The following is an 85,067-nucleotide window of genomic DNA, read 5'->3' on the forward strand; positions in this document are numbered from 1 at the left end:
CGGCAATGGCGGTGCCGGTGGCGCTGGTGGCACGGCGACGGCCACGGGGCCGCGCAATACCGCAACGGGCGGAACTGGCGGAACCGGCGGCGATTCGGCCACGGGTGCTGGCGGTGACGGTGGCGATGGCGGCAATGCGCTCGTCAACGGCACGTCGGCGCAAGCGGTCGGCGGTGATGGTGGCGATGGCGGCGATGGCGCTACGGGCGGTGCTGGCGGCACTGCTGGCGCGGCGGTTGCGATAGGTGCCGGTTCCACGGCCACCGATGGCACGAACGGCACCTCGTCTTTCGCCGGGATCGGGCCCGCCCCGGCTCCCGCCCCGGCTCCCGCCCCGGCGCCGGTACCGGCATCAGCGGGCGACGGTGGCGCAGGCGGTGATGGCGGTCTGGCTGGCGCTGCGGGCGCTGGCGGCGTCGGAGGCCTCGGCGGTAGTGGCGGCGCGGGAGGCTTTGGCGGCGCAGGAGGCGATGCTGGCGATGGCGGTGCGGGCGTGCAGCTTGCCGGCGCAGGCAATGCCATTTTCAACGATGGCGCGATCATCGGCGGCGACGCCGGGGGTGACGGCAGGCGCGCCGGTGCCGGCATTTTCGTGATGGCCGATGCAAGCGTCAGCCAGATCGTCAATCTCGGCACCATCAAGGGCGGGGTTGGCCTGGAAAGCTATGGCATCCGCAACCAGGGCACGATCGCCCAGCTCGTCAATGCGCAGGGTGGTGCGGCCAGCAACGCCGGGCCGTTGACGTACTACGGTACGCTGCCGCAGCGCTACACGGTGGTGATCAACAGTGCGACCTCGTACGGCCAGCTGGCCGTGCAGGGGGGCAACGGCGATGAAGCGATGACCGTCGATTTGGCGTTCAACGGCAGCATCGGCTACGCTACGCAGCATTACGCCGACATCATCACCGGCCTGGCGGCGAGCAGCATTGCCAACAGCAAGGTGGTCTTTGCACCGATCAGCGGCATGGTTGCAGCGCTAGATACCAATGGCGCCCAGCCTTCGAACTGGGATCTGCGCGTCTTGAACTATGGCCTGGATCTCGCCGAGCCACAGCACCTCGCCATCGATTTCAACGCGTTCCTGGTCAGCGCCGCTGTGCGCAGTGCCGATTGCGACACGTTCGAAACAGGCAACCTCTGCCTTGGCGCCAGTGTCCGCTGGGGCAACCATGCGCGTGGTTCCGGCGTAACCGGCGGCCGTAGCGACGCGACCGTTTCGCTGGTGGCGGCCAAGCGCATGAACAAGCAGGTGCGGCTTGGTGCTTTCGTCGAACTCGGCAGCGCAGTGGACTTTGCGGGAATTGATACCACAGGCGCGCATCCGCTGTTCGGCGTCTTCGCCGGATATGCCGGGCGCGAAGACGGAACGGGGCTCAACGCCAGGTTGGCCGTCGGCTACAAGCACGATTCGGCACGCTTTGTCCGGGCCAACCTCGTAGGGTCGGCAACGGAAGTCGCCACGCGCGGCGCGTTCAACACGTGGAGTGTCGAGGGCACTGCGGGCTGGACGCTGGGAGCTGCCGGAAAGACGCAGGTCACGCCCTACATCGGCTTCAGCTATACCGATGCGAGCCGCGCCAGCTATGAAGAGACGGCTGCCGCCGGGGTTGTCGATGCAGCCTTCCGCTATGGCAAACTCTCGGCAAGGCGGTTCAGCGGTGTTGCCGGGTTGCGGCTGCGCGGCGCTCTCGGACTGCAGGCGTTCTATCGCCTCGGCGCCGAAATCGAACAGCGCCTGTCCTACACCACCGATGCGTTCACGCTTGAAGGGACCTTCGGCAAGACCAGCTACCAGACCGTGCTCAAGCCGCGCCGCACCCGTGTCAACGGCTCGGCCGGGGTAGGCTATGGTCTCGGCCACGGCACGATCATGACGCTGGACGGCGTTGCCCGCCAGACCGACTATGGCAGCGGCGCCGACTATTCGGTCATGGTCGGCTTCCGCAAGGCGATGTAATCGTACGATCCCGGCTAGCATCTGCGGATGCAGCCGGGCGCGAACTGAATTGGAAGGGGCCGCCGATTGACATGATCGGCGGCCCCTTTCGTGTCAGCGGTTGAAGCATCGGCTACGGCCCGGCCACGGCGCGGCTGGGCGTTGGCGCTTTACGCCCCCGCAGGCGGGAATTTGTGCGTATAGACTTCGTTGAACACGATCAGGCCGTCCTTCAGCTTGCAGTGGTCGAAGCCGCGCATCTTGATCGCTTCGGGGCCGGTGCCAAAGTCCATGTACCAGCGGCCGATGAAGCCGCCGTCGATCGTCTGGAGCCATTCGGGAGCATAATCCCATTCAGGCACGGCGGCGAACATGCCCGTCAGGTAGGCGCGCAAGGGCTCCTTGCCCTTGAGGCCTGCGGGCACGCCTTCATCGTAGTATTCGATATCGTCGTGGTAGAACGACAGCACGCCCTCCACCGACTTGGCGGTCCACTGTTCCAGCCAGCGGCGGTTGAAGTCCTCAATATCCATTGCTTGCTTCCCTTGTTTCCCTCTCGCGCTCAGCCGCGCTGGATGCCTTCGACGATGTGGCCTTCCGGATCGGCGAACATGGCGAAGCTGATGCCCAGTTGGTCGAGCCGGGTGATCGGCGTGGTGGTCTTGCCGCCATTGGCCTCGATCCGCGCGGCCATGCCCGCCAGATCCTCGGTATCGAACACAAGGATGCATTCGCCGGTGCCGGGCGAGGTGTCGTCGGTGAGAATCACCAGCCCCGCGCCTTTGCCGTCGGCCGAGGCCATGATCACCTCGGTCATCGGGCCCGCCGAGAATCGCCCGGTCTCCTTGAAGCCGCAGACGGCGGCGTAGAACGCCACCGAGGCCTCCAGATCGGCCACCACCAGCTTGGTCATCGACAATCTTGTCACGCATCTCTCCCTGAATTGGTCTGTTCTGACCATATTTTTATGGTGCGGGGCATTATCCGCGTTGACAAGCAGTTTTGCCGGGCAGACGTTTCAGGCGTGAGGCAGGCTCGCAAGAGGCCGCCCGAATGGAGTGGACCTGACCATGGCGACCCTTGCCGGGGCGGATGTGCGAACGCGCGATCTTTCCGCAGAAAAACAGCAACTTGCCGATCAAGGCTTCTGCGTCGTGCCAGGCGTTCTGCCGCTGGACGAGGTGGCCGAGGTGGTGCGTCGCCTGCATCGCGCGGCCGAGGCGAGCGAGCGGCAGGGGGTGGCGACCTACATGCCGATCCTCGATCCCAATGCGGCCAATATCCGCGTATTCTACCTGCTGGAACACGACGCGGTGTTTCGCGAGCTGATCCAGCACCCGCTGGCGGTCGAACTGGTGCAGGCGCTGCTGGGCGAGGAGTTCGTGATCTCGAACTTCACCGCCAACATCGCGCGACCGGGATCGGGTTCGATGTTCCTGCATTCCGATCAGTCGCTGGTGGTGCCGGAACCCTGGCTGGAGCCGTGGGCGATCAACATCATCTGGTGCCTGTCGGATGTGCGCTTCGAAAACGGCGGCACGCTGCACATCAAGGGCAGCCACAAGTGGCAGACGCGCGCTGACGTGCCGGAGAATGCCAGGGACATGCTCGAATCCTTCGTGGCACCCGCAGGGGCGATCGTCGCGATGGACGGGCGCATGTGGCACACCTCGGGCGCGAACATCACCAAGGACGAGGAGCGCCCGCTGCTGTTCGGCTACTACACCAAGCCGTTCCTGCGGCCGCAGGTGAACTGGAACGCGGCATTGAGCCCGGACACGCAAGCCTCGCTCAGCGAACAGATGCAGATCTGGCTGGGGTTGGGCGTGACCGCCAACACCGGCATCGTCGATGGACACGTCAACCGCCAGGAAGGCGTCAGGGGGAAGCTATGACCACGACCACCACGGAACGCCCTGTCGTACTGCCCGAGCCGACGCGCGATCTGGCGCAAGGCTTGCGCAATATCGCGGACTATGGCCTGACCATCGTGCCCGACGTCCTGACCGGCGATGTGCTGAAGGCCAGCCGGGACGTGCTCTATCGTGCCGCTGCCTCCGACCGGGCGCGTGGGCGCGAGCAGAAATTCTCGCTCGATTACGGGCACGACGACAGCAACCAGCGCGTGTGGAACGTGCTGAGCCGCGATCCGCTGTTCGAGGACATGGCCTTTCACCCCATCGCTATCGAGTACGTGCGGGCGGTGCTGGGCTGGCCCGCGCTGCTGGGCAACCTGTCGGCCAATGTCACCGGGCCGGGTGGGGGCGAGATGATCCTCCACGCCGACCAGATCTTCGTGCCCGAACCGTGGTCGACGGAGCCGCAGGGCATCAACGTGGCGTGGTGCCTCGATGAATTCACCGAGGCCAACGGCGGCACGCGCTTCGTGCCCGGCAGCCACAAGCTTAACCGCGCGCCGCTGCCCGAAGAGGCCGAGGTGGAGACCGCGGCGATCGTTGCGCCCGCAGGGTCCATCGCGATCTTCGAAAGCCGGGTGTGGCACAAGACCGGGCATAACCGCACGCCCGATCAGACCCGCGCGGGGGTGTTCGCGTGGTACACCAAGCCGATCTATCGCCAGCAGGAAAACTGGGCGCTGTCGCTGCGCCCGGAGATGCGCCAGTTCGCCAGCGACGAGGCGCTGACCCTGCTGGGTTTCAAGACCGAGGGGCTGGGGCTGGTCAACGGCAAGTCGCCGGCGTGAGCGTTTGATCGTGCCCACCCCCGACCCCTCCCGCTTGCGGGAGGGGAGAAGGATGCGCTGATGTCCCCTCCCGCAGGCGGGAGGGGCAGCGAGACTTGGTTCGCCGTAAGGCGAGCCTAGTCGCAGCGGGGTGGGCGAGAAGCGGCGCTCCGCTTCAAACCAGCCCGCGCCGGGCGGCTTCGATCGCGGCCTCTGCCCGGCTGGCGATGTTGAGCTTGCGGTAGATGTTCTTGACGTGGGTGCCCACCGTATGCGCGCCGATGCCGAGCGCATGCGCGGCTTCGGCAATGGTCAGCCCGCGCCCGATCGCGCGCAGCACGTCGGTTTCGCGCTGGGTGAGGGCGACGTCGAATTCGGTCGGCTGGATCGAAGCGATGGGGTGGCGAAAGCGTTCGAGCAGCTTGCGCGCGATCTGGGGCGAGACGGGCACTTCGCCGCGCTCGAGCCCGCGCAGGCGTTCCTCGATCGCGGAGATGTCGTCGCCTTTGAGCAGATAGCCCTGCGCGCCCGCGCCCAGCGCGCGCATCACGTTGGCGTCGTCCTCGAAAATGGTGGTGACGATGCAGGTGGCGTTCGAATCGCCAGCAAGTTCCGCGATGATGGCCGCGCCCGAACCATCGGGCAGGCCAAGGTCGACCAACGCAACCAGCGGCAGGTCGACCTGGCGATGATCGCGCAGCCATGCCCGCGCTTCGGCGAGCGTGCCCGCTTCGTGCGCGTGGGTCACGCCAAAGACGTCGGCGGCGCGCTCGGCCAGCGCCTCGCGCAGCGGCGCGATGTCCTCGATCACCAGAACTTGCCGGGCCGCGTCCATGATTCCTCCCCGATCCTGACAGCGGTGTACCTGCGCCAGCGCATGCGGACCATCCCCGGTTCGCGGTACGTGCTCGGCTGGGGCAGGCGTTTACCAAGATCTCCCGCGAACGCGGGATGGGGTGGCCGCGATGCGCGGGTTAGGGAGGCGTGTGCCCTCCGGCTTCGCAACAGCGACCCGCGAAGACGGATATCTGGCCCGGTGCCGCCCTAGTGGCGCCGGGCCTCTTTTTTCAGTTCACCTGCCGGGCCATTCCTTGCCAGTAGGGTTCGCGCAGCGCCCGGCGCAGGATCTTGCCCGACGCGTTGCGGGGCAGGGCGTCGATCACGTCGACCGACTTGGGCACCTTGAACCCGGCCAGCCGTTCGCGTGTCCACGCGATGACGCTGGCGGGATCGACGCTGTGGCCGGGACGCGGCACGCAGACGGCCTTGACAGCTTCCCCCCACTTTTCGTCGGGAACGCCGATCACGGCCACTTCGGCGATATCGGGGTGGCCATAGATCGCGCTTTCGACTTGCGCCGGATAGACGTTCTCGCCGCCGGAAATGATCATGTCCTTGATCCGGTCCTGGATGTGGACATAGCCGTCCGCGTCCATCGATCCGGCATCGCCGGTGGCCAGCCAGCCATCGTCGGTCAGCGTGGCGCGGGTCGCTTCGGGCAGCTTCCAGTAGCAGATCATGTTGTTGGTGGAGCGGGTCTGGATCTCGCCGACCTCGCCCGGGGGCAGGACGCGACCATCCTCGCCGACGATGCGCACCTCGACGCCCGGCAGCGGACGTCCGGCAGAGCGCATCCGGGCGTTGCCCTCGGGCGTGTGGTCCTCGGGCGGCAGGGTGCAGAACGTGCCCGCCGTCTCGGTCATGCCATAGGCCTGCACGAAGCCTGCATCGAACATGGCGATGCATTCGCGCAGCAGTTCGAGCGGGATCGGGCTTGCGCCATAGACGATATAGCGGATGCGGCTGAAATCGACCTTGCCGCAATCGGGGTGTCGCAGCAGCATCTGCAAGGCGGCGGGCACGATGAAGAAGCGGGTCACGCCCTTCTGCTCCACCGCATCGAACACCGCGCGCGGGTCGAATTCGGGCAGGATCACGGCGGGAAGCCCAGCCGCCATCGCGTTGACGCCAAGCCCGGTGCCGCCGATGTGCGCGCAGGGCATGGTGACAAGGATCGCCTCGTCGTCGTCAAGCACCTGGTGCGGTTCCTGGCCTGCGTGTTGCTTGCGCAGGCCAAACAGGTTCATGTTCGACAGCACAGCGCCTTTCGGATTGCCGGTTGTCCCTGATGTGTAGAGCTGCAGCACTGGATCGTTTCCGCCCGCGGGCGGAAACACCGCCGGGCGCGCCGCGTCGATCCAGCCCCGCGCTTCCCCGGCGGTAAAGCAGCGCTGCACGCGCGGCAGGGCGGCGAAGCCATCCTGCATCGCTTCGAACCCGTCGCCCAGAAACACCGCGCGCGCTTCGGCATTGTCGGCAATCCATGTCGCTTCGGCGGCGGCGAGGCGCCAGCCGATCGGCACCATCACGATCCCGGCGCGCGCGGCGGCGAAGAACAGCGTGAAGTAGAGCACGCTGTTCCTGCCGAACCACGCGATGCGGTCGCCCCTCGTGACGCCGATGTCGGCCAGGGCGCCGACGATGCGCGCGGTGGTGTCCTCCAATGTCGCGAAGTCGAGCACCCCGTCCGCGCCATCGAGCGCGATGCGCTTCGGTCGATCCGCCGCCCAGAAGCGGATGAATCCGTCGAATGTGAACAGGTGCGCCGTACGCACGGCAGTCTGCGTCGCCGATAGGGCGAACGTCGCTTCCTTCATCCCAGTCCCCTGCGGCCGGTTCTTGTGTCTTGCCGCTTATCGCCGGGCGAGAATGCGTTGCTGGCGATCATATGGCAACCACGCAAAATTGCCGGGCAGGCCCAGCCGTTCGGCAGCCAGCCAGGCCGGCGACCTGGTATCGCGCCAGGCATCGGCCATGCGGCCTGCCGTCTTGAGTGCGGCGCGGTCGAAGGCGGTGAGGTCCCAATCGGGCCCCAGTTCCAGCCGTTCGCGCACCACCGGCGGCAGGATCGACACCGCGCCCCGCGCCAGCGCGCGATGCAGGAACTTCGGTGTTCCCGGCGCCGCCTTGCCGGATGCGATGATGTTCAGGAACTCGGTGTTGATCGGGTGCGGCTCGAAGTCGGGCAGCAACGCTTCCATCATGTCCATGAAGTCGGCTTCGGACGATGCCGAATGCGTCACGCCGTAGAGCGCGCCGACCGCTTCGCCTTCCTCGAAGAAGCGCGTCTGATCCTGCACCGACAGCGGGCGGACGAAATTATGGTAGGCCTTCATGAAGCCATAAGCGGCGGTTGCATGGACCCAGTTGAGCAGTTCGGGCTCCAGCGCCTTGTACGCGCGGCCCGAAGGAGTCGTTCCGCCCACTTTGGCGTGCATCCGCGTGACGCCCGCGATCACCTTGCGCGCCATCGAGGCGGGGCCATAGACGCCGACCATCGCGGCAAGCCCGGTGCGGCGCGAACGCCCGATGGGATCGACCGGATAGACCGAATGGTCCCACACGCCGCTGCGGATGCGCGCGTCGGCGAATTCCAGCAGCACCGCCGCCACGCCGCCCACGCCCATGGCGATCATGTTGCGGAACACCTTCCACTGCACCGAATCCGGCGGCACCAGCGAAGGTTCGCCAACCGGGGCGCGGTAGTCGATCGTCCATTCGCGCTTGGCTGCCGCTTTCGCGCGCTCCGACATTTCCGGATCGAGCGGCTTTTCATCAGGATCGTGCAATGCCATCGGGCGACCTCGTTGAACTTATCAGATGATATAGGGGTATCAGCTGATAGGTTCCCCTGCAAGCGCTTCGGGTCTATGGGGCGGTAATGATCGACCGCCTGCTATCCGTACCGACCGCTTCTCTGGACGGACCGACTTCTCCCGAAACCACGCGCGAGCGGATCCTGCGGGTGGGCATGGCCTGCTTCGCGCAGGAGGGCTTTGCCGGGGCGACGACGCGAATGATCGCCAGCGCCGCCGGTGTGACGCTTCCGGTCATTGCCTATCACTTCGGCAACAAGGACGGGCTGCATCTCGCATGCGCGGAGGAGATCGTGGAGCAGCACCGTCGGCGGTTGCTCCCCGTCGCGGCTGCTGCCCGTTGCGCTGCCGACGACGGCAGCCTCACCGCAGCGCAGGCGCGCGTCTGGCTGGAGAAGATCCTGGCGGCATTGGTCGCCGCGATCACCGCCGACGACGATCAGCGCCTGGCGACGGACTTCGTGCTGCGCGAATTGAGCGAGCAGGGGCCGGGCTATCACCTCCTTTACGAGGAACTGTGGAAGCCCGGCATGGAACTGGTTGCCGAACTGATCGCCGTCGCGCGGGAGCGCCCCGCCAAGGAAGAGGCCGACCGCGTCGGTGCGATGATGTTGCTGGCCTCGCTGTCCTCTTTGACGCGCGACGAGCCGGTGGCCAGCGCATTCCTGGGGGGCAGCGCCTCTGAAGAGCCACATCGCACGCTGATCGGGCAGACGGCGCTGCGCCTGCTCTCGGGGTTGCTGCTGGCCTGACACGCCTTGCACGCTCTCCACATGCTTGTTATCACGCCTGATAAACAAGTGTGTGGGGAATGACGATGGACCTGGACTGGACGGCCGAAGACCTTGCCTTCGCGGCCGAAGCGCGCGCCTTTTTCGAAAAGGAGCTGACGCCTGAACTGCGCGATGCGGGTCGCCTGATGACCAGCGTCTATGGCGATCACGAGCTGGGCATGGAATGGCAGGCCAAGCTCCATGCCAAGGGCTGGGCCGCGCCGCACTGGCAGGTCGAACACGGCGGGCAGGACTGGACCGATGCCCAGCACTACCTGTTCGAACGCGAACGCATCCTCGCCGGTGCGCCGCCGGTTTCGCCGATGGGCATCCACATGGTCGCTTATGTGATCCAGGCATTCGGCACCGACGAACAGAAGGCCTACTTCCTGCCGCGCATCCTCTCGGGCGAAGTGTTCTTCTGCCAGGGCTACAGCGAACCGCAGTCGGGTTCCGACCTTGCCTCGCTGCAGATGCGTGCCGATTCGGACGGGGACGACTTCATCCTCAACGGTTCGAAGATCTGGACCACCCACGCGCAGCAGGCGAACTGGATGTTCTGCCTCGTGCGTTCCACGCGTGGCCTGCGCCCGCAGCAGGGCATCACCTTCCTGCTCGTCGACATGACCTCGCCGGGCGTGGTCGTTCGCCCGCTGGTGATGACCTCGGGCGAGACGGTGCAGAACCAGATCTTCTTCACCGACGTCCGCGTGCCCAAGGCCAACGCGATCGGCGCGATCGACGATGGCTGGACGGTCGCCAAGTACCTGCTCGAATTCGAACGCGGCGCGCGCGGCTATTCCGCCGGGCTCAAGGTCCGCGCCGAGGCGCTGCGCGAGAATGCGCGCACCACGCCCACGCCCGACGGCATGCTGATCGACGACGAGGTCTTCGCCTCGCGTCTGGCCCGCCTGATGATGAAGCTCGACGTGCTCGAAGTGCTGGAGTTCAAGCTGTTGGCAGGCGCGCGCGACGATGGATCGGTGGGTGCGCTGTCGTCGATGATGAAGGTACTGGGCACCGAACTCGCCACCGAAATGACCGAGCTGACTTTCCGCGCGGCGGGCACCACGGGAACGGTCTATCAGCCGCACGTCACGCGGCCGGGCGGTCCCGTGCCGAACTACACCCCGCCAGCCGATGGCGGCAGCATCGGCGAAGTCTGGCAGGCGCTGGCGCCCTTGCGCTACTTCAACGAACGCGCCGGGCCGATCTATGCCGGTTCGAACGAGATCCAGCGCAACATCCTTGCCAAGCGCGTCCTCGGTCTCTGAGGCACGCAGACGGAAAAAAGGCCCCGGAACCGCGCTGGTTCCGGGGCCTTTTTTCGTGTCCCCTTCCACTGGCGGATGGGGAAGGGCTGCTCTTACGCCACCTTCAGCTTGCGATAGCGCCTGGTGTGCGCGTCGGCATCGCCGAACTGGTTTTCGATCGCGGTGGTGCGGCGGAAATAGTGACCGATGCGCAGTTCCTCGGTCAGGCCCATGCCGCCGTGCAGCTGAACCGCCTGCTGGCCGATGTAGCGCGCCGCATCGCCCACTTGCGCCTTGGCTGCCGAAACCGCCGCCGGATCGTCACCGCGCAGCGCCGCCAGGATCGCCGCCGCGGCGCTCTGTTCAAGCTGGATGCGCATGTCGACCATGCGGTGCTGCAGCACCTGGAACGAGGCGAGCGCCTGTCCGAACTGCTTGCGCTGCTTGGTGTAGTCGATCGTGTCGTCGAGCATCGTGCGCATCAGGCCGACGCCTTCCGAACAGACCGCCGCCGTGCCGGCATCGACCGCCGCCGCGATGGCCGCTGCCGCCGCATCGCCCACCGCCAGCAGCGTCGCGGGCGTGGCGTCGAGCAGCAGGTCGGCCGCCGGATGATCGTCGATCAGGCGGTAGTCGCGCATCGGCGCCGGACCTTCGAGGCGGAACACGCCGACGCCGTCGGGACTGGTTGCCGTCACCAGCACGCCATCGGCCTCTGCGGCCCAGCGCACCGCGCGCTTGGTGCCGGTCAGGCGCCATTCGGTGCCGTGCTGCACCGCCGTGGTGCGGATCGACAGCGCATCGCCGCGGCTCTGTTCCTCTTCCCAGGCCAGCACGATGACCTTGCCGTTTGCCAGGTCCGCGCCCAGTGCATCCTGGCCGCCCAGCTTTGCGAGCAGCGTGCCGACCGTCACCGGTGCCTCGACATACGGGGTGGGGGCAAGCGCCGCGCCGAGTGCTTCGGCCACCACCATGTGCGCCTGCGGGCCATGGCCGAAGCCGCCCCAGGCTTCGGGCAAGCCGGCGCCGGCAAGGCCCAGCGCGCCCTGCATCTCGTCCCAGAACGCCCGCTGTGCCGCGCCGCCGCGCATCTCGCGGCGACGGTCGAAGGGCAGGTATTGCTTCAGCCAGCCCGACACGCTGTCGGCCAGCATGCGCAGGTCGTCGTCGAGTTCGAGATTCACCGGCACTCTCCCAAGGTTCGTTTATCAGTCCTGATAACAAGCCTTTTCAGAGAAGCAAGCCACGCATCAAGGTTTCGACCGTCTGCTCGCGATAGCGCTCGTGCAGGTCGCGGTCGGCAAAGGGAATGCCGCCGAACACGGCGGACAGCGTGAAGCGGTTGGCATAGAGACCGTCCGCAGAGCCGATGGTGTTGAAATAGAACAGCTTGGGGTCGATCGGCCGGAATTCCCCCGCCTCCACGCCTTCGGCGATGATGCGCGCCTGCGCGTTGGCGATAGGCATCAGCAGTTCCTCGGCGATGTGCTTCACCCGCTGCGGATCGGCCTCGCGCACCATCACCTGGATCAGCCGGTTGAGGTAGGGGATCTGGTAATAGGTATCGACGATGCCGCGCAGGTGGATTCGCATCCGCTCGGTGGGCGTCACGTCCATGCGGAACAGCCGGTCGAGCTGGCGGATGCGGCGATAGACGTCCCGATCGAGCAGCGCGAGCATCAGCCCTTCCTTGCTGCCGAAGAAATAGCGGATCATCGCGTGGTTCACGCCCGCGCGCTGCGCGATGTCGACGATGCCGATTTCCACCGTGTCCAACTCGCGCATCAGCGCGCTGGTAGCGTCGAGCAGCGCCTCGCGGCTGTTTTCGCGCCCGGCGCGGGGAGGGGGCGGGACGGCGGCATCGCTGCGGCGGCTGTTGTTCATCGCACCGTTTGATCCCGCAAGCCCCACGTTGGCAAGCCCCAACCTGCCAAACCTTTGCCCGTGCCGGTTGGCAAAAATGCCACACTCCTGAAAATGTTCGTTATCATGATTGATAACTGCTTATCGCCTGATAAAAGGCGGCGCAAGAAGGGTTCAAGGGAGAGAGAAAATGTCCTTCACCAAGACGTACATGCTGGGCGTTCTGTTCGCAGGATCTGCGCTGACGAGTCCCGCCCTTGCGCAAGTGGCGGCTCAGGCCGATCAGGCTGGCGCAGGTTCGGCGCAGGAAATCATCGTCACCGCGCAGCGCCGCGAACAGTCGCTGAGCGAAGTTCCGGTTTCCATTCAGGCCTTTGGCAGTGAAGCGCTGAAGAACCTGCGCGTCACCTCGACCGAGGATCTGCCTTCGGTCGCGCCGTCGCTGAACATCTCGCGCGGGTATCAGGGCGTGCCGATCTACACGCTGCGCGGCGTGGGCTTCAACACGATCAACCTGTCGGCCACCTCCACCGTCGGCACATATCTGGACGAAGTGGCGCTGGCCTACCCGTTCATGAACTCGGGGCCTGTCTACGACCTCGAACGCGTCGAAGTGCTCAAGGGGCCGCAGGGCACGCTCTATGGCCGCAACACCACGGCGGGCCTCGTCAACTTCATCAGCGCCAAGCCCAAGGACACCGTTTCGGCCGGCCTGACCGTCGAAGGCGGCAACTTCAAGACCTTCAATTCCGAAGGCTTCGTCAACCTGCCGCTCGGCGAAACCACCGCGATCCGCGCCGCGTTCCGCACCGAAGACAGCTGGGATGGCTGGCAGAAGAGCGCGAGCCGCGACGAAACGCTGGGCGAAAACCACCGCTACGGCGGTCGCCTGACGCTGACCTCGCGCCCTGTCGATGGCCTCAAGGTCGAACTGGCAGCCAATGGCTGGATCAACAAGTCGGATTCGCTGGCCGGGCAGGCCGTGGGCTTCACTCCCAACACCGATCCCGCCAACGGCACGCTGTTCAGCGCCTTCAACGCCGCCGGCGTTCCCGAATTCATCGCAGCTAACAAGCACATGTGGGACCAGGACCATGCCGACTGGGCACCGCTGTCGCAGCGTGGCCCCGATATCGGTCGTGGCGCGGGCATTTCCGATCCGCTCAAGGAAAACGACTGGTTCGTGGGCCTGCGCGGCCTGATCGAATACGAAATCAACCCGAACATCAGCGTCATCTCGCTGACCGGCTTCAACAATGTCAAGCGTCGCGCGGCGTTCGACTGGTCGGGCGCACCCTATGAAATCCTGATCCAGAAAGCCGATGGGCAGGCCAAGTCGTTCAGCCAGGAACTGCGCCTGCAGGGCAAGACCGGCCCCGCCAACTGGACCGTGGGCGGCTACTACTCGCACGACAAGGTGATCGACACCAATCGCACCATGCTGGGGCAGAACGCGAACGTCGGCGCGGTGCGCGGGCTGATCTTCGGGCTTGATCTGCTGAACTCGCCGTTCAACTCGGACGGCTACACCGCCGCCGACGTAGCGACCGCGTTCCGCACCTATCGCGATACCGCCAACTTCGATGTCGAGACCAAGAGCCTGTTCGCCAGCGCCGACTGGCAGCTCGATCGCAGCCTGACGCTGACCACGGGCATCCGCTACACCCGCGATACGCAGGATTACGTGGGTTGCTCGCGCGACTTCAACGGCTCGATGCTGCCCAACGTCAACCTGTTCAACCGCGCGTTCTTCTATCAGGCGTACGGTGCGTTCACGACGCCGATCAAGGCGAACGAATGCAACACCTTCGATCCGGTCACGAAGACCTTCGGTGCGGTAAAGTCGAAGCTGGACGAGGACAACGTGGCATGGCGCGTCGCGCTGGGCTGGGAAGTGACGCCCGACGCGCACCTGTTCGCCTCGGTCACGCGCGGCTACAAGTCGGGCTCGACCCCGGTGAACGCGGCCAACATCTCGACCCAGAACGCCCCGGCGCGTCAGGAAAAGCTCACCTCGTATGAACTCGGCGCCAAGCTGGCGCTGGCCAACCGCGCGGTGAACCTGAACCTGACCGGGTTCTACTACGATTACGGCAACAAGCAGCTGGCCGTCTATTTCGCCGATCCGATCTACACCACGCTGCTGCGGCTGGACAACATTCCCAAGTCGCGGGCCTATGGCATCGATGGCGATGTCAGCGTGAATGTCGGCCAGCATCTGAATGTCATGCTGGCTGGCACCCTGCTCAAGACCGAAGTGCAGGGCTATGTTGGCATCGACGCGGGCGCCAACACCTTCAACTACGATGGTGCGGCCTTCCCGCTCAGCCCCAAGTTCTCGGGCGCGGCGACGGTAACGTGGGATTCGCCGATCACCGACAAGCTGGGCCTGCGGGCGATCGTCAATGGGCGCTACCAGTCCTCGGCCAAGAACACGCTCGAGGATGATCCGCAGCTCAACCTCAAGCCCTATGGCACGATCAACGCCAGCATCGGCATCCACGATGCCGACAACAAGTGGGAAGCCACGCTGTGGGCGCGCAACCTGACCAACCAATACTACTGGGTCTCGGCGGCCACGAACGCGAACCTCGCGGTCCGCTTCCCCGGTCACAGCCGCACCTGGGGCGTCACGCTGCGGACCTTGTTCAAGTAAGCTTCGCTTGTTCGATTGACTGACTGAAAAACGATATGGGAGACTTGGGAATGCAGCGCCGCGAGGTCGACGCCGTTGTTGTCGGAGCCGGTTTTGCCGGCATGTACATGAGCCATCTGCTGCGGCTGGAGGGCTACGATGTGCAGGGCATCGAGGCGGCGGCCGACGTCGGGGGGACGTGGTTCTGGAACCGCTACCCCGGCGCGCGCTGCGACATTCCCAGTCTCCTCTATCAATACAGCTGGAGCGAGGAGATCCGCACCTCGTGGAAGTGGAGCGAGAAATACGCCACCCAGCCCGAAATCTTGGCCTATGCCAACCACTGCGCGGACCTGCTGGACATCCGCCCGCTCTATCGCTTTGAAACGCGCGTCACCGCCGCGCATTGGGACGAGGCCGCCGACCGCTGGCTGGTCGATACCGACAAGGGCGAGGGCCTGTCCGCCCGTTTCCTGATCATGGCCACCGGCGCGCTGTCGGTGCCCAAGGAGCCCGATTTCCCCGGCCTCGACCGCTTCAAGGGGCCGCAACTCGTGACGGGGCGCTGGCCGCACGATCCGGTCGATTTCAAGGGCAAGCGCGTCGCCGTGGTCGGCACCGGCAGTTCCGCGATCCAGTCGCTGCCGCACATCGCGGCGGAGGCGTTGCAGGTCCATGTCTTCCAGCGCACGCCCAACTTCAGCCTGCCGGCGCTCAACGCGCCGATTTCGGATGAGGAACGCGCGGCGTTCGAAGCTGCGTGGCCGTTCTACAAGCAGGCGATCGACACTGGCGAGCCGGGCGTCGAACTGCTGCCCGAGGACTGGGATCCGAGCGACGAGGAACTGGCCGAACACGTCAAGATCCTGTGGAACGGCGGCGGTCTCGTCTCCACCGTGCAGATCCCGCGTCTGACCAAGGACGAGCGCATCAATGACGCCGCGTGCGATTTCGTGCGCTCGCAGATCCGCGAACTGGTCAACGATCCGGTGCTGGCCGAGAAGCTTTGCCCCACCAGCTTCCCGATCTCGACCAAGCGCGCCTGCGTCGATACCGATTACTACGTTACCTACAACCGCGATAACGTTACGCTGGTCGACCTCAACGAAGGGGCGATCGAGGAGGTGACGGCGCGCGGAATTCGCACCGCCGATGCGGAATACGACGTCGACATCATTGTGTGGGCGCTGGGCTTCGATGCGATGACCGGCGCGCTGACCCGCGTCGACATCCGGGGCGAGGGCGGCACCCCGCTCAGGCAAGCATGGTATGCCGGCCCGGCGATGTGGATGGGCATGATGGTGGCCGGGTTCCCCAACCTGTTCACGATCACCGGCCCCGGCAGTCCCTCGGTGCTGATGAACGTCATCCTGGCAGGCGAACACAATGTCGAATTTGCCAATGCCGTCATCGAAAGAATGCGCGCGCGCGGCGAAACCCGCGTCGCGGTCGATGCGGCAGCGCAGGAGGCGTGGGTCGATCACGTCCGTCGCGAGGCCGAGGGTACTCTCTTCCCGCGCGCCAATTCGTGGTACATGGGGGCCAACATCCCCGGCAAGCCGAGAGTCATGCTTCCCTACGTGGGCATGGACTACAAGCTCCGCTTGAACGCCGCCGTGGCGGCCGATTTCCCGGACTTGCGCTTCGAAGGCTGAACGTCAGGCGGGACGCATGACGCGCGATGGGCGAATCTGCCAGCGCTCATGCGTCCTGTTGGTCGGGCCGAACGGCGTCTGAATGCCCGAAAGCCGGAAAACACGGCATTTCGGACCAAATTTGGTTATGAAAATCTTGTGGCCGCGCAACCCTTTGGCAAGGTCGCTTCGAAGTGGAGGCGAATAGGCTTTCGCTTCCTGCACGATCGTTCAATCCTTGTCGCCGATCCCGGCTTGAAGCCTGTCCTGCTGGATCCGGCGCAGGCCTTGCGGGGATCGCAAGCTGCGGGCGCCCGGCCCGCAGCACGGAGCAAGCGCGACATGATGTTCAAGATCCGCACGCCCGATGGTCGCCTCATGCTCGGCACCCGCTTCCGGCGCGCCGCCCGGCGACCGGCCCTTCGCCACCCGGCCAACGACGCCGCGCTGGAGGAAGCGGCGGCGCTGCTGCGTCAGGCCCTTTCGCAACTGGATTCATCGGGCAGCTTCATCGCCGCCGCCTATGTCGATCAGGCGCTGTCGCTGTTGCGCCTGGACCGGCTTGTCGGAGAAGGCGGCTGACCGGGCGTCAGCCTGCCCGCAGCGTCACGCTCACCCGCCCGGCAAGGTTGACGGTGAACGCGCCCGCACCGGTGGCATCGGCCACGATCTCGGCCTCCTCTGCCCCGTCCAGCACATAGCGCCGTCCCGGTTCGAGCTGCGACACCGCGATCCGCCGCAGCCCGGCGCGCTCACCCTGCACGAACGTCGCTTCCAGATTCGTCCCGTCGCTCCAGGCCCGTGCCACCAGCACCGCCGGATATTCCAGCGTCTCGATCATCGGCCCGGCCAGCGCCGCCTTTGACGGACCTTCGGTGAAAGTACGGCGGAAGTCGCCGGTCTGCATCAGCAGGCCCATGATCGCGGTGGCGTTTGAGATGTTCGACCCCTTGGTGAAGCGCAGCCCCCCGCCCGAGCGATCGACGCCGCCATCGCGGAACAGTCCGGCCTTCGCCGCCGCCGCCAGCCGCGTATCGCCGAACTCGCGCGCAGAGACGAGGTAGGTGCCATAGGCGCCGACGTGGCCGGTGCCATACTTGCCCGCGTCGATCCCTTCGCCCGGCATCACCATGCGCGGTCCGCCGTCCTCCTCGACCACGATCGGCGCGATTTCCTCGCGCGCGATGGCCCATTGCTGGCGCGCCCGCACCGGCAGGAAGGCGTTCTCGAAAAAGGCATAGCCCGCCTCGCCCACGGGGAACGGCACTGGCATTCCCGTCCACTGCGAGCGCAGACCGACGATCGAACCCGAACTGTCGGTGAACTCGTCGTCGATTGCGCGCAGCCAGTCCTTCATGTGCCGGTCGACCAGCTTCGATCCGGTCAGCGCGTCGTGGGTGACAAGGCTGAGCATCCCGTAGTGGTTGCAGATCGGATAGAGCCAATTCGGCTCGCAGGCGAAGATCCCGAACTTCGATATCGCGTAGTTGTGATCGACCGAGGCGTTGAGGCTGCCGAAATCATGCTTCCACGCCGTGCGCCCGTTCAGGCGGAAGGTCAGGCTGCCCGGCTCCATGTAGCGGCGGTCGCCGGTCGCGAGCATGTAGCCGCCCACGTGCGCGCCGAACCAGCCGGTCAGCATGATGTTGTCCTTGCCCGCCGGGTCCCAGTCGGTGAAGTTGAAATGGCCCCAGCAGCTTTCCAGAACCCAGTAGTCCCAGACCTTCTTTTCCAGGTACTTTTCGATCAGGTTGCGCTGGGCAAGGCCCATGTAGCCCCGGAAATTGGGCAGGTAAGCGGTCTGCGCGATGGCCAGCGCAAAGCCCATGTGGTTGATCTGGTAACGCAGCGCAGCAGGTTGGAACTGATCGATCACGGTGAAGCCATCGAAGCTGCCGACCGGCTGCAAGGACCGGTCGAGCAGATAGCGCAGGCCCGCCAGTTGCTCGTCGTCCATCTCGCGAGCCGCAGGATCGGGCTCTGGCGCCGATTGCTGCGTCACTTCGGAAATGGCGCGGGGCAGGAAGCTTTCGCGCACTTTTGCCTTGTCCAGCCCCGCCGCATGCGCCTTGCGGTTGTTGCGCGCGAAGGCGAGGATGACGAGGCCTGCCGCGACCGGCGCGGCAATGGGCGCGCCCGCCCACGTCGTCTCGCCCGTCATGCTGCCGGCCAGCAAGGCGCTGCCCAGCCACACGATCGCAGGCGCGATCACCGCGCCCGCCCAGAACCACGCCACCAGCGAAGCGACGAACACCACCATTGTCAGCGCAAACAGCAGCATCGACCAGCCGCCCACGGCAAGGAACCCGCCGCCGGGCACGATCAGGCCAAGACCCGCCGCGCGCAGCGCCGGGCTTGATCCCATCAGCGTGGGCAGCAGGCCAAGCGCCACCATCGCCGCATAGATCGCCCACGTGCGCCGCTGGCGCGAAGCGGTGACGGGGCCGCGGATGCCGCGATGCGGCGAAAGGCCGGGTACGTCACTGGTAAGCGGGATCGTGGCCATCAGTTCCTCCAGCCGAGCGGCTTGCAGATGTTCTTGTGGATCAGGGCCACGATCAAGGGATCGGGGCCGGAAAGGTGCGGGGACGTGTCGGACGAGGCCACCGCCGGTCCCGCCAGCAGCGCCAGCAGCGCCGCTTCTGCCGCCAGCAGACGGCGCCAGATCGGTCGGTTGGCGGGGATCGGCATCGCGGGCGCCAGCTGGCCGGGGCGCCAGGTGACCGCCGCGTCCATGCGCATCGCGCCGCCAAGGCCCAGCCGCCGTGCCGCCGCACGGAACGGCGCGAGCAGGCGCATCAGCAGAAACACGGCGAAGGCGCAGCAGGCCATCGTTCTCTCCCGTTATTTCTGGTCAAGCTATCCTAGAAAAATGATCCTGTCCAGCAGGCTTGGAGGGGCGATGCTGCAGCCTGCGCCTGCAGCATTTTCCCATAGGCTTCATGGTCATGCGCCAATTCGGTTCGTCGCGCCGTCGGCCCGGTTCGCGGCGAACCGGCGCTCGCCCCGGATATGACCGCTCCTTGCGACGTAGCGCAGGCACCGGGTCGGTTGGACCGGTTGCAGCAGCCCGGCAGGGCGCTGCGGCAGGCGGCAGCATCCTCCGACCCATTGGACCGGGTGCCGTCCTTCCGTGACGGGTCGCAAAAGAGGAAGCCAACCAAATGGATACCATTACCAGGTTCGCCGTCGCCGCCGATGGTGAAGTGACGATGTACGTCAACCACGATGGGGCCTACGAACAGGACACCCTCGCGCTCAACCAGACGCTGTCGTTCGACGCCTCGACCAATACGGTGACGCTGACGACCACGAACGACACCTACATCGACATTCAGGCGTTCCAGCCGACCGCGGACGCCACCGACAACGCGCTGAACTACACGCTGACCGGTCACACCTACACCGATCTTGAAGGGCACCTGATCGACCAGCCCGTGCAAGGCGACCTGCCCGATGACGGCGTGGCCGAGGACCAGGACCACGATGGTTCGTGGGACGACGTGCTGATCGGCACGGCCGGGGATGACCGCATCAGCGCGGGCGGCGGCAACGACCACGTCTATGGCGGCCTTGGCGACGATCGCCTTCAGGGCAACGAAGGACACGACCACCTCGCTGGCGGTGCAGGCAATGACTGGCTCTACGGCGACGCGGGGAGCGATGTGCTTGATGGCGGCATCGGCGACGATCATCTCTACGGCGGCGCCGGCGACGATCTGCTGATCGGCGGCGCGGGCAACGATGCGCTGGCGGGCAACGGCGGCCATGACGTGCTGCTGGGCGGGGAAGGCAACGACCGCCTGTCGGGCAACGATGGCGATGACACGTTGGACGGTGGCCTGGGCAACGACAACCTGATCGGCGGCGATGGCGCCGATACGCTGTTCGGCCGCGATGGCAACGACCAGCTCAATGGCGGCCTGGGCAACGACACGATCTGGGGCGGCGCGGGCGCGGATACCGTTACCGCCGGTGCTGGTGACGATTCGGTCGATGGCGGCCTGGGCGACGACCGGATCAATGGCGGCGACGGCAACGATAACCTGAGCGGCGATGCGGGCAACGACACCATCTATGGCGATGCCGGCAACGACCACATCTGGGGTGGCCTCGGCAACGACCGCATCGTTGGCGGGGACGGCAACGACAGCGTGTCGGGTGGCCTTGGGGATGATCGCATTCTCGGCAACGATGGCAACGACAACCTGAGCGGTGACGAAGGCAACGACCAGATCTTCGGCGGGGCCGGCAACGACACCATCGCTGGCGGTCTTGGCAACGACACGATCAATGGCGGGCCGGGTCAGGACACGCTGACCGGGGGCCTTGGCGCGGACACCTTCGTATTCCACGTCAACGGCGACACGACCGCCACGGTCGATCTTTCCACTGCCACCACGATTGCCGATTTCAGCGTGCTGGAAGGCGACCGCATCCAGCTCTCCGACATGGACGCCAACGTCAACGTCGATGGAAACCAGGCCTTCAGCTTCATCGGCGACGGCGGCTTCAGCCACACCGCCGGGGAACTGCGCGCCGACGTGACCGACGGCAACACCTACCTCTATGGCGACCAGAACGGCGACGGCTCGGCCGATTTCGTGATCCGTCTGGATGGCGTGGTCGCGCTGCACACGGCTGACTTCGTCCTCTAATCGGCAGGACCGTGGCAGGAAGGGGCGCCGTCAGCAGCGGCGCCCCTTTTCGCACGTGCCGGTTTCGAAATGGGGAATGTCGGGGGGCTTCTGGTCCTCCCCGTTTTTGCGAAGCACAAATGGGGAGGGGGACCGCGCGCGAAGTGCGTGGTGGAGGGGAGTTACCCCTCCGTCACCTCATCACGCAGCCGCCGCGCCTGCGTCGCCCGTCTCCGTGATCACCCGCTCGTGCGCGGCGCGTACGTCGCCTGCGGCGATCTGGACTTCCAGACGCTCGTTGTCGCGCTTGCGGTAGAAGGCCTCGGCCTTGTTGATCGCTTCCTGGCTCAGGCCAAAGTTGTCGAGCGCGGCGCGGGCCATGACCACGGCGGATTCCAGCACCTCGCGCACCACCAGTGTCGTTGGCGCATCGCGCAGTCGCACCATGGCGCGGCGGTCGAAGGCGCGGACATAGATCGCCGCGTTGGGAAACGCTTCGTGCGCGGCTTCGATCAGGTCGGCGGAAAGCTGGTCGCCATCCAGGCAGAACAGGATCATTTCCGCTTCCGCCGCGCCCGCCTGCCGCAGCATGTCGATGCGCGTGCCATCGCCGAAATAGACCTTCGCGCCGAATTTCCCGGCCACGTCGATCATTTCCACGTCGGTGTCGATCAGCGTCACGTCGATGCCGCTGGCCAGCATCATCTGCCCCACCGTCTGTCCGAACCGGCCATAGCCGACGATCAGCGCGCCCACGCGCTCGCCGCCGGGGCCTTCGCGTTCCTCGTCCGCATCGGCAGGCGCCTCGCGGAAGCGGCGCGTGGCCATCATCAGGAACGGCGTGGTCGCCATCGACAGCGTGACGACCGCGCCGAACACGCTCGCCGCCTCGGGCGCGATCAGCAGCGCATGCTGCGCCTGTGCGAACAGCACGAAGCCGAATTCGCCGCCCTGGCTCAGCAACAGGCCGAGCGCGAGGGCAGGGCGCCAGCCCATGCCGAACAGGCGGGCAAGGCCGAACATGACGGCGGCCTTCACCGCGATCAGCGCCGCCGCCATCGACAGCACGAACACCGGATTGCGCGCGATCGCGCCCAGATCGAGCATCATGCCAACGGCGAGGAAGAACAGTCCCAGCAGGATCGAACGGAACGGCTCGACATCGGCTTCCAATTCGTGGCGATAGGGGCTGTCGGCCAGCATCACGCCCGCGATGAACGCGCCCAACGCGGTGGACAGGCCCAGCAACTCCATCACCGCCGCGCTCGCCATCACCGTGAACAGCGCGGCGACCACGAACATCTCGCGCTCGCCCAGGTTGCCGATCAGGCGGAACAGCGGGCGGATCAGGAAGCGCCCGGCCAGCACCAGTCCCACGATCGCGGCCAGCGTCTCCAGCCCCAGCAGCCAGCCCGGAGGACCGCCGGCGTCCGCCGGATTGCGGCTGAGCGCGGTGATGATGGTGATGAGCGGGATGATCGACAGGTCCTGAAACAGCAGGATCGAAAACGCCCGCTCGCCAAAGCGCGTGCGCAAGCGACCCGACGATTGCAGCATGGGCAGCACCTGCGCGGTCGAGGACAGCGCCAGCGGCAGGCCCAGCGCCAGCGCGGCGGCGGCGGAAAAATCGGTGAAGGCGAAGATCACGCCCGCCACGGCGAGGCCGCACAGCGTCACCTGCAACAGCCCGAGGCCGAGGATGTCCTTCTTCATCCGCCACAGCCGCGCCGGGTCCAGTTCCAGCCCGACGAGGAACAGCAGCAGCGTGATGCCAAGCTCGGCAAAGCCCAGCTTCTGTTCGGCCTGCCCGACCAGCCCCAGCGCTTGCGGGCCGACCACCGCGCCTGCCAGCAGGTAGCCCAGCGTGGCGCCCAGTCCCAGCCTGCGGAACAGCAGCACGAACGCCAGTGCAAAGCCCAACAGCAGGAAGCCGTCGTGAAGGATGGAGCCTGCTTCGTTCAAACTGTATCGCCTTTCTCGTGGACGCGCGACGATATGCCCGCAGGCCCTCCCGTCAAGGCTGCGTCCAAATCATGTCAAGCGATAGGAATATGTTGACACGGGTGTCGGCCATGGCAGTCTCGCAGCATCAACCAGGAGGATGCCCATGTCGATTTCCGGCACTTACGAATGCGTGACCAAGAGCCCGATGGGCGAGCAGAAGTCGAACCTCACCATCGTGGCTGATGGCGACAGCTTCACCGGCACCAACGCGGGTCCGATGGGTTCGGTCGATATCGCCGATGGCAAGATCGACGGCAATACGCTCACCTGGTCGATGAAGCTGACTTCGCCGATGCCGATGACGCTGGAAGGCAAGGCCACGGTCGATGGCGACAGCTTCGCCGGCGAAGTGAAGGCGGGGCCCTTCGGCACGTTCCCGATGACCGGCAAGAAGGTCGGCTAAACGGCTTTGGAGGCGCTCCACGCCACGTGGAGCGCCTTTTTTCAGTGCGAGACGAACTTCGTCTTCACCCGCTTGATCGTGCCCGAGAACGACAGCACGTTCACGCCATCGCTGGTGATCATCCCGCGCACGAAGATCAGGCCGCCACCCTTGCGCACGATCTCGCCCCGCGCCAGCAGCGGGGTTCCGGCAGGCGCGCCGCTGACGAATTCGGAATTGAGCGTCACCGTCACGCCATGGACCACGTCGCCGTCCTCGGCCGCGATCATGAACAGCGCGAAGTCCGCGAAGGTCATCAGGCAGCCGCCGTGGACCATGCCATGGCCGTTGAGGTGCTTGGGCCCGGGCAGAAAGCCGCCCTCGATCCGTCCGGCCTCGTCGCGGCGCACGTGGAACGGACCGGCCAGCGCCTCGAACGGGTCTTCCGGATACCACATCCACCACCCCGCGAAGGGGCCTTCTGCAGCCTGGCGGAGATAGCCGCCATTGAACGGCGGGATCGGGTCTTGCGTGCTCATGGCGCCATCGGTTGCGCGCGGGGCGCCCTTGCGTCAATCGCAAAAAAGTCCCCCCGGCAGCACGCAGATGCCGGGGGGACAGTCGCGTCAAGCTTGTCGTAGCGTCAGGCCGAAATCGCTCAGAAGGCGGCGGTCAGCGAAAAGATCACCGCGGCGCCCGCGATCGTGCCCACCCCGTCCTGCCCGCGCGAAAAGCTGGGCTGGAGATAGGCGGCCTTCTTGGCGGTGATGTCGGTATCGACATAGGCGACGCCCGCCGTCAGCGGCGTGCCGGGGATCGCGTAGTCCGCCCCGACCAGCCAGTCCCAGTATTCGCCGGTCGGCGCCACCGAGGTCGCGAACGGGCCCAGGCCCTTGTTGCCCTTGGAATAACCGATGTGCCCCTTCAGCGTGAGGCCGGTGTTCGGCACGCCGACCGCGGCATCGCCCCACAGGTAGAGGTTGTCGTTCTTGTCGCCCTCGTCGGTGTAGACGCCGGCCGCCGCATCGGCGCCCGTGGCATACCACGCGCCGAGCGCTTCCTGCTGCGGCGCATAGGCGACGCCCGCCGTCAGCGCGACCGGCCCGGCCGTGCCCGACAGCTTGACATAGGGTTCGACAAAGTCGGTGTTGTCGAAACCACCGGGATACATGTACCAGGTCGCGCCGAAGTCGATCGTCGCGTTCCCGACCGTGGTCTTGTAGCCCGCGATCAGGTCCAGCTCCATGTTCGAGCCGCCGAACGTGCCCCAACCGGCCAGGTTCGATCCCCATGTGCCGACATAGACGCCGCTCTCGTGCGCCACGGTGATCCCGCCCTGTACGGCAAGGTTGCGGTCGGACTGCGAGATGCCGCGAAAGCGGTATTCGGACACCAGGCCGACGCTGCCCGAAACGGTGACCGGCTTGGTTTCTTCCTCGGCCATGGCGGGCGCGGCAAAGCTCGCGGCGAACAGTGCGGCGGCAGCTGCGGAAGCGGTGCGGAATTTCATTGTGGAACGTCCTCCCTGACGTGGGTTCACGTTCCGCCTGCGGCCTTCTCGCGCTCTCTCTGACCGGATCGCGTCGCAGAAGACGCCTGATGATTACGCCGCGACCTTTGCGCAGCCTTTGCCCCGGCGTGACGAAATATTGCCACCTTCGCAATTGCAAAAAAATGGCCGGACAGCGCGACGAGGGGGTCGCCGCGTGTCCGGCCAGCAAGGGATTGCCGGAGAGGGGGCCTTCGCCTCCGGCAGTCTTCAGGCCGCTATTGCGTCAGCGGCCTGAGGATCGGTTCGGGGCCGGTGACATGCACCGCCGTGCCGCGCTGGCGACGGCGCGAAAGCCATTCGCCCAGCGTTTCGGCGGTGGTGTGGTCCATCACCCTGACCCCACCAAGGTCGAGGTGCACGCCCTTGTCGGCGGGCACGCTTTCCAGCACGGCGTTGATCCGGGTCAGACCCAGGAACGTCGCCGCGCCTTCCAGTTCGACCTTGTGGGTATCCATCATCGGTCGTTCAGCGACCTTGAGCCTGAGGTTGCGCGCGTGCGGCAGCAGCTCCAGCAGCGACAGCGCAAGTCCGACCAGCACGCCGGTCAGCAGGTCGGTCGCCACCACCAGCACGAACGTCGCCGCCCAGATCACGGTCGGGATCGCGCCATGCGTCTTCAGCAGGTGGCGCGGATGCTTGAGGCTGACGAGCTTCCAGCCCGTGACCACCAGCACGCCGCCCAGCGCCGCCATCGGCACCTCGCGGAGCAGCCAGGGCAGCAGCGCGACAAAGCCGAGGATCCACGCGCCGTGAAGCACCGTCGAAAGGCGCGTCCGCGCGCCCGCCTGCACATTGGCCGAAGACCGCACGATCACGCCCGTCATCGGCAGCGCGCCGAACACGCCGCACAGGAAGTTGCCCAGCCCTTGCGCGCGCAATTCCTTGTTGTAGTCGGTGCGCGGGCCGTCGTGCATCCGGTCCACCGCCGCTGCCGACAGCAGGGTTTCGGCGCTGGCGATGAAGGCGATCGCGATGGCCGAGGCGATCAGCGAGGGGCTGGCGAGCAGGCCCAGCACGCCGCTGTCGGGCAGGGCGAAGGCCGCCGCGATCGAATCCGGCACCGCGATGCGCGCCACACCCAGCGATCCGGCCCAGGCCACGATCGTCGCGGCCATCACGCCCAGCAGCGCGCCGGGCACCAGCGCCAGCTTTGCGGGCTTCAACTTGTCCCACGCCAGCATCACCGCGATGGTCAGCAGGCCCAGCATCAGCGCCAGTTCGGTCGCCCGGATGTCGCTAGACAGGCCCAGCACGCGCCCCGGCATGGCGGCCAGGTTGGCGATCCCGCTGGACAGCGGCTTGGCATCGAACAGGATGTGGAACTGGCCGACCACGATCAGCGCGCCGATGCCCGCCAGCATCCCGTGGACGACAGCGGGGGAAATCGCGCGGAACATGCCGCCCAGCTTGGCCACGCCCGCCACGAACTGGATCGCGCCAGCGATCAGCAGCACCGGGCCGAGCGCCGAAAGGCCGTTGTCGCGCACGAATTCGAACACGATCACGGCAAGGCCCGCCGCCGGTCCGCTGACCTGCAGGGGGGAGCCTGCCAGCAGACCGACGACAAGCCCGCCGATGATCCCCGTCACCAGCCCCTTTTCCGGCGGCACGCCCGAAGCGATGGCGATGCCCATGCACAGCGGCATGGCGACGAGGAACACCACGATCGACGCGGTGAAATCGCGCGCGAAGAAGGCGAAGGGACCGCGCCCCTCGTCTTGCGCAGCAAGCGGGGCGGTGGTCATTCCGCCGCCTCGGCCAGCGCCGGTTCACCCGCGAAGCGCGGCGCGGCGGTCAGCGCCACGGGCAGCGGACGATCCTCGCGCATCACCACGAACTGGCCGCTGTCGCCATCGAGGCCCAGCACCTGCCCGGCGGTGATGTCCACGAACCAGCCGTGCAGCGCCATCTCGCCCCGCGCGATCGCGGCCGCGACCGAGGGATGGGTGCGCAAGTGGGCGATCTGCGCCTTGATGTTTTCCAGGCTCACCGCGCGCACGCGCTCGCCGCCGTCGAGGTGCGGCGAACAGCTGGAAACGACGTGTTCCGCCGCCGCGCCATGGCGCAGCCAGGCGACCACGTTGGGCATTCCCTCGGGGACTTCGGGCGCGGCCAGCGCCTTCATCGCGCCGCAGTCGGAGTGGCCGCAGACGATGATGTCGCGCACGCCCAGCGCCACGACCGCGTATTCGACGGTCGAGGAGACGCCGCCGTTCATGGTGGCATAGGACGGCACCATGTTGCCCGCGTTGCGGCACACGAACAGCTCGCCGGGTTCTGCCTGCATGATCTGTTCGGGCACGATGCGCGAATCGGCGCAGGAGATCATCAGCGCCTTGGGGCTCTGGCCCTCGGTGGAAAGCTTGCCGAACAGCTCGCGGCTGTCGGGAAATACGGTCTTCTCGAAGCTGAAGACCCGGCCGATCAATTCGTTCATGTTCGCGTCTCCTGGACCTTTTGGATCAGGCGACCGCAGCAGATGTGCTGCGACAGCGAAGATGAGCTAGGTGGCGGGCTTTGCCTGTTTCAGACGCAACCGTGACGAACTATTTCGTTACAATTCGGCACTTTCAATCCACCGCGCCAGGCAAACGGATCACCACGGTCAGCCCGCCACCTTCGCGATTGAGCAGGTGCAGCGAACCGCGTTCGAGCTTTACTGCGCGCCGGACGATCGGCAGGCCCAGGCCCATGCCCGGCGTATCGCGCGAACGGGCGTTGTCGAGCCGCACGAAGGGTTGCAGCACATCGTCTAGCCGACCCGTGGGGATGCCCGGGCCGTCGTCTTCGATGGCGATCACCGCGTCGGCGCCTTCTCGGCGCACGGAAACACGGGCGCGTTCGCCGTAATGCAGGGCATTGTCGATCAGGTTCGACAGCGCGCGCCGGATCGACACCGCGCGCGCCATTACCTCCAGCCGGTCGAGGCCGTCGTAGGTCGCGTCCTTGCCCGCATCCTGTGCGCTGTCGACCAGGGTGGCGGCCATCGCGGCGATGTCGATGCGTTCGGCGGGAATGTTGCTGCCGCCGGTTTCTACAAAAGCCTGCAGGCTTTCAAGGAGGTGGCGCATCTCGGCAATGTCGCCTTCCATGTCGATCCGCGTTTCCTCGTCGACGCGCGCGTTCTCCAGCCGCAGTTGTAGGCGCGCCAGCGGGGTGCGCAGGTCGTGGCCAATCGCCAGCATCGATTGCGTGCGCGCCAGCAGCGAACGGTGGATGCGCTGTTGCATCTGGTTGAAGGCGCGGATCAGCTGGCGCACTTCATCCGGGCCCTCTTCGTCCAGCGGTTGCGGCCGTCCCGACCCCACCGTGCGCGATGCGCCGACCAGTCGCTCCAGCGGGCGCAGCGTCGCGTGGAACAGCGCCCAGGCGAGTGCCGCCAGCACGAGCGTAGGCAGCATGTAGGTGACGAAACGCCCCAGGTTCAGCCGCCAGGTGCCACTGCCGATGGTCTCGAAGCGCAACACCGTGCGGTCTCGCAAGATGATCGAACCGCCGATATTGCCCCCGCCCGCCAGCGAACGAAGCGACAATTGCAGGTCTCCCTGCGCGAGTTCGGGGCTGAGCGCGACCACCTGTTCGCGCAAGGTCGACAGCGCCAGCGAGCCGGGCGCGCGGCCTCCGTTGGGCGACCACGCGACCGAAAAGCGGGGCGTGGACAGCGCCTTGGCAACGCCGGGCCGGTCGTCGAAGGGGCTGCGTTCGATCGCGCGGCTGGCCAGGACCAGCGTTTCGGCAATGCGTTCTGCGTCATCGCGCCGCAGGGCGAAGGCGCTGGCGCGGTCGAACAGCAGGGTGTTGGCGGCAAAGTCGATCAGCGCGACCAGCAACAGGATCGCGAGCAGCCGTTCAGGCAGGCCGAAGCGCCGCATCAGGTTCACTCCGTCATGCTAACGAGGAATCGAGTCTCAGTCGCGCTCGATTTCGGCCTTGAACATATAGCCCACGCCGCGCACCGTCACGATTGGCGCGCTGCCGCCTGCCGAAGCCAGCTTGCGGCGCAACCGGCTGACCAGCACGTCGACGCTGCGGTCCGAACTGTCGCCCAGCCGCGTGCGCGAAAGTTCGATCAGGCGCTCGCGCCCCAGCACGCGCTGTGGCTGGCCGATGAAAGTGGCCAGCAGGTCGAACTCGGCGCCGGTCAGGTCCACCATCGCGCCAGAGGGCGAATGCAGTTCGCGCCGGGCCATCGACAGCGTCCAGCCTTCGAAGCGGACTTCGCCGCCGCGCTTGGCGGTGCTTCCGGCGCTGTCTTCGCCATTGGCCTCGGTCCGGCGCAGCACGGCGCCGATCCGCGCCAGCAACTCGCGTGAGCTGAACGGCTTGGGCAGGTAATCGTCCGCGCCCAGTTCCAGCCCCAGCACGCGATCTTCCTCGCTGCCGCGCGCGGACACGAAGATGATCGGCACGTCGCTTTGGCGGCGCAGGCGGCGGAACAGATCGATGCCGCTGCTACCGGGCAGCATGATGTCGAGCACCACCAGGTCGGCGGGTTCGTTCTCGAGCGCCACCCACATTTCCGCGCCGGTGGCGGCGGTGCGCACGGCATAGCCGTGTTCCCGCAGCGCGCGCGCGGTCAGGGTGCGCAGCGGGCCGTCATCCTCGACGAGCACGATCGAAGGGGCGAGCATGGTTGTCCGATCCGGTAAAAATGGTCCCGCCCGGTTGATAGGCAGCGCGGCGGCGTCCTTCAATCGGGCGGGAGGGAATTAAGTGTTCAGCGTGCATCCTGCGTGGTCGCGACCGCCTTGCGCAGCGCCAGCGCCTCGGCGTGCGGATCGGCGCGGGTGCAGCCGCGGTTCTTGCTCGGGTCCGGATGGCAGAAAACGCGCGGGGCTTCGGCGGTCTTCGCGGGCGCGGCGGCCTTGTCGAACACGGCCAGCGTGCTGCCGCAATGCTGCGGGCGGGGGCCGCTGGGGTTGCAGGCGAGGGGCGCCGCCTCGGTCGGGGCGGGCGCGGCAAAGGCAAGGGCAAGGATCGAAAGCAGCATGAGCGGTCTCCATCGGCGAGGGCGATGGAGACCAGCTAGTGTTTCCCGCTTTGCCGCGTCCGCGCGATGCTGTGAAAAAGTGTTGCTGCGGTGCGGCGCCATCGCCGGCGGACGCCCGGACGGGGCTTGCCACCGCCCGGCAAGCGCTTTAATCGCTCGGTTAAATCAACATTCCGTAGCGTAAGGATGGAAAAAATGGCTGGCCCCAGGATGCTCGAAGGGATGCGCGTGGTCGATCTCACCTCGGTGGTGTTCGGCCCCTACGCCACGGCCACGCTGGCCGATCTCGGGGCCGATGTGATCAAGGTCGAAGGGCCCACCGGCGACCAGTTCCGCTATGCCGGGATACCTGCCAAGACCACGGGCATGGGCGCCTGTCACATGAACCTCAACCGGGGCAAGCAGTCGGTCGCGCTCGACCTGAAGACGCCGGAGGGTAAGGCGGGCCTGGCCAAGCTGCTCGAAGGCGCGGACGTGTTCATCCACAATGTCCGCCGCGCCGGGATAGAACGGCTCGGCTTCGGGTACGAGGCGGTCAAGGCAATCCGGCCCGACATCGTCTACGTCCACTGTGTCGGCTTCGGCTCGGGCGGGCCTTACCGCGATCTGCAGGCCTACGACGACGTGATCCAGGCCGCCACCGGCACCACCACCTTGCTGCCCCGGGCCGATGGCGATCCGCGCCCGCGCTACCTGCCATCGCTGATCGCGGACAAGGTGGCGGGTCTCCACGCCGCCTACGCGACACTGGCCGCCATCATCCATCGCCTGCGTACGGGGGAGGGGCAGTTCGTCGAAGTGCCGATGTTCGAGGCGTTCAGCCACTTCATGATGCTCGAACACCTCTACGGCAAGACGTTCGTGCCGCAGACCTATCCTGCCGGATACCCGCGCCAGATCGATCCTGAGCGGCAGCCGTTTCCCACCGCCGACGGCTGGATCTCGATCGTACCTTATACGGACCAGTCGATCGGCCTTCTCGCCAGCCTGCTCGGTGCGCCGGGCCTTGTCGAAGAGGAGCGGTTCGCCTCGCCAAAGGCTCGCGCGCTCAACATGACCGCCTTCTACGCCGAGATCGCGAAACGTACGCCCGCCAGGACGACGGCCGAATGGTGCCGCATCTTCGCCGAGAACCAGATCCCGGCCATGCCCGTCCGCGATATCGAGGATCTGGTCGACGACCCGCATCTTCAGGCGGTGGACTTCTTCCAGCGGAGGACGCACCCGACCGAGGGCGACTATCTGCGCACCCGCGCGCCCGTTTCGTTCTCGGTCCCGGTTACCGAAGCCGGTCCCGCCCCGGCGATCGGCCAGCACAACGCCCGCCTGCTGGACGAAGCCTGACTACCGGATGGGGTGGGGCGCAGATGGTAAGGGCCGGAGCGTCGCTCCGGCCCACCTTTGGTCAGATTTCGACCATCTCGTAGTCGTCCTTGCCCACGCCGCATTGTGGGCAATACCAGTCGTCGGGAATGTCCTCCCAGCGCGTGCCCGGCGCGATGCCCTCTTCGGGCAGGCCCAGTTCTTCGTCATATTCGAAGTTGCAGTAGTTGCAGCGATACCGCTTGAACGGACGATCCGACATTGCGCGCCTCCGTTCAGTTGGCCACGGTGAAGCGGATCGGCACCGACTTCGGCCCGCTGACGAAGCTCGACTGCGTGAGCTTGGGCGTCCCGGCGAGACTTACTTCGCTGATGCGAGGCAGCAGTTCTTCCCACAGGATGCGCATTTCCATGCGCGCGAGGTGCTGGCCAAGGCACACGTGCGGGCCCGAACCGAATGCGACGTGCTTGTGGATCGGGCGGTCGATGCGGAATTCGAACGGGGCCTCGAACACGTCCTCGTCCCGGTTGGCGCTGTGATAGGACAGCATGACCCAGTCGCCCGCCTTCATCTGCTTGCCCGCCACTTCGACATCGGCGATTGCAGTGCGCATGAAGTGCTTGACCGGCGAGGCCCAGCGGATGGTCTCCTCGATGAAACCCGCCATCGCCGAAGGATCGGCCTTGAGCTTGGCCAGCACGTCGGGGTTTTCGGCCAGCGCCCACATGGCCGCGGCCGTGGTGTTGGCGGTGGTATCGTGCCCGGCGGTCGCGGCGATGATGTAGTAGCCCATCATCTGGCGGTGCGTCAGGTATTCACCGTTGATCTTCGCATTGGCGATCAGGCTGTTGATGCAGGATTCCGGCTGCGCCCGGAACTTCTTGGTCACCTCGCCGAAGTAGCCCTCCAGGTCGAGCATGGTCTGCTGCATCATCTGCATCACCTGTTCGGGCGGCACTTCCTTCTTTTCGCGGTTCATGTCCGGATCGTTGGGGCCGAACAGCTCCTGCGTCAGCTTGAGCATGAACGGTTCATCCTCCTGCGGCACGCCCAGCACGCGCATCACCACGCGCAGGGGATAGAGGAAGGCGACCTCCGAGGCGAAGTCGCACTCTGGCGCCTTGGCCAGCAGCTGATCGACGAACTCACGCGCGATCTCGCGGATCTGGTCCTCCAGCACCTTCAGCGCCTTGGGCGTGAAGGCGGGGAAGGTGAGGGCGCGCAGGTCCTTGTGCTCCTGGCCATCCACCTGAACCAGCGACCGCACGAGGTTGCGCTCGCCGCCGGTGACGAATTGCACGAAGGCGTCGCCTGCCTTGTCGGTCAGCGTCGCCGACTTGGCCGCGTTCAGGAAAACGTCGGCGCGCCTTTCGATTTCAAGCACGTCGGCGTGCCGCGTTGCTACCCAGAACGGATCGAAACCTTCGACGGCGGCGACGTCGAACGGCGCGGTCTTGCGCAGTTCGGTGAAGGCGGCGTCAAGCCGGTCGCGGTCGGCATAGGCGCGTGGGTCGACGATGGTCTGCGCGATCTCGGTCTTGATGGTCATGTCTCTCCGCTCCGGTATCTTGTGCTTGCCTCAATGTAAGATACTATATGGCCGTACAGCAAGTTCGAAATTGTCCTCGGTCAAATTTTGAGGCATCGGGCACGAAATGACGAAGGTACGCAGAACCCAGGCGGAACGGCGCCAGCAATCGGAACAGGGCCTGCTGATTGCGGCGGCCGACGTGATCCTTGAACACGGCTATACAGGTGCGACCTTCGACCGCATCAGCGAGCGCGCGGGCTACAGCCGCGGTCTGGTGACGCTGCGCTTCGGCTCCAAGGATGGGCTGGTAGCGGCGATGATCGAGTTCCTCGGCGCGCAGTTGGAGGAGATCTATCGCCAGCGGCTGGAAACCGCGCGCTCGGGCCGCGAAAAAATGCTCGATTTCGTCGATGTGTTCATGGAGCGACTGGACGAGGACCGGCTGACACGCGCCTACTTCGTGCTGCTGGCGGGTGCCGTAGGCAACCTGCTGCCGCAGTCGCGCTATTTCCTCGACCAGCACGAAGCGGTGAAGATGCTGCTCGCCGACCTGATCCGCGAAGGCATGGCCGATGGCACTATCGCGCCCGGAATCGACCCGGTGGTCGCGGCCACCGCGCTGGGGTGCTTCCAACTGGGCGTCGCGATCCAGCACCAGCTGGATCCGACGATGTCGCTGCCCGACATGCGCGGTTTCGTGCGGCGCTTCGCCGAACGCCCCTGATCAGGAGGCCCTTTTCAGGACAGCGATCGTGCGCTTTGTTGCGCGGAGTTTCACGAAACTGCCTTGAAACCCTTGCAAGGGCATAAGGGGAAACACGTGCGTGTTGCCCTGGGCGCAGGTGGCGCGCGGAATTGCGGGGCAGTGGACATGGTGGAAAGCGGCATCAAGGCGGGGCAGCAGGGGCGGCGGTCGCGGATCGGTCGTCGCATGGCCGTTCACGCGCTGCGCTTCGCCTCGATCCTTGTCGGTGCAGGGCTGATCTTGCGTGCCGGAGCATCGGAGCGTGCGATGTCCGCCGTGGACGTGGACGATGACCGCAGCGCGGGCGCGTTCCCGGCCTTGCCGAAGCAGTACGCGCTGGCGATGCCGCAGCCTGCCTTCGGTGGCGCCGCGACGTTTGCGCGACAGGCACCGACTTTCGCGCAGCAGGCGGCGTTCGCGGCGCCTGCGACCGCGCCCAAGCCCGGACTGGCCGCGCCCGCAATGTCGAAGGTCGCTGAACCTGCGGCATCAAAGGCAGCGCTCGTCGCCGTTCGCGATGACGCTGCGAAGGCGTCCGTCCCGTCGGAACTGCAGGGGCTGGCCAAGACGCCTGCCGCTCACGCCGCAGTGCCGACCATCGCCGCCCCGGCTGTCGTTCCTGCCGCCTCGCTGCTGCAGGCCGCCCCCGCGATCGTCTCGCATCCGAACGTGGGTGTCGCGCCTTCCGCCAATGCGCCCACGGCCGCTGCGATGGCCCCGGCGGCGCAGGCCATCGTTCACCCGGTGACGCCCGGAACCCCGTCCGTCGCTGCGCCCGCGCTGGCGTTGCCGACGCAGGCTGCGCCTGTGGCTGGCGTTCATCCGCGCCAGGTGTCGCAGCCGAGCGACCTTGAATCCGTGCTGCATTCGCCCGCTTCTGCCTGGGATTACGCCGAGGCGGTTCCCGACGAGTTGCGCGGCACGCCCGCCATGCGCCAGAGCTATCCTGCGCCCGCGTTCTGAACGGACCTGCGGCACGCAGCGGGGGAATTGGCGCGCCCTGCAGGACTTGAACCTGCGACCACCCGCTTAGAAGGCGGGTGCTCTATCCAGCTGAGCTAAGGGCGCGCGTCGCGCTCCCTTAAGCACGCTTTGCGCGGACTGCAAACCGGGTTAGCTTGCGTGTCATGAACGATCCCCAGTTCGCGCATCCGCATCTCGCCCGCATCGAAGGAAAGGTCGGCGCGCGCCGTCATTTCCGCAGCTTCGACTTCATGATGGCGGCTTTCGTCGCCATTCTGCTGCTGTCAAACCTGATCGGCGCGGCTAAGCAGGCTCAGGTCAACCTGCCGCTGCTGGGCGACGTGCGTTTCGGGGCAGGGGTGCTGTTCTTCCCGGTCTCGTACATCCTGGGTGACGTGCTGACCGAGGTGTATGGCTACGCCAATGCGCGGCGCTGCATATGGGCGGGATTCTTCGCGCTTCTGTTCATGGTGTTCATGGCGGTGGTCGTCGTGGCGATCCCGCCGACACCCGAATGGGCGCTCGCCTCCAACACCTACACTATCCTCGGTCAGCAGGTGACTGCGCCCAACCAGGCGGCCTACGAATCGGTGTTCGGGCAGACCCCGCGCATCGTCTTCGCCTCGGTAGTGGCGTTCTGGGCGGGCGAGTTCGTCAATTCCTTCGTGCTGGCGCGGATGAAGGTGCTGACGAGCGGCAAGCACCTGTGGTCACGCACCATCGGCTCGACGATCTTCGGCGAAGGCGTCGATTCGGCGTTGTTCTATCCGCTCGCCTTCTATGGTGCGGCGGGCTGGTCGAGCGAGGCGGTGGTCACGCTCGCTATCACGCAGTGGGTGATCAAGACGACGTGGGAAGTGGTGCTGACGCCCGTGACCTATGTTGTCGTCGGCGCGCTCAAGCGGCACGAAGGCGTCGACGTGTTCGATACCGACACCGACTTCTCCCCCTTCGCCAAGACGCGCAAGGCCTGAAGCCACGCAACGAAAAGGCCCGCGCTTCGGTCGAAGCGCGGGCCTTTTGCCGTCTGGCGCTCAATCGGCAATCAGGCCGATGGCAAGGTAGACCAGCAGCAGTGAGCCGAAGCCCGCCAGCGTGCCAATCACCCAGGCGACGCGCACCAGCGTCACGTCGATACCGAAGTAGTCGGCGATCCCGGCGGAGACGCCCATGATCTTGCCGCGCTGCTTGTTGAGGCGGAAGCCCCGGCGCGAGGCTTCGAGGGGACGGACGGACGAGTCTTCGAAACGCAGGTCGGTCACGCGACATACTCCATGCTGAACGCGGGGGTGGCGGGGGTGGAAACGGTGCCGCTGATCATCGTCAGCGAAAGCGCCAGCGCGACGGCGGCGGTGGCGAGGTGGGCGGAGAGCGAGCGGATGGCGGTCATGGTGGCAGTCCTTTCTGGGTCGCATTGCGGTGGCTGGGCTTTCGTCCAGCCGATGCCCATTGCTCTGCAGAAGGCGTGCCAATTGGCCGCGATGGCGGATTTCCGCAGCTTTGTCCGGACGATCGCGAACGTGTATGGACCGTGAATACCAAATATTGGCGTCATTCACCGATACTTCGGTAGGAGTGATTCATGCCCCGATTGGCAGTGACGGGCACAGGAGCTGGCTGCTTCCCCCTTTTGCGGCGAGTGGCGGTCGTGGGTACGGGTCCCCGCCGCTTCCGGAGCGATCCGGCAGCTCCTTCCCGATGGGCAATTCCGCTTGCAATTTGGGATGCCCGCGCTTATCTGGCCACTAATCCCGACATTGTGAAGGCAAAGTCAGGGCTGGCGCCGAAAGGGGCCGGCGCCAAACGCCTTTGCGCATTCGTCGGGTGATTCTTTTCTGGAGCAGGCATGGCGGATATCGCGCGTATTACCGAGGTTGTGGAGCCGGAGGCCAAGGCGCTCGGGTTCGATCTCGTGCGCGTGCGCTATTTCAAGGGCGGCGAGATCGGCGACGAGGAGCACACGCTCCAGATCATGGCCGAGCGCCCCGCGACCGGCCAGCTGGTGATCGAGGATTGCGCCGCGCTGTCGCGCCGGGTGTCCGACGCGTTCGATGCCTTGGAGGAGGCGGGCGACGTGCTGATCGAGGAAGCCTACCGGCTAGAGGTCAGTTCGCCCGGCATCGACCGTCCGCTGACCCGCGCCAAGGATTTCGCCACGTGGGTGGGTCATGAGGCCCGCATCGAACTGTCCGAGCTGATCGACAATCGCAAGCGCTATCGTGGCGATCTCGTTGGCTTTGATGCCGAAACCCAGGATATCTCCATCGAGGACGATGGCGTGGTCTTTACCGTGCCTTTCGCCCTTGTCGCCAACGCCAAGCTGATCCTTACGGACAAGCTCATCGCCGCTTCCCGGCCGCTGGATACCAGTGGTGCGGACGAGATCCTCGAAGAACAGGAAGACTGAACGTCATGGCCAGTGCGATTTCCGCCAACCGCGCCGAGCTGCTCGCCATCGCCAACTCGGTGGCCTCGGAGAAGATGATCGACAAGTCGATCGTCATCGAGGCGATGGAAGAGGCGATCCAGAAGTCCGCGCGCAACCGCTACGGTGCCGAGAACGACATCCGCGCCAAGCTGGATCCGCGCACCGGCGACTTGCGTCTGTGGCGCGTGGTCGAAGTGGTCGAGGACGTGGAGGACTACTTCAAGCAGGTCGATCTCAAGCAGGCGGAAAAGCTTCAGCCGGGCGCCCAGATCGGTGACTTCATCGTCGATCCGCTGCCCCCGGTCGATCTGGGCCGCATCGACGCGCAGTCGGCCAAGCAGGTGATCTTCCAAAAGGTCCGCGATGCCGAACGTGACCGTCAGTACGAAGAATTCAAGGACCGCGCGGGCGAAGTCATCACCGGCGTGATCAAGTCGGTCGAATTCGGCCACGTCATCGTCAATCTCGGCCGCGCCGAGGGCGTCATCCGCCGCGACCAGCAGATCCCGCGTGAAGTTCCGCGCGTGGGCGAGCGCGTCCGCGCCTGGATCATGAAGGTCGAGCGTCAGAACCGCGGGCCCCAGATCTTCCTCAGCCGCGCGCACCCCGAATTCATGAAGAAGCTGTTCGCGCAGGAAGTGCCGGAAATCTACGATGGCATCATCGAGATCAAGGCTGCCGCCCGCGATCCGGGTTCGCGCGCCAAGATCGGCGTGATCAGCCGCGATGGCTCGATCGACCCGGTCGGCGCCTGCGTCGGCATGAAGGGAAGCCGCGTGCAGGCCGTCGTGCAGGAACTGCAGGGCGAAAAGATCGATATCATCCCCTGGAGCGAGGATACCGCGACGTTCGTGGTCAACGCGCTCCAGCCCGCCACCGTCAGCCGCGTGGTGATCGACGAGGAAGAAAGCCGCATCGAGGTCGTCGTGCCCGATGACCAGCTTTCGCTCGCCATCGGTCGCCGTGGCCAGAACGTGCGCCTTGCCTCGTCGCTGACCGGTTCGGCCATCGACATCATGACCGAGGCCGAAGCGTCGGAAAAGCGCCAGAAGGAATTCTCGGAGCGCTCGAAGATGTTCGAGGAGGAACTCGACGTCGACGAAACCCTCTCGCAGCTGCTGGTGGCCGAAGGCTTCAGCGAGCTGGAAGAAGTGGCCTACATCGACATCAGCGAACTTGCCGCGATCGAAGGCTTCGACGAGGAACTCGCTCAGGAACTGCAGAGCCGCGCGACCGAAGCACTGGAGCGCCGCGAGGAAGGCCAGCGCGAGGAACGCCGCACGCTGGGCGTCGAGGATGCACTGGCCGAGCTGCCCCACCTGACCGAAGCAATGCTGGTCACGCTGGGCAAGGCCGGCATCAAGACGCTCGACGATCTGGCCGATCTCGCCACCGACGAACTCATCGCCAAGAAGCGCGGGGGTGAACAGCGCCGCCGCAACAACAATGCTCCGGTCGAACGCCGCGAGCGTTCGGAACGCGTCGAGGACAAGGGTGGCGTGCTGGGCGAATATGGCCTGAACGAAGAGCAGGGCAACGAGATCATCATGGCCGCGCGCGCCCACTGGTTCGACGATGAACCGGTCGCCGCGCCGCAAACCGAGGAGGCCGCCGATGCGGAATCCTCGCAATGACACGCTAAGCGCCGCAAGGCCGAAGGCACGCCCGGCGGAGGAAACTTCGCCGGAGCGCAAGTGCGTTCTTTCCGGAAGCCATGGCGGCCGGGACGATCTCCTGCGCCTCGCGATCTCGCCCGATGGACTGGTCCTTCCCGATCCCCTGGCGCGTGCGCCGGGACGGGGGGCCTGGATCGGCGTAACGCGACAAGACCTTGAAAAAGCGATCGGCAATGGCAAACTTAAGGGAGCGCTGGCTCGCGCCTTCAAGGGGGCCGTGCTGACCATTCCCGAAGACCTTGCCGAACGGATCGAGGTGGCGCTGCGCCGCACGGTCAACGATCGGCTGGGTCTTGAATTGCGCGCAGGCAACATCCTGCTCGGCACCGAAAAGATAGCACAAGGCTGCAGGGCAGGCGCCGTGCGCTTCCTCGCGCATGCCAGCGATGCCGGCAGCGACGGTCCCAACAAGCTTGCGCAGGCCTGGCGTGTTGGTGAAGAGGCCGAAGGCACCGGCATGAAGGGGACAATCTTGCCGCTGGACCGCGCGGCGCTGTCTGTGGCATTGGGCCGCGACAACGTCGTACACTTGGGCGTAACCGATGCCGCCGCAGCCGAGCGCATAGCCGGCCCGCTACGGCGCCTGACACGTTTTCTCGGGGTTGGGAATGAAGGCTTCGGGGCCGATGCCGCCGCCACACCGGATGCAGGTCTTTTAGAAGACCTGAGCGGGGCGGCGAACGACGATATTGATACGAAGGGCGAATAAGTTCGATGAGCGATGACAAGAAGCCGACGCTGGGCCGCAGGCCGCTGGGCCTGAAGACTTCGGTCGAGGCCGGCGAGGTCAAGCAGACCTTCAGCCACGGCCGCACCAACAAGGTGGTGGTCGAGGTCAAGCGGCGCAAGGTGATGGGCCGCCCCGGCGAAGCTGCGCTGGCTCCCGAAGCCCCCCAGCCGGTCGCTGCCGCGCCCGCTGCACCGGTCGCGCGCCCGACTCCGCCGCCCCCGCCGCCAGTCTCGCCCATGGCGTCGCGCGAAACGCGCCAGGAGCTTCAGGCCCGCCTGCTGCGCGAGGCCGAGGAAGCCCGTCTGGCATCGGCAGAGGCCGCCAACCGCCGTGAGCTGGAAGAGCGCCAGCGCGCGCTTGAGGAAGAGCGTCGCCGCGCCGAGGAAAACCGCGCGCAGGAAGCGAACAAGGCCGAGCCTGTCACCGCCGCCCCTCCGGCCGAGCCCGAGCCTGTTCCGGCCCCGGCGCCCGTCGTCGAAGCCGCGCCCGCCCCGGCGGCTGTGGCTCCGGCTGCCGAAGCTGTCGCTGCTGCCGCGCCGGTCGAAGCTGCCCCTTCTGCTGCGCCTGCCGAGGTCAAGGCCGCTGCTCCCGCAGCGCCTGCGCCACGCCGCTTCACGCCGGTCGCCCCGGTGAAGCGTCCGGAACCTGCCGCCAAGAAGCCTGCGCACCCGCAGCGCGACAAGAACGCCGGCGATCGCCGCCAGGCGGGCAAGCTGACCGTCACCCGCGCGCTCAACGACGACGAGGGGGCCCGCGCCCGGTCGCTCGCCGCGCTCAAGCGTGCGCGTGAAAAGGAACGCCGCGCGCACTTCGCGGGCCAGTCGCAGCCGCGCGAAAAGCAGGTGCGCGACGTGGTCGTGCCCGATGCGATCACGGTGCAGGATCTCGCCAACCGCATGGCCGAAAAGGCTGCGGATCTGGTGAAGGCGCTGTTCAAGATGGGCATGATGGTCACCATCAATCAGGCCATCGACCAGGACACCGCCGAACTGCTCGTCACCGAATTCGGCCACAACATCCAGCGCGTCAGCGACAGCGACGTCGACATCGATACCAGCTCGGATGTCGATGCCGAGGAGACCCTGCAGTCGCGTCCGCCGGTCGTGACCATCATGGGCCACGTCGATCATGGCAAGACCAGCCTGCTTGACGCGCTGCGCGGCACCGATGTGGTGCGCGGCGAAGCCGGCGGCATCACACAGCACATCGGCGCCTACCAGATCAAGACCAAGGGCGGTGAGTTCATCACCTTCCTCGATACGCCGGGCCACGAAGCTTTCACCGAAATGCGCATGCGCGGTGCCAATGTCACCGACATCGTCATTCTGGTGGTTGCGGGCGACGACGGGCTGATGCCGCAGACGATCGAGGCGATCAACCACACCAAGGCCGCTGGCGTGCCGATGATCGTGGCGATCACCAAGTCGGACAAGCCGGAATTCAATCCGCAGAAGATCCGCGAGCGCCTGCTCGAACACGAAATTCTCGTCGAGGCGATGTCTGGCGACGTGCAGGACGTGGAAGTTTCGGCGAAGACCGGCGCGGGTCTCGACGATCTGATCGAGAAGATCCTGCTCCAGGCCGAACTGCTCGAACTGCGTGCCAACCCGGACCGCGCCGCCGAAGCGACCGTGATCGAAGCCAAGCTCGACAAGGGCAAGGGGCCGCTGGCCACCGTTCTTGTCAACCGCGGCACGCTCAAGGTCGGCGACATTCTCGTCGTCGGCACCCAGTCGGGCCGCGTGCGTGCGATGCTCGATGACAAGGGCCGTCAGGTGAAGACCGCGCCGCCGTCGCTGCCGGTCGAAGTGCTCGGTATCGGTGGCGTGCCGATGGCGGGCGACACCCTGACCGTGGTCGAGAACGAGGCTCGCGCTCGCGAAGTTGCCGCCTATCGCCAGGAACAGGCGACCGCCAAGCGCACCACGACCGCGCCGACGAGCCTCGAGAACATGTTCTCCGCGCTCGCCGCGAAGGCCGCCGTCATCGAATACCCGCTGGTGGTTCGTGCCGACGTGCAGGGCTCGACCGAAGCGATCGTCAACGCGTTGAACAAGATCTCCACCGACGAGATCAAGGTGCGTATCCTGTCTTCGGGCGTGGGTGCGATCACCGAAAGCGACGTCAACCTGGCGCAGGCCAGCGGCGCGCCGATCGTGGGCTTCAATGTCCGCCCGAACGCCAAGGCGCGCGAGCTGATCGAGCGCAACAAGGTGCGGATGAAGTACTTCGACGTGATCTACCAGCTCACCGACGACATCCGTTCGGAAATGGCGGGCGAACTCGGGCCGGAAGCGATCGAAACCGTCGTCGGCCGCGCCGAGGTCAAGGAAGTGTTCCCCGCGGGCAAGAAGGACAAGGCGGCAGGGCTCCTCGTCGTGGAAGGCTTCATCCGCAAGGGCATTCACGCGCGTCTTACCCGCAACGACGTCATCGTCAGCCGCACGACCATCGCGTCGCTGCGTCGCTTCAAGGACGACGTGGCCGAAGTGCGCGCAGGGCTCGAATGCGGTGTGGTCCTTACGGACACCAACGACATCAAGCCGGGCGATCACCTCGAAGTCTTCGAAGTCGAGATGCGCCAGCGCACGCTTTAAGTCCAACTACACAAAATGGCCTATCAGCCGCAGCGTAGCGTCAGGTTTGGCGTCGGCTGTGTGCTGATGGGCCTTTTGCCATTATGGCGGTAGTTCCGCTTTTCATCTGGTTCGTCGCGAAGAACTAAGATGCGTCAGCTCAATTTTACGATGCACGCTTTCACGAGGTCGCAACCCGCGACGGAAGGGAAGGTGATATGCATGAAAATTGAAACTGCCGTGATTCTGGTTCTTGGCGTGGCGACCTTGTTGGTCAGCCTCGTCGGGCTGGTAGTCAAGCTCATCGAGCTTGGCCGCAAGTAAGCCAGTGAGGGGGTGCTGTAGCAGCGGCACACCTGATACCAAAAGAGCCCGGACGTAGCAGCGTCCGGGCTCCGGGATGGCGAAATGAAAATTTCAACCGCAGTGATTTGCGTTAAATAGCACCCGAACCCATCCACTTCAAGAAAGCATCCCCTCCGTAATGACCCGATATGTCGCCCTGTTCGGCTCGATCAATGTCGGCGGCAACCGACTGACCATGGCCGACTTGCGCTGGGCGTTCGAGCGCGAGGGGCTGGAGGGCCTCGAAACCGTGATCGCCAGCGGCAACCTGCTGTTCGATTATGACGATCGCCCGCTCGAAGGGCTGGAAGACCTGTTCGCCCACGTCATGCAGGATCGCTTCGACATCGACAGCTTCGTTGCCGTATGCGATCGCGCCGCGATTGCGGAGGCGGTGGAAGGCAATCCGTTCACCGGCGTTGGCGCGGATGATCGCGTGCATACGATGTTCCTCCAATGCCAGCCTGATCCCGCTGCGTTCGAGAAACTGGCGGCGGACTACGCGCCGCGCGGGCCTGAAAAGCTCGCAATCGGTAATCGCAGTCTCTATATCGATTTCGTCGATGGGGTGGCGGGCAGCAAGCTGACCAGTGCCTTCATCGAACGGCGGCTCGGCTGCCGGGGCACCGCGCGCAACGTGCGCTCGATCGCCCGTATCCTTGCTAAGATGAGTTAGAGTTGGCCAAGCATCAGACCTCCCCAGAAACCCGTTCCGTCCGCCTGCTCAAGGTGGGCGAACAGGTGCGCCACGTTATTTCCGAACTGCTCGCGCGCCAGGCCGTCCACGACGAGGTGCTGACCGGGCACACCGTTCTGGTCACCGAAGTGAGGATGTCGCCTGACTTGCGCCATGCCACCGTCTTCGTGAAGGCGCTGCTGGGCAAGGACGAGGACCAGGTGTTGAAGGCGCTGCGCACCAACACCGCCTATTTCCAGAAGGAAGTGGCCGGCAAGCTCAAGCTGAAGTACGCGGCGAAGATCAAGTTCCTGCCCGACGAAAGCTTCGACGAGGCCGGCCGCATCGACATGCTGCTCGCCGATCCGCGCGTGAAGCGCGATATCGAGGCCGACGGGGAAGCCGACGGCGCAGAATGAACGACGAGGCACTGTACGTCCCGCTGTCCGAAGGCGACCTGCGCCTCGAACTGCTGTGCGAAGACCATCGCGAACCCTTGCGCGCGGCCTGTGCGCAAGATCGCGAGATATGGCAGATCTATCCTTATTCCTATGAAGGCGCTGCGTTCGATTCCCAGTTCGATGGCCTGCTGGCCGCACCGCCGCCCCGTCGTGCCTACGCGGTGTGTCGGTTGGGCGAAGTGGTCGGCATGACCGCATGGATCGAGCACGGCCAGCCGGGCTGGTCGATCGAGATCGGCAACAGCTACATCGCGCCCGCCTTGCGTGGCAGTGGGTTCAATTCGCGGCTCAAGAAGCTGATGCTCGACCACGCCTTCGCCTGCGGGCTGGAGCGGGTCGGCTTCAAGGTCGATGCGCGCAACGGCCGCAGCCAGGCCGCCGTGATGAAGCTCGGCGCGGTGCGCGAAGGCGTGCTGCGACACGAGCGCAAGACGTGGACCGGCCATGTCCGAGATACGGTATCGTTCAGCGTGCTGCGCGACGAATGGCTGGCCCGAACCTCATGAATGCAACGCTCTACGACGTCGCCACGCTGGTCCTGCCGCTGGTCTTCGCCATCGTCTTCCACGAAGTCGCGCACGGCTGGGCTGCGCGCGCGCTGGGCGATCCGACCGCGTGGGAGCGCCGCCGCCTGAGCCTCAACCCGCTGCGCCATGTCGATCCTGTGGGCACCATCCTGCTGCCCGGCGCGCTGCGACTGATGGGGCTGCCGGTGTTCGGCTGGGCCAAGCCGGTGCCGGTGAACTACAACCGCCTGAACAACCCCAAGCGCGACATGGCAATCGTCGGGGCGGCGGGGCCGGTCACCAATTTCGTGCTGGCGCTGCTTTCAGCCGTCGCGCTGGGCCTGCTGGTCCGGGTGGCGGATGGTCAGGCACAGCCGGCCCTGTGGACCCGCTTCGTCGCGGACAACCTGCAGAACTTCATCATGATCAATGCCTTCCTTGGCATGTTCAACCTGATCCCACTGCCCCCGTTTGACGGTTCGCGCATCCTGCGCGGGCTTTTGCCGATGGGCGCGGCGCGGGTGATGGACCGGATCGAGCCTTACGGAATCCTGCTGTTCATGGGGATTTTCCTCGTCCTTCCCTATCTCGTCCCCGGCCTGCACCTAGTCGACCGGATCGTGCTGCCCCCGGTGCAGTGGCTGGTCGAACAGTACCAGAATGTCGCATCCTGGGCCGCCGGGCCGGAGCCGATGTAACGTCCCATGGTCGATGGCTGGATCATTCTCGACAAGCCGCTGGAACTCGGTTCGACGCAGGGCGTCGCGGCGGTGAAGCGCAACTTGCGGCAGGCCGGGCACGGCAAGGTCAAGGTCGGACATGGCGGCACGCTCGACCCGCTTGCGACGGGCGTGCTGCCCATTGCCATCGGCGAGGCCACGAAGCTCGCCGGGCGGATGCTTGATGCGAGCAAGGAATACGCCTTCACGGTGCGCTTCGGGGAAGAGACCGATACCCTGGATCTCGAAGGCAAAAGAATAGCTGTCAGTGACGTTCGGCCTGCGCTAGGTGCGCTTCAAGTCGCTTTAGGTGCCTTTCAGGATACCATCGAACAGGTGCCCCCGGCCTATTCCGCGCTGATGATCGACGGCCAGCGCGCCTATGATCGCGCCCGCGCGGGAGAGGACGTGGCGATGCCTACGCGCACGGTCACGATCCATGCGCTGATGCTCGAAAGCACCGAGGGACCGGACGATGCGCTGGAGTCCGCCACGCTTGTCGCGCACGTTTCCAAGGGCACCTATGTCCGCAGTCTGGCGCGCGATATCGCGCGCGCGCTCGGCACGGTGGGCCACGTCACCATGCTGCGCCGCCTGCGCGCCGGGCCATTCGATCTGGGGCACGCGATTTCGCTGGACAAACTCAACGATGTGGGTAAAGGCGCGCCCCTTGAACACGTACTCTTGCCGCTGGAGGCAGGGCTGGTCGACATCCCGGCTCTAGACCTCGATCCCGAGCAGGCAAGGGCGGTCCGACAGGGCCGCGTTCTTACGGGATTGCCCTGCAACGATGGGCTTTTCTGGGCAAGGCTGGGCAAAGTGCCGGTCGCGCTCGTGGAGCTTTCGGGCGGAAGCCTGACCGTTGTTCGCGGGTTCAACCTTTCGGATGTCGCGGAGTAAATACAATGTCGATTACCGCGGAAAAGAAGCAGGAAGTCATCCAGGGCAATGCCCGCGCCGCCAACGACACCGGCTCGCCGGAAGTCCAGGTTGCGATCCTGACCAGCCGCATTCAAACCCTGACCGAGCACTTCAAGGCCCACCACAAGGACAATCACTCGCGTCGTGGCCTGCTGATGATGGTCAACAAGCGCCGCTCGCTGCTCGACTACCTGAAGAAGAAGGATGTCGATCGGTACAACGCGCTGATCCAGAAGCTCGGTCTTCGTAAGTAATCAAGCGGAGCGGCCCCAAGTGGGCCGCTTTTGCTTTTGGGCGCCCATGCAATTCGGCATGGCGCCTCCGGGGCCGGACCAAGTGCCCCACACCGGACCGGGACGGTATCCCCGGCAGCAAACCCCGCCAGCAATAGGGCTCGCGGGCTGAAGGAAACGAAATGTTCGACGTCAAAACCGTATCGATGGAATGGGGCGGAAAGACCCTCACCCTCGAAACCGGCCGCATTGCCCGTCAGGCCGACGGCGCGGTCCTTGCCACTTACGGTGAAACCGTGGTGCTCTGCGCGGTCACGGCCGCCAAGTCGGTGAAGGAAGGCCAGGACTTCTTCCCGCTGACCGTGCACTACCAGGAAAAGTATTCGGCCGCCGGGCGCATCCCGGGTGGCTTCTTCAAGCGCGAACGCGGCGCCACGGAAAAGGAAACGCTGGTTTCCCGCCTGATCGACCGTCCGGTCCGTCCGCTGTTCCCCGAAGGATTCTACAACGAAATCAACGTCATCGCCCAGGTCCTGAGCTATGACGGCGAGACCGAACCCGATATCGTCGCGATGATCGCCGCCTCGGCTGCGCTGACCATCTCGGGCGTGCCGTTCATGGGCCCGATCGCCGCTGCGCGCGTCGGCTTCATCGATGGCGAATACGTGCTGAATCCGAAGCAGGATGCCGCGCTCGCCGACGGTCGCCTCGACCTCGTCGTGGCCGCCACCGACACCGCTGTGATGATGGTGGAATCGGAAGCCAAGGAACTGAGCGAAGACGAGATGCTCGGCGCCGTGCTGTTCGCGCACGACGAAATCCGCAAGGTCATCGGCGGGATCATCCAGCTGGCCGAAAAGGCCGCGAAGGAGCCCTGGGAAGTCGACCTGTCGGATAACACCGCCGACATCAAGAAGAAGCTCAAGGACATCGTCGGCGCCGACGTTGCCGCCGCCTACAAGCTGACCGACAAGTCGGCGCGTTCGAACGCGCTGAATGCGGCCCGCGCCAAGGCCAAGGCCGCATTCGCCGATGAAACGCCGCAGACCCAGATGGTCGCGATCAAGACGATGAAGAAGGTGGAAGCCGACATCGTCCGTGGCGCGATTCTCAAGGACGGCCAGCGCATCGACGGTCGCACCACCACGCAGGTCCGCCCGATCGAAGCGATGGTCGGCTTCCTGCCGCGCACCCACGGCTCGGCGCTGTTCACGCGCGGTGAAACGCAGACCATCTGCACCACCACGCTGGGCACCAAGGATGCGGAGCAGATGATCGACGGGCTGGAAGGCCTGCGCTACGAGAGCTTCATGCTCCACTACAACTTCCCGCCGTACTCGGTTGGCGAAGTCGGCCGTTTCGGCGCTCCGGGCCGTCGCGAAGTGGGTCATGGCAAGCTCGCCTGGCGTGCGCTGCACCCCGTGCTACCGACCAAGGAAGAGTTCCCCTACACCATCCGCGTCCTGTCGGACGTGACCGAATCGAACGGTTCGTCGTCGATGGCCACCGTCTGCGGCGGCTGTCTTTCGATGATGGACGCGGGCGTTCCGGTGAAGCGTCCGGTTTCGGGCATCGCCATGGGCCTGATCCTGGAAGGCAGCGAATTCGCCGTCCTTTCGGACATCCTGGGCGACGAGGATCACCTCGGCGACATGGACTTCAAGGTGGCGGGCACGTCCGAAGGCATCACCACGATGCAGATGGACATCAAGGTTGCCGGCATCACGCGCGAAATCTTCGAAGTCGCGCTGAAGCAGGCTTCCGAAGGCCGCGCGCACATCCTGAACGAGATGACCAAGGCGCTGGGCGAAGCGCGCACCGAGCTTTCGGCGCACGCTCCGCGCATCGAGACGCTGCAGATCGACAAGTCGAAGATCCGCGACGTGATCGGCACCGGCGGCAAGGTGATCCGCGAGATCGTCGCCACCACCGGCGCCAAAGTCGACATCGACGACGAAGGCCTGATCAAGATCAGCTCGTCCGACCTCGGCCAGATCGAAGCTGCCAAGAACTGGATCCTCGGCATCGTCGAGGAAGCGGAAGTCGGCAAGATCTATGACGGCAAGGTCGTCAACATCGTCGACTTCGGCGCTTTCGTGAACTTCATGGGCGGCAAGGACGGTCTCGTCCATGTCAGCGAAATGAAGAACGAGCGCGTGGAAAAGCCGACCGACGTCGTCAAGGAAGGCCAGGCCGTGAAGGTCAAGGTCCTCGAGATCGACCCGCGCGGGAAGGTCCGCCTGTCGATGCGCGTCGTCGACCAGGAAACCGGCGCTGAACTGGAAGACACCCGCCCGGCGCGCGAACCGCGTGAACCGCGCGGCGATCGTGGTGATCGCGGTGGTGATCGTCGTGGCCCCGGCGGCGGCCGTGGTGGCGACCGTGACCGTGGTCCGCGCCGCGAAGGTGGCGACCGTGGCCCCCGCCGTGAAGGCGGCGATCGTGGCACGCGTCGCGATCGCGACGACGGCCCGGCGCCCGACCACATGCCGGCGTTCCTCAAGTCGGACGACTGATCGTCCGAGGCGAGAGCTGAAAAAGGGAAAGGCCCGCGAGCGATCGCGGGCCTTTTTCTGTTGGTGCGGGGCTTGCGCCGCAAAGGTCAGTCACAGCGGGATGGGCAGCGCCGCCGCGCACCCTTCCGCAATGCTCGTCAGGCGGCCTTCTTCAGAGGCTCACCCGTTTCCCCGCCCGCTGTGAGGATCCGGTTCCTGCCACGTTCCTTGGCGGCGTAAAGCGCTTCGTCCGCCGCCTTCATCGCCGCGCTTTTGCCTGCAAAGGCGAATACGTCGGCAAGGCCACCGGAAAACGTGATCTGCCCGAACGGCATGTCGGTGGCGCGGTTGACAAGGCGGCGCTCGGCAATCTCCGCGCGTGCGCCGTCAAGCCGCTTCCACGCCTGCTGCAAGCTGAGGCCGCGGAACAGCACGGCGAATTCCTCGCCACCATGGCGCGCCACGTGGCAGCGTGCGTCGGAAATGCGGTCGAGCGTTTCGGCAACGACGCGCAGCACGCGGTCGCCCGCCGGGTGGCCATGCGTATCGTTGATGCGCTTGAAGTGGTCGATGTCGACGAAGGCGATTGACAGCGGCTCCTTCGCCGCCTGCGCCTCGCGCAATTCGCGGTCGAACATGTGTTCGAAAGCACGGCGGTTGGGAAGGCCGGTGAGGTGGTCCTGATCGGCCGCGCGGCGGGTTTCCTCCAGCGTCGCCTGCAATTCCTGCGCGTGTTTCTCGCTGCGCGCAAGATCGCCCTCCATCACGCGGGTGTGATCCATCATCGCGCGGGTAAGGGCGGTCAGTTCCGCGATCATGCCGTCGGTCGAGGTCGCGGTGCGCAAGTCATCGACATGGCGCTGCAGCGCGGAACTGTATTGGCTGGTAGCGCTGCGCGCGCCCTTCATCGTGTTGCCGAAGCTGGCGAGGCCTTCCTCCAACTGGCCCATCAGGTCGTGCAGCGTTTCCTCGGCCTTGGCTGGGCCGCCATCGCGCACCGCCTCGTCAAGCCAGCGCAGCGTTACCGGAAGGCCCTTTTCGGCGCGTTCCAGGATCATCTGGGCAAGGCGCGGGCTGGCGCCGGTGACGCAATCGTAGGCGATGCCGAGCGTGAAGGGCAGCACTTCGAGATCGTGGTCGATCAGGAAATCGGCGACCTTGCCCAGCATCCGTCGCTTGGCGGGAAGCCATATCTCGCGCGCGGTCGGGTCACGATAGACGCTCTGCGCGCCGTTGGCCGAGCCCGGGGCGTTCCCGCCCCGCTCTTGTCCCTCGTCGTCCTCGTCCGGCTGCATGCCAAACCATTGCCGCCAGCGGCTGCGACGGGCGCCGTCCCCCGAATCATGATCGCTCATGCACGGGCAGGACGGCGCGCCAGCGACGAGGTTAACTGCGACCGGATGCGTAGCGGGGCAGTAACCCTGCCTTTACGCCTGCATCCGGCATACGCGCATCAGCGGACGCGGGGGCCCCCGAACGGCATGGGCGGGGGCGGGCGGCGATGACCGCGCGGCAATTGCGCCTGATACGCCCGACCGCAGTGATCGACGCAGTAAGGAAAGCCGGGGTTCACCTTTTCACCGCAGAAGTGGAAGTCCGGTTCGCCAGGATGACCCATAGGCCAGCGGCAGATGCGATCGTTCAGGTCCAGCAGGCTGGTCTTGTCGGCAATTTCCGGGCTGGGGCGCGCGGGCACAAGGCGGCGCGGCGGCGCGGGCGGGATCGGCGCCTGCTGGTCGCCGGGGCCTTGGCGCAGGAAGCCGCCAGGGCCGACTGAGACGATGCGCGGCTGCGGCGCGGCGGGCGTAGCCGAAGCCTCGGCAGCAGGAGCCGGCGCGGGAGCCGGAACAGGGCGCGGGGTAGGGACCGGCGGCGGCGCGACCGGCGCCGTGGCAACCGGCCTTGGCGCGGGGGCCGGACGCGGCTCTGGCGCAGGCGCGGGTTTCGCGACCTTGGGTGCCGGGGCGACGGCGGTGACGTCCCCCTTGTCGCTGGGCTTGACCGGGGAAGGGCGGGCCTTCAGTCCAAGGCGGTGCGCCTTGCCGATCACGGCGTTGCGGCTGACCCCGCCGAGTTCGTCTGCGATCTGGCTGGCGGTGGCCCCGCCTTCCCACATCTTGGTCAGCTTCTCGATGCGCTCTTCCGTCCAGCTCATGCCTTCACAATTCCTTCAAGGGGTGGAAGGCGCTGCTGCCTTCGTGTCCCGTAACTTGCCATCGGCCTGCGGGCGCGATACCCCACCCGCTATGGCTGATCAATCGTCGCCCCTGGAAGGGGCATCTTCCCGGACCCCGGAGAACCGAACTTCCGCAACCGTTCGTGCTGGCGGTTTCCCGGCCCCCGGTACGCCGCTGTTCCGCAGCATCAACAGGCTCGGGCTGTGGACCCTCTATATGAAGGAGGTCCGCCGTTTTTTCAAGGTGCAGACCCAGACGATCTGGGCACCTGCGGTGACGACGCTGCTCTACCTGATGATCTTCACCCTGGCGATGGGGCGGGGCGGGCGCGAAGTGCTGGGCGTTCCCTTCGCCAGCTTCGTCGCGCCGGGGCTTATCGCGATGGGCATGATCAACAACGCCTTTGCCAACGCGAGCTTCGGCCTGCTGGGCGGTAAGATCCAGGGCACGATCATCGACTATCTGATGCCGCCGATTTCGGAGGGCGAGTTGCTGGCCGCGCTGGTGGGCGCCGCAGTGACGCGGGCGGTGCTGGTGGGCCTGGTCGTTTATGGTGCGATGCTGCTGTGGCCGGGCGTCAACCTGGAAATCCGCCACCCCTGGGCGGTCGTGTGGTTTGGTCTGATGGGCTCGATCCTGCTGTCGCTGATCGGCGTGGCGACCTCGATGTGGTCGGAAAAGTTCGACCATCTGGCCGCTGTGACCAACTTCGTCATCACGCCGATGTCCATGCTGTCGGGCACGTTCTACGTGATCAGCAACCTCGCCCCCGCGTTCCAGGCGGTCAGCCGCGTGAACCCGATCTTCTACGTGATCTCGGGCTTCCGCTTCGGCTTCCTGGGGCAGAGCGACATCGGCGATACCAACGCGGCCGTGATGCACGGAGGGCTAGGGCTGGGGCTGCTCAATGCGGTGCTGGCGCTGGGCCTTTACGCGCTGCTGCGTTCGGGATGGAAGCTGAAGAACTGATCCTGTGGGATCAGTCCGGCGCGATCGGCGCGATCAGTGCGAAAGTCCGCGACGCAGGCGATACCGCCCGTCGCGGAAGCCGTCGAACATCTGTTCCAGCGAGGGGTGATCCACCGGCCCAGCCTCTGCATCCCCCAGCAGGTTCTGCTGGCTGACATAGGCGACGTAGCTGTTCTCGTCATTTTCGGCGAGCAGGTGGTAGAAGGGCTGGTCGCGTCGCGGGCGGATGTCCTGCGGGATGGATTCGTACCATTCCTCGCTGTTGGCGAAGACCGGGTCGATGTCGAACACCACGCCGCGGAATCCGAACAAGCGGTGGCGCACAACCTCGCCAATGCCGAAGCGCGCCTCCGCCACGGGAGGCGCTGAAACCTCGCGGCCAGCCTGGGGCGAAAAGAAGCTCGTTCGATCCATGCATACGGATATAGGTTTGCTGCCGGTGCGAAACAAGCGAGCAGCAGTGGATGAAATCGCCTTTTCCGCTTGTAAGCCCTGAATCCTTGCGCTAACGGCGCGCTTCCCGACCGGGAGTGGCGCTTGTCCCTCCCATGACACTTCGCGGAGAGGTGGCAGAGTGGTCGAATGCGCCGCACTCGAAATGCGGTGTACGGGCAACCGTACCGTGGGTTCGAATCCCACCCTCTCCGCCACCTACTCAGATCCAAACATCTCGATACCGCATAAATCCCCGATTTCCGGGGCTTTTCGTCGTGCGCTGCCTTTGTATGAGTCTGCATTTGTTCTCATGGTGCTGGCGCGTGATATGGTGCGGGCCATGGTATGCGATTCGAGGCGTATGGTATGGGCGACCTGAGCGACACCAAGGTGCGCAGTGCGAAGGCTACTGGCGCTGCCTATAAGCTAAGCGACGGGCAGCAGCTTTATCTGCACGTTTCCGCGTCGGGCGGGCGGTCGTGGCGCATGAACTACCAGTTCGGCCGCAATGCTGCGGGCAAGATGGTTCAGAAGACTCTGACGATCGGGCGCTACCCTGCGATTTCGCTGAGGCAGGCGCGCGATGCGCGCGATGTGGCCAAGGCCCTTCTGGCACGCGGCATAGAGCCGAGGCCGCAAGATCTGTTCGAGCGCGCTGCGCCTCCGCCCGATGTCCGTCCTCGATTTGAAGCTGTCGCGCGGGATTGGCACAAGCTGCAGAAGGCCCGGTGGTCCAAGGTGCATGCCGAGGACGTTCTGGCCAGTCTCGAGGCGGACGTTTTCCCGGCGATCGGCAGCATGGCGATTGCCGACATAACGGCGCCGGAAGTGTTTTCGGTGCTGCAGGCCGTAGTCGACCGCGGGGCGGTGGAGACGGCGCACCGGCTTCGTCAACGGATCAGCGCCATCTTCGTCTATGGTATAGCCCTCGCGATGGTAACGGCCGATCCGGCGCAGAACCTCGCGTTGGCGATACCGCAAAAGGCGAAGGCCAAGCCGCAGCCGGCGATCGTGGATCTGGACAAACTCCGGCAGTTGATCGTGGATTGCGAGGCGGAACGGTGCCGGGCGCCGACCAAGTTTGCACTGCGCCTTCTTGCCCTTACTGCGGTGCGGCCGAGCGAGGTTCGCGGCGCGCGATGGGAGGAGTTCGAGGATCTCGATGGCGACGCGCCATTGTGGCGCATACCGGCCTGGCGGATGAAGGGTGACCTCGACCGAAAAGCCGATCGAGCTGGCGACCACCTTGTCCCGCTGGCCCCGCAAGCTGTCGCCGTCATCAAGGCGACCAAGGCCATCAATGGTGATTTGCCGCTTGTCTTCCCTTCCGATCGCCACGTGACGCGACCGATGAGTGAAAACACGTTGCGAGCTCTCCTGATCCGGGCCGGCTATTATCAGCGGCACGTGCCGCATGGGTTCCGAGCGGCTTTTTCGACCGTCATGAACGAACGCTGCGAAAGGGCGTGGCATGCGACCGGCCACACCGGCCTTTCGCCCGATCGTGCGATCATCGATCTGATGCTGGCTCACGTGCCGACCAACAAGGTCGAAGGCGCATACAATCGCGCTGCATACATGGAGAGGCGGCGCGAGTTGGCGCGTGAATGGGCGGATCTTTTGACGGCCGATATGTGGCCGCCCGAAGTTCAGTTGGGGCAGCCGACCAAATGGGCCAACAACACGGCCGTACGTGTGCCGCGTAAGCCCGCCAACACCGTGTCGTGATGATTTAGCTGCGCGAGCCTATCCATTCGAGGACATCGGCCTCCCGCCAGCGCGAGCACTTTCGACCGAGCGACAACGGTTTGGGGAACTGATCTCTCGCCGCCAAGGCATAGATATATGAGCGGGAAAGGGACGTCATCTGCATGACGTCCTCGATGCGTAGGAGCCGGGTGGTGACCTGCCCCCCGCTGGTCCCGCGGTCATAACGAGAGTCTGCCGGTTTGATATTCGTGCTGCTCCACCGGCACAAGCGCGTCGGGTGTGACGCTTCCATCATGCAGGAACGCCCGACGCGCTTGTGCCGGTGTTCGGTTCCCCAGGGATGAGTGCGGCCGGACGTTGTTGTAGTCGTAGCGCCAGACGGCCAGCTTGCGCCGGGCGTCAGCCAAGCTGTCGAACAGTTCCTCGTTCAGGAACTCGTCGCGCAGCGACCCATTGAACGATTCAATGAACGCATTCTGCTGCGGCTTGCCGGGATCGATGTAGTGCCACTCGACCCGGTTTTCGCTGGCCCACTTCGCCCCTTCGCGGGGGCGTGGATCGAAACGCGTTGGTCCCGGTCGGCGCGATGGGGCCGAAAGGGGTCGCCCCTTCGCGGGGGCGTGGATCGAAACCTCGCCGCCGACCGGTCGCTCGCGATCGAGTTCAAGGGTCGCCCCTTCGCGGGGGCGTGGATCGAAACACGACGTTCGCCTACACCTCAACGCAGCTTGGCGTCGCCCCTTCGCGGGGGCGTGGATCGAAACTATCGTGGTGCTTACAGCAGCGCGCGGGCGGCGGTCGCCCCTTCGCGGGGGCGTGGATCGAAACGCTGGGGTGGTTTTCCAACGTGCCCCGGTTGATGGTCGGCGGTTCGTCTGCACCTCGAGCAAGCGGAAACGTTGCAAGTGCGAGCACCCAGCTCCGCTCGAATGCGACGGAAGGCGCACGGCCGGAAAAGCGGGGCGTGCGACGCGCCGATCTGCGAGCGGCGTACGACGTCGCCTGCACCGGGTAAGGATCTGTGCTTGAAGCACGCGGTCGAGTTCGAGATGTGGAAAGCGGCGCGAGCTGGCGGGAATTGAGCCCTCGTTCTCATGGGGGTATATTTGGGGGTATAGATCAGAAAGATTTTCGCAAAAACCACGAAATTGTGCCATTTAACTTGCACCTTGTGACGGTCACCCTCTCCGCCAAGTCATAAGAAATGCCTTTAAATCAATTGATTGGTGTTGGTTGGATTGGTGGCCCGCAATCTGCCGCAGCATTTCAGACAGATGGCTGTGCTACAGGCATCCGCCTCGATCCGCGCCTAAATCTGCCATCAGGATTTTCCCGAACGCCACCTCCTTGATCGCCAGGCTTACAGGCTCGGCGTACGGTCGCGCTGGCCGAGTGGCGGTCGTTGGCGAGCATAGAACGCTTCGCACTAGGCTGATGGCCCCGGAGCCACTTTCGGCGTTCCCCTGAACGCTGCGCACCGGACTTTTGCATCTCCCCGACGGTTTGCTTCGCTGGGTGGCTAATTGCTGCGCTAGCGGCCTTTTGGGAGGCTTTGTAGCGCTCCTATGACCAGTGTGGCGCGGCGCCCCGAGCGCGACAGTCCTGGGGCCGCAATGGTTTCAAGGAGCAGGCAATGGCAAGCGTTCGCGACGAGGTCGGAGTTTACGAGTACAGCGGGGGGATCGTCGGGCCGGGTATCGAACCAGCTGCGACCGTGCGCAATGGTGGCATCATCCGTACTGGCACGCCTCCGGGCTGCTGGGGGCCCATGATCACGCCCAAGTTCCAGGGCGGCCACGAAGTGACGCGCCCGGTATTGGTCGAAGGCGCCGAGGTCGGGGATGCGATCGCGATCCGTCTGCGCAAGGTCCGCGTGACTTCGCTTGCGACATCATCCGGCGTCATGGAATTTGTGGATGGGCGCTATCTGGGCGATCCGTTCGTGGCGAAGCTCTGCCCTGCGTGCGGCACCACCAGCCCTGGCAGCCACATCGAGGGCGTGGGCGACGATGCCGTCCATTGCGACCATTGCGGTGCAGAGGTCAGCGCGTTCCGCTTCAGCAATGGCTATGTCATCGTGCTCGACCGTGAGAACCAGGTGTCGCTGACGGTGAGCAAGGAGGTGGCCGAGGTCCTCGCGCAGGATGCCAAGGTGAATGCCGCGCTGCCCGATACTTCCGGGCAGCACTCCATCCTGTCGCTGGCACGTGCCGACATTTCCGGCCTCGCCGCGCGGATGCGGCCGTTCCTCGGCAACATCGGAACCAGCCCCTCGCGCGATTTGCCGGACTCGCACAACGCAGGGGACTTCGGGTCCTTCCTGCTCGATGCGCCGCACGGCTACAGCTTCACTCAGGAGGAGCTCGACCGGCACAAGACAGACGGGCATATGGATACCAATAGCGTGCGCGAGGGTGCCATCCTCATCTGCCCCGTCAAGGTGCCGGGCGGTGGCATCTACATGGGGGACATGCATGCGCAGCAAGGCAATGGCGAGGTGGCAGGGCATGCTACCGACGTCGCTGGCGAAGTTGAACTGCAGGTCGAGGTGATCAAGGGCCTGGCGCTCGATGGGCCCATGCTGCTTCAGAATGCCGACGATCTGCCTTTCCTTGCCCGGCCCATGGATGCCGGGGAGCAGTCCGCCATCCGCCGCCTGGGCCAGAAGTATGGGCAGGCCGAAATCGAGGATAATGCCCCGATCACGTTCATCGGCTCGGGGCCCAACCTCAACGATGCGACCAAGAATGGCCTGGATCGTGCTGCCCGCATCACCGGAATTTCGTACGAAGAGGTGATGAACCGGGCAACGATTGCTGGATCGATCGAGATCAGCCGCCTTCCCGGCGTGGTGCGCGTGACGTTCATGTGTCCCAAGTCGATCCTTTCGCGTCTCGGCATCCTCCACCTCGTCGAGGAACAGTACGGCTCAACGCAATAGTGCGCCTGCCGGACAGTGGAGTGCGGTCGCGGGATAGCGATCGCACCTGCTGCCGGGGATAACAGGCCTTCATGCTGACCGGCGCGGGAACCCGGGCCAGTCCGGCTGATCCAGATCGGGTCTCGTCCGGCGCTTGGGCGACTGGCGGGAGCAGGAGAGCGAACATGGCAACGCAGGCAGAACAGATCGACAAGGCGCCGGGGCGCTGGGCGCGGAAGTATCCGGAACTGGGGCAGGAGCCCCTACCGGTGACGCCTTACATCGACCCTGAATACTACGAGAAGGAAAAGGCTCGGATCTTCAAGAAACAGTGGCTCTATGTCGCACTTGAGCGCGAAGTTCCTGAAGTTGGATCCTACAAGGTTCGCCGCCTGGATTGCGCCGACACTTCGGTGATTATCATCCGCGGCAAGGACAACGTCATCCGCGCTTTCCACAATGCCTGTTCGCACCGTGGCAACACCGTGGTGACTGAAACCGGGCAGGAAACCTATGGCCGCAACCGCGCTGGGGTGGTCACCTGCCGCTTCCATGGCTGGGTTTATGACGCCAAGGGCGCGCTGGTGAACGTGCCGCAGGAGGAGCGCTTCTACAGCTGCTTCGACAAGGCCGAGAACGGCCTGACCGAGGTGCATTGCGACACCTGGGCGGGGTTCATCTTCGTGAACGTGGATGCGGGGCCAGTGCAGCCGCTCAATGAGTTCCTTGGTGGTTATGCCGACCACTTCGGCGGGTTCGACTTTGCGGCCTGCGACTATGGTTTCACCTACCACACCACGCTCAACTGCAACTGGAAGGTAGCCTCCGACGCCTTCGCCGAAGCCTATCACGTGGATACCATCCATGCAGGCTCGTTCCCGAACGTGTTCGAAGGGCCGATCGAGGACGTGCAGCTGTTTGGCCCGCACCGCACCTGTTCGGTCCGGCTTCAGGTCGACAATCTGCCGCAGACCCCTATCGGGGATCTCGCAAACCAGCGTTCGCGCGGCTCCCTCGCCGCGCAGGGCAATGCATCGAGCCTACCGCCCACGCTCAACCCGAACCGCGAAGCCGACTGGGCCTTTGAGCTGAGCGTGCTGTTCCCGAGCGTACTGCTGCATGTTTCCGAGGGGATCTGGTTCACGCACCAGTTCTGGCCGATCTCGCACGACAAGACGCTGTGGGAGGGGAAATACTACCTCAACAAGCCGCGCACCCACAGCGAACTTTGGGGCTTCGAGCGCGCCATGGTACTGCAGCGCAACGCCTGGCTCGAGGACACCGCGACGATGGAGGACACCTATCGAGCGATGCTGTCGGGCGCGAAGAAGGTCCAGCATCTTCAGGATGAAGAGATCCTGATCCGCCACAACTGCAAGGTCGTCGATGACTACGTGCACGGCTGAGATCGTCGGGAAGGAATGAAAATGATGACACAGCAGATGAGCGTGCCGGCAGGTTTCGAGTCGCTGTCCGGCTACGGTCGCTGGAATCTGGCCACCGCCGACGAGCGGACGCGGGCCCGACGCGAAGCAAGCGAGGAAGATCTCAAGGCGTTCTACGATGGCGTGCTTCCGCACATCGAGGCCATCCTGGACGCGTGCGATGTCTTTCCGCTCGGCGAGTTGCCCGAGACGCACCGCGGCATTTTCAACATTGCGCTGGCCATGGCCGAGATAGCCCCGCACATCGAGTTCTACCGCGGGCAGGTCGGCGTGCCTTATGCCTTCGAGGAAGCCCGCTTCGTGGCGGTGCATGGCCGGGACAACACCTGGCAGGCGCTGCCGCCCAACGGCCCGCGTTGATGGCGCACGCCGACATCGAGCGGCGGTTGCGACGCATCGAAGCCTGCGAGGAGATTCGCAGGCTCGTCGCAACCTATGCGGTCGGCGCCGACCGGAAGAACGATCCCGAGGTTCTGGGGCCGCTGTTTGCCAGCGATGCTCAATGGGTTCTTGACGGTGTCGCCCACCTGATCGGACGCGAGGCGATCGCAGCGGGCCTGTCCGAACTTGCCCGAAGCTTCGTCACCTGGTCGATGCATTACATGGTCTCGCCCCTCATCGAGGTCGCTGCCGATGGCCTGCATGCGACCTGTCGCTGGTACCTTTGGGAACTGGCCACGATGAAGCAGGCGGACGGCAGCCTTGCGGACACCTGGTACGGCGGTTGGTACGACAGCGCGTTGAGCCTGCATGAGGGGGCATGGCTGTTCGACCATGTCCGGCTCGTGCCACGGATCGCCAGCCCGGCGGGGGAAGCGTGGACCGGCAAGGTGCCTGCGGTCTGACAGGCGGAACCGTCCCAGAATTCAAAGCAAGGAGAATTGGGTGTTCACACTATGCCCGGCAGAACAGGTTCCTGCCGACGAGCCGTTGCGGGTCGTGCTGGACGACGGCCATGCCGTTGCGGTCTATTCCTGGAATGGCGCCTACTATTGCACCGATGACCTTTGCACTCATGGCGAAGCATCACTGGCGGAAGGCTATGTGGAAAACGGAGAGATCTTCTGCCCGTTTCACATGGGATCGTTCTGCATCAGCACCGGGGAGCCGCGCGCGGCACCATGTTCGGTGCCGATCAGGTCCTACAGCGTGATCGAACAGGACGGCCAGCTTCTCATCGAGCGATAATCGGACCACCCTGACTGAGGGAGGCGTCGGGCGACCGGCGCCTCCCTTCTTTTTGGCCGCTTGTCTATCGATCAAGACCCGCAGGCCTGAGAACAGAAATCAATTTGGATCAGATGATTCAGGTATGGATATTGCACGCGCATGATGCATGGTGAAGGTGTCTCCGGTTTCGGAATTTTCTAGTGATTTGGCGGGAAATTCTGCCGATCGCCAGATCAGCAGAAAATATCATGAGAGTATCATATGGATCTGAGGCAGCTTCGGTATTTCATCGCGCTTGCGCAGGAGCGGAATTTCACGCGAGCGGCACACGTACTGAACATGGCTCAGCCACCCCTTAGCCGGCAGATCCGCCAGCTTGAGGACGAGGTGGGAGCCGAACTCATCGACAGATCGAGTCGCCCGTTGAAACTGACTGAAGCTGGACGCTGGCTGCATGAGCAGGCGGTGCAGGTGCTTTCGGGCATGGAGCAGATCCAGTCGATGCTCGGTCGCTTGTCGGGTGCCGGTCATCGCCGTTTCGTCATCGGCTTTGTCGGCTCGACTCTCTATGGACACCTGCCCGAGGTGATCCGGCGGTTCCGCGCCGTCGTTACCACAGCCGAGGTGTCGCTGCTTGAGTGTTCTTCGGTCGAGCAGGTCGCAGCGCTCAAGGAAGGCCGCATCGACGTGGGCTTCGGCAGGCTGCGTGTTGAAGATCCGGCGGTTCGCCGCATCGTACTCGCGGACGAACCGCTCGTCGCAGCCATGCCAGCCGATCACCTGCTGGTTGCGGGCGGGCGCGCGGTGCGCCTCGAGCAGCTTCTGGCCGAACCGCTCATCGTCTATCCTCGCCCGGCCCGGCCAAGCTATGCCGACCAGGTCCTCGCCGCTTTCCAGGATCTTGGCCTTAGCGTGACAAGGCTCATGGAAGTGCGCGAACTGCAGACGGCGATCGGTCTTGTGGCCGCGCATGTCGGCTTTTGCATCGTGCCGGAGTCGGTGCAGCGGCTCCGGCGCGACGATGTCCGCTATGTGCCGATCGCCGATCGCAACGCGCGCTCGCCGATCATGATGATGCATCGGATGGGCGACATCACGCCCGAACTCGGGACGTTGATCGACATCAGCTGCGAACTACATGCTAAATCGGCCCATGGACATGGCTAGGCGCGAGGCCGGGGGCCCGGCCTCGCCTGGCGTCAGGCAAGGCCGCGCACGCAGAGTTCGACGCCGTTGCCGAGATGTCGGGCCAGCGTTTCCTCGTCCTGGAAGTGGATGTGCTGCTTGGCCCCGGATTTCAGCTGCGCGCAAATCAGCTCGTGCGTGTAGCAATCCTCCATCATTGGATCGCGCAGACCTACCTTGGAGTATTCGCGCGCGAACAGTTCGCCTGCGGTGCGGACCGGGGGGTAATAGCCCTTGATCTCCCATACACTGCGATCAACCGCTACCGGCCAGATGTTGAACGTGAAGTACAGGCCGTTGAGCAGGCCCACGAAGAAGTTCGGGAAGATGTGCCAGAAGTCGAATGACCCGCGGAAGTTGTAGCCTTCGCTGCCCTGGTCCACTTTCGCGCCGAAGGCCTGGACCGTTCCGGTGCCGAAGCGGCTGGCAAGTTCCGCCGTCGGCGGTGGCGTGAAACTGTCAGGCGGCGGCGAACCCAGCACGCCATGGAGGCCGAACAGTTCAATGCTGGCGTGGCGATACTGGTTGCCTTCGGACTTGACCGCGCGTGCCAGGGTCTTCTCGTGCAAGTAGGGCAGGTGCCAGCCTTCAAGCTGGGCTTCCTGGAGTGTCTTCCAATTCACCGCCTCGTCGATGCGATAGGAAAAGGCAGGGGTGAAGCCACTGAAGTCGTAGCGCCCGATCTCACCGGAGACCGGGGCGAGGTACTCGGTCAGCGTTTCCTCGGGTGTGGGGGCGAGATTGACGAAGACGAAGCTTTCCCAGACTTCGCAATGGACCGGCGTCAGGCCGTTCTCTTCCGGCTTGACGCCAGGGAAGTTGGCGGCGTCGGACATGTGCACGAGCTTGCCGGCGGTGTCGTAGACCCACCCGTGGAAGCGGCACGCGAGATAGCCCTTGCACGACCCCTGCTTGTCCCAGGCAACCGGTGCGCCGCGGTGCGAGCACATGTTGTGGAAGGCGCGGAACTTGCCGTCCTTGCCGTGGATGATGAGCAGCGAGGTATCGAGCACCTTCAGTTCGGCAACGAAGTAGTCGCCGGGCTTGGGCGCCTCGAGCACATTGCCGACGTTGAGCCACTTGCGCCGGAACACCCGCTCGCGTTCCAGCTCGAAGTATTCCGGCGACGTATAGCGTTCGACCGGGATCGGATCGCGGCCCTCTTCGGGGTAGCGGTCCATGAAACGGCATGGCGGCGTGGTCATGACGCAGCTCCCTTCGAGCCTGCATCCCAAGTGTCGTGCACGGGCACGAACCGGGCGATGGGAAAGACGTATTTGGGCTGAGGATTTTCGTACATTTCCACCGTTGCCGAGCATTCCGCGAGGGCCAGGCACATGTTGAGCAGCGTGCGATCGGCTCCCCTGATATCGTGGAGGGGAAGCCGGTTGAGGTACTCGAGAGCCGCAGGGCCGCGTTCGAGCATGGTGGTATAGAAGGCCTGGCTTTCCGCGAGCGTGGAGGACCAGCGCTGGTCGTTGCGCTGAACCTCGGTAGGCCGCGCCCATGGCAGGAACCGCACAAGGTCGGCAAATTGCTCAGGTAGCTGGATGTCGTTCACGATACCCTCTCGGCAGGTGCCCTTGGTGGTTGGCAGAGGCTGCGCCGTTCCACGGACGCGGGCTATCCCGTCGACGCAGGGGCTGACCGCTGACTGCTGAAATGGCTGGTCCAGAGATTGACGGGAAGGCGCGGACAACCGCATGGGATGGCGTCCGCTGTCATACCTTTACGGTCTGCTGATCGTCACAATTCAGTATTGGACGTCCTCGGAAGCTTGCGACACGATGCCTCTGTCAGGCCGATGTCGCCATCCGTGCGGGAGGCACGCCGGGCGCGCGAAGGCTCACAGATGCGAGGTTCTGCGTTGCGTCAGAAAAGAATCAGGATGATCGTCCCGGTGCCGGTTCCCGAGGATGCCCTGCGTGCCTTTGCGGCGCAGGTTCCGGCAGGTCTTATGAGCCCGGAGGTATCGATCGAGGTGGTCTGTGCAGCGCGCGGCGGCGGTGCGCTGGGATCGCTGTACGAAGGCGCGATCGCCGACGCTTTCTGTCTCGAGGCCGGGGCCACGGCCGAGGCGGATGGTTGCCATGCGGTCTGCGTGAACTCGATGAGCGATTCCGGTGTGGCGGCGCTCCGCTCCCGCCTGTCGATCCCTGTCGTCGGCACCGCGCAGGCGACCTATGCACTTGCCGCTCAACTCGGACGCCGATTTTCGATCCTGAGCATGTGGGACCGATGGCGCTGGCTCTACGACAAGGTGCTGGCGGACAATGGTCTGCAGGGCAAACTCGCTTCGGTCCGATCGATCGGCGTTCGCCCCGACACCAGCGAGCTGCTCGCAGGCAAGGAGGATAGCGTTTTTCCGCTCTTGCTGGAAGCTGCGCAAAAGGCACTCGACGAAGATGGCGCAGATGTGCTCATCCTTGGATCGACCACGATGCACCAGTCGCATCAGTATCTCGCAGAGCGCTTGCCGGTGCCGGTGCTCAACCCGGGTCTTGTGGGACTCAAGACCTGCGAGATGCTGCTCTCGCTCGGGCTGGCGCAGAGCAAGCGGGCCTACCCATCGCCTGAGGTCATGATGGATGGAGTGGTTCTGGGGCCTGATCGGCCCGAATGAAAAAAAGGGGGGGACGCGTTATGGTGCCTGCACTAGCGCAAAGCAGGTGGGACGGAAGCGGGATGCCGCTGGCCAATTTTGCCCGGCTCGTGTCGAGAGACATCGATCAGGTTCACTCCCACATGAGCCAGATGTTCTGCCCCCACGACCTGCGGCTCGAAGGTGGGCGGCCCCCGATCGATTTCAGGCATCACCACGCATCGCTGCGTTCCGTGACATTCAACGCGACCGATTACGGCAACCCCTATGGCCGGATCGTGGTCGACATTCCGCCGATGGAGGATCTCTACCTGGTCCAGTTCTCGCTCGTCGGTGCGGTCAGGATCACCCAGAACAACCGCTCGTTCGATCTGGCACCGGGCCAGATGTGCGTGCTCAATCCGGGCGAACGGGTGCAGCAGGTGTTCGGGGAAGGCTACAAGCATTTCACCGTCAAGATGTCGCAGTCCGGCCTTGAAGCCGCACTTTCGCAGGAGCTGGGCGCAAAAGCGAGCGACCTGCGCTTTTGCAGCACCCCAGTGCCTCTTGCGGGCGCTGCTGTCAGTTTTGCTCAGCTTATTCGGACGATCTGCGACGATCTCGACGAGGGTTCCTCGGCCTTCAGCCACACCCGGGCTGTGGGAGCGGTCGAGCAGGCGTTGCAGCGACTATTGCTGGCAGCGGTGCCGCACAATCATTCCGAACTCTTCAATACGCCGGCAGCGGCACCGGCGCCCTATTATGTCCGCCGCGTCGAGGAGTTCATCCGCCACCACGCGGCCGATCCGATCTCGCTGGATGAGATGATTGCTGTCTCGGGTGTTTCGGCGCGTTCGCTGCACACCGGCTTTCGCCGGTTTCGCGGCACCACGCCGATGGCCTATCTCAAGAACTGCCGCCTGTCGCTCGCCCAGCGACAACTGCAGGCGGGCGCCGAAAGCGGCCTGACCGTGACCGAGGTGGCGCTGGCCTGTGGGTTCACCCACCTTTCCAAGTTCGCGCGTGATTACACTGATCGCTTTGGCGAACGGCCTTCGGCAACGCTTAAGCGCATGGGACACCACTGAAGCCAGAACCCTTGCTGCGCGGGCAGCGCCGTGCAGGAAGAGGCTGGGTCACTGATGCGAAAAGACGCGGGCAGCTTTGTTGCTGCCCGTGTCCTTCTTTTTGCCATCGGTTTTTGATCGGCCGGATCAGAACGACCACTTGATGCCTGCAGACCACTCGCGGGGCCGGGCGTAGAGATGCTCGTAGAGCCCGAACGAGGAGCCATAAACGCCGGTCTGCAGATAGCGCTTGTCGGTCAGGTTGGTGATCGCGGCGAAGACCGAGATGGTCTTGCCGGGAAATTCATAGGTGAGGTTGGCGTTGAACAGGCTGTAGGCCGGCTGGAACAGTTCGGGTGAATTGAGCGCATCCATGAAGGCGCCCGAACGGTAGGACCAGTCCCCCCGCGCGGTCAGTTCGCCACCATTGGCGAATGCGATGCTCTTGGACACGGCGGCGCTGATGGTCCACTTCGAGACGCGCTCGAAGCTGGACGCCAGTGTGATCTCCGTCGCGGCCGGATCGACCTTGGTGAATTTCGGGTCGAGATAGCCGAGGCTCCCTTCGAGGAACCACCCGCTGCCCGCCGAAAGCCTTGTTTCGACTTCAAGGCCGCGGATCTCGGCAGAGGCGGCATTCTTTGTGACAGGGGCAATGCCGGTGAAGACCTGCACCTGCAGATCGTCGTACTTCGTCAGGAACGCTGCGGCGTTGAACGTCAGGTGGTTATCCAGTAGCTTGGACTTGAAACCGATCTCGAAGGCTTCGGCCCGTTCGGGCGAGAAGGTCGGAACGCTGTCCCGGGCAGGGAACACGCGCTGGACGAAGCCACCGCTCTTGAACCCCTTCGAATAGGTCGCATAGAGCAGCGCGCTGCCCGTGACCTTCCACGAGATCGTTGCCGTGGGTGTCGTGGCATTCTCGTTGAGATGGACGCGCACAAACGGGAGGATGCGGGCCTGGGGCGTATTGGGGCTGGCCGCAATCAGGGCGCCACCTGTCTTGTCGACCAGGATCTCCTGGTCGGGCAGGAAAGATTTGCGATCATCCGTGTATCGCAGGCCGACCGTGAGATCGACCGCCTCGATGGGCGACCAGGTTGCCTGGCCAAAGGCTGCATAACTCTCGGTGTCGAACCGTCCGCCTGACCGGAAGGTCACCGGCGTGAAGTCGAGCGTGTTGATGTTATTGCCCTTTTCCTTGAAATAATAAAGGCCGAGGACATACTTGAGGCGGTCATCTGCGGTTTTGCCGAGCAGCTGGAATTCCTGACTGAACTGGCTTTGGGTAAGGATGTCGGCCAGTTGCAGGATCGTGAAAGGCGAATGATCCCCGTCGCGGGCGTAGTTGCCATGCACTTCGCGGTAGGCAGTAATCGACTTCAACTGGATGGGGCCGAGATCCCAGTCTGCCCCCAGTTGCGCGCCCCAGAGGTCGTTGCGCGAATATTGCGGGCCGGTCCCTGCTGTGGCGTGGGAGCCGACGAGGAAACGATCGCTGAAGCACGCAGCCCCGCTGCCCTGCGGCGAATAGGGGGTGAATCCCAGGCATGGTTGGCCGCCGAGCAGCGTTGCAAAATAATTGTGCAGCAGGGCGAAGTTGTCCGTCGGCGCATCGAACGGCGGGTTGACGACGTAGGATCCCTCAACCGGGGTGCTGCCGGGAGGCAGCATCGGTAGATTTTGCGGGTTGAAAATCTTCGACTGGTAATTGACCTTGTGGAGGACAAAGGCCGGTCCGTTGGTGCGATCGCGAGTACCTTCGACGGCAAAGTTCAGTTCGAGGGCATCGCCGGCCTGCCAACGCAGATCGAGCCTTCCGGTCAGCGTGCCGGTATCGCCCAGATCCCGCCCATCGACCAGATGGCGCACGTAGCCATCGCGGTTGAAAGTGGCGATCGATACCTTGGAATAGAGCCCTTCTGCCAGGGGCGCGTTGATCACCGCCTTGGCATCCATCCGGCTGTACCGCCCGGTAATGGCCTGCAGGCTTCCCGAGAAGGTGTCGGTGGGCTTGCGGGTCGTCACGCTGATGGCGCCACCGATGGTGTTACGCCCAAACAGGGTGCCCTGCGGTCCGCGGAGCACTTCGACCCGCTCGACATCGACGAGGTCAAGCAGCGCGCCGACCGAGCGGGCGACGTAGACACCGTCGACATAGACACCGACGCCAGGCTCGGTGGTTGGCAGGAACTCCTTCTGGCCGATCCCGCGAATGTAAATGGCGGCCGAAGATCCGGCACCCCCGAAACTGGGGTTGTTTTGGAACGTCATGTTCGGCGTGAAGGTCGCAATGCCGTCGATCTTCTGCACGCCGCGCGCTTCGATGGACTTGCCCGAAAACGCCGAAATGGCAAGTGGCACCGATTGCGCGCTTTCCTCGCGCTTGCGGGCCGTGACGACGATGTCGCTGCCAAGCAGATCGGCACGGCTTTCTGTCTGATCGGAACCTGTGGACTGCGCTTGCGCGAGCCCCGGTGATATGCATGCGGCGCTGACAGCTGCACAGAAACCGGCGATGCGCAGTCGCGCTTTTGAAAACACCATACATTCCCCCCTGCATTTTGACCGGCGTACCGGCCTGCGGTTGATTTGCATTAGTGTCATCGCCCTCGGTCGCCGGATCCTATTCGCTGAGCGCAGGCAATGTGCACACCCTGCGCAAATCGCCGCAGGGAGGAGGGCGTGCCTGCGTGGTCGGCGCGCGCCCTTTCCGGTTTGTGACCGCTTCATGGCGCTGACGTGTCCTAGGCGGCGTTCAGAGGCTAGCCTGCGCGCACCCGCTCAATGCATCACGATGTCCACAATCGGGCCACGCGTCCGGCGATGCAAAGGCGGCAACACGCCAGCGCTCGCCGCGATCCGTCTCACCGAACAATCATGAATGACGGGGAGTTCTACATGAAGAATGAATTTGGCTCAGGGGGAATGCCATCGGTACACGCGGCAGCGGCCCGGATGCTGCGCACGGCGCTGTTGCTTGGTGCCTCCTTTGGAGCGCTTGCCGGCACGGCGAGCGCACAGACGGCGGTTGCGCCCGAGCAGGCCGAGGCCGCAGCGCATGTCGGCGTCGAGGAGATCACCGTCACCGCACGTCGCCGCGCGGAATCGCTTCAGGACACGCCGATCGCGATTTCGGCCGTGACCGGCGAGGGCCTGCAGGAGCGCGGCATCGACAACGTCACGCAGATCGGTGATTTCACGCCCAACGTGAAGTTCAACAGTTCTGTGCCGGTTTCGGCCAGCAACGCCACGGCCGCCATCTTCATTCGCGGCATCGGCCAGAACGATTACCAGCTGTCGGCTGATCCGGGTGTCGGCCTCTACCTCGATGGCGTCTACATCTCGCGCGGGGTCGGCAACGTCCTTGACGTGCTCAACATCGAGCGCATCGAAGTGCTGCGCGGTCCGCAGGGCACCCTGTTCGGGCGCAACACCATCGGTGGCGCAGTTAGCGTCGTCACCAAGAAGCCCGGCCGGGAACTCGCCGGGAGCGTCGAAGTGACCACCGGCAGCTTCGACCGCGTCCAGGTGAAGGGCAATATTGACATCCCACTGGCCGAAGGCGTCTATTCCAGCTTTGCCGGTTTCGTTCACAAGCGCGACGGCTATGTGAAAGGCGTGATCGCCGGCGCGCCGGACCTTGGCGATACCGACAATCTCGCCGGCCGTTTTGCGCTGCGTCTTGAGCCCAGCAGCGACTTCACCGTCGACCTTGCCGTCGATGGCTCGCGCACCCGCGAAAACTCGGCACCGAACGTCGCGATCGCGATCAATGAAAATGCTCCGGCCGCACAGTACTGGAACGCGGCCTACTCCGGCTCGCCTTCGGTCTGCCTCAATACGGCTGATCCTTCGCGCCTCACCAATCAGGCCTGCTTCAACAGCCAGTGGGCGCTTGCGCCCTACCGCCATGGCGGGACTTTCACGACCATCTCGAACGTCTTCAACACGTTCAATCCCCGGCACTACCAGTCGGCATCCGACGTCAACATCTGGGGCGTTTCGGGCACCGCCGAATGGAAGGTCGCCCCGAACGTGTCGCTCAAGTCGATCACCGCCTACCGCAAGGTGACCGGCTTCTGGACGCGCGATTCCGATCACAGCCCTGCCTCCATCGTCCAGACCAACAGCGACTGGAAGCAGGACCAGTTCTCGCAGGAGTTCCAGGTCCTCGGCGACCTCATGAACAAGAAGCTCAACTGGGTTGTCGGCGGCTATTATTCGAAGGAGAACGGCAATCACCGCGATCTGGTCAACATCGTCGATGCCGTCTTCCTGAGCGGTGCGGCGCTGAAGGGCGAAAGCCTCGCCTTCTTTGGTCAGGCGACCTACGAAATCGTCCCCGACCTCAACCTGACCGGCGGTATCCGCTGGACGCAGGACGAGAAGACCTTCAGCAACCAGAACCAGTATGTCGTCGCCGCAGGCTTCCTGACCGGCGCCCCGCTCAATCCGGACGGATCTGGCCTCAAGGATGGCGATCCGTTGATGGGGCCGCTGGGGAACACCTCGACGATCAAGGACCGGGCATGGACGCCGATGGCGAGCCTTTCCTATCGGTTCAGCCCCGAGCTTCTCACCTACCTGTCCTATTCGAAGGGCTTCAAGGGCGGCGGCTTCACCCAGCGCGTCTTCCCGCCGTTTGCCTTCATCCCCTCGTTCCGCCCGGAAACGAGCGAGACCTACGAATTCGGCTTCAAGAGCGACCTGCTCGACCGGCGCCTGCGCCTCAACGGGGCGGTGTTCTGGAACAATTACAAGAACCTCCAGATCACGGTCAACGATCCGAAGCTGGGCTTTGCGCCGATCATCCAGAATGCCGCCGAAGCGCGCATCCGAGGCTTCGAACTCGAACTCCAGGCGCGTCCGATCGATGGCCTGCGGATCGAAGGTGGCCTCGGTTACCTTGATGCCAAGTATCGCAAGGTCGACATCCGGGCGCTCAACGCGGGCGTGACGACCAACACGAAGCTGCAGAATGCGCCGAAGTGGACGATCAGCGCTGCGGTTTCGTACAAGATCGAGGCTGGCGATCTGGGCAGTTTCCAGCCGCGCGTGGACTGGTCCTATCGTTCGCGCGTCTACAACGATGCGGTCAACACCCCGCTGCTCGTCCAGGATGGCTATCACCTGGTCAACGCGTCGGTGGCCTACAACGATCCCACCGAGAAGTGGAGCGTCACCCTGGGCGTGAAGAACCTTACCAAGGAACTCTATCTCAGCTCGGGCTATGCGGACTCCTTCGGGGGCATCACCGAGGGCGTCTTCGGTCGCCCGCGCGAATGGTATCTCAGCGCCAAGGTCGCGTTCTGAGGTCGAATGAGGGTGGCAGTCTTCGGGCCGCCGCCCTCCAGCCGGGCAGGAGAGCGGCATGGACGATAATAGCTTCGAAAAGCGCCTGCGCGGGCTTGAGGCCTTGCGGGCCATCGATGACCTGATTGCGGATCTCGGCCGCGCCTTTGATGCGGGGCCTTCTGCCGAAGCGTTGCTACCGCTGTTTACTTCAGATGCCCGTTTCGTGATCGACCGTTACGACACGTTCGATGGCAGCGCGGCGATTGCCGAGGGCGTTGCGGGGAATGCGGACAGCGGCTTTTGCTGGACGCTGCATTTTCTCGTTTCCCCGAAGGTCGCGCTTTCCGATGACGGTCATCGCGGCGACGTCGATTTCTATCTCTGGGAAGTGGCAACGTCTGCCAGCGGACGCGCTTACTGGATCGGCGGCCGCTATCTTGCTCAGGTCCGCCTTGATGGCGGGCGTTGGCGATTTTCCCGTCTCGAACTGCAGGCGGACCTAATTTCGCATTACCCGGAGGGCTGGAAGGACAAGCCAGCCGAACTTGCGCAGGCCTGACCTGCGCCTGTCCTGAACGCCGACGGCCATGCCTTTGTTGGCCCAATTCCATGATCTGGGAGACTGACCATGAACGATTTAGCCGGTGCGGCCCTGCGTCCGGGCGCCGAAGCCTTCACCCACCTTGGACGATCGATCGAGGACATCAGGTCAGAGCTTGGCGTGGGGGCCGTCTCCATCGATACCATTCGCGATCCCGCTGTCTATGAACTGGAGCGCGAAAAGGTGTTCCGCAAGACCTGGCTCAAGGTCGCGACCGAATGGGAGATCCCCGAAAAGGGGGACTACAAGGTCAAGGAGATGCCCGTCGTCGACACCTCGCTGCTGATCGTGCGCGGCAAGGACGGCAAGGTTCGCGCCTTCCACAATGTCTGTACGCACCGCGGCAACAAGGTGGTGCCGACCCAGGACTTCGAGACGTTTGGAAAGGCGCGCGCCAACGTGCTCTCCTGCCGCTTCCACGGCTGGGTATTCAACACCGATGGCCCGCTGCGCGCAGTTCCGCTCGAAGGCGGCTTCGGATCGCTCGACAAGGCCTGCCTCGGACTCAAGGAGGTCGCCTGCGACATCTGGGAGGGGTTCATCTTCGTCAATTTCGCGGATCGGCCGGAGCAGACCCTCGCGGAATATCTCGGTGATTTCGGCAAGCTTTTCGGCGGCTTCCCCTACAGCGAGGCGACCACCGCATTCCGGTACTCCACCGTGCTCGACTGCAACTGGAAGGTCGCGCTCTATGCCTTCTCCGAAGGCTACCACGTGCCCACGATCCACGCCGGCTCGTTGCCCGGCTTTACCGGGATCGAGCACGCCGACTTCAAGCTCGTCGGCCCCCATGCCTCCTCGACCATCTACGGTGGCGGCATGGAGGCGGCAGCATCGACCGCCCAGTTCGCCTCCGTGCTCCACGCCGATGCCGAGCATGGGCCGCGACCGGAACTCGTGCCGCCGGGGATCAATCCGCGGGGACGCAGCGATTTCCAGTTCGAATTGCCCAACATCTTCCCGAACTTCCTGATCCATCTTGCGGCGGGCTGCGGCTATCCCGGCATGGCCTATTTTACGCACCAGTTCTGGCCGCTCGATCACGGACGGACGCTGTGGGAAGGCATCAACTATTTCCGTCCGGCCCGAAACGCGGCGGAGCGGGTCGCGCAGATTCACGTCAATGCCCTGCACAGAAATGCCTGGCTCGAAGACACCGGCACGATGGAGGACACCTTCGTCGGGATCCGCTCGGGCGCCATCGACGCCATGCACCTGATGGACCAGGAATTCATGATCCGTCACGCCGCGAGCACACTGGACCGTTACCTGACCAAGGGAGAGGAACAATGAGCGTGCAGACCGATACCCTTCCAGCCGGCTTCGAGGATCTCGTCCCACTGCTCGCGCACTGGGCGCGCCAAACCGAGAACCTGCGCAGTGACATCCGCTGGAAAGCAAGTGCCGAGGATTTCAAGGCGCTTTACGAGGCCGTGCTGCCCCGGCTCCCCGATATCCTTGGCGCCCTCGAAGCCTGCCCGCTGGAGGGGATGAGTGCGGCAGAGGAGAACCTGTTCAACCTTGCCGCCGCATTTGCCGAGGCCGCACCCCATCACGAACTCTATGGCGGAAGCGCCGACGTGCCTTTCAGCTTCGCCGCGCACCGGTTCCGCCCGGGCCATGGCGACCTGCCTTCGAACGCGCGCATATTGCGTTGAGGCCACGGCAATGGCCGGGGCAGGGGAGAACCCTCTGTCCCGGCATTGCGCAAAGCGCTCAGTGGACGCGGCGCAGCGTCTCGGACGGCAACTCTCCGAACATCTTCCTGTACTGGGCGGCAAAGCGACCGAACTGATAGAACTCCCAGCGGCACGCGATTTCGGTCACCGAAGCGCCGGGGCCTTCGTTCTTGAGATCCTCGTGCGCCCGCTGGAGCCGTATGGCCCGCAGGAACGCCATCGGCGAGGTTCCCCGGAATCGTCGAAAGCCATCGAACAGGGCCCGTGCGCTGACACCGCTGACTTCGACCAGCTGTTCCAGCGTGATGGGCTGGTCGGCGTGCGCCATCAGGTATTGTTCCACCCGCCGGACATGCTGCGGCGCGATCTTGCAGGCTTGCGGGCGCAACTGGTCGGAATAGTTGCTGGGGTGGCTTTCCAGCAGCTTGAAGATGAACAGGCTCTCGAGGTTGTCAATAACCGTGGAGCCATCGCTTTGCCCCGGAACGGCGAGTTCCATCGCGAGCAGGGAGGCGTAGTGCCAGCAATGCGCGAGGCTGCCATCGAGGGGCATGCTTTCGGCAAAGCGAAGGCGCTGGCTGAGCGGGCGACCGATCATGATCATCGCCTGATGCTCGATGACGGCCGTGGGGATCTCGATGACCCGCTGCACGCAGTCGCGCGACCAGCGCATGCGCCGCAGATGGCCGGAATGGACGACCGAAGCGCGCACGGCGGTGGATTCGACCACTTGGGAAGACGTCCCGATTTCGGCGGCCCCGGCGAGCGGCTGCATCAGCAGCGTCATTTCCCTGTCCTCGATTCCGCTGATCGAGACTTCGGCGCCATAAGTCATCTCGCCAATGCCCATCTTCTTGAGCCTGCGATAACGGTGCCAGGTATCGAGCCCGCCCTCGCGCCCCGCGATCTGCAGATCATGCGGGCAGTACGTGTTGGCGATGTGGTTGCGGACTTCGAACAGGTCGCGCGAGGCGAAAGCGGCTGCACCGGACAAGTGCGCCAAGGCAGGCCCCGCCCCCTTGGCCCCCGGAATGCTCTCGTGCGGAATGTCGCTCATTCTGCCCCCGAATTTTATATGTTTCTCGCCCCACCGGATCATCGCCTGCCTTGGCGTGGAGTCAAGGTTCCGGCGCGCGGTTGCGGCCATTGCCTCATCAAGGGTGCGCCAGCGGGCGACCTTCTGCGCTTGTGTGCTGGCGCTCAGGTTTCGAGCAGCGACGCGATGGCATTGCCGGCCTGTTCGGGCCCCATTGCCAGATACCCGCCATCCACCGGCAGCTCTGCCCCTGTCACGAACCGGGCGCCATCCGAACACAGGAACAGGACCGCGCTTGCGAGTTCCTCTGCATCGGCGATCCTGCCCGGCATGTGAAATTTTCCGCCCACCTCGTCGGCGCGCGCGCGGTCCCCGCCGCTCATCGCGCTGGTGACATTGGACCAGGTCCATCCCGGCGCGATGGCATTGACCCGAACGCCCAGAGGCGCGAATTCGAGCGCCTGGCTGCGCGTCAACTGGGCGATGGCGCCCTTGATGGCCGGATAGACAAACCGGCCCGCCTGCGCACGGTGCGCGCTCGTGCTGGAAAAGTTCACGATCGCGCCGCGTCGGGAAGCAAGGTCCGCGCGCAGCTTCTGCGCCAGGATCGCGCCTCCGACCAGCCCGATGTCAAGACTGCGCAGCCAGGTTGCGCGGTCCGTGGCGAGGCCATCGTCGAGATAGGACGTGGTGATGTTCACCAGGAAATCGATGCCTGCGAAGCGTTCACGCGCTGCTGCGAGACATGCGTCGATCGCCGCGTCGCTGGTGACGTCGGTGTCAACGAACAGGCCGCGCTCGCCGCAGGACGCCGCTGCCCGGGCGCCACCTTCGGCGTTGATATCGGCGATCACGACGTTGCAGCCCTGCGCCGCAAAGGCTCGCGCAATTTCCGCACCGATAAGGGTTGCTCCGCCCGCGAGCAGCGCGGTGCGGTTCAGGAGTTCGGGATAGGTCGCCATCGATCAGGCCTTCGCCGCGTGTGCTTGCGTGCATCTCGTGATCATACGACGCGTGATCATTGCCGGTGCGCTCATTTTCGTTCTCCCCAGGGGGCCGGAACCCCTTGGTGGAGCTGTCCTGAACCCGTCGCCCCATCAGGTCAGCAACCGTGCCAGCCGCCTATGCAGGAAGTGCAGGCGACATGCAGGCAGCGCATGATTGAGCCGGAGGTCGGCTGCGTGCTGCATCCGGTCCTGCGCAAAACATGCCGTGGCGGTATAATGTCCGCACTCAAGGCATAGGCTTGATGAAGTGCCCGTTCCTAATTGCCGCCATGGCAGAGGATGGACACGACAGCATGGTGGCAGGGAAGATCGCGGTTATTGGCGCCGGTATTGCGGGGCTTTGCACCGCCAAGACCCTGATGGCATTGGGCTATGACGTCATGATCGTGGAGAAGGAGCCGGACCTCGGCGGCGTCTGGGCAAAGTCGCGTCGCTATCCGGGCCTTACGACGCAGAACCCGCGCGAAACGTACTGCTTCTCGGACTGGCCAATGCCCGCCGATTATCCGGAATGGCCAACCGGCGCGCAGATGCAGGCCTATCTGCAGAGCTATGCCGATCATTTCGGCGTCACGCCCCATATCCGCTTCTCGCATCAAGTTCTGAACGCAACACCGCTTGCCCGGAACCAGGGCTGGGAACTCGAAATTGAAGGGGCCTCCGGCAGGGAGCGATTGCGCTGCGACTGGCTGATTGCCTGCAACGGCATCTTCTCCATCCCGTCGGTCCCTGCATACCCGGGTGCTGATGAGTTCGCGGCGCACGGGGGAAGAGTGCTTCACACCAGTCAGTTCACCGATCCCGAACAGGCGCGCGGCCGGCACGTCCTTGTCGTGGGCTATGGAAAATCGTCCTGCGACGTTGCGAACGCCGTTGCCCCCATCAGCGCGGCAACGACGATGGTGGTGCGCCACCTTATCTGGAAGATCCCCAAGAAAATCGGGAACGTGCTGAATTTCAAGCACCTGTTTCTCAATCGTCTGGGCGAAGGGCTTTTCCCTTGGCGCGAACTGCGTGGTTTCGAGGCCTTCCTGCATGGCCCCGGCAGGTTTCTGCGCAACGCAATGCTGGGCACCGTGCAGGGTATCATCGGTCGGCAGTTGCGCCTGAAGGACCTTGCCCTGGATCCGGGGGTGCCGCTCGAGACGATCGCTCGCAGCACGGTCAGCCTCGTCAGCGACGGATTCTACCGGAAGATCGGCGAGGGCACCCTCGGTTTCGAGAGCAACGTCGAGATCCTGCGGCTTGGACCGGGAGAGGCCCGGCTGTCGAACGGGCGGATCGTTCCTGCAGACATCGTGGTCTGCGGCACGGGCTGGCACCAGCGCGTCGACTTTCTCCCGCCCGACGTGCGCGATCACGTTACAGATGAGCTCGGGAATTTCCGGCTGTATCGCTCCATGATTCCGGTCGGTGTCCCCCGCCTGCTTTTCAACGGCTACAATTCATCGTTTTTCTGCCAGCTCAATGCCGAAATCGGGGCCGTCTGGCTCGCGGCATACCTGACCGGAGCGCTTGTCGCGCCCGATGCTGCGTCGATGAATGCCGAGATTGATGCGCGCCTTGCCTGGATGAATGCCCGAACCGGCGGCAAGCACTGCAAGGGCACCAACATCGTGCCCTTTTCGATCCACCACATCGACGAGCTTCTGGAGGATCTGGATCTGGAACTGCCGTGGAGCACCCGCACCGTCCAATGGCTGCGCACGGTCAAGGCCAGTGATTTCGCGCAGGTCTGGCCGCGTTTCCTGGCAAAGGCCCACGCTGCGAAGCTGACGGATCGCGTCCAAGGAACTGCATCGCTGACGACCGGGTAGGGGGAAGGTTGGCCGAAGATCGCTTCCTGGCTCGATCAACCCGCCGGCGCTGCACCGGCAACCGGGTGGATCAAGGCGTTCGGGACGGCGTAACCCCATTCGGAATACTTGCGGACGACCACTTGCGCCATGATGGCCAGTTCGGGCGAATGGTCGCCAACGCGGTGACTCATGATGATGGGGGATGTCGCCGGCTCGACCAGTTCGCGGAAGGCGACATCATGGCTTCGGGCGCGGCGCACGGATTCCGGCACGATGGCAATGCCTTCCTCGGCCGCGACCAGCCCGATGGCGATCTGCAGCTCGCGCGCCTCGTGGACGATCCTGGGTTCGACCGCGTTGTCGCGGAACAGCGAAATGACTTGATCGGCATAGCTCGGGCGCGGCGAGCGCGGGTAGATGATCAGCGGTTCTCCGGCCAATTCCCGAATGGATACCGGACCCTCGTCGCGTGCCAGGGGATGATCGGCAGGAAAGGCTGCGATCAGCTTCTCATTGCGCAGCACCACGCGCCGCACTGCGTCGTCATCGAACCGGATGCGTCCGAAGCCCACGTCGATGCGGCCCTCCTTCAAGGCGGCGATCTGGTCGAGCGTGGTGCTTTCCACCATGACCAGATCGACGTTGGGGGCTTCCTTGCGGAACGCCCTGATCAATTCCGGCAGGCGTGCATAGATCGTCGATGCGACGAAGCCGATCGTGAAGCGGCGGCGTTCGGCGACAACCGCAGCCTTCACCATCGTTTTCAAGTCGTCCATGCGGCCAAGGATCTGCAGGGCCTGTTCGCGCACCAGTTGGCCAAGCGGGGTAAGGCGCAACGGGCGCGCGGTGCGGTCGAGAAGCGGTGCGCCCATCTCATCTTCAAGCTGCTGGATGGCGCGGCTCAGCGGCGGCTGCGCGATATGCAGATGGGTGGCGGCACGCGTGAAGTTGCGCTCGTCGGCGACGGCGAGGAAGTAGCGGAGCTGGCGAAGATCCATGGCCATACCTACCAGGTATCGAGGTATTACCGCAATAGTCTTGGAACAGGCGTTCGCGAAGGCTTACCCAAATTTCGCAACAACGGAATTTCAGGAGAGTCGGCGCATGGCCGCGATCGCCCAGATCGAAACTTTCATCGTCGATGTTCCCACCATTCGCCCGCACGTGCTGGCCATGGCGACGATGCACAGCCAGGCGATGGTCATCGTGCGCCTGATCGACACCGATGGCGTCGAAGGTATTGGAGAAGGCACCACGATCGGTGGTCTCTCCTATGGCGAGGAAAGCCCCGAGAGCATCAAGCTGGCCATCGATACCTACATTGCGCCCGTTCTGCGGGCCTGCGATGTGTCCAGCATCGGTGCGACCATGGCCGCGATCGGCAAGTCGGTGCGCGGCAATCATTTTGCGAAGTGTGCGATCGAAACAGCGCTGCTCGACATGGCGGGCAAGCGACTGGGTGTGCCGGTGTCCGAATTGCTGGGCGGCGGGCGTGTGCGCTCGACCCTGCCGGTGGCGTGGACGCTGGCGAGCGGCGATACGGCGCGCGATATCGAAGAGGGCGAGGCCGTGTTGGCGCAACGCCGCCATCGCATCTTCAAGATCAAGATCGGCAAGCGCGCCGTGGCAAACGACGTCGCCCATGTCGGCGCGATCTGCAAGGCTTTCGCAGGCAGGGCCAGCGTGCGTGTCGACGTCAACCAGAACTGGTCGGAGCCCCAGGCCGATCTCGGCATGGCGATGCTTCAGGATGTCGGCGTTGATCTGGTGGAGCAGCCCATCGCGCGCGATGCCACCGATGCCATGGCGCGTCTTTCCGCCCGCCACTCCATCCCCCTGATGGCGGATGAAGCCTTGAATGGACCTCGTTCGGCCTTCCGCCTGGCCTCGGCGGCGGCCGCACGGGTCTTCGCAGTGAAGATCGCGCAGTCGGGCGGGCTACTTGCAGGTGGCGAGGTCGCTGCCATCGCCGCTGCTGCGGGCGTGGGACTATATGGCGGCACCATGCTGGAAGGCGGCGTTGGGACGATCGCTTCGGCCCATCTCTTTGCCACGTTCCCCGAATTGGCATGGGGGACGGAACTGTTCGGCCCGCTGCTGCTGACCGAGGAAATCCTGCGCGAGCCGCTTGGGTATGCCGATTTCGAACTCGCAGTGCCGACCGGACCTGGTCTCGGCATCGCGCTCGACGAGGACAAGGTCGCCTTCTTCCGTCGCGATCGCACCGCGCCCCTGGTTCACGCATCAGCCTGAAAGGATTTGCCATGCTGTTCATGGTGGAAATGGACGTCAATATTCCGCTCGATTTCGATGCGGACGAAGCTGCGCGCCTCAAGGCGGCGGAAAAGGCCCGCTTCCAGGAACTCCAGGCTGCCGGCACCTGGCGCCACATCTGGCGCGTGGTGGGGCAGTACGCCAACGTCAGCATCTTCGATGTGGAAAGCAACGCGCAACTCCACGATCTGCTGATCGGCCTGCCGCTCTATCCTTTCATGGACATGCGCGTGACCGCGCTCTGCCGCCATCCTTCCTCGCTGCACGATGACGACCGCTAAGCGGATCATCAGATTTTATCGGGAGAGAATTCATGGACGAGAGTTTCATCAAGAACGCCGAAGTTCAGGCCTTGTTCGACAAGGCTGCCGGGATCGATTCCGCCGCCGGTGATGCGCGCATCAAGGCCGTCATGCGCGATTTGCTTGAGGCACTCGCGGGCGTGATCGTGCGCAACGACGTGACCGAGAGCGAGTTGTGGGGCGCGGTGAAATATCTTCAGGACGGCGCTGGCGAAATAGGCCTGATCATGCCGGGCATCGGGCTTGAACATTTCATGGACCTGTTCCTCGATGCCAAGGATGCCGAGGTCGGTCGCACCGGCGGTACGCCGCGCACCATCGAAGGACCGCTGTATGTCGCAGGGGCCCCGCTGGTCGAAGGGGACGATGTCAATCTCACATCCGACCCCGATGATACCACCACTTTGCGCATGCACGGCACGATCACCGGCCCGGACGGCGAACCCGTGAAGGACGTGATCCTGCACGTCTGGCACGCCAATTCGCAGGGCTGGTACTCGCACTTCGATCCGACCGCCGAGCAGACGCCGTTCAACAACCGCCGCCGCATCAAACTGGCTGCCGATGGTCGCTATGCCTTCCATTCGAAGATGCCGCGCGGCTACAGTGTGCCGCCGGGCGGCGCGACCGACGTGCTGATGCAGGCGCTTGGCCGCCACGGCAATCGCCCCGCGCACGTCCACTTCTTCGTCGAAGCGCCGGGATATCGCCAGCTCACCACGCAGATCAACTTCGGTGACGATCCGTTCGCCAGGGACGATTTCGCGTTCGGCACCCGCGATGGGTTGCTGCCGGTGCCTGTGCGGGACGGCGATGTCGCCACCATTGCCTTCGACTTCGTGCTTCAGCGCGCGACGGATGCCGAAGACGAACAATTTTCCACCCGCCGCCGCGCCGCCGCGTGACGCAGCGCGCAAGGAGAGGATGAACCTCATGTCCGCTTCGCTCAGGAACAGGATCGCGACTGCTGTGGTCGACGATCCGGAGACTGGCCAGTTCCGCTGCCGCCGCGACGTGTTTACCGATCCCGACCTGTTCGAGATCGAGATGAAGCACATCTTCGAAGGCAATTGGGTCTATCTGGCGCATGACAGCCAGATCCCCGCGGTGAATGACTGGTTCTCGACCTGGGCGGGGCGGGTGCCTGTGGTCATCACCAGGACCAGGGACGGCGAACTCAACGCCTTCGTCAATGCCTGCTCGCACCGCGGTGCCATGCTGTGCCGCCGCAAGCGCGGCAACCAGCGCGTGCTGGTGTGCCCCTTCCATGGCTGGAGCTTCACCAACAACGGCAAGTTGCTCAAGGCCAAGGATGCAGGCGGAGGTGCCTATCCGGAAAGCTTCGACACCGACGGATCGCACGATCTGACCCGACTGGCGCGGTTCGAAAGCTATCGCGGTTTTCTCTTTGGCAGCCTCAATCCCGACGTCGTGCCGCTGGAGGAATATCTCGGCGAGACGCGGGTGATCATCGATCAGATCGTCGATCAGGCGCCGGACGGCATCGAAGTGCTGACCGGCAATTCCACCTACACCTTCGGCGGCAACTGGAAGTTGCAGATGGAGAACGGGTGCGACGGCTATCACGTCAGTTCGGTCCATTACAATTATGCGGCGACCATGGGCAACCGTGCTCGCGAGGCCGGCAAGGCGGCGGAGGCCAAGGGCTTCACCAAGGCGGTTGATGCGAACGGCTGGTCCAAGAGCCGGGCGGGCGTCTACGGCTTCGATAACGGCCATATCATGCTGTGGACCGAGGTGCTGAACCCCGATGTGCGGCCGGTCTGGGCGCAGAAGGATGCGCTGGAGGAACGCTTCGGCAAGGATCGCGCGGGCGTGATCGTAGGCCAGAGCCGCAACCTCGCGCTCTATCCCAACGTGTTCCTGATGGACCAGTTTTCCACGCAGATCCGCGTCGTCCGGCCGCTCAGCGTCAGCCAGACCGAAGTGACCATCTATTGCTTCGCAGCAAAGGGTGAAAGCGCCGAGCTGCGTGCCACGCGCATTCGCCAGTACGAAGACTTCTTCAACGTGTCGGGCATGGGCACGCCCGATGATCTGGAGGAATTTCGTACCTGTCAGTCGGCCTATGAAGGCGCGGGTGACTTGTGGAACGACCTCAGCCGCGGCGCCACCCGCTGGATTGCGGGGCCGGACGACAATGCCCGCCTGATGGGCATGAATCCCGTGCTCAGCAGCGAGCGCAGCGAGGACGAGGGCCTGTTCGTGCGCCAGCACGAATATTGGGCCCAGACGATGCTGGCTGCGCTCGATCGGGAAGACGGCATGACGAAGGAGGCTGCGGAATGAGCGCCGACTATCACACGATCTGCTCGTTCCTTTACCGTGAAGCGCGCCTGCTCGACGACCAGCAGTGGGATGAATGGCTGGCCTGCTATCACGCCCAGGCGGAATACTGGATGCCCGCGTGGACCGACGATGATGAGCTTGTCGAGGATCCGCAAAGCCAGATCTCGCTGATCTACTACCCCGACCGGCAGGGTCTGGAAGACCGTGTCTATCGCATCCGCACCGAGCGTTCGAGTGCCTCCACGCCGAAGCCGCGCACCGGCCATGCCGTGAACAACGTCGAAGTGCTGGCAACGCGTGAAGACCAGATCGATCTGCGGTTCAACTGGCACACGTTGTGCCATCGCAACCGCAAGACCAGTCAGTTCTTCGGCACGTCGTTCTACACGCTCGACGTTTCTGGTGCCGCTCCGCTGATCCTGAAGAAGAAGATCGTCCTCAAGGACGACTACATTCATCAGGTCATCGACGTGTACCACGTATGATCTTCGCGGGCCGCTTTGAGGGCAAGGTGATGGTCGTCACCGGTGCCGCCCAAGGGATCGGCGCGGGCGTCGCGACCCGTGCTGCCGCCGAAGGGGCGTGCGTCGTGCTGGCTGATCGGGCCGACTTCGTTGATGACGTGGCCGGGGCGATCACCGCTGGCGGCGCGCGCGCCGTGGCCGTGCGCTGCGATCTCGAAACGCACGAAGGCGCCGTTGCGGCCATGCAGGTGGCGGTGGAGGCGTTCGGACGGATAGATTGCCTGGTGAACAACGTGGGCGGCACCATATGGGCCAAGCCCTATGCCCACTATGCCCCGCACGAGATCGAGGCCGAAGTGCGCCGGTCGCTGTTCCCCACGTTGTGGTGCTGCAATGCGGTCCTGCCGCATATGCTGGCGAACCGGGGCGGCGTGATCGTCAATGTATCGTCGGTAGCAACAGGCGGCCTCAACCGCGTGCCCTATGCCGCAGCCAAGGGCGGCGTGAATGCGCTGACCCGCGCGCTGGCGTTCGAATATGCCGACCAGGGCATTCGCGTGGTGGCGACGGCGCCGGGCGGCACCGAGGCGCCACCGCGCCGTGTGCCGCGCAACCCTGGCGAAGCATCGGCGCAGGATCAGGTCTGGTACCAGACCATCGTCGACCAGACGATCTCCTCAAGTCTGATGCACCGATATGGCACCATCGATGAACAGGTCGCTCCGATCCTGTTCCTGGCATCTGACGAAGCCAGCTATGTCACCGGCAACATCGTTCCGGTGGCTGGTGGCGACCTGGGATGAGGCAAGTGGCATGACCAGCAAGATATATTCCGACCCCAATTCCGCGCTCGAAGGCCTGTTGTTCGATGGCATGACGATCATGTCCGGCGGTTTCGGCCTTTCGGGCAACCCCGAAAGCCTGATCCCGGTGGTGCGGGCGGCCGGTGTGAAAGACCTGACCGTCATTTCCAACAACGCCGGTGCCGATGGCTTCGGCCTGTGGATGCTGTTGGAAAGCCGTCAGGTACGGAAAATGATCTCTTCCTACGTCGGCGAGAACAAGCTGTTCGAAAGCCAGTACCTGTCCGGCGAACTGGAGCTGGAGCTCAATCCTCAGGGCACGCTGGCCGAGCGCATCCGGGCCGGCGGCGCGGGCATTCCCGCCTTCTACACCAAGACCGGTGTCGGCACCGTCGTCGCCGAAGGCAAGCCCGTCGAAACGTTCGAGGGTGAGGAATACGTGCGCGAGACTTGGCTGCGCGCCGATCTGTCGATCATCAAGGCATGGCGTGCAGACCCCGAGGGCAACCTCATGTTCCGCAAGACCGCGCGCAACTTCAACCCCAACATGGCCACGGCAGGCCGCGTCACCGTGGTCGAGGTGGAGGAAATCGTCCCTGCCGGGACGTTCGATCCCGACTGCATCCACACGCCCGGGATCTACGTGGACCGCATTGTGCTTTCGACGATCAACGAAAAGCGGATCGAGAAGCTCACCACGCGTCCCAAGCAAACTTTGGCCAAGGAGGGCAGCTGATGGCCTGGACCCGTGATGAGATGGCGGCAAGAGCCGCATTGGAACTGCGCGACGGTTACTACGTCAACCTTGGCATCGGCATTCCGACGCTGGTGGCCAACCACGTGCCTGCGGGCATCAAGGTCACACTTCAGTCCGAGAACGGGATGCTGGGCATCGGCCCGTTTCCCTACGAGGGCGAAGCCGACCCCGACCTGATCAACGCGGGCAAGCAGACCGTCACCGCGTTGCCGACGTCGAGTTTCTTTTCCTCGGCCGATAGCTTCGCCATGATCCGGGGGGGCCATATCGACATGGCCGTGCTCGGCGCCATGGAAGTCGCCGCCAATGGTGATCTCGCCAATTGGACCATTCCCGGCAAGATGGTGAAGGGCATGGGCGGCGCGATGGACCTTGTCGCTGGCGTGAAGCGTATCGTCGTGGTGATGGATCACTGCGCCAAGGACGGCAGCCCCAAGATCCTCGAAACCTGCACCCTGCCGCTGACGGGAAGGGGCGTGGTCGATCTCGTCGTTTCCGATCTCGCCGTCATCGCGGTGGATCGCAAGGCGGGCGGCCTCACCCTGCTCGAATGCGCCCCCGGCGTGAGCGTGGCGGAAGTGATCACCAGGACCGGCGCCCCGCTCGCACTTGCCGAGGGGGTGGTCTGATGGCCTTCGCGCGCACCGGCAGTGGCCGGATCCACTGGAAGCTTGAAGGGGAGGACGGCGCGCCAGCGCTGGTGCTGCTCAATTCCATCGGCACCGACATGGACCTGTGGGATCCGTTGCTGCCGGCGCTTCGCGCGCGCCGCGCCTTGCTGCGGATCGATACGCGTGGCCACGGCGCATCGGACGCGCCGCTGGGGGATTACACCCTGGCCGATCTGGCGGATGACGTGTTTGCCGCGATGGACGCGGCGGGTATCGCCCAGGCAGCAGTGGCAGGCGTGTCGCTTGGCGGTATGATCGCCATGCAGATGGCCTTGTCGCAACCCGCGCGGGTGGAAGCGGCTGCATTGATCTGCACTTCGGCAACGATGGACAGCGCGGCGTGGCAGGCGCGCGTGGAGATGGTGCGGGGGCAGGGCATGGCCGCAATTGCCGATCTGGCGATGGGGCGCTTCCTGTCGCCGGGCTTCATCGCGGCAAACCCGGCCCTTGCCGCCACGATCCGTCGCCAACTCCTGACCATGGAAGCCGCCGGATACGCCGGCTGCGCTGCGGCCATACGCGGCATGGACCTTGCGGACCGGATTTCCGGCATCACGTGTCCGGTGCTGGTCGTGACCGGCGATCAAGACACGTCGACCCCGTGGACCGGCCATGGCGAACATCTCGTCGGTCGCATTCCCGGTGCGCGCCATGCCGCTCTGTCGGCGGCTCATCTTGCCACGCTCGAAGCGCCACAGGCGCTCGCCGCGGCGCTCTCGTCCTTCCTTGCCGGTTGAGATTTCTGCATGACCGATGCTTTCATCTGCGATGCGATCCGGACCCCCATCGGCAAGCTCAACGGCGCGCTTGCCGCGATCCGGGCCGACGACCTTGCCGCCACCCCGCTACGAGCGCTGATGGCGCGCAATCCGGGCGTGGATTGGGCACGCATGGATGATGTCGTGCTCGGATGCGCTAACCAGGCGGGCGAGGACAACCGAAACGTGGCGCGGATGGCTGCGTTGCTCGCCGGATTGCCGGAAACGGTTCCGGGGGGCACGCTCAACCGGCTTTGCGGCTCTGGTCTGGACGCGGTGGGGACCGCGGCGCGGGCGATCCGGGCTGGCGATGCCGACCTTATGGTGGCGGGTGGCATCGAAAGCATGACCCGCGCGCCTTACGTCATGGGCAAGGCTGCGGCCGCCTTCGATCGCGCACAGAAGATCGAGGATACGACCCTTGGCTGGCGGTTTGTCAATCCGGCGATGAAAGCGACCTACGGGGTCGATACCATGCCCCAGACCGGGGAGAACGTGGCCGAAGCCTGGGGCGTCACTCGTGAGGATCAGGACCGCTTCGCGTTTGCCAGCCAGCAGAAAGCGGCCGCCGCGATCGCGGCCGGCCGGTTCGTCAGCGAGATCGTCCCGGTCGCAGTGCCGCAGCGCAAGGGAGAGCCGGTCGTCTTCGCGCAGGACGAGCATCCACGTGCGACCAGCCTCGAAGCGCTGGCGCGGCTGAAGCCGGTGGTTCGTGAACGGGGCACCGTGACTGCGGGCAATGCCTCCGGGCTCAACGATGGCGCCGCGGCGATGCTCGTGGCATCGAACACGGCCGCCAGCACCCACGGACTTGTGCCCCGCGCCCGCATCGTGGGCATGGCTGCCGCAGGTATCGCGCCGCGCATTATGGGGGTGGGGCCGGTCGAGGCCGCGCGCAAGGTGCTGGCCCGCGCGGGGCTGAGTGTCGACAATCTCGACGTGATAGAACTGAACGAGGCTTTCGCCAGCCAGGCCATCGCCACCTTGCGTGATCTGGGTATCGATCCGCTTGCAGACGAAAGGGTCAACCGGAACGGCGGCGCCATCGCGTTGGGGCATCCGCTCGGCATGTCCGGGGCACGGATCGCCATGACCGCGGTCGAAGAACTGCACCGCACGGGCGGCCGTTACGCGCTTTGCTTCATGTGCATCGGCGTGGGGCAGGGGCTGGCGCTGCTGCTGGAGCGGGCATGATGGAAAAGGCGGACGTAGTCATTGTCGGAGCGGGTCACGGTGGCGCGCAGGCGGCCATCGCGCTGCGGCAGAACGGTTTCGAGGGCTCGATCCTCGTGCTGGGGCGCGAGCCGGAACTGCCGTAC

At 64.8% G+C, this 85,067-nt stretch carries 83 protein-coding genes, 2 tRNA genes, 1 pseudogene and 1 CRISPR repeat array (1 of these 87 only partly in view); of the genes and pseudogenes, 52 read left to right on the top strand and 34 right to left on the bottom strand.

Annotated elements, in window-relative coordinates:
• A protein-coding gene (locus tag K3A84_RS20445) for an autotransporter outer membrane beta-barrel domain-containing protein (protein WP_263626349.1) crosses the window boundary here: on the top strand, positions 1-1,960 show its final stretch. Its footprint begins 3,986 nt before the window's first position; the window shows 1,960 of its 5,946 coding nt (coding positions 3,987-5,946); the start codon falls outside the window, past its left edge; it ends in the stop codon at positions 1,958-1,960.
• A 149-nt stretch (positions 1,961-2,109) separates the two neighbouring features.
• On the opposite strand, the gene K3A84_RS16085 is transcribed toward K3A84_RS20445, so the two are convergent.
• On the bottom strand, positions 2,110-2,472 hold the full coding sequence (locus K3A84_RS16085; protein WP_225010370.1) for a nuclear transport factor 2 family protein: 363 nt from the start codon (positions 2,470-2,472) through the stop codon (positions 2,110-2,112).
• A 29-nt stretch (positions 2,473-2,501) separates the two neighbouring features.
• Positions 2,502-2,867 (bottom strand): VOC family protein, encoded by a 366-nt coding sequence (locus tag K3A84_RS16090; protein WP_225010371.1) that lies wholly within the window; start codon positions 2,865-2,867, stop codon positions 2,502-2,504.
• A 142-nt stretch (positions 2,868-3,009) separates the two neighbouring features.
• Here K3A84_RS16090 and K3A84_RS16095 point away from each other — a divergent pair, with 142 nt between their 5' ends.
• Together K3A84_RS16095 and K3A84_RS16100 are read left to right on the top strand one after the other, a co-directional pair.
• Positions 3,010-3,834, top strand: coding sequence for a phytanoyl-CoA dioxygenase family protein (locus K3A84_RS16095; protein ID WP_225010372.1), 825 nt, complete (start codon positions 3,010-3,012; stop codon positions 3,832-3,834).
• Positions 3,831-4,643 carry a phytanoyl-CoA dioxygenase family protein gene (locus tag K3A84_RS16100; protein WP_225010373.1) on the top strand — a complete coding sequence of 271 codons (813 nt, stop codon included), beginning with the start codon at positions 3,831-3,833 and terminating at the stop codon, positions 4,641-4,643. Before K3A84_RS16095 ends, K3A84_RS16100 begins: the two co-directional genes overlap by 4 nt.
• 154 nt (positions 4,644-4,797) lie before the next feature.
• On the opposite strand, the gene K3A84_RS16105 is transcribed toward K3A84_RS16100, so the two are convergent.
• From K3A84_RS16105 to K3A84_RS16115, 3 genes are all read right to left on the bottom strand, one after another.
• Positions 4,798-5,457 (bottom strand): LuxR C-terminal-related transcriptional regulator, encoded by a 660-nt coding sequence (locus K3A84_RS16105; RefSeq protein ID WP_225010374.1) that lies wholly within the window; start codon positions 5,455-5,457, stop codon positions 4,798-4,800.
• A 232-nt stretch (positions 5,458-5,689) separates the two neighbouring features.
• Entirely contained in the window at positions 5,690-7,279 is a 1,590-nt protein-coding gene (locus K3A84_RS16110) for a fatty acid--CoA ligase (protein WP_225010375.1), read from the bottom strand.
• 36 nt (positions 7,280-7,315) lie between these two features.
• Positions 7,316-8,257: an oxygenase MpaB family protein gene (locus K3A84_RS16115; protein WP_225010376.1), complete on the bottom strand. Its 942-nt coding sequence runs from the start codon at positions 8,255-8,257 to the stop codon at positions 7,316-7,318.
• An 86-nt stretch (positions 8,258-8,343) separates the two neighbouring features.
• On the opposite strand from K3A84_RS16115, the gene K3A84_RS16120 reads away from it, so the two are divergent.
• Positions 8,344-9,030 (top strand): TetR/AcrR family transcriptional regulator, encoded by a 687-nt coding sequence (locus K3A84_RS16120; RefSeq protein ID WP_225010377.1) that lies wholly within the window; start codon positions 8,344-8,346, stop codon positions 9,028-9,030.
• A 59-nt stretch (positions 9,031-9,089) separates the two neighbouring features.
• On the top strand, positions 9,090-10,325 hold the full coding sequence (locus K3A84_RS16125; RefSeq protein WP_225010378.1) for an acyl-CoA dehydrogenase family protein: 1,236 nt from the start codon (positions 9,090-9,092) through the stop codon (positions 10,323-10,325).
• A gap of 92 nt (positions 10,326-10,417) precedes the next feature.
• On the opposite strand, the gene K3A84_RS16130 is transcribed toward K3A84_RS16125, so the two are convergent.
• Entirely contained in the window at positions 10,418-11,488 is a 1,071-nt protein-coding gene (locus K3A84_RS16130; protein WP_225010379.1) for an acyl-CoA dehydrogenase family protein, read from the bottom strand.
• 46 nt (positions 11,489-11,534) lie between these two features.
• Positions 11,535-12,188 (bottom strand): TetR family transcriptional regulator, encoded by a 654-nt coding sequence (locus tag K3A84_RS16135; RefSeq protein ID WP_225010380.1) that lies wholly within the window; start codon positions 12,186-12,188, stop codon positions 11,535-11,537.
• Between the two features lie 169 nt (positions 12,189-12,357).
• Here K3A84_RS16135 and K3A84_RS16140 point away from each other — a divergent pair, with 169 nt between their 5' ends.
• Positions 12,358-14,823, top strand: a complete 2,466-nt coding sequence (locus K3A84_RS16140; RefSeq protein WP_225010381.1) for a TonB-dependent receptor — start codon at positions 12,358-12,360, stop codon at positions 14,821-14,823.
• 50 nt (positions 14,824-14,873) lie between these two features.
• Complete coding sequence (locus K3A84_RS16145; RefSeq protein WP_225010382.1) at positions 14,874-16,457, top strand: flavin-containing monooxygenase; 1,584 nt, start codon at positions 14,874-14,876, stop codon at positions 16,455-16,457.
• 3 nt (positions 16,458-16,460) lie between these two features.
• Here K3A84_RS16145 and K3A84_RS16150 read toward each other — a convergent pair whose 3' ends face one another.
• On the bottom strand, positions 16,461-16,661 hold the full coding sequence (locus tag K3A84_RS16150) for a hypothetical protein (protein ID WP_225010383.1): 201 nt from the start codon (positions 16,659-16,661) through the stop codon (positions 16,461-16,463).
• Between the two features lie 117 nt (positions 16,662-16,778).
• Here K3A84_RS16150 and K3A84_RS16155 point away from each other — a divergent pair, with 117 nt between their 5' ends.
• The gene (locus tag K3A84_RS16155; protein ID WP_225010384.1) at positions 16,779-17,018 is read left to right on the top strand and encodes a hypothetical protein; all 240 of its coding nucleotides are present in this window, start codon (positions 16,779-16,781) and stop codon (positions 17,016-17,018) included.
• A gap of 7 nt (positions 17,019-17,025) precedes the next feature.
• Here the strand turns inward: K3A84_RS16155 and K3A84_RS16160 are convergent, their stop codons facing one another.
• Together K3A84_RS16160 and K3A84_RS16165 are read right to left on the bottom strand one after the other, a co-directional pair.
• A complete protein-coding gene (locus tag K3A84_RS16160; protein WP_225010385.1) occupies positions 17,026-18,942 on the bottom strand; it encodes a linalool dehydratase/isomerase domain-containing protein in 1,917 nt (638 codons plus the stop codon).
• Positions 18,942-19,268 carry a hypothetical protein gene (locus K3A84_RS16165; protein ID WP_225010386.1) on the bottom strand — a complete coding sequence of 109 codons (327 nt, stop codon included), beginning with the start codon at positions 19,266-19,268 and terminating at the stop codon, positions 18,942-18,944. Before K3A84_RS16165 ends, K3A84_RS16160 begins: the two co-directional genes overlap by 1 nt.
• 332 nt (positions 19,269-19,600) lie before the next feature.
• On the opposite strand from K3A84_RS16165, the gene K3A84_RS16170 reads away from it, so the two are divergent.
• Positions 19,601-21,094, top strand: coding sequence for a calcium-binding protein (locus tag K3A84_RS16170; protein WP_225010387.1), 1,494 nt, complete (start codon positions 19,601-19,603; stop codon positions 21,092-21,094).
• Positions 21,095-21,274: 180 nt separating this feature from the next.
• Here K3A84_RS16170 and K3A84_RS16175 read toward each other — a convergent pair whose 3' ends face one another.
• Positions 21,275-23,035, bottom strand: coding sequence for a cation:proton antiporter domain-containing protein (locus K3A84_RS16175; protein ID WP_225010388.1), 1,761 nt, complete (start codon positions 23,033-23,035; stop codon positions 21,275-21,277).
• A gap of 145 nt (positions 23,036-23,180) precedes the next feature.
• Between K3A84_RS16175 and K3A84_RS16180 the strand changes: the two genes are divergently transcribed.
• Positions 23,181-23,480: a hypothetical protein gene (locus K3A84_RS16180; RefSeq protein ID WP_225010389.1), complete on the top strand. Its 300-nt coding sequence runs from the start codon at positions 23,181-23,183 to the stop codon at positions 23,478-23,480.
• Positions 23,481-23,521: 41 nt separating this feature from the next.
• Here the strand turns inward: K3A84_RS16180 and K3A84_RS16185 are convergent, their stop codons facing one another.
• The 7 genes from K3A84_RS16185 to K3A84_RS16215 all read right to left on the bottom strand — a co-directional run bounded on the left by K3A84_RS16185 (position 23,522) and on the right by K3A84_RS16215 (position 30,001).
• A complete protein-coding gene (locus tag K3A84_RS16185; RefSeq protein ID WP_225010390.1) occupies positions 23,522-23,998 on the bottom strand; it encodes a PaaI family thioesterase in 477 nt (158 codons plus the stop codon).
• Between the two features lie 119 nt (positions 23,999-24,117).
• Positions 24,118-24,969 (bottom strand): TorF family putative porin, encoded by an 852-nt coding sequence (locus K3A84_RS16190; protein ID WP_225010391.1) that lies wholly within the window; start codon positions 24,967-24,969, stop codon positions 24,118-24,120.
• A 257-nt stretch (positions 24,970-25,226) separates the two neighbouring features.
• Positions 25,227-26,756, bottom strand: a complete 1,530-nt coding sequence (locus tag K3A84_RS16195) for a SulP family inorganic anion transporter (protein ID WP_225010392.1) — start codon at positions 26,754-26,756, stop codon at positions 25,227-25,229.
• On the bottom strand, positions 26,753-27,448 hold the full coding sequence (locus K3A84_RS16200; RefSeq protein ID WP_225010393.1) for a carbonic anhydrase: 696 nt from the start codon (positions 27,446-27,448) through the stop codon (positions 26,753-26,755). The genes K3A84_RS16195 and K3A84_RS16200 overlap by 4 nt, the downstream gene beginning before the upstream one ends.
• A gap of 133 nt (positions 27,449-27,581) precedes the next feature.
• A complete protein-coding gene (locus K3A84_RS16205) occupies positions 27,582-28,883 on the bottom strand; it encodes an ATP-binding protein (RefSeq protein WP_225010394.1) in 1,302 nt (433 codons plus the stop codon).
• Positions 28,884-28,919: 36 nt separating this feature from the next.
• A complete protein-coding gene (locus K3A84_RS16210; RefSeq protein ID WP_225010395.1) occupies positions 28,920-29,642 on the bottom strand; it encodes a response regulator in 723 nt (240 codons plus the stop codon).
• A gap of 86 nt (positions 29,643-29,728) precedes the next feature.
• On the bottom strand, positions 29,729-30,001 hold the full coding sequence (locus tag K3A84_RS16215; protein WP_225010396.1) for a hypothetical protein: 273 nt from the start codon (positions 29,999-30,001) through the stop codon (positions 29,729-29,731).
• Between the two features lie 195 nt (positions 30,002-30,196).
• Between K3A84_RS16215 and K3A84_RS16220 the strand changes: the two genes are divergently transcribed.
• On the top strand, positions 30,197-31,345 hold the full coding sequence (locus K3A84_RS16220) for a CaiB/BaiF CoA transferase family protein (RefSeq protein ID WP_225010397.1): 1,149 nt from the start codon (positions 30,197-30,199) through the stop codon (positions 31,343-31,345).
• A 61-nt stretch (positions 31,346-31,406) separates the two neighbouring features.
• Here K3A84_RS16220 and K3A84_RS16225 read toward each other — a convergent pair whose 3' ends face one another.
• Positions 31,407-31,586: a rubredoxin gene (locus K3A84_RS16225; protein WP_225010398.1), complete on the bottom strand. Its 180-nt coding sequence runs from the start codon at positions 31,584-31,586 to the stop codon at positions 31,407-31,409.
• Positions 31,587-31,599: 13 nt separating this feature from the next.
• On the bottom strand, positions 31,600-32,874 hold the full coding sequence (locus K3A84_RS16230) for a cytochrome P450 (protein ID WP_225010399.1): 1,275 nt from the start codon (positions 32,872-32,874) through the stop codon (positions 31,600-31,602).
• Between the two features lie 106 nt (positions 32,875-32,980).
• Between K3A84_RS16230 and K3A84_RS16235 the strand changes: the two genes are divergently transcribed.
• On the top strand, positions 32,981-33,580 hold the full coding sequence (locus K3A84_RS16235; protein WP_225010400.1) for a TetR/AcrR family transcriptional regulator: 600 nt from the start codon (positions 32,981-32,983) through the stop codon (positions 33,578-33,580).
• Positions 33,581-33,676: 96 nt separating this feature from the next.
• Positions 33,677-34,564 (top strand): hypothetical protein, encoded by an 888-nt coding sequence (locus tag K3A84_RS16240; RefSeq protein ID WP_225010401.1) that lies wholly within the window; start codon positions 33,677-33,679, stop codon positions 34,562-34,564.
• A gap of 28 nt (positions 34,565-34,592) precedes the next feature.
• On the opposite strand, the gene K3A84_RS16245 is transcribed toward K3A84_RS16240, so the two are convergent.
• Positions 34,593-34,669 (bottom strand) — tRNA-Arg (locus K3A84_RS16245).
• A 59-nt stretch (positions 34,670-34,728) separates the two neighbouring features.
• Here K3A84_RS16245 and K3A84_RS16250 point away from each other — a divergent pair.
• Positions 34,729-35,538 (top strand): queuosine precursor transporter, encoded by an 810-nt coding sequence (locus K3A84_RS16250; protein WP_225010402.1) that lies wholly within the window; start codon positions 34,729-34,731, stop codon positions 35,536-35,538.
• A gap of 60 nt (positions 35,539-35,598) precedes the next feature.
• Here the strand turns inward: K3A84_RS16250 and K3A84_RS16255 are convergent, their stop codons facing one another.
• Together K3A84_RS16255 and K3A84_RS20450 are read right to left on the bottom strand one after the other, a co-directional pair.
• Complete coding sequence (locus K3A84_RS16255; RefSeq protein ID WP_225010403.1) at positions 35,599-35,826, bottom strand: PspC domain-containing protein; 228 nt, start codon at positions 35,824-35,826, stop codon at positions 35,599-35,601.
• The gene (locus K3A84_RS20450) at positions 35,823-35,954 is read right to left on the bottom strand and encodes a hypothetical protein (protein ID WP_263626350.1); all 132 of its coding nucleotides are present in this window, start codon (positions 35,952-35,954) and stop codon (positions 35,823-35,825) included. The genes K3A84_RS16255 and K3A84_RS20450 overlap by 4 nt, the downstream gene beginning before the upstream one ends.
• 456 nt (positions 35,955-36,410) lie before the next feature.
• On the opposite strand from K3A84_RS20450, the gene rimP reads away from it, so the two are divergent.
• The 11 genes from rimP (at position 36,411) to pnp (ending at position 48,351) form a co-directional block, all read left to right on the top strand.
• On the top strand, positions 36,411-36,971 hold the full coding sequence (gene rimP, locus K3A84_RS16260) for a ribosome maturation protein RimP (protein ID WP_225010404.1): 561 nt from the start codon (positions 36,411-36,413) through the stop codon (positions 36,969-36,971).
• A gap of 5 nt (positions 36,972-36,976) precedes the next feature.
• Positions 36,977-38,626: a transcription termination factor NusA gene (nusA, locus tag K3A84_RS16265; RefSeq protein ID WP_225010405.1), complete on the top strand. Its 1,650-nt coding sequence runs from the start codon at positions 36,977-36,979 to the stop codon at positions 38,624-38,626.
• On the top strand, positions 38,607-39,377 hold the full coding sequence (locus tag K3A84_RS16270; RefSeq protein ID WP_225010406.1) for a DUF448 domain-containing protein: 771 nt from the start codon (positions 38,607-38,609) through the stop codon (positions 39,375-39,377). The genes nusA and K3A84_RS16270 overlap by 20 nt, the downstream gene beginning before the upstream one ends.
• A 5-nt stretch (positions 39,378-39,382) precedes the next feature.
• A complete protein-coding gene (infB, locus tag K3A84_RS16275; RefSeq protein WP_225010407.1) occupies positions 39,383-41,995 on the top strand; it encodes a translation initiation factor IF-2 in 2,613 nt (870 codons plus the stop codon).
• Between the two features lie 463 nt (positions 41,996-42,458).
• A complete protein-coding gene (locus K3A84_RS16280; RefSeq protein ID WP_225010408.1) occupies positions 42,459-42,995 on the top strand; it encodes a DUF1697 domain-containing protein in 537 nt (178 codons plus the stop codon).
• A 2-nt stretch (positions 42,996-42,997) separates the two neighbouring features.
• Positions 42,998-43,414, top strand: a complete 417-nt coding sequence (gene rbfA / locus K3A84_RS16285; protein WP_225010409.1) for a 30S ribosome-binding factor RbfA — start codon at positions 42,998-43,000, stop codon at positions 43,412-43,414.
• Positions 43,411-43,962, top strand: coding sequence for a GNAT family N-acetyltransferase (locus tag K3A84_RS16290; protein WP_225010410.1), 552 nt, complete (start codon positions 43,411-43,413; stop codon positions 43,960-43,962). Before rbfA ends, K3A84_RS16290 begins: the two co-directional genes overlap by 4 nt.
• A complete protein-coding gene (locus tag K3A84_RS16295) occupies positions 43,959-44,660 on the top strand; it encodes a site-2 protease family protein (RefSeq protein ID WP_225010411.1) in 702 nt (233 codons plus the stop codon). Before K3A84_RS16290 ends, K3A84_RS16295 begins: the two co-directional genes overlap by 4 nt.
• Before the next feature lie 6 nt (positions 44,661-44,666).
• On the top strand, positions 44,667-45,581 hold the full coding sequence (gene truB, locus K3A84_RS16300) for a tRNA pseudouridine(55) synthase TruB (protein WP_225010412.1): 915 nt from the start codon (positions 44,667-44,669) through the stop codon (positions 45,579-45,581).
• A 5-nt stretch (positions 45,582-45,586) separates the two neighbouring features.
• The gene (gene rpsO / locus K3A84_RS16305) at positions 45,587-45,856 is read left to right on the top strand and encodes a 30S ribosomal protein S15 (protein ID WP_225010413.1); all 270 of its coding nucleotides are present in this window, start codon (positions 45,587-45,589) and stop codon (positions 45,854-45,856) included.
• Between the two features lie 161 nt (positions 45,857-46,017).
• Positions 46,018-48,351, top strand: coding sequence for a polyribonucleotide nucleotidyltransferase (gene pnp / locus K3A84_RS16310; RefSeq protein WP_225010414.1), 2,334 nt, complete (start codon positions 46,018-46,020; stop codon positions 48,349-48,351).
• Between the two features lie 137 nt (positions 48,352-48,488).
• Here the strand turns inward: pnp and K3A84_RS16315 are convergent, their stop codons facing one another.
• Positions 48,489-49,685 carry a GGDEF domain-containing protein gene (locus tag K3A84_RS16315; protein ID WP_225010415.1) on the bottom strand — a complete coding sequence of 399 codons (1,197 nt, stop codon included), beginning with the start codon at positions 49,683-49,685 and terminating at the stop codon, positions 48,489-48,491.
• Positions 49,686-49,783: 98 nt separating this feature from the next.
• On the bottom strand, positions 49,784-50,485 hold the full coding sequence (locus K3A84_RS16320) for a GcrA family cell cycle regulator (protein ID WP_225010416.1): 702 nt from the start codon (positions 50,483-50,485) through the stop codon (positions 49,784-49,786).
• 91 nt (positions 50,486-50,576) lie between these two features.
• On the opposite strand from K3A84_RS16320, the gene K3A84_RS16325 reads away from it, so the two are divergent.
• Positions 50,577-51,476 carry an ABC transporter permease gene (locus tag K3A84_RS16325; RefSeq protein WP_225010417.1) on the top strand — a complete coding sequence of 300 codons (900 nt, stop codon included), beginning with the start codon at positions 50,577-50,579 and terminating at the stop codon, positions 51,474-51,476.
• 33 nt (positions 51,477-51,509) lie between these two features.
• Here K3A84_RS16325 and hspQ read toward each other — a convergent pair whose 3' ends face one another.
• Positions 51,510-51,890, bottom strand: a complete 381-nt coding sequence (gene hspQ, locus K3A84_RS16330) for a heat shock protein HspQ (RefSeq protein WP_225010418.1) — start codon at positions 51,888-51,890, stop codon at positions 51,510-51,512.
• Positions 51,891-52,036: 146 nt separating this feature from the next.
• On the opposite strand from hspQ, the gene K3A84_RS16335 reads away from it, so the two are divergent.
• A tRNA-Ser gene (locus K3A84_RS16335) sits at positions 52,037-52,126 on the top strand.
• A gap of 151 nt (positions 52,127-52,277) precedes the next feature.
• Positions 52,278-53,639 (top strand): tyrosine-type recombinase/integrase, encoded by a 1,362-nt coding sequence (locus K3A84_RS16340; RefSeq protein WP_225010419.1) that lies wholly within the window; start codon positions 52,278-52,280, stop codon positions 53,637-53,639.
• A 4-nt stretch (positions 53,640-53,643) separates the two neighbouring features.
• On the opposite strand, the gene K3A84_RS20650 is transcribed toward K3A84_RS16340, so the two are convergent.
• Both K3A84_RS20650 and K3A84_RS16350 read right to left on the bottom strand, forming a co-directional pair.
• Complete coding sequence (locus tag K3A84_RS20650) at positions 53,644-53,916, bottom strand: helix-turn-helix transcriptional regulator (RefSeq protein ID WP_404823172.1); 273 nt, start codon at positions 53,914-53,916, stop codon at positions 53,644-53,646.
• A gap of 19 nt (positions 53,917-53,935) precedes the next feature.
• Positions 53,936-54,154: pseudogene (locus K3A84_RS16350) on the bottom strand (integrase core domain-containing protein); the annotation flags it as partial.
• A gap of 1 nt (position 54,155) precedes the next feature.
• Positions 54,156-54,449: a CRISPR direct-repeat array (repeat unit 31 nt; unit sequence GTCGCCCCTTCGCGGGGGCGTGGATCGAAAC).
• A gap of 805 nt (positions 54,450-55,254) precedes the next feature.
• Here K3A84_RS16350 and K3A84_RS16355 point away from each other — a divergent pair.
• The 6 genes from K3A84_RS16355 to K3A84_RS16380 all read left to right on the top strand — a co-directional run bounded on the left by K3A84_RS16355 (position 55,255) and on the right by K3A84_RS16380 (position 60,323).
• Positions 55,255-56,562 carry an acetamidase/formamidase family protein gene (locus tag K3A84_RS16355; RefSeq protein ID WP_225010420.1) on the top strand — a complete coding sequence of 436 codons (1,308 nt, stop codon included), beginning with the start codon at positions 55,255-55,257 and terminating at the stop codon, positions 56,560-56,562.
• Positions 56,563-56,726: 164 nt separating this feature from the next.
• The gene (locus K3A84_RS16360) at positions 56,727-57,947 is read left to right on the top strand and encodes an aromatic ring-hydroxylating oxygenase subunit alpha (RefSeq protein WP_225010421.1); all 1,221 of its coding nucleotides are present in this window, start codon (positions 56,727-56,729) and stop codon (positions 57,945-57,947) included.
• A 21-nt stretch (positions 57,948-57,968) separates the two neighbouring features.
• Entirely contained in the window at positions 57,969-58,346 is a 378-nt protein-coding gene (locus K3A84_RS16365) for a hypothetical protein (protein WP_225010422.1), read from the top strand.
• The gene (locus K3A84_RS16370; RefSeq protein WP_225010423.1) at positions 58,346-58,831 is read left to right on the top strand and encodes a nuclear transport factor 2 family protein; all 486 of its coding nucleotides are present in this window, start codon (positions 58,346-58,348) and stop codon (positions 58,829-58,831) included. The genes K3A84_RS16365 and K3A84_RS16370 overlap by 1 nt, the downstream gene beginning before the upstream one ends.
• A gap of 40 nt (positions 58,832-58,871) precedes the next feature.
• A complete protein-coding gene (locus tag K3A84_RS16375; protein ID WP_225010424.1) occupies positions 58,872-59,174 on the top strand; it encodes a non-heme iron oxygenase ferredoxin subunit in 303 nt (100 codons plus the stop codon).
• Between the two features lie 243 nt (positions 59,175-59,417).
• A complete protein-coding gene (locus K3A84_RS16380; protein ID WP_225010425.1) occupies positions 59,418-60,323 on the top strand; it encodes a LysR family transcriptional regulator in 906 nt (301 codons plus the stop codon).
• Between the two features lie 32 nt (positions 60,324-60,355).
• On the opposite strand, the gene K3A84_RS16385 is transcribed toward K3A84_RS16380, so the two are convergent.
• Positions 60,356-61,546 (bottom strand): aromatic ring-hydroxylating oxygenase subunit alpha, encoded by a 1,191-nt coding sequence (locus K3A84_RS16385; protein ID WP_225010426.1) that lies wholly within the window; start codon positions 61,544-61,546, stop codon positions 60,356-60,358.
• On the bottom strand, positions 61,543-61,902 hold the full coding sequence (locus tag K3A84_RS16390) for a hypothetical protein (protein WP_225010427.1): 360 nt from the start codon (positions 61,900-61,902) through the stop codon (positions 61,543-61,545). The genes K3A84_RS16385 and K3A84_RS16390 overlap by 4 nt, the downstream gene beginning before the upstream one ends.
• 327 nt (positions 61,903-62,229) lie before the next feature.
• On the opposite strand from K3A84_RS16390, the gene K3A84_RS16395 reads away from it, so the two are divergent.
• Together K3A84_RS16395 and K3A84_RS16400 are read left to right on the top strand one after the other, a co-directional pair.
• On the top strand, positions 62,230-62,964 hold the full coding sequence (locus K3A84_RS16395; RefSeq protein ID WP_225010428.1) for an aspartate/glutamate racemase family protein: 735 nt from the start codon (positions 62,230-62,232) through the stop codon (positions 62,962-62,964).
• 62 nt (positions 62,965-63,026) lie between these two features.
• Positions 63,027-64,010, top strand: a complete 984-nt coding sequence (locus K3A84_RS16400) for an AraC family transcriptional regulator (RefSeq protein WP_225010429.1) — start codon at positions 63,027-63,029, stop codon at positions 64,008-64,010.
• A gap of 126 nt (positions 64,011-64,136) precedes the next feature.
• On the opposite strand, the gene K3A84_RS16405 is transcribed toward K3A84_RS16400, so the two are convergent.
• The gene (locus tag K3A84_RS16405) at positions 64,137-66,587 is read right to left on the bottom strand and encodes a TonB-dependent receptor (RefSeq protein WP_225010430.1); all 2,451 of its coding nucleotides are present in this window, start codon (positions 66,585-66,587) and stop codon (positions 64,137-64,139) included.
• Positions 66,588-66,890: 303 nt separating this feature from the next.
• Between K3A84_RS16405 and K3A84_RS16410 the strand changes: the two genes are divergently transcribed.
• The 4 genes from K3A84_RS16410 to K3A84_RS16425 all read left to right on the top strand — a co-directional run bounded on the left by K3A84_RS16410 (position 66,891) and on the right by K3A84_RS16425 (position 71,546).
• On the top strand, positions 66,891-69,305 hold the full coding sequence (locus tag K3A84_RS16410) for a TonB-dependent receptor (protein WP_225010431.1): 2,415 nt from the start codon (positions 66,891-66,893) through the stop codon (positions 69,303-69,305).
• A gap of 103 nt (positions 69,306-69,408) precedes the next feature.
• Positions 69,409-69,846, top strand: a complete 438-nt coding sequence (locus K3A84_RS16415; protein ID WP_263626352.1) for a nuclear transport factor 2 family protein — start codon at positions 69,409-69,411, stop codon at positions 69,844-69,846.
• 69 nt (positions 69,847-69,915) lie between these two features.
• Positions 69,916-71,181: an aromatic ring-hydroxylating oxygenase subunit alpha gene (locus K3A84_RS16420; RefSeq protein ID WP_225010433.1), complete on the top strand. Its 1,266-nt coding sequence runs from the start codon at positions 69,916-69,918 to the stop codon at positions 71,179-71,181.
• On the top strand, positions 71,178-71,546 hold the full coding sequence (locus K3A84_RS16425; RefSeq protein ID WP_225010434.1) for a hypothetical protein: 369 nt from the start codon (positions 71,178-71,180) through the stop codon (positions 71,544-71,546). Before K3A84_RS16420 ends, K3A84_RS16425 begins: the two co-directional genes overlap by 4 nt.
• A gap of 58 nt (positions 71,547-71,604) precedes the next feature.
• Here the strand turns inward: K3A84_RS16425 and K3A84_RS16430 are convergent, their stop codons facing one another.
• Together K3A84_RS16430 and K3A84_RS16435 are read right to left on the bottom strand one after the other, a co-directional pair.
• A complete protein-coding gene (locus tag K3A84_RS16430; protein WP_225010435.1) occupies positions 71,605-72,624 on the bottom strand; it encodes an AraC family transcriptional regulator in 1,020 nt (339 codons plus the stop codon).
• Between the two features lie 143 nt (positions 72,625-72,767).
• A complete protein-coding gene (locus K3A84_RS16435) occupies positions 72,768-73,565 on the bottom strand; it encodes an SDR family oxidoreductase (protein ID WP_225010436.1) in 798 nt (265 codons plus the stop codon).
• 287 nt (positions 73,566-73,852) lie between these two features.
• On the opposite strand from K3A84_RS16435, the gene K3A84_RS16440 reads away from it, so the two are divergent.
• Positions 73,853-75,427: a flavin-containing monooxygenase gene (locus K3A84_RS16440; protein ID WP_225010437.1), complete on the top strand. Its 1,575-nt coding sequence runs from the start codon at positions 73,853-73,855 to the stop codon at positions 75,425-75,427.
• Between the two features lie 35 nt (positions 75,428-75,462).
• On the opposite strand, the gene K3A84_RS16445 is transcribed toward K3A84_RS16440, so the two are convergent.
• Positions 75,463-76,407 (bottom strand): LysR family transcriptional regulator, encoded by a 945-nt coding sequence (locus tag K3A84_RS16445; protein WP_225010438.1) that lies wholly within the window; start codon positions 76,405-76,407, stop codon positions 75,463-75,465.
• Positions 76,408-76,513: 106 nt separating this feature from the next.
• Here K3A84_RS16445 and K3A84_RS16450 point away from each other — a divergent pair, with 106 nt between their 5' ends.
• The 11 genes from K3A84_RS16450 to K3A84_RS16500 all read left to right on the top strand — a co-directional run.
• Positions 76,514-77,662 (top strand): muconate/chloromuconate family cycloisomerase, encoded by a 1,149-nt coding sequence (locus K3A84_RS16450; RefSeq protein WP_225010439.1) that lies wholly within the window; start codon positions 76,514-76,516, stop codon positions 77,660-77,662.
• An 11-nt stretch (positions 77,663-77,673) separates the two neighbouring features.
• Positions 77,674-77,964 carry a muconolactone Delta-isomerase gene (catC, locus tag K3A84_RS16455; protein ID WP_225010440.1) on the top strand — a complete coding sequence of 97 codons (291 nt, stop codon included), beginning with the start codon at positions 77,674-77,676 and terminating at the stop codon, positions 77,962-77,964.
• A 32-nt stretch (positions 77,965-77,996) separates the two neighbouring features.
• Positions 77,997-78,890: a dioxygenase family protein gene (locus K3A84_RS16460; RefSeq protein WP_225010441.1), complete on the top strand. Its 894-nt coding sequence runs from the start codon at positions 77,997-77,999 to the stop codon at positions 78,888-78,890.
• A gap of 28 nt (positions 78,891-78,918) precedes the next feature.
• Positions 78,919-80,295, top strand: coding sequence for a Rieske 2Fe-2S domain-containing protein (locus K3A84_RS16465; protein ID WP_225010457.1), 1,377 nt, complete (start codon positions 78,919-78,921; stop codon positions 80,293-80,295).
• The gene (benB, locus tag K3A84_RS16470; RefSeq protein ID WP_225010442.1) at positions 80,292-80,780 is read left to right on the top strand and encodes a benzoate 1,2-dioxygenase small subunit; all 489 of its coding nucleotides are present in this window, start codon (positions 80,292-80,294) and stop codon (positions 80,778-80,780) included. The genes K3A84_RS16465 and benB overlap by 4 nt, the downstream gene beginning before the upstream one ends.
• Positions 80,777-81,562: a 1,6-dihydroxycyclohexa-2,4-diene-1-carboxylate dehydrogenase gene (locus K3A84_RS16475; protein WP_225010443.1), complete on the top strand. Its 786-nt coding sequence runs from the start codon at positions 80,777-80,779 to the stop codon at positions 81,560-81,562. Before benB ends, K3A84_RS16475 begins: the two co-directional genes overlap by 4 nt.
• 10 nt (positions 81,563-81,572) lie before the next feature.
• Positions 81,573-82,298 (top strand): CoA transferase subunit A, encoded by a 726-nt coding sequence (locus K3A84_RS16480; RefSeq protein ID WP_225010444.1) that lies wholly within the window; start codon positions 81,573-81,575, stop codon positions 82,296-82,298.
• A complete protein-coding gene (locus K3A84_RS16485; protein WP_225010445.1) occupies positions 82,298-82,948 on the top strand; it encodes a 3-oxoacid CoA-transferase subunit B in 651 nt (216 codons plus the stop codon). Before K3A84_RS16480 ends, K3A84_RS16485 begins: the two co-directional genes overlap by 1 nt.
• Complete coding sequence (pcaD, locus tag K3A84_RS16490) at positions 82,948-83,727, top strand: 3-oxoadipate enol-lactonase (RefSeq protein WP_225010446.1); 780 nt, start codon at positions 82,948-82,950, stop codon at positions 83,725-83,727. Before K3A84_RS16485 ends, pcaD begins: the two co-directional genes overlap by 1 nt.
• A 9-nt stretch (positions 83,728-83,736) precedes the next feature.
• Complete coding sequence (gene pcaF, locus K3A84_RS16495; RefSeq protein ID WP_225010447.1) at positions 83,737-84,942, top strand: 3-oxoadipyl-CoA thiolase; 1,206 nt, start codon at positions 83,737-83,739, stop codon at positions 84,940-84,942.
• A partial coding sequence (locus K3A84_RS16500; RefSeq protein WP_225010185.1) for an FAD-dependent oxidoreductase occupies positions 84,942-85,067 on the top strand: 126 nt, incomplete at its 3' end. The genes pcaF and K3A84_RS16500, both read left to right, overlap by 1 nt.

Source organism: Novosphingobium percolationis (assembly GCF_020179425.1).
Classification (GTDB): Bacteria; Pseudomonadota; Alphaproteobacteria; order Sphingomonadales; family Sphingomonadaceae; genus Novosphingobium; species Novosphingobium percolationis.

What these genes read in the sequence shown, in the direction of transcription:
- K3A84_RS16105 (WP_225010374.1), bottom strand. Translation starts at nt 5,457, where the DNA reads ATGGACGCGGCCCGGCAAGTTCTGGTGATCGAGGACATCGCGCCGCTG.
- rpsO (WP_225010413.1), top strand. Translation starts at nt 45,587, where the DNA reads ATGTCGATTACCGCGGAAAAGAAGCAGGAAGTCATCCAGGGCAATGCC.
- pcaF (WP_225010447.1), top strand. Translation starts at nt 83,737, where the DNA reads ATGACCGATGCTTTCATCTGCGATGCGATCCGGACCCCCATCGGCAAG.
- K3A84_RS16440 (WP_225010437.1), top strand. Translation starts at nt 73,853, where the DNA reads ATGAAGTGCCCGTTCCTAATTGCCGCCATGGCAGAGGATGGACACGAC.
- K3A84_RS16405 (WP_225010430.1), bottom strand. Translation starts at nt 66,587, where the DNA reads ATGCAAATCAACCGCAGGCCGGTACGCCGGTCAAAATGCAGGGGGGAA.
- K3A84_RS16270 (WP_225010406.1), top strand. Translation starts at nt 38,607, where the DNA reads ATGCGGAATCCTCGCAATGACACGCTAAGCGCCGCAAGGCCGAAGGCA.
- K3A84_RS16410 (WP_225010431.1), top strand. Translation starts at nt 66,891, where the DNA reads ATGAAGAATGAATTTGGCTCAGGGGGAATGCCATCGGTACACGCGGCA.
- K3A84_RS16460 (WP_225010441.1), top strand. Translation starts at nt 77,997, where the DNA reads ATGGACGAGAGTTTCATCAAGAACGCCGAAGTTCAGGCCTTGTTCGAC.
- K3A84_RS16145 (WP_225010382.1), top strand. Translation starts at nt 14,874, where the DNA reads ATGCAGCGCCGCGAGGTCGACGCCGTTGTTGTCGGAGCCGGTTTTGCC.
- K3A84_RS16225 (WP_225010398.1), bottom strand. Translation starts at nt 31,586, where the DNA reads ATGTCGGATCGTCCGTTCAAGCGGTATCGCTGCAACTACTGCAACTTC.
- K3A84_RS16290 (WP_225010410.1), top strand. Translation starts at nt 43,411, where the DNA reads ATGAACGACGAGGCACTGTACGTCCCGCTGTCCGAAGGCGACCTGCGC.
- K3A84_RS16355 (WP_225010420.1), top strand. Translation starts at nt 55,255, where the DNA reads ATGGCAAGCGTTCGCGACGAGGTCGGAGTTTACGAGTACAGCGGGGGG.
- K3A84_RS16450 (WP_225010439.1), top strand. Translation starts at nt 76,514, where the DNA reads ATGGCCGCGATCGCCCAGATCGAAACTTTCATCGTCGATGTTCCCACC.
- K3A84_RS16485 (WP_225010445.1), top strand. Translation starts at nt 82,298, where the DNA reads ATGGCCTGGACCCGTGATGAGATGGCGGCAAGAGCCGCATTGGAACTG.
- K3A84_RS16125 (WP_225010378.1), top strand. Translation starts at nt 9,090, where the DNA reads ATGACGATGGACCTGGACTGGACGGCCGAAGACCTTGCCTTCGCGGCC.
- K3A84_RS16395 (WP_225010428.1), top strand. Translation starts at nt 62,230, where the DNA reads ATGATCGTCCCGGTGCCGGTTCCCGAGGATGCCCTGCGTGCCTTTGCG.
- K3A84_RS16210 (WP_225010395.1), bottom strand. Translation starts at nt 29,642, where the DNA reads ATGCTCGCCCCTTCGATCGTGCTCGTCGAGGATGACGGCCCGCTGCGC.
- pnp (WP_225010414.1), top strand. Translation starts at nt 46,018, where the DNA reads ATGTTCGACGTCAAAACCGTATCGATGGAATGGGGCGGAAAGACCCTC.
- K3A84_RS16280 (WP_225010408.1), top strand. Translation starts at nt 42,459, where the DNA reads ATGACCCGATATGTCGCCCTGTTCGGCTCGATCAATGTCGGCGGCAAC.
- K3A84_RS16435 (WP_225010436.1), bottom strand. Translation starts at nt 73,565, where the DNA reads ATGGCGACCTATCCCGAACTCCTGAACCGCACCGCGCTGCTCGCGGGC.
- K3A84_RS16420 (WP_225010433.1), top strand. Translation starts at nt 69,916, where the DNA reads ATGAACGATTTAGCCGGTGCGGCCCTGCGTCCGGGCGCCGAAGCCTTC.
- K3A84_RS16430 (WP_225010435.1), bottom strand. Translation starts at nt 72,624, where the DNA reads ATGAGCGACATTCCGCACGAGAGCATTCCGGGGGCCAAGGGGGCGGGG.
- K3A84_RS16325 (WP_225010417.1), top strand. Translation starts at nt 50,577, where the DNA reads ATGGCTGATCAATCGTCGCCCCTGGAAGGGGCATCTTCCCGGACCCCG.
- K3A84_RS16360 (WP_225010421.1), top strand. Translation starts at nt 56,727, where the DNA reads ATGGCAACGCAGGCAGAACAGATCGACAAGGCGCCGGGGCGCTGGGCG.
- K3A84_RS16315 (WP_225010415.1), bottom strand. Translation starts at nt 49,685, where the DNA reads ATGAGCGATCATGATTCGGGGGACGGCGCCCGTCGCAGCCGCTGGCGG.
- K3A84_RS16140 (WP_225010381.1), top strand. Translation starts at nt 12,358, where the DNA reads ATGTCCTTCACCAAGACGTACATGCTGGGCGTTCTGTTCGCAGGATCT.
- nusA (WP_225010405.1), top strand. Translation starts at nt 36,977, where the DNA reads ATGGCCAGTGCGATTTCCGCCAACCGCGCCGAGCTGCTCGCCATCGCC.
- K3A84_RS16155 (WP_225010384.1), top strand. Translation starts at nt 16,779, where the DNA reads ATGATGTTCAAGATCCGCACGCCCGATGGTCGCCTCATGCTCGGCACC.
- K3A84_RS16320 (WP_225010416.1), bottom strand. Translation starts at nt 50,485, where the DNA reads ATGAGCTGGACGGAAGAGCGCATCGAGAAGCTGACCAAGATGTGGGAA.
- K3A84_RS16120 (WP_225010377.1), top strand. Translation starts at nt 8,344, where the DNA reads ATGATCGACCGCCTGCTATCCGTACCGACCGCTTCTCTGGACGGACCG.
- K3A84_RS16400 (WP_225010429.1), top strand. Translation starts at nt 63,027, where the DNA reads ATGCCGCTGGCCAATTTTGCCCGGCTCGTGTCGAGAGACATCGATCAG.
- K3A84_RS16445 (WP_225010438.1), bottom strand. Translation starts at nt 76,407, where the DNA reads ATGGATCTTCGCCAGCTCCGCTACTTCCTCGCCGTCGCCGACGAGCGC.
- K3A84_RS16110 (WP_225010375.1), bottom strand. Translation starts at nt 7,279, where the DNA reads ATGAAGGAAGCGACGTTCGCCCTATCGGCGACGCAGACTGCCGTGCGT.
- K3A84_RS16095 (WP_225010372.1), top strand. Translation starts at nt 3,010, where the DNA reads ATGGCGACCCTTGCCGGGGCGGATGTGCGAACGCGCGATCTTTCCGCA.
- rimP (WP_225010404.1), top strand. Translation starts at nt 36,411, where the DNA reads ATGGCGGATATCGCGCGTATTACCGAGGTTGTGGAGCCGGAGGCCAAG.
- K3A84_RS16085 (WP_225010370.1), bottom strand. Translation starts at nt 2,472, where the DNA reads ATGGATATTGAGGACTTCAACCGCCGCTGGCTGGAACAGTGGACCGCC.
- benB (WP_225010442.1), top strand. Translation starts at nt 80,292, where the DNA reads ATGAGCGCCGACTATCACACGATCTGCTCGTTCCTTTACCGTGAAGCG.
- K3A84_RS16205 (WP_225010394.1), bottom strand. Translation starts at nt 28,883, where the DNA reads ATGCGGCGCTTCGGCCTGCCTGAACGGCTGCTCGCGATCCTGTTGCTG.
- K3A84_RS16385 (WP_225010426.1), bottom strand. Translation starts at nt 61,546, where the DNA reads ATGACCACGCCGCCATGCCGTTTCATGGACCGCTACCCCGAAGAGGGC.
- K3A84_RS16185 (WP_225010390.1), bottom strand. Translation starts at nt 23,998, where the DNA reads ATGAGCACGCAAGACCCGATCCCGCCGTTCAATGGCGGCTATCTCCGC.
- K3A84_RS16100 (WP_225010373.1), top strand. Translation starts at nt 3,831, where the DNA reads ATGACCACGACCACCACGGAACGCCCTGTCGTACTGCCCGAGCCGACG.
- K3A84_RS16180 (WP_225010389.1), top strand. Translation starts at nt 23,181, where the DNA reads ATGTCGATTTCCGGCACTTACGAATGCGTGACCAAGAGCCCGATGGGC.
- K3A84_RS16380 (WP_225010425.1), top strand. Translation starts at nt 59,418, where the DNA reads ATGGATCTGAGGCAGCTTCGGTATTTCATCGCGCTTGCGCAGGAGCGG.
- K3A84_RS16235 (WP_225010400.1), top strand. Translation starts at nt 32,981, where the DNA reads ATGACGAAGGTACGCAGAACCCAGGCGGAACGGCGCCAGCAATCGGAA.
- K3A84_RS16195 (WP_225010392.1), bottom strand. Translation starts at nt 26,756, where the DNA reads ATGACCACCGCCCCGCTTGCTGCGCAAGACGAGGGGCGCGGTCCCTTC.
- hspQ (WP_225010418.1), bottom strand. Translation starts at nt 51,890, where the DNA reads ATGGATCGAACGAGCTTCTTTTCGCCCCAGGCTGGCCGCGAGGTTTCA.
- pcaD (WP_225010446.1), top strand. Translation starts at nt 82,948, where the DNA reads ATGGCCTTCGCGCGCACCGGCAGTGGCCGGATCCACTGGAAGCTTGAA.
- K3A84_RS16160 (WP_225010385.1), bottom strand. Translation starts at nt 18,942, where the DNA reads ATGGCCACGATCCCGCTTACCAGTGACGTACCCGGCCTTTCGCCGCAT.
- infB (WP_225010407.1), top strand. Translation starts at nt 39,383, where the DNA reads ATGAGCGATGACAAGAAGCCGACGCTGGGCCGCAGGCCGCTGGGCCTG.
- K3A84_RS16340 (WP_225010419.1), top strand. Translation starts at nt 52,278, where the DNA reads ATGGGCGACCTGAGCGACACCAAGGTGCGCAGTGCGAAGGCTACTGGC.
- K3A84_RS16215 (WP_225010396.1), bottom strand. Translation starts at nt 30,001, where the DNA reads ATGCTGCTTTCGATCCTTGCCCTTGCCTTTGCCGCGCCCGCCCCGACC.
- K3A84_RS16220 (WP_225010397.1), top strand. Translation starts at nt 30,197, where the DNA reads ATGGCTGGCCCCAGGATGCTCGAAGGGATGCGCGTGGTCGATCTCACC.
- K3A84_RS16365 (WP_225010422.1), top strand. Translation starts at nt 57,969, where the DNA reads ATGATGACACAGCAGATGAGCGTGCCGGCAGGTTTCGAGTCGCTGTCC.
- K3A84_RS16480 (WP_225010444.1), top strand. Translation starts at nt 81,573, where the DNA reads ATGACCAGCAAGATATATTCCGACCCCAATTCCGCGCTCGAAGGCCTG.
- K3A84_RS16250 (WP_225010402.1), top strand. Translation starts at nt 34,729, where the DNA reads ATGAACGATCCCCAGTTCGCGCATCCGCATCTCGCCCGCATCGAAGGA.
- K3A84_RS16465 (WP_225010457.1), top strand. Translation starts at nt 78,919, where the DNA reads ATGTCCGCTTCGCTCAGGAACAGGATCGCGACTGCTGTGGTCGACGAT.
- K3A84_RS20450 (WP_263626350.1), bottom strand. Translation starts at nt 35,954, where the DNA reads ATGACCGCCATCCGCTCGCTCTCCGCCCACCTCGCCACCGCCGCCGTC.
- K3A84_RS16370 (WP_225010423.1), top strand. Translation starts at nt 58,346, where the DNA reads ATGGCGCACGCCGACATCGAGCGGCGGTTGCGACGCATCGAAGCCTGC.
- K3A84_RS16230 (WP_225010399.1), bottom strand. Translation starts at nt 32,874, where the DNA reads ATGACCATCAAGACCGAGATCGCGCAGACCATCGTCGACCCACGCGCC.
- K3A84_RS20650 (WP_404823172.1), bottom strand. Translation starts at nt 53,916, where the DNA reads ATGATGGAAGCGTCACACCCGACGCGCTTGTGCCGGTGGAGCAGCACG.
- K3A84_RS16200 (WP_225010393.1), bottom strand. Translation starts at nt 27,448, where the DNA reads ATGAACGAATTGATCGGCCGGGTCTTCAGCTTCGAGAAGACCGTATTT.
- truB (WP_225010412.1), top strand. Translation starts at nt 44,667, where the DNA reads ATGGTCGATGGCTGGATCATTCTCGACAAGCCGCTGGAACTCGGTTCG.
- K3A84_RS16170 (WP_225010387.1), top strand. Translation starts at nt 19,601, where the DNA reads ATGGATACCATTACCAGGTTCGCCGTCGCCGCCGATGGTGAAGTGACG.
- K3A84_RS16190 (WP_225010391.1), bottom strand. Translation starts at nt 24,969, where the DNA reads ATGAAATTCCGCACCGCTTCCGCAGCTGCCGCCGCACTGTTCGCCGCG.
- K3A84_RS16135 (WP_225010380.1), bottom strand. Translation starts at nt 12,188, where the DNA reads ATGAACAACAGCCGCCGCAGCGATGCCGCCGTCCCGCCCCCTCCCCGC.
- K3A84_RS16475 (WP_225010443.1), top strand. Translation starts at nt 80,777, where the DNA reads ATGATCTTCGCGGGCCGCTTTGAGGGCAAGGTGATGGTCGTCACCGGT.
- K3A84_RS16295 (WP_225010411.1), top strand. Translation starts at nt 43,959, where the DNA reads ATGAATGCAACGCTCTACGACGTCGCCACGCTGGTCCTGCCGCTGGTC.
- K3A84_RS16425 (WP_225010434.1), top strand. Translation starts at nt 71,178, where the DNA reads ATGAGCGTGCAGACCGATACCCTTCCAGCCGGCTTCGAGGATCTCGTC.
- catC (WP_225010440.1), top strand. Translation starts at nt 77,674, where the DNA reads ATGCTGTTCATGGTGGAAATGGACGTCAATATTCCGCTCGATTTCGAT.
- K3A84_RS16165 (WP_225010386.1), bottom strand. Translation starts at nt 19,268, where the DNA reads ATGGCCTGCTGCGCCTTCGCCGTGTTTCTGCTGATGCGCCTGCTCGCG.
- K3A84_RS16115 (WP_225010376.1), bottom strand. Translation starts at nt 8,257, where the DNA reads ATGGCATTGCACGATCCTGATGAAAAGCCGCTCGATCCGGAAATGTCG.